The organism is Curtobacterium sp. CFBP9011 (assembly GCF_034045095.1).
GTDB lineage: Bacteria > Actinomycetota > Actinomycetes > Actinomycetales > Microbacteriaceae > Curtobacterium.
This window is the reverse complement of sequence record NZ_JAXCWN010000007.1, coordinates 57,672-171,879: the sequence shown is the minus strand read 5'-3', so window position 1 is coordinate 171,879 and position 114,208 is coordinate 57,672. Positions and strand designations below refer to the sequence as shown.

Below are 114,208 nucleotides of genomic sequence, written 5' to 3'. Positions count from 1 at the left end.
CATGGCCGTGCCGATCCTCCAGGCCGTCGCCCGAGGCGATGACCCGGCGGCGGAAGCCACCCTCGACGGCTTGGTCGCCGCCTGGGCGAAGTGGGCGCTGGACGCACCCGACGTCGGCATCCAGACCCGACAGGTCTTCGCCAGCCTGGAGGCGCGGACCGCCGCCGCCAGTCGGCTCGCTGCCCGGCGGGTGCACGAGTCAACCGGCCGGTCGGCCGGCAACGGGTCGCTGATGCGGACGGTGCCGTTGGTCCTCGCGTACCTGCGCGGCGACGATGGTGAGGAGGAGCGGCTCGCCTCGGCGGCCCGGGCCGTCAGCGACCTGACGCACCACGAAGCGGACGCGGGGGACGCGTGCGTGCTGTGGTGCGTCGCGATCCGGCACGCGGTGCTGCACGGCGAGCTCGACGTCCTGCGGGGGCTGGACCTGCTCGCGCCGGCGGCTCGACGGACGTGGACAGAGCGACTCGTCGCAGCAGAGCACGCGGAGCCGGTCGCCTTCACCGCGACGAACGGGTGGGTCGTGTCGGCGTTGCAGGCGGCCTACGCGGTGGTGCGGTCGTCGACCTCGCTCGAGGACGCCCTGGTCCGTGCAGTCCGGTCGGGCAACGACACGGACACGGTCGCGGCGATCGCGGGTGGCCTCGCCGGCGCGCTGTACGGGGCTGCGGCGCTGCCGGAGGAGTGGCGAGCCGTCCTGCACGGGTGGCCGGAGCTGCGGGCGGACGACCTCGTGGCGATGTCGGAGCAGGCGGGAGGCGAGCGCTGACCTGTGGCGCCGGAGCCGGCGTCGGAAGCTGCCGTGGGGGGAGTTTCCGACGCCGGACCCGGCGCTACGCGACGCTGCTGCGGCCGCGGAAGACGCCGAAGCGCACGAGCCAGACGTACATCAGGCACCCGATGCAGACGTCGAACGCTGCGTTGAGGAACGCGGCGACCAGGGCGACGGCAGCGCCGACTGGTGCGGCGTACGGGACGCCGAGCAGCGCCAGGACGAGGGCGACACCGGTGACGACGAGGCCGACGCGCTGGGCGAAGGTCGGGGGCTCAGGCGCCTCGAGTTCGGTGGGCGGGCCGATCCGGGGGCGGACCAGGCGGCGGAACAGAGCGCCGTACGGGTGGCGGACGATGCCGGCCAGGCCGCCCCAGGCGAAGAGCGCGGCGATGACGGCGAGCAGGACGATGCCGATCGTCCGCGTGCCGTCGTTGAGGGTGAGGACGATGTCGAGCGCGAGCAGGACCGTCGTGATCGCGGCGCCGAAGCGGGGCGAGCGCGGGTCGATGCCTCGGGAGGTTGCGGGGCTGGTGGTCATGGGTGCTCCTCGGTGAGGACGGCGTCGAGCGCGGCGATGAGTTCGGGCTGGCGGGGCGGTCCACCGAAGCGGGCACGGACGGTCTGCGTTCCGTCCACGAGGAGCACAGTCGGGGTCTGCATCACGTCGAAGCGCCGGGCGAGCTCCGGGCGTTCGGCGAGGTCGATGTCGAGCCGGCGGACGCGGACCGGACCGTGCGTCGTTGTCGTCGATTTCAACGCGGCGACCGCGTCGAGTTGCCGCGTCGTGGCGGGGCAGCGTGCGCACGTGGGCGTCGAGAACTGGAGGAGCGTGGCGGCGGTGCCGAACGCCTCCCGGTCGGCGAGGTCGGCAACTGTCGTCGCGTCGCTCACTCGGGACGTGACCACTCGTGCTCGGCCGGTGCGGCTGCGGAGCAGCAGACCGAGGATCGTCGCGACGGCGAGGACTCCGGCGACGATCGCGAGCGAGAGGGCGACGGTCATGGTCTGGACACTACGGGGTGCCATACGCCGGACAAAGGGTGTTGAGCGGTGTGACTAGTCGGAAACGCCGAGCCGCTCGCACTCGGCCCACTGCTCGGGGCGCCGCTTGTCGAGCCAGGCGGTGAACTCGCGGTAGCCGCGGTAGTTCGTGAAGACCATGAACTGCTTCTTCCGCTGCTCGTTCCAGGCAGTGAGGCTGATGAAGGTCGGTCCACCACCGTTCGACTGCTTGCCGAAGCGAAGGGTGTGGATGTCGTCGACCTCGCGCCGACGGAACTTGCCGAACCCCGACTTCACGTCGTAGTGCCGGTCGTACACGTTGATCCGGCCGGCGGCGAGGCTCAGGCCGAACAGCAAGAAGACGGCTCCGAGGCCGAAGAGGATTCCGAACGCCGGGCTGTCGTCGGTGCCCGCGATGAGCTGGAAGACGATCCCCGGAATCCCGATCACCAAGCCGAACACCCCGAGGGCCAAGAAGATCACCCCAGGGAACAGCGGCCGGCGCACGACGATCATCGGCGCCACCTCCGCCTTGGTCGCGCTTCCGCCCCACTGGTTGATGCTGTCGCTCATCGTTCCCCCTTCGACCGAAACCGTACCGGGAACCGCGGCGCTCGGTCGGCGGCCGCCTCCGTACCATCGGGGAGATGAGCGACGACGTGACCCCAGGGCGGTACCGGCACTTCAAGGGCGGGGAGTACCAGGTGGTGCTCCTGGCGCAGGACGTCGAGACCGAAGAGCCGGTCGTCGTGTACCAGGCGCTGTACGGCGAGCACGGGCACTGGGTACGAGGCCTCGCGGACTTCACCGCGCACGTGTCGCGTGACGGGTACGACGGACCGAGGTTCGTGCGCCTGGCGACGTGAGCCGCTCAGCGAAGGCGTGAGCGGCCGCGCGCCGCGAGCACCTCGTCGGTGGCGTCGATGAGTTGCGGCACCTGCCTCCTGGTGGCGGGGACGGTGGCCTCCGACACCGCGGAGAAGCCCCACGGGTCTGGAACGCTGGCGGAGAGCGACGGTGGGGCAGCAAGGCGGAGCGTGTCGGTGGTCTTCGAGAGGCTCCACGCATGACAGACGCCTCTCTCACCGCCTGGCAGTTCGTTGTCGTGGTGCTCCTCTGGATTGGCTGTGTCAGCTTCGTTCTCTGGGCCTCGTACCTCTATGTGCTGGTCCTCAGCCAGGGGAGTCGAAAAGCGGTGCTCACGCTGAACAAGCTGGAGCAACGATCCGTCCGAGCGGAAGTGCTCTGCGGACCTCCTTCCCACCACGCGTGGCATCGGTTCCGGGTGAAGCACCTTCCCATCGCCGGAGGAGTGTGGCGCGCTCAACAGCTGCTCTTCCGGCCACCGACATGGCTCGGCTTCGTCATCCTCGTTGACGTCCTGGGGCTGGTCGGGTTGCTCATCGTGGCTTCGATGAACGGCACAACTCCCCGGTGGTGGGACGGTCTGACGCTTGCGCTCGCATTCTTCTCAGCGGTCCCGTGGCTGTCGACCGTGCTGCTGCATCGGGTGATGTGGCACCGTCGCGCGAGGAGCGAGTGGGAGGTCGCTCTCCTCGGAGAAAAACTCGTGGCTGACGCTCGCTCGGAACTCGACCAGGATTTCATCGCACGGCGGACTACGCGGGTACTCGGCGCGCTCGGTCGGCGTTTCCCGCGGGGAAGATCTCGCCAGGGCAACTCAGCGGAAGGCCGCATCTGGCTCGCGAAAGCCCAGCCGGCTGTTCAGATGCGGGCGGTGTTGGTCGCCTCGGACGTAACGGAACGGCGAGAGTGGTCGGGTTGGATCGACACATGGCTGGATCGGGTCAGCGAAGCGTTCGAGTCACGCCCCTCGTCGACACAGCCGGGGGCAAGTGCTTTGGATGCTCTTCCCTCCCACGACCCGGACGTGTATGGACTCGCTGCACTCGTGGTCGTTTGTAGTTGCTTCGGAAGCGTCGGGGTCGCTCTCATGGCGTTCTCCAGCGGTTTCGACATGTCGGCCGCGTTGAGCGCATGGGATTCGACAGCAGGTCGGCTGACGACATTCGTCGGACTCGTGGGCACCGTACTGAGCATCCTCAGTTACCGACGTGGACGGTCCGGGAGTAGCGCATGAGCTGGGAGTTCGTCGGCAGCAGCGACGTCTGACGCCAGCCCTAGGGTGACAGCATGCAGATCACCGAGGACGGCCGAGCCCTGCTCAGCCCGAGCGACCTCACCACGTGGGCGACCTGCGAGTGGGCGTTCCTCCGCCGCCTCGACGCCAAGCTCGGCCGCGGCGAACCCCTGCCGGACGAGCACGACGACATGCTCGACCGGACGGCCCGCCTGGGGGACCAGCACGAACTGGACTACCTCGAGATCCTCAAGCAGTCCCACGACGTCGTCGAGTTCGACCGACCCAGACCTTCTGACTACGGATCAGAAGCTTCAAAGGCGCTGCAGGCCATGCGGGACGGCGCAGACGTCCTGTACCAACCGACGTTCCACGTCCCCGCGTCAGCCGACGGCACCGGCTTCATCGGCTTCGCGGACTTCATCATCCGCAACGACCGCGGCGAGTACGAGGTCTACGACACCAAGCTCGCCCGGCACGCCAAGATCAGCGCCCTGCTGCAGCTCGCCGCCTACGCGGAGCAGATGCTCGCGCACGGCGTCCCGACCGGGCAGCAGGTGCACCTGGTCCTCGGCGACCGCACGACGACCACGCACGAGCTGGCCGACATCGTGCCCGTGTACCGCACGCAGCGCGCCGAGCTGATCCGGGTGATCGCCGAGCGGATGGCCGCGGACGAGTCGATGCAGTGGGGCGACCCCCGGTACTCCAGCTGCGGCCGGTGTGCCGCGTGCCAGCAGGAGGTGCAACGACACCGCGACCTGGTCCTCGTCGCCGGCATGCGCCTCGACCAGCGGACGAAGCTGATCCGGCAGGGTGTGCGGTCGATCGACGACCTGGCGGTCCGGACCGCACCGGTGGCGACCATGTCGAAGACGACACTGGATCGTCTGGTGCGTCAGGCGAGCCTCCAGATCGAGACGGAGCGCGCCGCGAACCGCAGCGACGGGGCGGACGCAAGCCGGACCGGACCTGCCTTCGAGGTCCTCGACCCACGGGCCCTCGACGCGATCCCCGCACCCGACCCCGGCGACGTCTTCTTCGACTTCGAGGGCGACCCGCTGCACACCGAGGACGGCGTGCACTGGGGCCTCGACTACCTGTTCGGACTCGTCGACGACCAGGCCGAGTTCCGGGCGTTCTGGGCGCACACGATCCGCGACGAGCGACAGGCGCTCGTGGACTTCCTGGGGTACATCGTCGAGCGCCGCGCGCAGTACCCGGACATGCACATCTACCACTACGCCGCGTACGAGCGGACGCACCTGCTGTCCCTCGCGGCCCGGCACGGGGTGGGGGAGGACGCGGTCGACGACCTGCTGCGCGCCGGCGTCCTCGTCGACCTGTACCCGATCGTGCGGAAGGCCCTGGTCGTCGGTAGCCGCAGCTACTCGATCAAGAAGCTCGAGCCGTTGTACATGGGCGACGACCTGCGGCTGAGCGACGTCACCAACGCGGCCGACAGCATCACCGCCTACGTCGACGCCATCACCGAACTCCGGACAGGTGACGCCGTCGCGGGGCAGCGGCAACTCGACCAGGTCGCCGACTACAACGCCTACGACTGCCGGTCGACGCTGCGCCTGCGCGACTGGTTGCTGGGCCTCCGCGCCGAACACGCTCCGGACGCCACGACGACGGTCGAGCTGGAGGGGCTGCCGCCCCTGCCCGTCGAGCGCGAGCCGAACCCGGTGTACGTCGCGCTCGCCGCCGAGACGGCGGACGTCGACGCCCTCGATCGCACGCCCGACCAGACCGCGTTGGCGCTCGCCGCAGCCGCCATCGACTACCACCGCCGCGAGGCGAAGACGTTCTGGCAGGACCACTTCGACCGGCTGCGGAACCCGGTCGACGAGTGGGCCGACACCCGCGACGTGCTCGTCGTCGAACGGGCCTCCGTCGAGCGGGACTGGCCGACGCTGCCGCGCGCCCGCTCACAGTCGCGGGAGATCCGGTTGTCGGGGACGCTCGCGCCCGGCTCCAGGCTCCGGTCGGGAGGCTCGCCCCACCTCGTGTACGACGACCCGCTCCCGGCATCGATCACCGCCCCGGGCCCCGGCTCGAAGGGCGCCACCGACCGCGCCACGATCCTTGAGGTGTGGGACAACGGCGATGCCACCGAGGTGCTCGTGCTCGAACGCCTGCCCGTCGGTGGCGGGGACCCGCACTCCGGCTTCCCGGTCGCCCTCGCGCCGTCGTCGCCCCCGCGGGCGAAGCCGCAGCCCGAGGCGATCGCCGAGTGGGGTGCCGAGGTGCTCGACGCGCTGCCGGGGATGCTGCCCGACCCGGCGCTCGACCTGCTGCGGCGGGTGCCGCCTCGCGGGCCCCGCGTACCGGTCGTGGGGGACGACACGGTGGGCGCCGTGGTGGCGACCCTGCTCGGACTGGACCGGTCGTACCTGGCGATCCAGGGGCCTCCCGGCACGGGCAAGACGTACGTCGGGTCGAACGTCGTGGCGAAGCTCGTGCGTGAGCACGGGTGGCGGGTCGGCGTCGTCGGGCAGTCGCACGCGACCAGCGAGAACTTTCTCGACGCGGTGATCGCCGCCGGGGTGCCCGCGGACCGGGTGGTGAAGCAGCCGAAGAGCGGCGCCGACCCCGAGGACGTCGAGGCGGCCGAGTGGACGCCCGTGAAGAACGGGGCGGCGATCGCGGCGTTCCTGCAGTCTTGCGCCGACACCGACACCGGGGGAGTCGTCGGCGGGACGGCGTGGACCTTCGCGAACGAGTCGACCATCGCTCGGCACTCCCTGGACCTGCTCGTCGTCGACGAGGCGGGGCAGTTCTCCCTGGCGCCGACGATCGCCTCCGCCATCGCGGCCACCCGCCTGCTGCTCCTCGGCGACCCGCAGCAGCTGCCGCAGGTGTCGCAGGGCTCGCACCCGGAGCCGGTCGACGAGTCCGCGCTCGGCTGGCTGGCCGACGGCGAGCACGTGCTGCCGCCGGAGTTCGGGTACTTCCTGGCGCAGACCCGACGGATGGAGCCGGCCCTGACCGCGGCTGTCTCCGGGTTGTCGTACGACGGGCAGCTCGCGTCGATGGTGTCCGGGCGACACCTCGACGGGATCGATCCCGGCGTGCACCCGGTGCCCGTCGTGCACGCGGGGAACACGACCTCGTCGCCGGAGGAAGCGGCGCTGGTCGTCGCCCTCGTCGCCGACGTCGTCGGACGCACCTGGACCGACGACCGCGGGACGCGCCAGCTCACCGACGAGGACGTCATCGTCGTCGCGCCCTACAACGCGCAGGGTGCGGTGATCCGCGACGCCCTCGACCGGGCGGGGTACACCGGCACGCAGGTCGGGACCGTCGACCTGTTCCAGGGCCGGGAGGCGGTGGTCTCGATCACCTCGCTGGCCGCGTCCTCCGCGGCGGACATCCCACGCGGACTCGACTTCCTGCTCATGCCGAACCGGCTGAACGTGGCGCTGTCGCGGGCGAAGTGGGCGGCGTACCTCGTGCACTCGCCGGCGTTGACGACGGCGCTGCCGCCGTCGATCGCGGGGTTGGCGTTGTTGTCGCGGTTCATCGAGTTGGTGGCGCCGCGGGAGTGACGCGGTAGGGCGCCGGAGCCCTCAGCTCAAGACGGCCGCTCAGCCCCCCGCCGCACCGCCCCCGGCCGTCGCCGCCGTCTGCCGACTCTGCACCACGGACTTCACCGCACCCGCGACCCAGTCCCCGTCCGTCAGCGCCTTGACGCGCTGCCGGTCGACCTTGCCGAACTGCCCACGCAGCGTTCCCGTCGCCTCGAGCAGCCCGATGAGCGCGACCTGGAACGGCGACGGCGCGGCGCCGAGGTGCAGGACGTCGCCGATCTCGCCGCGCAGGAGCTTCGCCGGGCCGGCGTCCCGCTCCGGCCAGCGGGCCGAAGGGAAGATCCCGAGGACCCGGTGCTCCTGCCGCGTCACGAGTCCGCGGCCGACGAGTCCGGCGAGCACGCCCTCCCGCAATGCACCGTTCGCGTTCCGGGACACCCAGGACGACGGCCGTCGCGGCGCCGGTGCGAGGTCGATCTGTTCCTTCATGCCGTCGATCACCGGGTCACCGACGGGAGCGGACTTCGCCGGGATCACCTTGCGCCCGTCGAACTGCAGCACCCCGCGCAGCGCCAGGTCACCGAGCACGGCACCGGCGACACCGGGGTCGAAGGCCTGCGAGGAGACGGCGAGCTTGCCGTCCGGCCGCAGGAGCAGCAGCGCGTACGCCTGCGGCAGCGTCAGCTGGGCGGACATCGTCAGTCCTCGTCGGCCTCGGGCGGCACGCCGCTGATCCCGGCCCGCAGTCCGGCGACGACGTCGGCCTGCAGGAAGTTCGCCGCTTCGGCGCTGGTCGGGTCGACGACGATCCCGAACTCCTCGGGCAGTGCGGTGACGAGTTCGGCCATCGGCATCGCGCGTGCTTCCATGCCCGGGAGGCTCGTGGCCAGCTGGGCAGGATCGGTGAAGACCGGCACGAACGGGCGGTCGCGGAGCACGACGTGCGCGACGCTGCCGTCCTCGGGCTCGCCGCTGGTGCCGGCGGCCTTCCACGGCACCCAGGCCGCGCTGCCGAGGAACCCCTCGGCCGATTCGCCCATGCGGCGTCGCAGGTCACCGGCGGCGTCCGGCCCGGTGTTCTCAGCTCCGGGGCCGAAGCCGGACCCGGTCGTTCCGTTGGCGCTCATCGCGTTCCCCTCCACGGTCGTGTGACCAGCCATGCTGTCACGCAGGAGGGGCGGAACGGGCGGGGCGCGCCTCCCGTCAGGAAGGCGCGCCCCGGTGACACGGACCGCGAGGGTCAGTACTTGGCGGACTGCCCGCCGTCGATCGGGACGACCGCGGCGTTGATGTAGGACGCGTCGTCGGAGAGCAGGAAGGCGACGACCGCGGCGATCTCGGGTGCCTCGCCGTAGCGCTTGGTGGGGTTGATCTGGATGAACTCCTCGGCGGCCTTCCGCGGGTTCTCCGCATCGATCTGCTTCATCGAGTTCTCGACCATCGGCGTCCAGATGGCGCCCGGTGCGATCGCGTTGATGCGGATGCCGAACTCGCCGTACTCGACGGCCGAGTTGCGGGTCAGGCCGACGACGCCGTGCTTGGCGGCCGCGTAGCCGGACTGGTTGCCGACACCGCGGATGCCGCCGACGCTGGCGGTGTTGACGACCATGCCGGAGCCCTGCTCGCGCATCACGGCGAGGACCTTCTCGAGGCCCAGGAACACACCGCGGAGGTTGATCGAGACGACCTTGTCGAACTCGGCGGCGGTGAACGACTCGGTGAGGTTCTGCTTGCCCTCGATGCCGGCGTTGTTGAAGAAGCCGTCGATACGGCCGAAGCGCTCGACCGTGGCGGCGACGTACGCCTCGACCTGGGCCTCGTCGGAGACGTCGGCGATGGTGGTGAGGACCTCGGCGTCGGGGGCGGCCTGGAGGACGGCGGTCTTCGTCGCTTCGAGACCCTGCTCGGAGACGTCGACGAGGGCGAGCTTCGCGCCCTCGGTGGCCAGGCGGACGGCGGTCGCACGGCCGAGGCCGGAGCCGCCGCCGGTGATGAGGACGACGCGGTCGGTGAAGCGGGTGCTGGTGGTGGTGCTGGGGGAGCGGGTGTCGGTCATGTGGTGGAGGCCTCCTGCGGTCTTCGACGATGAAGGGCTCGGGGTCCGGGGAGCGTGCGTGTCACGGCGGTGCGTGTCACGCCGGCGCGTGTCACGGCGCGGCGCTGAGCGGCGAGTCCGATCCGACGGGCGTCCGCCGGACGAGAGTTACGCTACAGGTGTTGCCTGACCGCGAGCGGAGTGCGGCCGCGTCAGCCGCCGCCGTCTAGGCTTGCCGTGGCCGAGGGGGCCGGGGAAGCGGGGGACCATGTCGGATGAAGTGACCGAGCAGCGCGAGGCGTCGGAACCGCAGCCGGGGTCGCAGTCGGGACCGCCGCGGTCGCGGTCGACTGCGTCGACGATCGACCTGGTCGTGACGATCACCGGCTTCGTCCTGCTGGCGATGGTCGGCGGGGCGCTCGTCGTCTTCGGCTGGCTCGTGGCGACGGTGTCGCAGTACGGCTGCGACTGGGAGAGTTCGACGCGCGAGTGCCGGCCGTCGATCGGCGTCGAGACGGCCGTGGTCGACGGCATCGTGCTCGCCCTCGTGCTCATCGGTGGCGGGGTCCTCGCGGCGTGGCTGCGTCGGACGCGGCCGCTCGGATGGGTCGCCGTGCTGGCGACGGTCGCCGCGATGTTCCTGGTCGTGCTCATCACGTTCACCGCGGTCGGAGCGTTCGGGCACTGAGGCGGGCCGCCCGACCTGGTGCGCCCGACCTGGTGCGCCCGACCTGGTGCGCCCGACCCGCTCAGCAGGTGCTGAGGACCCGCTCCATCGCGTCCCGCTCGGCCAACACGACCCACAGGCGGTACTCCGCCTTGACCTCCACCTGGTGCTCGACGTACTCGCACCGGAACCCCGTCGCCGCGGGCAGCCACGTCGCCGCGTCACCCGAGCGCTTCTGCGAGTTCGAGCGCCCGTCGACGGCGAACAGGTTCTCCGGGTCGTTCGCCAGGCCCTGCCGCTCGGTCTGCGACAGCTGCTGCGCCCCGGTTCGCCAGGCGTTCTCGAGCGCGACGACGTGGTCGATCTGCACGAGGGTCGAGGTCGTGTTCCCGCGCACGAACGTGATCTCGCCGCCGGTGTACGGCGAGACGAGGTCGCCGGACACTACCTTGCACGGGCCCTGCCGGACGACGTCCGTCAGGTCGCGTGCCAGCACGTCGTTCCTGGTGTCGCACCCGTTGTGGTCGACGTCGAGCCAGGGTGTGCCGAAGTCGGCCTCCCGGTCGTAGCCGGTCGCGGGCGCCTTCCCCTTCACCGGCAGGCCGGCGAGCGTCGCGCGGGCATCGGCGGCGGACTGACTGGAGGCACGGCTCGGCCCCGGCGTCGCGGGCGTCGGAGTCGACGTGGTCACGGTGGGACGGGCGGCGGTGCCGCTGCCTGGGGTGCCCGGGGTGCTGGCGGCGCCCGGGGTGCTTGCGGCGCTCGTCGTCGCGTCTGCTCCGGTGGAGAGTACCCCTGACGAGAACAAGGCCCACACTCCCACCGCGAGGACGAGCGTGACGATCGAGGACTGGACGGTGGCGCGGGTGCGGCGTCGGCGGGACGTCATGTTCGGTGGTGCTCCTGGTGGTGCTCGGGGGACCCGTCGATCCTGCCGGAGGCCGCCGACACCCTGGGACGCACGCGCCGCAGTCCGCGTAGGCAGGGTCCATGACCGACTACGCACAACCGTCCGTGCCCGTCACCGGAGGCTCGATGCCGCTCCTCGGCTTCGGCACCTGGCAGATCGAGGAGTCCGACGCTCCCGTCGCGGTCGCCGCCGCCCTCGAGGCCGGCTACCGCCACATCGACACCGCCACCGGCTATCGCAACCAGCGCGGAGTCGGCAAGGCCATCGCCGACTCCGGCCTGGCCCGCGAGGACCTGTTCGTCACGACGAAGCTGCCGCCGGACAACGCCGACCGCGTCCGCGAGACCATCGAGGAGAGCCTCGACCAGCTCGGCCTCGACCACCTCGACCTGTGGCTCATCCACTGGCCGCCGAGCGGTGGGGCCAGCCCCGAGGTGTGGCAGCAGCTCGTCGACGCGCAGCAGGCCGGCCTGACGAAGGCGATCGGGGTCAGCAACTACTCGCTCGAACAGATCGACGAGCTGATCCAGGCGACGGGTGCGACCCCGGCCGTCAACCAGATCCGCTGGAGCCCGGTCGAGTTCGACCGCACCATCGCCGACGGACTGCGCGACCGGGGTGTGGTCCTCGAGGGCTACAGCCCCTTCAAGGCGAGCAACCTGCAGGACCCGACGCTCGTGGAGATCGCCGAGGCCCACGACGCAGATGCCGCCCAGGTCATCGTTGCCTGGCACGTCGCGCACCAGTTCGTGGTGATCCCGAAGTCGTCGAACCCGGACCGCATCCGGTCGAACGCCGCCGGCGCGACCCTCGAGCTGAGCACCGACGAGATCGCCCGGATCGACGGCCTGGCGGCCTGACCCGCCCCGAGCAGCTGAGACGCCGCCGAACCCTCGAGACGCCGCCGAAGTCCGCGGCGTCTCGAGGGCTCGGTGGCGTCTCGCGCTTCCTGGCGCGCCTCACCTGCCGAAGTGCGGTGCCCGGTGTCGCGTTCGTCCGGCCGATGGCAGCCACCGCCACCAGGCTGGTCCTGATTCCGGAACGGCGTCCTCGGCTGGCTCGTCGACCACCTCGAACCCGACCCGACGCGCTGCAGCGGCCAGCCGTCGATCGAGCGTGGCGATCGCGGTGCTGGTGCGCATCGCGACGGCCAGCACCGCAGCATCGGGCCCTCGCAGCCGCTCCCTGGCCGCCAACGTGCTGACGGTGCGGACCATGTCGCCATCGATTCCGTAGAGGCTGACGTCAAGTGCTGTGATGGCGTCAAGGTGATCCTCGTATCCGCCATGCAGGGCTGGCCGGACGAGCACTTCGGCCAGCGTGACCGTGGCCGTCGCGAACTCGTCCCACTCATGGGAGTCGATGATGTCGACGGCGAGCTCGTGACAGGCGTCGTGCCGATCGAGCCATCCGATCAGGATGTTGGCGTCGAGGGTCAGCACTCGCCTGTGGTCCGCAGCCGTTCGAGGTATCCCGTGGGGTAGTTCCCGGCCCCGTTGCCAGCTGCCAGCTTGATCCGGTGTCCGTTGGGCAGCACGAACTCAGAGGTGCTGGACCCCAGCCTGCGTACCGCTCCGGTCACCGGTTTCCTCGTCGCCAGCACGCTCAGGTGGGACGAGCCGGGGGCATCGGAGAACGGACTCGCAGTGTGGGGGTCGACAGTCTCGAGGAGCATCCCTGGAAGCTAGCCAACCCCGGGCCTCCAGACCAAGGACTTCGCATCCCACATCTCGCCGCCCGGTCAGGCCAGCAGCGACCGGATGTCCTCCGCGCTCAACCCCTCGGCGAACAGTGCGTCGTCGTCGATCATCGTCGCGAACAGCTGCGCCTTCCGCTGCGCCAGCGCGAGCACCTTCTCCTCGATGGTGTCCTCCGCGATGAGCCGCTCGACGGTGACGGACCGGGTCTGCCCGATGCGGTGCGTCCGGTCGACGGCCTGGTTCTCGGCGGCGGGGTTCCACCACGGGTCGAGGACGAACACGGTGTCTGCCTCGGTCAGGGTGAGCCCGAACCCACCGGCCTTCAACGAGATGAGGAACGCCGGTGCGCTGCCGTTCCGGAAGCGGTCGATGACGGCCCCGCGACGCCGGGTGGAGCCGTCGAGGTACTCGTAGGCGACCCCGCGTGCGTCGAGGGCAGCGGACACCATCTTGAGGAACGAGGTGAACTGGCTGAACACCAGCGCCCGACGCCCTTCGGCCGCCAGGGTCTCGAGTTCGTCGAGGAGCAGGTCGAGCTTGGCGCTGGGGACGTCGCCGTGGTCGTCCGACACGAGTGCGGGGGAGAGTGCGAGCATCCGGAGCAGGGTCAGCGAGCGGAAGACGATCATCCGGTTGCGGTCCAGGTCGTCGACGAGGTCCAGGACCTTCAGCCGCTCCCGGTTCAGGGTCTTCTCGTAGAGGTCGCGGTGCGCGGGGTCGAGGGTGACCCGGACGACCTGTTCGACCTTCTCGGGCAGGTCCGCGGCGACGCTCTCCTTCGTCCGTCTGAGCATGAGCGGCCGGATGCGTCGTCGGAGTCGGTCGGTCAGCTCCTTGCGCGCGGCTCCGCGGAGCTCGGGCGAGGCCAGCGGCTTCACGTAGTCGTCACCGAACCGGGTCCACGACGACAGCAGACCGGGCGCCACGACCGCGAACAGCGCCCAGAGGTCGGCGAGCCCGTTCTCGAGCGGCGTCCCGGTGATGGCGATCTTCACGGGCGCACGGAGTTCGGCGGCCACACGGTGGGTCTGCGACTGCGGGTTCTTCACGAACTGCGCTTCGTCGAGGAGCAGCGCCGACCAGCTGAGGTCGAGGTAGGCCGCTGCGTCGAGCCGGAGCAGGGCGTACGAGGTGACGACGACGTCCGACGCGGCGGCGGTCCGGGCGACCCGGGCGGGGTCCTTCAGCGAGGTGCCGGCGATCGTGGTGACCCGCAGCGACGGCACGAACTTCGCGGCTTCGTCCGCCCAGTTGCCGACGACGGAGGTGGGGGCGACGACGAGGAAGGGTGGCGCCTCCGGGTCGGCGGCCCGTCGGTCGGCGATCATCGCGAGCGCCTGCAGGGTCTTGCCGAGTCCCATGTCGTCGGCGAGGACACCGCCGACGCCGTGCTCGACCAGGAACGTCAGCCACGCGTAGCCGTCGCGCTGGTACGGCCGCAGGTCGGCGTGCACGGTCTCGGGCACGACCGCATCGGCCGGCGCGGTCGCGTCGAGCAGGCGGGAGGCGATCTCCTGCCACCGCTCGTCGTGGTCGGTCTCGTCGGCGAGCTGGTCGAACTCCGACCAGAGCGCGGCCCGGTACGGCGTCACGGTGAGGGGCTGGTCCGGCTCCCACTCGTCGAGCTCGCGGGCTTCCTCGATGACCTCTTTCAGCCGGTCGAACGCGGGGTCGGCGAGCGACAGGTAGGAGTTGTCGACGAGCTTCATCCGCCGGTCGCGCTTCGCGAGCGCCCGGAGCAGCGGCGTGAACGGGATCTCCTTGCCGTTCACGCTGACGATGATGCCGAGGTCGAACCAGTCGTGCTTGTCCGACGGCATGGTCGTGACCCGGATGTGCGGTCGCCCGGTCAGGCGCTCGTAGTCGACACGCTCGCCCTGCACGACGACGCGGACACCGCGTGCGGGCAGCGCCGGCAGCAGCTCGTTCGCCAGGACGGCGACGTCGGCCCCGTCGATGGTCCCGTCCTGGAACCACTGCAGTCCGCCACCCGGGCCGGGAGGCTCGGGCGCCTCCGTCTCGTCGTCCGCCGCGAGCACGCTGCCGAGCTCCGGCAACGGTCCGTGCAGGGACACCGGGTCCTTCCGGCCGTCGACGCTCCAACGCCACTGCAGGTGCGCCCGGTCGTCGGTCCGCGGTGCCCGGGCCGGCTCGAACGTCACGGTGAGCACGAGTTCCGGCGGCGTCCGTTCCGGCAGCGCGAGTGACCCGTCGGAGCTGACGAGCCCGAGCGAGCCGCGGAGCTTCGGCGACCAGTCCGCCAGGAACTCGTCGACCTCGTCCGCGGGCACGGTGATCCGCGTCGCCTCGACGAGCATCTTCCGCTGGTCCTCAGGCACCGGGGCGGGCGTCGGGGCGAGCGTGACGTGGAACTCGGGCGACTCGCGGAACGCGTACACGCCGTGGTCACCGACCACCCGCGCCGCGCCCTCGGCGAGCGGCCGCCCGTCGATCACCGCACTGGCACCGATCACCAGTCCGTCGGCGGTGCGAGCGGCGTCGAGCAGGACGCGGGCGTCGACGCCGAGGTCGACCCCGCCCTCGTGCTTGCCGGTGACGAACGCGATGCCGAGCGGCCCGGCCTGTCGCAGCAACGGCCAGAGCAGCGGACTGCGGAAGTCGTCGAGGTGGATCCAGTCGCTCTCCCCGGGCAGCCCGGCGAGCACACCGGCACGGTGCAGGGCGGCGAACTGCATGAACCACGCGTGCTGGTCCGGTTCGAGTCCGAGCCGGTTCATCGAGTAGGGGAGCGCACCCCAGGTGAGCTGTCCGCGCACCCAGTTGCCGGCCGCGCTCCGGCTGACCGGCCGCACGCCGAGCCGCACCGCCCGGCTGGCGACCGGCAGCGTCCGTCCCGCAGCACGGGCGCGTCCGGCGAGTCGGGCCGGCACCGCGTCGCGCAGTTCGAACTGGAGGCCCATCCCACCGATCACAGGCGCGTCGCTGGAGCGGGTGGTCTCGTCGTCGTCACCGGCGAGGCGGGCGAGGTCGCGCCTCCAGTCCGGGGTCGGCGGCGTCGGTGCCTGCGTACGCGGGCCGGCCTGCGCGGCGAGGGCACGCGCGTTGATGGTGAGGAGTGCTGCGGCGACGTGTTTGCACTCGCCGCCGAGGGGACAGGTGCAGCGGCTACGGACCGGGCGGACGAACTCGCCGCGCGCGATGGTCGTCTCGACCTGCACGTCGTACGGGTCGGCGGCGCTGCCGCTCACCGCCGCGGTGATGGTGCCGTCCTCGTGCCAGGTGGCTTCCTCGACCAGGCCGGCGCGGACGACGTCTCGGGCACGGCCGAAGGTCTGCGGCCCGACGAAGCGGATGACGTCGACGGCGTCGATCATCGGGGCTGCTGGCACAGGGACATCGTGCCAGTCCCCGCTGACGCTCGTCGTCCGGGCACGGATCGGTACGGTGGGATGCGCGCCGGAGGGGCGCAGCGGACGAGGGGGAACACATGTCGAGCAAGACCATCCAGCACGGCGCGACCGGGTTCGTCGTGGCACTGCTCGCCGCGGTCGCACTGACCGGGTGTGCCGGTGGCGGAGGCGACGAGGAAGCCGAGGGCACGCCGACGCCGACGCGTGCGGCGGGGACGCCGGGCAAGGCGTACTGCGAACTGCTCGGGACCGACGGTGGGACGGTCACGATGACCGAGACCGCGGACTCGTACACGATCGAGTTCCGGGGCGTTCCTCGCGACGCCGCCGACGACCGGACGTCGTACGGCGTGCAGGTCGACGATGACGACCGGAAGTCCTACGCGGGCATGCTCATGAGCTGGGACCGCGACGTGCTTCGGAACTACGGCACGACCGACGACCCGGAGGCCGACGAGGTCGAGGTCGACGGCGAGCCGGAGGAGACGGGGGACGTCGTGCGCGGCACGTTCCCCAAGGTGGCCGACGGATCGGCGACGTGGTGGTCGCCGGCGTACACGACGATCACGGACTCCGGGGTGCAGCGACACGTGTGCACCGAGGACGGCCAGGTCGTGCCCTACACCGCGCTCGACGCCGGCTAGCAGGTCGCCGCCGACCTGTCCGCGGCGTCGTCCGCAGGGGTCAGGCCCGTTCGGGGGCTGGCCGGAACACGCGTCGATGAGACATCATCGACAGCATCATGCTGCAGTCACTCGTCTACATGAGCTCGGCCGCCCAGCCGTTCGACGACGCCGACCTCGACGAGGTCCTGGCGTACTCGCGCGAGCGGAACACCGCCGACGGTCTCACCGGCATGCTCGTCCACCGGTCCGGTCGGTTCATGCAGCTGCTCGAGGGTCCGCCCGACGCCGTCATCGCGACGTACGGCCGGATCGTCGCCGATCCGCGCCACGACGAGGTCCGGCTGCTGGTTGAGGAGTCGATCCACACCCGTCGGTTCCCCGACTGGACGATGGCGTTCGACCGCGACGAGCAGGCTTCGACACCCGAGGGGTTCAACGAGTTCCTGACCGCCGGCGACGTCAGCGCCGATGCCAGCCGTGCACGCGAGCTGCTGCGCTGGTTCCGGAACCACCCGATGGCGGCGCCGACCGCCTCGCTCGGCAAGCACCGGCGCGACTGACTCCGCACACGCAGCGACCCGGCCGCCCCCTGGGTGGTCGGGTCGCTGTGGTCTGTGGCGGCGCTGTGGTCTGCTTCCGGTCGGCAGCGCTCGGTCAGTGCTCGCTGGGCTGCGCGAGCTTGCTGTGCTTGCGCGAGTAGCCGAAGTACACGCCGAGGCCGATCGCGAACCAGACCGCGAACCGCACCCAGGTCTCCCACTGCAGGAACGAGACGAGCCAGAGCGACGCCAGCACCCCGATCGCCGGCACGATCGGCATGAAGGGGAGCCGGAACTGCCGGTCGAGTTCGGGCTGGCGGTAGCGGAGCACGATGACGGCGGTGCAGACCACGACGAACGCCAGCAGGATCCCGATGTTGGTCAGTTCGGCGACGACCCCGATCGGCAGCACCCCGGCCAGGACGGCGGACGCGATGCCGAGGATCCAGGTCACCCGGGTCGGGACGTGCCGCTTCGGGTCGGTCTTCGCGAACCACTTCGGCATCAGACCGTCGCGGCTCATCGAGAACCAGACGCGCGAGGCGCCGAGCATGAACGTCACCAGGACGGTGATGATGCCGACGATGGCGCCGATCGCGATGACGTTCGCGACGCCGCCGAGCCCGACCGACGCGAACGCCGACGAGAACCCGGACGCCGGGTCGATGTCCTTGTAGTCCTGCATGCCGGTGAGGACCAGGGTGGCGAGGACGTAGAGGACCATCGAGATGCCGAGGGACAGCAGGATCGCCTTCGGCATGTGCTTCCGGGCGTCGGTCGACTCCTCGGCAGCGGTCGACATCGCGTCGTAGCCGAACACGGCGAAGAACACGGTCGCGGCACCGGTCATCACGCCGCCGAACCCGAACGGGAAGTACGGCGAGTAGTTCGCGCTGTTGATGTGGAAGACACCGAGCACGACGATCAGGACGACGAGGGCGACCTTGATGCCGACGGCGACGAACTCGAAGCGAGCGGCACTGCGGATGCCGCGGGTCAGGACGAACGCGGTGAGCAGGCACAGTGCGATCGCGAAGACGTCGACCACGTGCCCGTCCCCGGTGCCGGGTGCGCCGAGCATCCAGGCGGGCAGGTCGATGCCGAACTGGCCGACCAGGAACCCGACGTAGCCGGAGATGCCGATCGCGACCACCGCCACGATCGCGGTGTACTCGAGCAGCAGGTCCCAGCCGATGAACCAGCCGACGATCTCGCCGAGCACCGCGTAGCCGTACGTGTAGGCGCTGCCGGCCTTCGGGATGAGCCCGGCGAACTCGGCGTAGGACAGCGCTGCCGCCGCACTGGCGACGCCGGCGACCAGGAACGAGATGAGGACTGCGGGCCCGGCGACGCCGTTCGCGACCGTGCCGGCGAGGGTGAAGATGCCGGCGCCGATGATGCCGCCGATGCCGATCGCGGTGAGCTGCCAGAGGCCGAGGTGGCGCTTCAGGCCGCCCTCTCCACCGGAGTCGTTGTCGATCGTGTCGATCGGCTTCCGTCGGAACAGGGTCGAGGGGTTCGGCGTCGTTGCCATGCGGCCATCCTGCACCCGTTCCGGCGGAACGGTACCGGTCGTTGCCGGTGCATGGAGTCGGACGTGGGGCGGGCCTCCCGGTCGGCGTGCCGAGCCGCCTGCCGGAGGGTCAGCGCTGTGCGTACGGCCACCAGAACGGCGGTGGCAGCGCCCCGCCGGTCAGGATGACCAGGCCCTGGTAGCCGAGCATGCCGACACCGAGCAGACCGAGGACGGCGGCGAACCAGGCCCATCGGCGGGCGGCGCGGTGTCGACGGCCGCGGCCGATGGTGACCGCCCGCCACGACGACAGCAGGCCGAGGCCGCCGAACAGGAAGCCGATCGCCAGGTGGCGGCCGACCGCCTCGGCCGGCAGGATCAGGCCCTGCAGGAAGGCGAACCCGCCGAGCAGCAGCGCGGCGGTGGCGGGGGCGGCTGGGGGTTCGTGGTCGCGTGCGCGGGCCATGTCCCGACCGTACCGCCGAACGCGTGCGGGCCGGAGGAGGCACCATGGTGACCATGCGTTCCATCCTCAGCGTCCTGGCCGGCACCGCGGTCGGCGGGCGGTCGTGACACGCGCGGGTGACGACGGGCGGTCGCGTCCGGCGTCAGAGGCGGGGCCCGGGTCGCGGTCCGGGTCGGCGTCGGCGGCCGCGTCGGCGGTCGGCCGGGAGGCTCGTCCCGGCCTGCGCGGCGGCCGTCGCGTCGCCGACGTGGTCGCGACCGTCGTCCTGCTGCTGCTCGGCGCGGTCACGACGGTCGTCGCGGGGCGCGGGATCCAGTTCATGGCGCTGTCGTTCGGGTCGTGCGACGCGCCCGGCAACCGCTGCGACGAGGGACTCGGCAGCACGGTCGTGACACTCGGTCCGGTGGTCGTCGCGCTGGTGTTCCTCGTCACCCTGGTGGTGTGCGTGCTCCGGCTGGTGCGGCGACGGCTGAGCTGGCCGGTCGCGCTCCTCGGGCTCGGGGTGCTCGTGCTGGTCTTCGTCGTGGCACGGCTGCTGGTCGGTGGGTCGGTCTCGATCGGCATCTGACCGGTCCTGCACAACCGCGTTCGGCTCGGTCGTTGTCCACAGAGGCCGACTCCGGGGCCCCGGGGCACCGGGTCGGCGGCGACGCTGGGGACATGCCAGACACCGACGTGCTCGAGAGACTCGAGCGAACCGCAGTCCGTACCGACGACGACGTGGTCGACCTCGTCGTCGCCCTCCTCGAGACCCCTGTCCGACGACAGTGCTGGGTGCTGTTCCTCAGCGACCGCGGCATCCCCGTGCAGCTCGTGCTGCCGGTCGCCGACCTGCCCTACCAACCCGACGACCAGGTCGAGGACTTCGGTGCCCTGGTCGAGGACGTCGTCCAGCAGGTCGGTGCGGCCGAGGTCGTCATCGCGTGGGAACGACCGGGGGCGACCGGGCTGTTCCCGGTCGACTGGGAATGGGTGGACGCGATGGCCTGCACCCTCGACGAACACGGGGTGCGGCTCCGGGGTCAGGTCGTGGTGCACGACGACGGCGCCTCGATGGTGGAGCTCGACGACGACGAACCGGTCGCTGCGGCAGCGGCGTGAGTCGGTCGGGGGCAGTGCTTGTGTCGGTCAGCCCTGGGGTGCGGTGTCCGGGACGCTCTCTCCGGTCAGGCCCTCGACCACGCGCTTCGCCGTCGGCCAGTACTTGGCGTAGTGGTCGGGGTCCGCGTTCACCTGCACCGCGTGCGCCATCTGCGTCGGCGTCATGGTCTTCCAACCGGGGACCTTGATCAGCTTGGCGTAGAACATCGACGCCGCCGTGTACGGGTCCATCCGCTGCTCGTACGTGCCCCAGGCGCCGTTGTCGCGCTGCTGGAAGATGCCCCGGCTGTCCGGGCCGACGGCGTCGCCACGGTCCAGGTTCACCAGTCCGGACTCGCCGATCGCGGTCATCACGCCGACCGCCTGGGTGTGCGGCCCGATGCCGAGCTCACGGGCAGCGCGGATGACCTGCGCGGCGTTCACCAGACGGTCCTGGCAGAAGCCGCCGATCGGCCCGGCGGGCACCACGACGCCGCCGACGGTCTGCGACGCCGCGGCCGGGCAGGTGAGCGCCCGGGGGGTAGCCGAGGACGAGGCGAGCCCGTTCAGCGAGTTCACCGCCACGACGATCAGGACGATGACCCCGATGACGGCAGCGACGACGCCGACGCCGAACACCGACGCGAGTGCGATGCCGGCACGGCGCATGGTTCGGTCCTTCGTCGGGTGGATGGTGGCGGGGGTGGTCTGTCAGCCGGTGCTCCGGCGGACCGATGACCGAGCGGGCCGGGGTCCGCTCGGTTCGAGGCTAGGCGAACCGGCTGGACGACACACCTGCCGACATGCCCCCGGTTCGCGGCACTAGCGTGGAGCGCGGAGGGAACGATGGACACAGCGATGCAGGACCGGGCGCTCGGCGCCGTGCTGGCGAGTGCGTGCGGAGACGCCTTGGGAGCGCCGTACGAGTTCGGACCGGCGATGGCCGGCGAGCACCCCGTCGAGATGCGCGGCGGGGGCCCGTTCGGGTGGGAGCCGGGGGAGTGGACCGACGACACGAGCATGGCGATCCCGGTGCTCGAAGCGGTCGCGAACGGTGCCCGGTGGAACGAACCCCGCACCCACGGCCGGTTGCTCGCCGCCTGGTCCGACTGGGCGCAGGACGCCCCGGACGTCGGCGCGCAGACCCGAGCCGTCCTGGGCCGGATGACCGCGAACACCGAAGACGCGGCGAAGGCCGCCGCCAGCGCCGTGCACGAGCAGAACGGGCAGTCGGCGGGCAACGGGTCACTGATGCGGACCACGCCACTGGTGCTCGGGTTCCTCGGCGACGGCGCCCGGAAGAACCTGGCGGTCGCCGCCCGACGGGTCAGCGACCTGACCCACCACGAGGACGACGCCGGGGATGCCTGCGTCCTCTGGACCGTGGCGATCCGGCACGCCGTCCGCCGCGGCAAGCTCGACGTCCGCCGAGGCGTGCCGATGCTGCCGCGGGAGCGCCGGACCCTGTGGCTCGACCGGATCGCCGAGGCCGAGTCCTCGACACCGGAGGACCACACCGAAGCGAACGGCTGGGTCGTCGCGTCGCTGCAGTCCGCCGTCGCCGCGATCACCCTCGGCGACGGCGTCGTGGACACCCTCGAACGTGCCGTCCGGGGCGGCGGGGACACAGACACCGTGGCCGCGATCACGGGCGGTCTGGCCGGGGCGCTCGCCGGGGCGTCGGCCCTGCCGGAGCGCTGGACCACCCTGGTGCACGGCTGGCCGGGCAAGCGACTCGACTGGGTGCGGGCGCTGGCCGTCCGTGCGATCGAGCGGACGCCGGGGCCGCTCGGGATCCCGGCGCGACGGAGCTGACAGCGCGGCGGAGCTGACGGCGCGGCGGAGCTGACGGCACGGCGGGTCGGACGCCGCAGCACGGCACGATGCCCGGCACCCGATGGGTGCCGGGCATCGTGGGTCGTGGAGGTGGCGCGAGGTCAGCGGTCGTGGTCGTCCCGGGTGTCCCGCTGCACCGCGGTCGGTTCGGTCACCACGCCGGTCGGCGCCTTCTCGGCGGTCTTCCGACCGTGGGTGAACCACGTGACGAGCCAGAGCACGATGCCCAGAGCCAGGAGCGCGCCGGCGATCTGGTACTGCTCCCACGCGCGGCCGGACGAGAACGGCAGCACGAGCCACAGGCAGGCGACGACCCCGATCACCGGGATCACGACCCCGGCCGTGAAGTGCTTGTGGTCGACCTTGTCGCGTCGCAGTGCCAGCACCGAGGTGTTCACGACGGCGAACACCGCGAGCAGCAGCAGCGAGGTCGTCCCGCCCAGGATCACCACGATGGGCGACTCCGGGTCGAGCGACACCCAGCCGATCAGGGCCAGCGAGATGAGGGTCGTGAAGACGATCGCGTTCGACGGGGTGCGGCGGGCGGGGGAGACCCGGCCGAGGAAGCCCGGCAGCACGCCCTGCTTGCTCATGCCGTAGAGCAGTCGGGACGCCATCATCATGTTGATCAGCGCGGTGTTGGCGACGGCGAACATCGAGATGAACGGGAGCACGGCACCGATCGGGAAGTCCGGCGCGGCGGTCTGCACGACGGTGACCAGCGGCGTCTCGTTGCCGGCGAGTTCACCGATCGGCACGACGGCCACGGCGCAGATCGACACCAGGACGTAGATGACGGCGGTGATGCCGAGACCCGTCAGCATGACCCGGGGGAAGATCCGCGACGGGTCCTTCGTCTCCTCGGCCATGTTCACCGAGTCCTCGAAGCCGACCATCGCGAAGAAGGCCAGCGACGTCGCCGTCGAGATGCTCAGCAGCAGGCTCTTGTCCTCCGGCGTCTCGAACATCACGACGCGCGAGAAGTCCGCGTTGCCGCCGGCGATCGCGGTGAAGCCGACCAGGATCACGAGCACCAGACCGGAGAGCTCGACGAGGGTCAGCACCACGTTCGTCTTCACGCTCTCGCTGACGCCGCGGAAGTTCACCGCCATCACGGCGAGCATGAACCCCATCGCGATGAGCATCACCACGGTGTTCGGCAGCTCCAGGCCGAAGCCGACGCCGAGGTTCGCGGCGAACGCCCGAGACGCCGTCGACGCCGAGGTGATGCCGGAGCACATCACGATGAACGTCACGATGAAGGTGACGAAGTGGACGCCGAACGCCTTGTGCACGTACAGCGCCGCACCCGCCGTCTGCGGGTACTTCGTCACGAGCTCGAGGTACGAGAACGCCGTGAGCAGCGCCACCGAGAAGGCGATGAGGAACGGCAGCCACGCGGCACCACCGACCTCGGCCGCGACCTGCCCGGTGAGGGCGTAGACGCCGGTGCCGAGGATGTCCCCGACGATGAACAGCAGCAGGAGTTTCGGACCGATCACACGGCGGAGCTCGGTCTGCTGCCCCGGGTCGCGCTCGGTCTTCGTCGTGGTCGCCATGCATCACCCTGTTCCTGCTGAGCCGTTCCTGTCCAGTCCCACAGCAAAATCGGTCGCGGCGGGCAGGCCCGGCGGGCGGTCGATACGCTGCCCTGCATGGACGAGGCGTCGACGACCACCGAAGAACCGATCGAGTTCGCGGACTTCAACGCGAAGCTGCTCGTCCTCGACGTGCTCTGCTACGACTTGGACGTCATCGAGCCCTATGACGGGGACGCTGACGACGACGAGGACGCGGTGGTGGACGACGAGGACGTGGACGGTCAGGACGACCGGGCCCGTGAGTACTACGACGACCTCGACCTGCTGCCCTCGCATCTCGACCTGGTCACCGAGGTGACCGTCGACACCGACCTCGAGATCCTGCAGGACCTGCACCCCGGGTGGGACGGCTCTGACGACCGCTACGACCCGCAGAACTGGGACGACCTGGTCGACCTGCCGTCGTTGAAGGTCGTCTACGCGGCGGCCCCGCTGCCCGCGCACGTGTCGGACGCGCTCGCCGCGAAGGGCGTCGAGGTCCGCTCAGCCTGACGCCCCGCCGACCACCGCCCCGCCGCACGTCAGCGCAGTGCGGCGATCTGCTGCGTGAACTCCCTCGCCCCACCCTGCGCCGGGTGCCGCACGGCGATCGCGTCGATGCCGGCCGCCGCCAGCGCGCCCTGCGCCTTCCGGCCGACGGCGACGAACCGCCGGGCACCGACCGCCTCGGCCAACGCGAGTGCGACGGGCGCGCCGGCACGGACCTCGGCCGGACGCGGGGTCCGGTTCGTCAGCCGGTCCGGGGCCGCGAAGGGGTGGTGTGGGAACACCGCCCAGAGCACGGGCAGCGGGCCGTGCCAGTCCCGGAGCGCCGCGTGCACGACGCGCGAGGACGCCTCCCACGGTGCCGTCGGCTCGGGCGGCACCGCGAAGGGCACGCTGGCGAACAGCCCGTCGGGGTCCTGCAGCTCCCGCATGCTCGTGAACGGGACGCCGGTGTTCGTCATGCCGCGCCAGCCCGGTGCCTCGGCGACCAGGATCGTGTCCGCCTCGGGCCCGGCGTGCTGCAGGTAGCGGTCGAGGTTCCTCCGCCGCAGCGTTCCGGCCGCCCTCGACGCCGGGTCGGGACCGCTCGGGTCGAACAGCGCCTCGGCGTCGGCCGCAGCCGGGACCGCGTCGAGGGCGTCCCAGAACGCGCCGAGGTCGAGCGCGGAGTGGAGCACGGAGTCCGGCACGAGCGGGCCCGTCAGTGTCCGAGGACCCGCAGGTAGACCTGCTCGAGACCCGCGGCCGACCGCTCCCAGCTGAGTCGTTCGGCGTGCTCGCGCCCGGCGGAGGCCAGCGCGGCGGCGTACTCCGGCTCGGTCAGGATGCGTTGGATCTCCGACGCCCAGACCGCCGGGTCGCGCGACTCGAGGACGACCCCGGTCTCGCCGTCGACCACGGCCTCACGGAGGCCCCCGGCTGCGGCGGCCACGACGGGCACCCCGGACGCGGAGCCTTCGAGCGCCACCAGGCCGTACGTCTCGGAGTGCGACGGCACCAGCACGGCCGCTGCGCCGCGGAACAGGAACGCCAGGTCGGCACGCGACTGCGGTCCGATGAAGGTGACCCGGTCGGCGATGCCCCGTGACGCGGCGAGCCGACGCAGTTCGGTCACGTGGTCGCCTGCTTCGCTCGAGGCGTCCCCGGCGATGACGAGGGTGGGGCGGGCCTCCTGGTCGATGCCGGCGATCGCCTCGATGGCCAGGTCCAGGCCCTTGAGTGGCTGCACGCGGGCCGCTGCGACGACGTAGGGTGCGGCGGCGCGACGTGCGCCGACGCTGGCCGGGCGGAAGACGGACCCGTCGACCCCCGGCGGCACGATCCAGACGCGCGACGGGTCGCCGCCCAGGCGGGAACGGACGGTGTGTGCCTCGGACTCGCTGACGACGACGACGGCGTCGGACTCGCGCGCGAGGCGTTCTTCGCCGGCCATCCGACCGGCGGACTCGGGACGCTCGCCCTCGGACAGCGGCGTCGCACTGTCGGCGGCGATGGAGTGGAACGACTGGACGTGCGGGATGCCGCGGTCGCGGGCGACGGGCAGGGCCGCGGCACCGGAGAACCAGTGGTGCGAGTGCAGGACGTCGAACGGACCGAGTTCGGCCAGGCCGCGGCGGAACGGTTCGATGAACGCGTCGTGCTCGCCCTTCGGCACCGGTTCGGCCGGCCCGGCGGACAGGAACCGCAGGCACACGCCCGGCACGAGGGCGACCGAGTCCGGCTGCGTCGGTGCCGAGCGGCGGGTGATGATGTCCACCTGGTGGCCGCGGTCGGCCAGCGCTTCGGCCTGGTGGCGGACGACGACGTTCATGCCGCCGACCTCGCCGGATCCGGGCTCGTCGCCGGGGGAGGTGTGCAACGAGACCAGCCCGATGCGCAACGGTTCGGTCGTGGTGCTCACCGGTCCAGCCTAGTGAGCCGGGCGCTGCGACCGGCGCGCGGGGGCGACGAGGGCCGGCAGGCGGCCGGCGGCGTCGAGCGGGTCGGACGGGAGGCCCGGATCACCACCCAGCACCTGCACCCGTTCGTCGCCGTGTCGCTCCCAGAACGCCGCCGTCCACGCGCAGAGCACGCCGTCGAGCAAGTCCTCGCGGTGCTTGTGCGTCGGCCCGTGCAGCACCGACGGGTCGCGGAGGTCGCGGGTGAGCGGGTGCGCGTCGAGGTCGAGGGGCGGGTCGAACGCCGTCGTGCGCATGCGGCGGACGAGCTCGTCGAACGCCTCCGCCCGACGCTGCCGGGCGACGGCCGGGGGCACGGACGTGTCGAGCCGTTTGTAGCGGGGACGCTCGACGTCGTAGCCGAACTCCGCCACCCCGACCAGCGTCGTGTACGGGTAGCACTCGAACACCGCCGGGCCGCTCCGGGCGCGCATCGTCCGGGTGTCGCTGACGTACGTCACGCCGAGGGCGGTCAGCCGGTCGAGCAGCCGGGCGCCGGCGCTCGCGGCCGAGGCCAGGTTCGTCGGGTTCGCGGCGACCTTCCACCGGCCGTAGCGCTGCCCGACCTGGCGTTCGGACTCGCGGATGCCCGTCGGGTTCGTGACGACGAGCGACGCGTCCACCGCGATGAGGGTCCGGGGGCCGAGCCGTTCGGCGATCCAGGCGGTGACGTCGTCGACCCCGCGGGCCCACCCGGCGTCGGTCACCCGGCCGGTGTCGTCGAGGGTGGCCAGGCCGGTCTCGTTCGGGGCGCGCCGTTCGGTGCCGAGGCCCCAGGCCAGGTCCACCCCGAGGTACGCGGTCACCGGTCCATCCTGCCCCGTCCGGTCCCGCTGCGCGCCGCGCTGCGGTCGTGCTGCGCGCCGGGCTGCGGTCGTGTGCTGCGCGCCGGGCTCCGGGCGTGCTGCGCGCCGGGCTCCGGGCGTCGGAGTACGTTCCGCTGCATGGCGACACCGGCGACGACGCTCACCGTGCCCGGACCCGACGGCGACCGGGAGGTCCGGATCTCCAGTCCGTCCCGTGTGCTGTGGCCGGACCTCGGCATCACCAAGCTCGACCTGGCCCGGTACCTGGTCGACGTGGGCGACGCTTTCGTCCGCGCCAACGGCGACCGGCCGATCTCGCTGCAGCGCTTGCCGGACGGCGTCGACGGCGAGCAGTTCTTCTCGAAGAACCCGCCGAAGGGTGCCCCGGAGTACGTCCGCGCGGTGACCGTCACCTACCCGAGCGCCCGGAGCCACCCGCAGCTCGTCATCGACGAGCCGGCCGTCGCGGTCTGGGCAGCGCAGATGAACACCGTCGTCTTCCACCCCTGGGCCTCCCTGGCGGAGGACAGCGACCACCCGGACCAGCTCCGCATCGACCTGGACCCGCAGCCGGGCACCGACTTCCACGATGCCGTCCCCGCCGCGCACGAGCTGCGGAAGGTCCTGACCGAGGTCGGCCTCGAGGCGTGGGTGAAGACCAGCGGCAACCGCGGTCTGCACGTCTTCGCGCCGATCGAGCCGGCGTACGAGTTCCTCGACGTCCGCCACGCGGTGATCGCCGCAGCCCGGGAGCTCGAGCGGCGGATGCCGGAGCAGGTGACGACGGCCTGGTGGAAGGAGGAGCGGGGCTCGCGCGTCTTCGTCGACTTCAACCAGGCGAACCGCGACCGCACGATGGCCGGTGCCTACAGTCCGCGTGCGCTGCCGAACGCGGCGGTGTCGACGCCGCTGGCGTGGCACGAACTCGACGCTGCCGACCCGACCGCTTTCACGATCCTGACCGTGCCACAGCGTCTCGCCACGACCGGTGACCCGTGGGAGACGATGTCCGCCGAGCCCCGGAGCATCGACCCGCTCCTGGAGTGGTGGCGACGTGACCTGGCGGACGGTCTCGGCGAGCTGCCGTTCCCGCCGGACTTCCCGAAGATGCCGGGGGAACCGCCCCGCGTGCAGCCGTCCCGCGCGAAGAAGGCCTGAGCGGGGCGCGAGACCTGCCGGTCAGACGAGCGTGGAGGTGTCCTCGCGGCGCAGGTCGTCGTCGTCGACGCGCGAGGTCTGCAGCGGCAGCCCGACCGTCGCCGTGTGCAGGCGGGTGAGTCGAGACCAGGTCCGGCGGTTGTCCTGCGTGATGCCGTCGAGGACGATCATGCGCCCAGGCCGATCGTGACGAAGGCGAGCGCTGCGACGGTGACGCCGGCGATCCCGCTGATGATCGCGCTGGTCTGCAGGGCACGCTGGTGGCGTGCTTCGCGGACCTCGCTGAGAGGGTTGCGCTGTGCTCGGCGAACGAGGGTCTCGCTGCTCATTTCCACTCCGATCCGTGATCTCGAGGGGGTGGAGAACCACCGTTTCCCTGATGCCTCGAATGCTTCCACAGAATCACTAGTTCGGCTAACTACTGATGACGGCTGAGCGTCAAATGGACAACCCGTCCCTCGTCCGGGGGGCTCAGCTCAGGACGTCGCTGAGGTCGTAGGCCGCGGGCACCTCGAGCTGGTCGAACCCGCACGAGCGAGCGTCGCGATCCGGACGCCAGCGCGCGAACTGCACGGTGTGCCGGAAGCGGTCACCCTCCATCTGGTCGTAGCGGACCTCGAGCACCCGCTCCGGCGCCAGCCGGACGAACGACGTGTCGCGACCCGACGAGAACCGGGACCGTTCGCCGTCACCGGTGACGGGCCTCCCGTCCGCGTCCCGCTCCACCAGCGGCTCCAGCTCGTCCACCAGCTCGCGCCGCCGCTTGTCCGTGAAGGCGGAGACACCGCCGACCATCCGGAGTTCGCCGTCGGCGTCGTACAGTCCGAGCAGGAGCGAGCCGACGCCCGTGCCGCTCTTGTGCACCCGGTAGCCGACCGCGACGACGTCGGCCTCGCGGTGGTGCTTGATCTTGAGCATCGTGCGCTTGTTCGGTTCGTACGGGCGTTGCCGCGGCTTCGCGACGACGCCGTCCAGGCCGGCGCCCTCGAACGTGGTCAGCCAGCGCCGAGCGGTCTCGACGTCGAGCGTGGTCCGGGTCACGAACAGGGGCGCGGTCAGGTCGGTGCCGAGGGTCTCGAGCGCCGCGCGCCGGTCGTCGAACGGGCGGGAGGTCAGGTCCTCCCCGTCCAGGTACAGCAGGTCGAAGGCCACGAACTGCGCCGGCGTCTCGACCGAGAGCTTCGCGATGCGTGAGGCCGCCGGGTGGATCCGCTGCGACAACGCCTCCCAGTCGAGCTCCTCGTGTCCCGGTTGGCCCGAGCGGACGATCACCTCGCCGTCGAGCACGACCGGGCCGGGACGTCCGCCGAACTGTGCGCGGAACGCCTCGACCAGCTCGGGGAAGTAGCGGGTGAGCGGCTTCGACCCGCGGCTGCCGATCTCGACGTCGTCGCCGTCGATCGTCACGATGCCGCGGAAGCCGTCCCACTTCGGCTCGTACCGCAGTCCTCCGGTGACGCTGTCGGGGTCCGGCACGGTGGCGACGGCCTTGGCGAGCATGGGCGCGATGGTCTCCATGCCGCCTGTCTACGCGCTGCCGGCGGCGACGGCCTGGAGGCACGGTGTCGGCCCGCCCCGCACGGTGCCGGACCGCCCCGCACGGCGCCGGACCGCCCCGCGCTGCGCTCACTACGCTGGTCGCGTGTCGAACCCGTCGCCCGTCAGCCCGGTCCAGGCCGCGGCGCTCGCCGCCGGTGCGCTGCCGCCCGTCGAGGAGGTCCGCCCGGGTGTCTGGACGCTCGCGGTCCCGTTCCGCGGCGGCGTGCCCGACGCCACCCTGGTCTACGTCGTCGCCGGGGACGACGGCTCGCTCGCGGTCATCGACCCCGGGTGGAGCGACGGCGGCGAACTCGACGTCCTGACCACGGGCCTGCGACAGATCGGCCGAGCGGTCGAGGACGTCACCCTCATCGCGGTCACGCACCTGCACGCCGACCACCTCGGCGCGGCCGCCGCGCTGCGTCGTCGTTCCGGGGCGCCGATCGCGATGCACCCGGCCGAGGTGCACGCGCTGGAGCACGCCCGCGCCGACGCCGAGCAGAACGAGCGGGACGCCCGGACCTGGGGCGTCCCCGACGACCGGCTCGACGGTGTCCTGGCAGTCTGGGGCTCCGGCCGGCAGCTCGGGCAGGGGACCGTCAAGGCGCCGTTCGCCGACCTGGAGCTCGAGGACGGTGACCGGCTGCCGATCCCCGGGCGGGACCTCCGCGTGCTGTGGACCCCGGGGCACACCGGCGGTCACGTCTGCTTCGTCGACGAGCCCGACGGCCTGCTGTTCACCGGCGACCACGTCCTGCCGCAGATCAACTCTGGCATCGGCCTCGGGGGCCACACTGACTCGAACCCGCTGCGGGACTCGCTCGACTCGTTGGCGGCGCTCGAACCGTTCGCCGCGTTCGAGGTCTGCCCCGGGCACGAGTACCGCTTCCGTGACGTGGTGTCCCGCGCCCGGACCCTGGCCGCCCATCGTGACGAACGCACGCGGCACGTCGCCGCCGCGCTCGACGCACTCGACCACCCGACGGTGTTCGAGGTGGCGTCCCGCGTGCCGTTCAGCGGTGGGATCGAGTCGATGTCCGGGTACCTGCTCGCCAGCGCCCTGAGTCAGACGGTGTTCCACGCCGACCTGCTCGGCCGCGCTGGCGAACTCCGCCGGGCCTGAGCCCCCGCGGACACAGCCCCGGCGGACTCGGCCTCGGCAACTGCCGTGGGTCAGCCGAGCGTCGACGCCAGGCGTTCCATGACGACGGTCGCGTCCGCGAACTCGGCGGCGGCGTGGTCGGCCATCGGTGCGAGTCCGGGTAGCCGGTCGGCGAGGGTCGCACTGACCACGACCGGGTGCACCTTCATGCCCAGTGCCGTGCCGAGGATGATGTCGAGCACCGGCGACGCGTGGTCCCAGTGCTCCGTCGGCGTCCCCGCGTCGTAGGTGCCGCCGCGGCTGACGACGGTGACGACCGGACGCCCGGCCAGGGGCTGCGGCGTGCCGTCGGGCCCGGGGACGAGGACGCCCGGGATGTGCACGCGGTCGAGCCAGGCCTTGAGGCTCGACGGCACCGTGTAGTTGTACAGCGGCGACCCGATCACGACGACGTCGGCGGCCAGCAGCTCGTCGATGACGTCCTGGCGCAGCTGTTCGGCGGCGTCGGGCACGGACTCGTCCGCCGTGCGGTCTGCTGCGGCCCAGTGCAGCGCCGACGTCTCGAGGTGCGGCAGCGGGTCCACGTGCAGGTCGCGGCGGACGACCGTGTACTCCGGACCGCGGGCGCGCCAGGCGTCGGCGAACGCGGCGGTCAGCGCCCGGGAGCGGGAGTGGGACAGATCGGCGGAGGAATCGATGTGCAGCAGGCTCGGCATGGCCCCAACGCTAGCCGCGCCTCCCACCCCGCGAAGCGCACGTCACCGACCTGTGGATGACGGAACGGCCCCGTCGATCCGTGGAGGGATCGACGGGGCCGCGGGAGGAGCCTCCCGTCCGGATCAGCGCTGTGCGCGCCGACGGGCGAAGCGGAGGCCGACCAGTGCCGCACCGGCGGCGAGCATGCCGAGCGCCCAGGGCAGGGAGTCGGTCGCGTCCGTACCGGTGTAGGCGAGGCGGCCGTGCGCGGCGGTCCGGACCGGGGCCGTGCCGATCGGCGCGGCTGCGACCGGGGGCGTGACCACCGGGGGAGTCGCGACCGGGGCGGTGGCGGTCGGGACGACCTCGACCGAGAACGCAGCCGAGAACCCGGACGACCGTACCGTGAGACGGTGCTCCGACGCGTGCGGGAACGTCACGGCGAGGGAGCCGTAGCCGAAGGTGTCGACGTCCTCCGGCAGGGTCCGGACGACGTCGGACGCGACGTTCGAGGTGACGGCGATCGGGTAGGAGTCACCATCAGCCTCCGACACCCAGTTGCCGAAGCGGTCGACCGGGCTGCCGCTGACGAGCAGCGATCCACCCTGCGGCACCGTCGGCTGGCCTCCCGGGATGACGCTTTGGCTGTAGCCGAAGCCGTCGCCGCTGTCCCGGAAGCTCTCGGTGAAGGTCGAGACCGATCCGTCGAAGTCGATCTGCCATCCCGACAGCTCGCCCTTCGGGATCTCGGAACCGTCACCGACGAAGTCGGCGACCTGCTGTCGATCGGCCGTGAAGACCTGCACGCCGACGGGCGCTCCCGCCTCGACGTCGATCTCGACGTACTCCGTGGCGCTGACGCCGCGGCTCGTCGCGACGACTGTGAAGTCGGCGTACGTCGCCCACTTCGTCGAGCCGGAGATGATCCCGGTCTTCTCGTCGAGGTGGAATCCCTGCGGCAGCTGGGACGCGGGCTCTTGGCCGGGCTCGGCCGAGTCCAGGTCGACCCAGCCGATCGCGTACGAGACGTCGCCCGACTTCGTGCCGGTCACCGCGAAGCTGCGCGAGAACGCCGCGCCGGCGGTGGCCGAGAGTTCGAGCGGTTCGTCCTCGGTCGTGGTGTCGGCGAATGTCGGGTTCGGCTTGATGTCCTCGAGTGTCGCGACCTCGAACTCGTCGGGGACCTCGGTGCTCACAACGACGCGGATCACGGTCCCGATCTCGTCGGTGGTCAACTCGAACGACGAGGAGGTGTCGTCGGTCGGGACACCGTCGACGGACCACGTGTACGAGTAGTTCTTGCCGGTGAAGCCCTTCGTCGCGGCGTAGAGCTTCTGGCCGACGCGCGGCGCACCATCGATCTTCACCGAGCGCTCGGCCGCGGGGGTGGCAGACGGCTCGGCTGTCGGCGTCGCGGCGGGCTTCGCTGTCGCCGGAGCAGCGTCCTGGGCAGGTGCAGGCGTAGGCGCCGGAGCGGTGGGCGAGCCCGGCGTCCCGGTGGGAGCGGGATCTGACGTCGCGGTGGTCGCGGTGTCGGTGCCGGTGCCGGTGCCGGCGTCGGCCGGGAGGCCCGCTGCGGTCGACGTGCTCGTGTCGCCACCCGAGACGGCCGGCGCGGTCGCGGCGGTGTCGATGGGTGCGTCAGCGGCGTACGCGGTGGTTGCGGTCATGACGCCGAAGCCGGTCGTCAGTCCGATCAGGGCAGTCGCGGTGCCGACGGCGCAAGCGCGTCGGACGAAGGCTGTGCTGCGGTGCACGGGTTCCCCCAGGGTCCATGTCCGGTCAGGTGCCGGAGTGTATGAATCAGCCGAGAATCCCCGACGTGTTCGGATCGTATTGGTAGCGAGCGGACCAATCGGACCCGGACGCTCGAATGTGACCCGAGTTGGGGGAGTGTGCGGTTTCCCGCACGATGGTCGGCCACGTCGTGTCGGTGCCCGCTCAGGATCGGGGAGCGCCGGCCGCCCGCTCGAGCGCTGTCCGGAACGCCGACACCGCCGGCGACTCGGCGCTCGCGAGACGCTGCGCCGTGAACAGTGTCCGTCGCCCGGGCTCCGGCAGTTCGAGCAGTCGGCAGCTCGTCGACCGACCGGCCCAGACCAGGTCCGGCATCAGCGCGACGGCGTTGCCCGACTCGATGAGCCGGATCTGCGCCTGCAGGTCCGCCGTCTCGTAGCGGACGTCGGGCTCGAAGCCGGCACGACGGCACGTCTGCTCGGCGAAGTGCCGGGAGGCTGCACCACGCGGTTCCATCACCCACGGCAGCGTCGCGGCCTCCTCGAGCGACGTCACCGGCCAGAGGGCCGTCGCCACCGGCGGCAGCGCCAACCGCACCGGGTCGGTCGTCAGGTCACGGCGGTCGAGGCCCGGGAACCGCGGGGCCGCGTGTGCCGGGTACTGCTCCGCGATCACCATGTCGAAGTCCCGCGCCCAGGTCTCGTTGAGCGCGGTCTCCGGTTCGCGCTGCACCATCTCGACCCGGACGTCGGGGTGTTCGAGCGCCATCGTGCGGAGGGCGGACGGCATCAGGGCCAGTGCGGCGGACTGGAACACGGCGACCCGGATGCGCCCCTGCACGGTGGTCAGCGTCGACTCCACGGACGCCTGCGCACGTTCCAGGGTGTCCAGTACCTCGCCCGCCGCCGCGACCAGGACCTCGGCCTGCGGGGTGAGTTGCAGGCGCCGTCCGGCACGGCGGAGCAGCTGCACGCCGGCCTCCCGCTCGAGCACTGCGAGCTGCTGCGACACCGCCGACGGGGTGAAGTTCATCGCCTCGGCGACGGCAGCGACCGTGCCCCGGATCGACAGCTCACGGAGGAGCACCAGGCGACGGACGTCGAGCATGCGGAAAGCGTAGCTGAGCTGAACGGAATGCATCAGGAACGGTTGCTTCCGCTACCGAAAGAGCGCCCGGCACACTGTCCCCATGACCGACGTCCAGCCGCGCTCCGACGCTGCCGCCCCGACCGTCCACGACGACCTCGCCGACGCGTCCGTCGCGCTCGTCCGGCAGTGGCTCGCCGAGGCCGAGACGTACCCCGTCGACGGCTCCGCGAAGCAGCTCGCCGGTGTCCTCGCCGACCCGAAGGGCCTCGCGTTCGCCGTCGGGTTCGTCGACGGCGTCGTCCGCCCCGAGGACCTCGGCGTCGCCGCGCGCAAGCTCCGCGCCATCGCGCCGGACGCACCCGGGTTCCTGCCGGCCGCGCTCCGCGGCCTGGTGCGCCTCGGCGGCGGACTGGCGCCGAGCCTCCCGACCGTCGTCGTGCCCATCGCCCGACGGGTGCTGCGGAACATGGTCGGCCACCTCATCGTCGACGCGACCGACGCGAAGCTCGGGCCGGCGATCGCCGGGATCAAGCAGGACGGCGTCCGCCTCAACGTGAACCTGCTCGGCGAAGCCGTGCTCGGCGAACGCGAAGCCGCCCGTCGTCTCGCCGGCACGCACGCGCTCCTCAGCCGCGACGACGTCGACTACGTGTCCATCAAGGTGTCCTCGACCGTCCACCCGCACTCGCCGTGGGCCTTCGACCACGCCGTCGACGACATCGTCGAACAGCTCCGCCCGCTGTTCGCCCGCGCCGCCGCCGCGTCACCGCGGAAGTTCATCAACCTCGACATGGAGGAGTACAAGGACCTCGACCTCACCATCGCGGTCTTCACGAAGCTCCTCGACGAGCCGCAGTTCACCGACCTCGAAGCGGGCATCGTCCTGCAGGCGTACCTGCCCGACGCACTCGCCGCGATGGAGCACCTGCAGCAGTGGTCGGCGGCGCGCCGCGCCCGCGGTGGTGCGGACATCAAGGTCCGGCTCGTCAAGGGCGCGAACCTGCCGATGGAGCAGGTCGAGGCGTCCGTGCACGGCTGGCCCCTCGCCACCTGGCACACCAAGCAGGACTCCGACACGAACTACAAGCGCGTCCTCGACTGGGCGCTGACGCCCGAGCGCATCGCGAACGTCCGGGTCGGTGTCGCCGGCCACAACCTGTTCGACGTCGCGCACGCGTGGCTGCTGGCCGGGCAGCGCGGGGTCCGCGACGGCATCGAGTTCGAGATGCTGCTCGGCATGGCGCAGGGCCAGGCCGCCGCGGTGAAGAAGACCGTCGGCTCGCTGCTGCTCTACACGCCGGTCGTGCACCCGGGGGAGTTCGACGTCGCGATCGCCTACCTGATCCGCCGTCTCGAAGAGGGTGCGTCCCAGGACAACTTCATGTCCGCGGTGTTCTCGCTCGCGTCGTCGCCGACGCTCTTCGCCCGCGAGGAAGCCCGCTTCCGCGACTCGCTGGCACCGCTCGCCCTGCCCGGGGGACTCGACGCCCCGGCCGCGCACCGCGTCGCCGACCGGTACGCCGCCGTCGAGCGCCCGGCACCCGGCCACTTCGAGAACACGCCCGACAGTGACCCGTCCGTCGCAGCCGTCCGCGAGTGGGGCGCCGGCATCACCGCCCGCATCGCGTCGTCGACGCTCGGCGTCTCCGCCGTCCGGGAGGCCCGGATCACCTCCGCCACGACCCTCGAGTCCGCCCTGCGGCGCGTCCGTGCCGCCGGCAACACCTGGGGCTCCTGGTCCGGAGCTGCCCGCGGTACCGTCCTGCACGCCGTCGGCGACGCGCTGGAGGCGAACCGCGCAGCCCTCGTCGAGGTGATGGCGTCGGAGACCGGCAAGACCATCGACCAGGCCGACCCGGAGGTGTCCGAGGCCATCGACTTCGCGCACTTCTACGGCGAGCTCGCGGCCTCGCTCGACACCGTCGACGGCGCCGCCTTCACCCCGGCGGCCCTGACCCTGGTCACCCCGCCGTGGAACTTCCCCGTCGCGATCCCCGCCGGGTCGACGCTCGCCGCCCTGGCTGCCGGTTCCGCGGTCGTCCTCAAGCCCGCGCCGCCGGCCGCCCGCAGCGGTGCCGTCCTGGCATCGGTCATCGAGACCGCCCTCGACGCCCACGGTGCACCCGCCGACGTGCTGGCGTTCCTCGACGTCGAAGAGTCCTCGCTCGGCAAGGAGCTCATCGCCTCGCCGCTCGTCGACCGGGTGATCCTGACGGGCGCCTACGAGACCGCCGAGCTGTTCCGCTCGTTCCGGCAGGACCTGCCGCTGCTCGCCGAGACCTCGGGCAAGAACGCCGTCATCGTCACGCCGTCCGCCGACCTCGACCTCGCCGTGAAGGACGTCGTCGCCTCGGCCTTCGGGCACGCCGGGCAGAAGTGCTCCGCCGCGTCGCTCGTCGTCATGGTCGGGTCGGTCGCCAAGTCCAAGCGCTTCCGCAACCAGCTGCTCGACGCGGTGTCCTCGCTGACCGTCGGCTACCCGAGCGACCCGACCAGCCAGATGGGGCCGATCATCGAACCAGCCTCCGGCAAGCTCCTCGACGGCCTCACCACGCTCGGCGCGGGGGAGTCGTGGGCGGTCGAGCCGAAGCAGCTCGACGAGACGGGGAAGCTCTGGAGCCCGGGTGTCCGTCAGGGCGTCCGCCGCGGATCGGACTTCCACCGCACCGAGTACTTCGGCCCGATCCTCGGCGTGATGACCGCCGAGACCCTCGACGAGGCGATCGACATCGTCAACGACGTCGACTACGGCCTGACCTCGGGCCTGCACTCCCTGGACCCGGGCGAGATCGGCACCTGGCTCGGCCGGATCCAGGCGGGCAACCTCTACGTCAACCGCAGCATCACCGGCGCGATCGTCCGCCGCCAGCCGTTCGGCGGGTGGAAGAAGTCCGCCGTCGGCGCGGGCACCAAGGCCGGCGGCGTGAACTACCTGGTCGGCCTCGGCTCCTGGACGCCCACGGCTGCGACCGCCGGGTCCACTCCGTCGTCGGCCGTGTCGGCGTTCGTCCGCGCGACCGGGGCAGACTCCGAGTCCCTCGGCCGTGCGGTCGCGTCGGACGAGCTCGCCTGGACGTCGGAGTTCGGGGTCGCCGCGGACGTGTCGGCGCTGACCGCCGAGCGGAACGTCTTCCGGTACCTGCCGTACCCGGGGGTGCAGGTGCGCCTGGCCGTGGCTGGGGCTTCGGCGGCTGCTCCGGCCGCTTCGGCCGCGGCTGCGGCGGATGGGCCGGACGTGGACGGTCTCGTGCGGGTCGTCGCCGCGGCGCTGCGGGCCGGCACCCCGGTCGACGTCTCCGTCGCCGGTGATCTGCCGGCGTCGGTCACCACGGCCCTCCGTGGCCTGTCGGTCGTCGGCACGCTCCGGCAGGGGGAGTCCGACGACGCCTTCGCCGCGCGCATCGCCGCCGGGCCCTCCACCCGGGTGCGACTCATCGGCGGGGACGCTGCTGCCCTGGCGGTCGGGACGAACGGACGCCCGGACATCGCCGTCTACGCCGAGCCGGTCACCGAGGCCGGCCGGATCGAGATGCTGCCGTTCCTCCGCGAGCAGGCGGTGTCCATCACGGCGCACCGCTTCGGCACGCCGAACCACCTGTCCGACGAGCTCCTCTGACGCCCGGGCAGCTGTCCGGTCGCCGCACGCCCTGGGCGCACCGTCAGCTGTCCGGCGTTGCATCGGGGCGGCCACCACGACGGTGGCGAGTCACACCGAGGAGCACCACATGACCGACCCGATCGCCCACCCCACCGCCCTGGCGCACGTCCGCGTGACCGTGACCGACATCGCCCGCAGCAAGGCGTTCTACCAGCAGCTGCTCGGCGTCGACCCGGTCATCGACTTCAGCGACCAGGTCGACCAGCCCGGGGTCACCGAGGACCGCGAACGCTTCTACGGCGGCTGCGTGTTCCCGCTCGGCGACCAGGTGTTCGGGCTGCGTCCGGTCGCACCGTCCGGGCAGCGGTTCGACCCGGACACGGTGGGTCTCGACCACGTGAGCTTCACCCTCGGCTCGGTCGACGAACTGCACCAGGCGGCGGCCCGGTTGGACGCGGCGGGCATCGAGCACGGAGAGGTCACCGAACTCGGGGACGCCGGCCTGACGATCCTGTCGGTGCAGGACCCCGACGACATCAACCTGGAGTTCGCCGCGCGCAAGTGAGTCGTCGGGTGCCCGGCAGACGGTCGAGGCCGTCTGTCCGGGCATTCGTTCACTCGCCGTTGCCCTGCATCTCGGCGGCGTCGCCGACCGTGCACACCGACAGGCCTTCGATCGTGTACCCAACCGGGTCGGCGTAGAGGTCGATGGACGTGGTCGGACCGCCGAAACCTCGGACACCGCGCACGGGGTCCTTGCCGCTGTTCTCGTAGGCCTGGGTCGTGATCCCCTTCGCCTTCCAGAGGTCCTGGAGCTTCGCGACGTCGGCCGGAGGCGTACCGCCCGGCTTCCGGTCCACGATGTAGGAGTACGCGGCTCCGGTGCCGCCTCCCGGCAGTGGGCACGACTGCACGGCGGGCCCGCTGCGGATCGTCCAGTCGCCGCCGATCTCGGCGTACGAGTCATCGACGATGTCGACGATCGCTTGCTTCGCCTCAGCACTGGTCATCGTTGCATCGTCATCCACGGTGTTGCCCTCTCTGGCACATCCGGATATCAGGACCGCAGCAGCAGCCACGATCATGATGGTGGTGATTGTCCTGGTCAAGAGTGAGTTTCGTTCCTCATCGTGTGGCGAGGCCGAACGGGTGCCCGCTGACCATCTCCAGCGGTGTGGCCCACTTCGGTGTGTAGGGGGTCATTTTGTCGCCGTGACCGGTGGTCGCCAACGCGACATTGTTCAGTGATTCGGTGTTCGTGTCCAGGTATCCAGAGAGACCGTCGGTGTGCACGCCGTGGTCCTTGACACCGTTGAGGCCGTCGACCCCATCGGCACCGAAGGTCGTCGCTCCGAAGTCGGACCCAGTGGGATCACCGTGGTGGTCTTCGCTTGCGTTTCTCCCGACGATTGCGAGTGGATCGCCTTGTCCCCATTCTGTTGGCAGAACGTTCCTCGCTTGACCCGCGTAGACGTGGTCGGCGTGGATCTCGTTGGCGTTCTCGATGGAGTCGGGGATCCCCGCCGAGGCGACCATGGTGAGGGAATCAACATGGACGCCTTTCTTGGTCAAGCCGAACGCAGCGGCGGTGGTGCCGTACGAGTGGGCGAGCACGTTGTTCCTCGGCATGTCCTCTGCGCGAACCGCACTGATTCCTCTCATCGCGTCCGCAAGGTGTTCGCCGCCCTCCCTCGCAGAGGCGCTGTTCAACACGCCCAGGTCGCCCGTCACCGGGATGGGCGGGGATTTGTAGCCCATCCACGCGACCACCGCGTGTTCTCCGCCGTTCTTGTCGACGGTTTCCTGTCGGTTGTAGACGTTCTGCGCTGCAGCAGTCCAGTCATCCATCTTCTTGGTCGAGGAGTTCATGCCCGGCACAGCCCAGGTGACGTTCTGCGCCGTGTCGACGTTCCCGATGGCGACTGCCGCCAGTGGAGGGTGGTCCGTCGTGAGCGAGATGAGGGTCCGCGTTCCATCGTGACGGCCCTGGACAAGGGCATCCCTGATCTTCCTCAGAGCGGTCAGGTCGCCCGAGACATCTTCGCTTTGATCTCGCAGCATGCCGTCGGCGTCGCGGCGCCAGTATCGATCGGTCAGCTCTGCGATCCGCTGGTCGAGAACTGCGGTGTTCGCCGCTGCCCGCGCCCAGTAGGGCACCCCCTCGAGATTGCCGAGTTCCTGTAGAACTGACCTCGGCAGCGCAGAGATGACCCGTTCGCTGGCCTGTGTGTACCCGAGGTCCGCCCAACGTTCGGCCACTTGCTTCGCGGAGAGACCGGACTTGAAGAGTCGTTCCAGGCCAGCCGGCAGATGTGCCTTGTCCTCGACGTCCAGGAAGACATCCGGCAGGGAACCGTGACCGCCCGCTCGCTCGAAGGCGCCAGCGACCCGGTCCATCCACGCGGCGTCGGCGGCGTTCTCGTCGAGGTATCGATCGAAGCCGTGGATCACGGACACGGACCCGACTCGTGCCCATGCGCACGATGTAGTGAAGCTGACCCACGCAGCCTTGAGCGTGGATTCCTTGGCCGCGGCTGCTCTGTCGTTGGCGCGGCAGGTCGAGGCGAACGAACGAAGGCGCGATGGATCAGCGGATGAGCGCCCGTTGCTCGTGCCTGTCCCGGTGCGCACGCGGCCGCGTGGTACGAACGTTGCTTCTACGGGTTCCGGCACGATCGGGACGCTCGAGGGCGGGATCTCGAACAGGAGTGGCGGCTGATGAGTCGGCATCGCCAACGACGGTGGTGACATCGTGAGTGCGCGCTTCCGGTCCTCTTCGCGCTGGTTCCATGCAGCGACGTCTTCGAGGCGTTGACGTTCCTTCGCGGCTGAAGCCTTCACTGCCCGGACGGAGGCAACCAGCGTGTCGAGGCTTCTCGCCAGTGCAGGCCTGTCGGCGGCCTCCGTTCGCATCGCCTCGGTGAAGCGCATCGCGTAGGCCCCCGAGAAGTCCTCGCTCGCATTCTCGGCGGCAGTACGACGCGCAGGTCCTTGTGCGCGGAGTTCGTCCCCTGCCGCATGAGCGGCGCTGATGAGCATGTCTGCCACGCCGTCGTCGAACTCGATATCGGTCACGTTTCCCCCCCAGGTCGGCCGACTAGCCGTCAACAACGATAGTCGTTGATCTTGGTGACGGCGTTCAGCGGTCGAACCCGTGCTGCACGGGCCGCAGGATGTACTCGTACGTCGTGCGTGCCCGGTCGGGGTCCGGGGTCTCGCCGGAGATCAGGTCCGCGTACGTGAACGACTCTGACACGCGCACGAGCAGTCGGCCGAGTTCCTCGGGGGAGAGCGGCGCCGGGTCGAACACGCCAGCAGCCCGCTCCGTCTCGATGAGCGACGCCACGACGGCCACGAAGCGCCGCTGCACGTCACTGTCGGTCGTCGTGAGCAGGCGCAGTGCCCGGGCCGGCTCACGGGTCAGGAACGCCCGGAAGTACGGCGCTCGGATCAGGTCCGCGGTGAACCGGTCGAGGACGTCGACGATCCGCTCCGTTCCCGAGGGTGCAGCTGCACGGCCGGCGGCGTCGAGCGTCGGGACGGCGAGCGACCAGAGGATCTCGGAGAGCAGCTGGTCGCGGTTCCCGACCCAGCGGAACAGCGAGGTCCGGTCGACCCCGAGCGAGGACGCGAGCGCCCCCATGTCGATGCGGGCGCCGTCGATGAAGCTGTGCCGCGCAGCACGGAAGGCGCGCTGGGAGTCAGGATGGGCCTCCAGGCGGGCGGCGAGTGCGCTCGGGACGAGGGCCGAGCCGAGCGCGCCGAGTGCCTGCCTGCTCACGGTTCCCCCAGAGTCGTCGTGCCGGTCTTGCAACGTTTCCGAGAATGATGCATCGTTGGGTCCATGTCAATGACCGCCGCGCAGACACCCCTGCTGGAATCCGACTTCTACCGGTTCCAGGAGCAGCTGACCGACCAGGAACGCGACTCCCTGGGGAAGCTCCGCGAGTACCTCGAGCGCGACGTCGCGCCGATCGCTGACCAGTACTGGGCCCGCGCCGAGTTCCCGAAGCAGGTCATCGCACCGCTCGCCGAGCTCGGCATGTACGGCCCGGGTATCCCGCTGGTCCGCCAGTTCGAGAACTCTGCCGTGTACCGCGGCTGGGCGGCGCTCGAGCTCGGCCGCATCGACGCCGGGGTCTCGACCTTCATCGGCGTGCAGTCCGGCCTCGCCATGAACTCCATCGCCGTCGCCGGCAGCGACGAGCAGCAGCGCGAGTGGCTGCCCCGGATGGCCTCCGGCGAGATCGTCGGAGCGTTCGGGCTGACCGAACCGCTGTCCGGCAGCGACTCGGCCCGCGGCCTCCGCACCACCGCCCGACGCGAGGGTGACACCTGGGTGCTGAACGGCTCGAAGCGGTGGATCGGCAACGCCACTTTCGCCGACGTGATCGTCATCTGGGCGAAGGACGAGGCGGACAACCAGGTGAAGGGCTTCCTTGTGACGTCGGACACCCCGGGGTTCACCGCGACGAAGATCGAGGACAAGATCGCCCTCCGGTCCGTGCAGAACGCCGACATCACGCTCGAGGACGTCCGCGTCCCGGAGGCCCGGCGGCTGCAGCACGCCGACTCGTTCCGCTCGACAGCGACCGTCCTCCGTCTGACCCGCACCGAGGTCGCCTGGCAGGCTGTCGGGATCTCGATCGGGGCCTACGAGGCAGCGCTCCGGTACGCGCAGGAGCGCGTGCAGTTCGGCAAGCCGATCGCCTCGCACCAGCTGATCCAGGATCTGCTCGTCAAGTCGCTCATGAACATCACCGCGTCGATCGCGCTCTGCACCCAGGCGTCGGCGCTGCAGGACCAGGGAGTGGGTGGCGACGAGCACTCGGCGATGGCCAAGGCATTCGCCACGACGAAGATGCGCGAGACCGTCGGCTGGTGCCGCGAGGTGCAGGGCGGCAACGGCATCGTGCTCGAGAAGGGCGTCGCACGGTTCTTCGCCGACGCCGAGGCCATCTACTCGTACGAGGGGACGCGTGAGGTCAACACGCTCATCGTCGGTCGCGCGGTGACGGGCCAGGGCGCATTCGTCTGACCCGCTGAGGCAGCCGTCGCTCGGAAGCCCGGGCGACGGCTGCCTCCGCCTCAGCCGAGCAGCTCCGGCCGCTCCCAGTCCTGCCCGAGCACGTGCTGCCCGAGGAACGCGAACACCGTCTGGTACCAGAGCTTCGCGTGCTGGGGCTGCAGCACCCAGTGGTTCTCGTTCGGGAAGTACAGGAACCGGTGCGGCATCCGACCGTCGGCGTCCGCATGGTGTTCAGCGAGCTCGGACCACAGTCGCAGTCCCTCGCCGATCGGCACGCGGTAGTCGTGGTCCCCGTGCACCACGAGCATCGGCGTCCGGATGTCGCCGACGAAGCGGTGCGGGTCGTTCGCCGCCAGACCGTCGGCGTCGAAGATCGACTGCCAGTAGTGCGCGGCGTCGGTCGTGCCGGCGAACTGGTCGAGTGCCCAGAGGCTGGCGTGGGTGACGATCGCGTCGAACCGGTCGGTGTGCCCGGCGACCCAGTTCGCCATGTAGCCGCCGAACGAGCCGCCCATCGCCGCCGTCCGGGTCTCGTCGATGTCGTCCCGCGCGACGACCGCGTCGGTGATCGCCATCAAGTCCGTGTACGGCGCCTGGCCCCAGGCGTTCCAGCCGCGGTTGACGAAGTCCAGGCCATAGCCGGTCGACAGCGCCGGGTCGGGCAGCAGCACCGCGTACCCCTGCGCCGCCGCGAGCATCGGCGTCCACCGCCACGACCACTGGTTGAACGAGTTCAGCGGGCCGCCGTGGATCCAGAGCAGCAGCGGGTGCGCGGTCCCCATGGCCGCGGTGCCGTCGGGCAGGACCAGCCAGCCGCGGACACGCGTGCCGTCAGCCGCGGTGGTCTCGACCTCTTCCAGACGTCCGGGCACGTCCGGCAGGGAAGCGGGCGTCGCCAGGACGTGCACCGTCCCGTCGGCGTCGATCCGGACCGGGTGCAGCGGTGCCGCCCAGGAGGCCCGCAGCGCCACCACGACGCCGCTCTCGGCCGCCACCCGCAGGCTCGAGTACGCCCAGTCGTCCTGCGTCAGCTGCTCGACGGGGGCACCGTCGAGCGGCAGGCGGAACACCGGCGCCCGGCCGTCCTGATCGGCCGTCGCCAGGAGCGCTCGGTCGCCGTGCTCGAAGACCAGCTGACTCGGCCAGCGGTCCCAATCGGTCGCGATCCGCCGGGCACCGCTGCCGTCGATGTCCGCCGTCCAGACCTCTTGCTGGTTCGCGCCGGCCGGGGTCGAGCGGACCGTCCGCATCCAGGCGATCGTCCGACCGTCCGAGCTGAGCGCGGGCATCTCGTGGTCGACGCCCGGGGCGTCGAAGAGCACGGTCCGCGTCCCCGTCTCGAGGTCGATCGTCACGAGGACGAACCGGTGCCCGCGCGCCTCGTGCACGCCCACCGAGGCGAGCAGGGTGCGTCCGTCGGGAGTCAGCGCGCCGTCGACGGCGTCGAGGGTGCGGCCCGGCTGCGGCGTGGCGTCGGTCGGCTTCGGCAGGTGTGCCGGGTAGCGGGGCTCCTGCGGCTCGCCGGCGCCGTCGCCGGCGTCCCCGTCGGTGCCCTGCGCTTCCTGCAGCGCGTCCAGGTCGACCCGCAGCACGTGCGGCTCGTCCGGCCCCAGGTCGTGGTCCCAGTACCGGATCGGGTACGACTCGTGCAGGATCGCCCGGACCTTCTGGTCGTCCCGCTGCTTCCGGAGAGCGGCGTCGCGGTCGACGTCCCCGTCGGCTGCGGGCAGCAGGGGTGCCGTGACCGCCAGCACGTCCGATGCCGACGCGGCGCCGAGCAGACTGCCGACACCGCCGGCCAGCCGGGTGACCGGGCGCGCGTCCCCACTGGCGGCCGGCAGGAGCCAGAGCTGCGCGGAGGCGCCGTCCTTGCCCGACTCGGTGTCCGGCCGGCCGGAGACGAACAGCAGGTCCCCGTGCCGGGTGAACGCGGCCGCGGACTCGCCCGTCGCCGAGCGGGTCAGCCGTGTCGCGACACCGTCGCCGGAGGTCGGGACCGACCACACCGACTTCTTGTGCGTGGTGCCGTCCGCGTCGAGTGCGCTCACCGTCACGGCCGCACGTTCGCCGTCGGGGCTCAGCACGAGCCCGTCGACACGGGGCAACGCGAGGAACTGGTCGAGGTCCGAGAACGGTGTCGTCATGCCGTCACGCTACCGACGGCACCGCCTCCGGCACAGGGGTCAGAGCGGCTCTGTGGAGAACCCGACAGAACCCACAGGCACTGTCCGTCACGCCCAGAACGCGGCGACCCGCTCCGCGACCTGCTCCGCCTGCGCCCGCCCGGCCTCTGCCGAGGGCCGCTGCGTCGACAGCGCCAGCGAGTTCGTCCCGAAGGCCCGGATCGACGCCTCGTCCGCGACCACGACCTCCACCTGCGACCCCGCGTCACGGAGCGCGGCGACGGACCGGTCGAGCCACGGCCCGAGCGGCGACGGCCCCTCGGGGCTGCACGCGATCACGAGGACACGTTCGTACCCGGCGGCGACGTCCGCGTTGGTCGCCGACCGCACCCCGCCGTCGACGTACGGGTGCCCGTCGATGCGCACCGGCGACCAGACGATCGGCACCGAGCAGCTCGCGGCGACAGCGCGCTCCAGAGGCACGCCGTCCTCGGCGCGGAACACCCGGAAGGACCCGTCGACCGCGTCGACCGTGGTCACCGCGTAGGGCTTCGCCGGCCACTCGGCGCTCGGCAGCGTCTGTCGGAAGGTCGCGACACGCTCGTCGTCACTCTGGCCGGTCGTGACCTCCTGCGCCGCAGCGCCGACCCGCGCGCGGGCGTCCTGCTCCGAGGTCGCGCCCTGCATCGCGGCGCCGAAGCGCTGCTCGACTTCAGAGACGTCCACGGCGGCGGGCTCCTCGTACGTCGTCGGCAGGGGGCTCGTCTGCTGCGCGTAGGCGTCCTGCACGGCGCCGGCGCGCAGGAACGCCCCCACCACGCTGCCTGCACTCGTGCCGACCACCAGGTCAGCGGCTCCGAGGTCGACCCCGGCGTCCTCGAGCGCGGACAGGACGCCGAGCTCCCAGGCGATGCCCGCGACCCCGCCACCTCCGAGGACGATCGCGCGGGTTCCGGGCGTGGGAGTGGGCGTGGGCTCTGCAACATCGGTCATGTGTCCTGCATACCAAGTCCGGCGATGAACGCGCACCACGTCCGGTCGCCGGAGCCCGCCACGGGCCGGCCGGGAGGCGCTGATCGCCCCCGCCCCGCGCCTCCCGTCCGCCGTCGAGTCACGCCCAACGGGAACCGGCTCGAGCCGCGGTTTCCCGCGGTTCGAGCCGGTTCCTGTTGTGCTGCGCCGAAGTGCGCCGCGCCAGCGCGCCCGCGCCCGCCGCCGTCGCGCCCCCCGCTACTCGGCCGCGACGTCGATGAGCACCTTGCCGACCGCGTCGCCCTGCACGGCGTCGTGCGCGGCCGCGGTCTCCTCGAGCGGGAAGCGCAGCAGCGGCAGACCCGCCTCCTCGCCGACCGGCAGGACACCGTCGCGGAGCGCTGCGGTGACGTCCTCGGCGGCGGCCGCCAGGGCAGCCTCGCCGATCGTGTAGAGCAGCAGGAACTGGTAGCGGGCGTTGATGCTCATGTTCGGCCGGACCGGGATCGACGCCGCGTCGCCACCGTTGTCGGCGTACATCGAGACGACACCGTGGTTCGCCAGCACGGCCGCGTCCAGGTCGGCGTTCGCGGGGATCGACACCTCGACGACGATGTGCACGCCGTCCGGGGCGATCGCGCGGATCTGATCGGCGGCGTCGTCCTCGCGGTAGTTGACGGTGTGGTGGGCGCCGGCCGCGGTGGCGAGGGCGGCCTTGTCGTCGGAGCTGATCGTCGCGATGACGGTCGCGCCGGCCCACCGTGCCAACTGGATGGCGGCGTGCCCGACGGCACCCGCGCCTCCCGCGACGAGCACGGTGCGACCGGTCAGGGCGCCGGGGGAGAGTCGGGCGGGGCCGTCCTCGTGCACGGTCAGGGCGCGGTGGGCGGTCATCGCGGGGACGCCGAGCGAGGCGCCGACGTCGAACGAGACGCCCTCGGGCAGCGGTGCGACGCGGGTGGCGGGGACGACGGTGTACTCCTGCGCGGTGCCGGTCGGGCGGGAGGCCGCGGCCATGAACAGCCAGACGTGGTCGCCGACCGACAGCCCCTCGACCCCGGGGCCGACCGCGTCGACGATGCCGGCGCCGTCCTGGTTCGGGGTGATCTCGGGGAACGGCAGGCCGTCGCCGTAGGTCCCGCCCTGCCGGGCCTTCCAGTCGGTGGGGTTCACGCCGGAGACGACCACGCGGACGCGGACCTCACCGTGGCCGGGTTCGGGGACCGGACGGTCGGCGAGGGAGAGGACGGCGGACGTTCCGGGCTGGGAGTAGACGATGGATCGCATGTCTCCACGCAACCACCGGCGGGCGGTCGCGATTCCAGGAGGGACGGGTTCAGCCGCGCGCGTCGTACCCCGAGCGGGCCTCGGCGACGCCGTCCATGTGGTCGATCGCCCACTGTTCGAGTGGCACGAGGACCGTACGGAGCGACCGTCCGGTGTCGGTGAGTTCGTACTCCACGTGCGGCGGGATCTCGGGGAACACCGTCCGAGTGACCAGCCCGTCCCGTTCCAGGGCACGGAGGGTCTGCGTGAGCATCTTCTGCGACACGCCCTGCACCCGGGTGGCGATCGCCGAGTAGCGGCGGGGGCCGTCGGCCAGGGCGCCGATCGTCAGGACGCTCCAGCGGTCCCCGATCCGGTCGAGGAGCTGCCGGGAGGGGCAGTCCGCCGCGTAGGGGCTGTACTCGAGCGCGCTCATGGTCGCCTTCCGTCGGACACGACCCGTGACGCGCCCGGGCGGGGCACGCACCACGAGGTGCCTACTTACCGAAAGAGAGTAACACCCGTACAGTGAGTGGCACGGCGCGTGACCGCGTCGGAACCGTCACACGAAGGAGCTCGCATGTCCACCATCGTCGTCTTCGGAGGCACCGGCTACGCCGGCTCCGCCATCGTCCGTGAAGCCCTCTCCCGCGGCCACGAGGTCGTCGCCGTCGCGCGCGACACCTCCAAGCTCGACGCCGCCGAGCACCTCACGCTCGCCCAGGGCGACGCGTTCGACCCCGGCTTCGTGTCCGACGTGACCAAGGGCGCCGACGTCGTCATCGTGTCCCTGCACGCGGTCCAGTCCGACGGCAGCGAGCTCAAGGACAAGTTCCAGCACTTCGTCGACGCCGCCGAGGCTGCGGGTGCGCGTCTCGGCATCGTCGGTGGCGCCGGCTCGATGCTCGTCGCCGAGGGCGGCCCGGCCCTGTACGACACCCCCGACTTCCCGGACGCCTTCAAGGGCGAGGCGAAGAGCCACGGCCAGATCCTCGAGGCCCTGCGCGCCGGCGACACCTCGGTCGACTGGTTCTACGTCAGCCCCGCCGCGGCCTTCGGTGGCTACAACCCGGGCGAGCGTCGCGGCACCTACCGCTCGTCGGACGACGTCCTGCTCGCCGACGCCGAGGGCAATTCGGACATCTCGGGCGCCGACTACGCGATCGCCGTCGTCGACGAGATCGAGCAGCCGAAGCACCACCAGGCGCGTTTCGGCGTCGCCTACTGACCCGACGGGCCCTGCGGGTCCGGTCCTGGCCGGCTCCGCCGGCGCTGGAAAACACCGGTGTTCGTCGGTCGCGCCGCGCGAAAGCGCGATGCGACACACGAACACCGGTGTTTCCGCGTCCGTGACGCGCACCGCGACTGCCGGGAGGCGCGTCAGCGGTTGCCGACGATGGCCGGCAGGGGCAGGTGGTGGCGCATGCGCACCTCGAGGTGCAGGCCACCCCGCCGCGCCAGGACGAGCGCGGTGACCGCCGCGGCCGCGGCCGGGACGCCGCCGGCGACCATCATCCCGACGTGCGCCCCGAAGCGGTCGACGACCTGGCCCATCAGCGGGCCGCCGATCGCCTGTCCGCCCAGGAGCACGAGGACGTAGAGCGACATCACCCGGCCGCGGATGGCGACGTTCGAGGACAGCTGCACCAGTGAGTTCGACGCCGTCTGGAAGAGCAGCTGGGACAACCCGACGACGACCAGCAGGACCGTGAACGGCGCGATCGTCGGGGTCGAGCCGGCGACGACGAGCAGGACGCCGGTCCAGAACACCCCGCCGACGATCGTCCGGAGCCGCACGACGGCACGCCGGGTGGAGAGGACCGCGCCGGTCAGCGCACCGACGGCGACCGCGGAGTTGAACAGGCCGTACCCGCCCGCGCCGACGTCGTAGACCTTCGACGCGAAGGCGGAGAGCAGCACCGGCATCGTCAACGCGAACACCGAGAAGAACGCCACCAGGATCACCGGCACGATGATCGTCGGCTTCGCGGCGGCGTAGCGGAGGCCCTCCATGAGCTGCCCCTTCGACCGCGGGGCCGGCGGCGTGCGGTGCAGTTCGGACACGCGGAGGAACCCGAGCGTCACGACCACGGCGACGCAGGCGATCGCGTTGATGCCGAACGACCACCCGGCCCCGACGGCGACGAGCAGGATGCCGGACAGTGCGGGACCGATCATGCCGCCGAGCTGGAACACCGACGAGTTGACGCTGATCGCGTTGCGTAGGTGCTGGTGTCCGACGATCTCGGTGACGAACACCTGGCGCGCCGGGTTGTCGATGACGGTGACCATGCCGACCAGGAACGCGATCACCCAGATGTGCCACGCCTGCACCACCCCGGCCAGGGTCAGCACCGCGAGCAGCAGCGAGAGCACCGCGAAGGCACCCTGCGTGATCATCATCAGCGCCCGCTTCGAGTAGCGGTCGACGAACACCCCGCCGAGCAGCCCGAACAGCAGCATCGGGGCGAACTGGCACGCGACCGTGATGCCGACCTGCGCGACCGATCCGGTGAGCTGCAGCACGAGCCAGTCCTGGGCGATGCGCTGCATCCACCCGGCGGTCATCGCGACGAGGTTGGTGGCGGTGAACAGCCGGAAGTTCGGCACGGACAGGGCGATGAAGGACCGGCGCCACGGCGGGCGGACGGTGCTGATCGGGAGCGGCTCGGTGGGCGGGTGGATGGTCGTCGGTGACGATCGCACGGTGCGGGGGACTCCGGCTGTCGAGGGTGGGAACGGTACCCAACCGAAACTAACCCCTCGGTGTCCATTCGATCCTCCTATGATCGGCATCACTCCATTGCGATGTCGAATGAGGGGCCCGCTGTGCTCGATCCCGTCCTGCTCCAGACCTTCCTGGCCGTCGCCGAGACCGGCAGCTTCACGCAGGCCGGTGTGCAACTCGGCATCAGCCAGCCGACGGTCTCCCAGCACGTCCGCCGACTGGAGTCGACGGTCTCGCGGACCCTCGTCGCCCGGGACACCCGAGGGGTCCGCCTGACCGACAACGGTGACGCGATGGCCGGGTTCGCGCGGACGATCCTCGCCGCCCACGCCACGGCGGACGCGTACTTCTCGGGCGTCGCCGCCCGTGGCCGACTCCGGTTCGGTGCCGCGGACGACCTGGCGATCACGCAGCTGCCCCGCATCCTCCGCGACTTCCGGAAGCTGCACCCGCAGGTCGACCTCGAGCTGACGGTGAACCAGTCCGCACCGCTGCTCCGCCGGGTGCACGCGGGGCAGCTCGACCTCGTGTTCATCAAGCGCACCGCGGGGGAGTCCGCCGAGGGGACCCGGGTCGCCTCGGACCAGATGGTCTGGATGGCGCAGGACGGCATCGCGCTGGAAGTGGACGACCCGGTGCCGCTGATCGCCTACCAGGCACCGAGCATCAGCCGGCAGATGGCGATCGACGCGCTGGAGGCCGCCGGCCGCACCTGGCGGATCACCTGCAACACCCGTGACGTCAACGGAGTCCTCGCGGCCGTCCGTGCCGGCATCGGGGTCGCGGTCTTCCCGCACTCGCTGATCCCGGCGGACCTGGTGAAGGTGTCGCAGCGACTGTCGTTGCCGGACCTGCCGGCGGTCGACTACGTCCTGATCGCCAACCCGACCGTGCAGCGCGAGCCGATCGAGGCCCTGACGAACGCGATCCTGTCGCGCGGCGTCGTCCGCGCCGTCTGACTGTCGCCCGAGGTCAGGGCGCGATGCTCGGGACGGTCCCGGTGCCGGTGATGTCCGGCAGCGGCGCACCGAGCGCCGAGGCGACCGCCCACAGCAGCACGAGGGTGCCGACCGTGCCGAGCACCGCACCGAGCAGGGCGACAGGCCGCTGCCACGTGGTCAGCGGGTTCCGCATCGTCACGACGGACACCAGGACCGCGAGCAGCCCGAGGATCACGCCGACGGCGTGCACGGTCGCGGGAGCGGTGAACCACCAGGCGGCCAGTCCGATCGTCCCGAGGCCGGCGATCGCACCCAGGACAGCGCCCTGCGTCGGGCCGAGCGACCGGGCGGGTCGTGCGGTCCGGCCTGCGGTGGGCTGCGCACCGGCCGGGAGGCGCGCCTCACCCTCCGTCACGGCCGTCGCGACGGTCGGGACCTCCGCTGGTGCCGGGAGCGGGACGGCGGTCGAGCGGCGCTTCGGCGGCTCCTCGACGGTGCGGCGGGACCCGAACAGCCGGCGGCCGGTCGTGCCGTGTCCGCGAGCGTTCCGGTGCTCGCGGGCCGACGTGGGTCCGGCGACCGCAGCGGGGTCGACGGCCGTGGCGTCGCCGCTGCCGGAGACGGCCGGGGTGACCGGCGGCAGGACCGGAGCGAGGGGCGGGACGGAGGGGGTGCTGACGGCCGGGTCCAGGCGGGCGGACTGCGCGACACCGGTGGGTGCCGACGCGCCGATGATCGCGTCGAACGTCGGGGGAGCCGTGGCGGCCGGCGGGACGACCCGGGCCTGCTGTCGGGCGAAGCGTGCGGGCGTGCGGTAGCCGATCGGCCCGACCGGCTCGGGCTCACCGCCCTCGACGACGACGTGCTCGAGGCCCGGTACCGAGAACCGCGGCTGACCGGCCGCCGGTACGACGGGGACGGCCGGCGAGGGCGGCAGAGCGGGGCCGGACGCTGACCAAGCGGTGTCACTCCCACCGAGGGCGGGCGCGCCGACGGTCGGCAGCCAGGACCCGGACGGCACCGGAGTCTCCGGGGTTCCGGCCGCTGCTTCCGCAGCCGCCGGAACCCCGGACTGCGGTGTGTACCAGTTGGCGGGTGCACCGGGTGTGGCGGAGTCGACGGGGCTGAGCGGTGGGTGCTGGACTTCCGCGGCGGGCACATCGGTCCCGGGCGCGACGGGCATCGCCATGCCGGCTGCACCGGCGCCACGACGTCCGGTCGGCGCACGCTGCCCGGCACCGTGCTTCCCGGCACCGTGCTGCCCGGCACCGTGCTGCCCGGCACCGTGCTGCCCGGCACCGTGTCGGCCGACCGCGGAGCTGCCCGCCGGGACAGTGATGACGGTCACGCCGCTGCCGGGTGCGTTGACGGTGGGCGCACTGACGACGGGCGCACTGACGACGGGAGCGCCTGAGACCGGGGCGAAGGGGACCGTGTCGACGTTCGGGGACGTCGGGGCCGGCGGCAGCAGCTCCTGCGCCGGCGGGTAGTCGGGGGCGACCGCGTTCGGGTCGAGGGCCAGCGTGGCGGAGGTGCGGTGCGCCTCCAGGCCGACTGCGTCGACCGCGAGGGCCGCGTCGACCGCCGGGACAGCGCCGACCGAGGGGCCTGCGCCGATCGCGGAGACTGCGCCGGCGGAGGGAACCGCCCCGGCGGAGGGAACTGCCCCGACCGCGGGGAGTGCACGGGCGAAGGGGCGGCCGCTGACCTCCACGATGCCGACGGCGGGGGCGACTCCGGCGCTCGCCGCAGTCGGTGCCGCCACCACGGGGCGGGCGTCCTCCGGCGGAGCGGTGACCCATGCGGGTACCGCCCGGCGCGGTCGCTCGGACTCGGGCATGCGATGAGACGCCACGGCCGCTGTTCCTCTCCCTGGATTGATCCATCGTCAGTTCTACCGGGGAGGAACAGCGGCCGAGAGCCCCAGTCAGAGGGGGTCGAGCGCGGGGTGCGTCGACGTCACATGTCGCGGTAGCGCTTCGCGGCGGCGAGGGCCTCGCGGAGTTCGTCGACGGTCAGGCGCGGGCCGTAGCCGGGGGTGTCGCGCTGGATGCGCCATCCCTCGGCGAGGGGGCCGGCGTCGACGGTGTCGAAGCCGAACTCGTCGATCAGGTCGGCGACGGTCGTCTTGGCGGTGGCGTCGTCACCGGCGATCACGAGGGCGCGGCGGTCCGGGGTGCCGGCGGGGGTGGCGTGCTCGGTGAGGTGGTCCGCGCCGATGTGGTTGAAGGCCTTGACGACGTGGGCGCCGACCAGGTGGTCCTGCAGCATCTCGGCCGTGGTGGTGGTCTCCTCGTCGAGGGCCGCGATCTGGCCGTCGCGCTGGGGGTAGTAGTTGTTCGTGTCGATGACGACCTTGCCGACGAGCGGCTCGACGGGGATCGTGTCGATGGCGCCGAGCGGCACGGTGACGACGACGATCTCGCCCTGGGTGGCGGCGTCCTCGCGGGTGCCGGCGGTGGCGTGCTCGCCGAGCTCGGTGACGAGGTCGGTGAGGGTCTCCGGTCCGCGTGAGTTCGCGATCACGACCTGGTGGCCGTGCTGCACCGCGAGGCGTGCGAGCTGGGATCCGATGTTGCCTGCTCCGATGATTCCGATGGTTGTCATGCACGGTGCAACACGAGCGCGGCCAGGGCATTCCGTCCGGCGTTCCCCGGAGCGCGGTGGCACCGGAACCTGAACGGCGGTGCAGGATGGCGGCATGACACACGAGTTCCGGAACGAGGCCGACCGAGACCGGTACGCCATGTACGTCGACGGGACCCTCGTGAGCGTGCTCGACTACCGCGTCAACGGTGACGCGATCGCCTTCCCGCACACGTACACGGTGCCGGCGCACCGGGGCCACGGGTACGCGGGTGAACTCGTGGAGCACGCCGTGTCCGACGTCGAGACGACGTCGTCGAAGCGCATCGTCCCGATGTGCTGGTTCGTCAGCCAGTGGTTCGACGGGCACCCCGAGAAGAACGACCTCCTCAGCCGCGGCGTCGCGGACTGACCCACCGAGAGACCGCCATGCCCCGCATCGTCCCCTTCCTCTGGTTCGACGACCAGGCCCAGCACGCCACCGAGTACTACACGGAGCTGTTCCCCGACTCACGGATCGACGGCGTGGGCCGGGCTCCGGACGGCTCGGTGCTCGTGGTCGAGTTCACCCTGATGGGCCAGCCGTACCGGGCGATGAACGGCGGCCCCGGGCACCCGTTCACCGATGCGCTCTCGCTGCAGGTCGACGTCGACACGCAGGAGGAACTGGACCGGATCTGGGACGCCCTGATCAACGAGGGCGGGCACCCGGTGGCGTGCGGCTGGCTGGTCGACCGCTGGGGCCTGTCGTGGCAGGTCACCCCGTCGATGATGGGGGAGCTGATGGCAGCCGGCGGCGACCACGCGGCGGCCACCCGGGTCTACGAGGCGATGCGGGACATGGTGAAGCTCGACATCGCCGCGCTCCGGTCGGCGTCTGCCCCGGCCTGAGCCCGACGCCCGGCGGTGCCCCGGTCGGCCGCCGATGTCCCCTCTTCGGCGGACGCCCGGTTATCGTGGGGCGACACCGTCGGCGGAGGGGCCCGCGTCAGCGATGCGGGGACCGCCACGCAAGCACCACGCCCTGACCAGGGGCGACCGACCTCCGGCCGACGCCGGACGACAGACTGGAACACCATGGCCGACCCGAGGGGCCCCGGGATCCGCGAAGCGGACATCGGACGGGCGTACACCGAGCTCTCCCGCATCACCCGCCGAGCGAGCGTCCGTGCGCGCGGCACCGACGACGTGTTGAGCATCGTGGACCAGTCGCTGGTCGACTTCGTCGTCCAGCACCCCGGGTGCATGGCGATCGACATCGCCCGCTACCTGCGCCTGAACCGGTCGACGATCTCGCGGCAGCTGTCCGGGCTGCTCGTCGCGGGCCTGGTCCGCACGGTCGACGGTGGCTCCGGCAACGCGAAGCCGCTCGAGGCGACCGACGCCGGCCGTGCGGCGCTGGCCCGCTCCGTGCAGCTGCACCGGGACGCCCTGGTCGAACGTCTGGCGGAGTGGTCCGACGACGACGTGGCACTGCTCGCCGGCATGCTCGAACGGCTCGGCGCCGCCGACGAGGTCGACCTGCCGATGCCGAGTCGCGACCCCGGCGAGTGACGGCGACACCGTGAGCACCACGCTCGTCCTGCTGTCGGACACGCACCTGCCGAAGCGGGCGAAGGACCTGCCGGCCGAGCTGTGGGCCGACATCGACGCCGCCGACCTGGTCGTGCACGCCGGTGACTGGGTGGACCTGGCGACGGTCGACCTGCTCCGGGCCCGGTCCCGCGACCTGCTCGCCGTCCGCGGCAACAACGACCTGGGCTTCGAGGACCACCTGCCCCTCGTCGCCACCCGCCGCATCGAGTCGCTGCGCTTCGCCGTCGTGCACGAGACCGGACCGGCGACCGGGCGCGGACGTCGGGCCGAGGCGGACCACCCCGACGTCGACGTCCTGGTCTTCGGCCACTCGCACATCCCCTGGGACTCCACTGCACCGAACGGCATGCGTCTGCTCAACCCCGGTTCGCCGACGGACCGCCGACGACAGCCCGACCACACGTGGATGCGCTGCGAGGTCGACGGGTCGGACCTGTCGGTCACGCTTGTCCGGCGGGCCCCCGGCGCGGACGGCATCCGCCTGGTCGCGTCGCCGGAATCGTCCTGACTCCCGTCGGTTCGTCCGGGAGGCCCGTCCCGCCTCCGTCAGACCGGCTCACCCTGGCCAGACCGGTTCGCCCAGGTCGACGTGGCTCGCCGGTCAGACCGGCTCGCCCAGCTGTTCCGGCATCCGGAAGAACGCGAGCTCCTGCGCCACCGACTGCCGGAACGCGCGCGCCATCCGCCCCCGCAGCTCGGGGTCGGCCCGCCGCGCGAGCTCCTCGACGAGCTCGGTGGCCCGGGCGCTCGAGGCCGCGAACCCCGGGTCCCCGTACGCCGTGATCCAGTCGGCGAACGGGTGCCCGACCGGTGCCGTGCCGAGCCGTTCCCCGACCCAGGCGTAGACCCGGAAGCAGGGCAGCACCGCGGCCGCGAGCACGCTGACGTCCCCGGTGCCGGTGCCGTCTCCGGTGGCGCTGCCGTCCCCGGTGCCGACGCCCTGCCGCGCCGCGTCGGCCAGGTGTGCCAGGTACCCGGCGCACACCGGGTGCACCGGGCCGTCAGCGTGTGATCCGGCGAGCCGACGGTGGTGCAGGTCGCGTGCTTCGGCGGCGCAGCCCTCGCTGGCGGTCCTCCAGAACGCCGCGGCCTCCCCGGTGGACCCGGCGGCGATCATGGCGAGGTGCTGTTCGTACGCCCGCAGGTAGTGGACGTCCTGCGCCAGGTAGCCCGCGAACACCTCGGGGTCGAGCGTGCCGTCGGCCAGGCCCCAGAGGAACCGGCAGTCCAGCGTCTCGTCGAGCACCGCTGCTGCGTCGACCCACCAGGCGTCCGTCCAGCGTGGTGTCGGCAGGGCCGCCCGGACGAGGGCGTTGTGGTCGATCGGCCCGTGACCGCGGCCGACCTGCAGGGCGTCGGCACCGCGGAGGGCGGCGGTCAGCCAGGTCTTCGCCGACCCGACCGCCAGCTCCCAGTCGCCGTGCCGGGCGACGAGGGTGGCGATCGCACTCGACAGGGAGCACCCGGTGCCGTGCGTGTTCGTCGTCGCGATCCGGGGGCCGGTGAACACCCGGACGCTGCCGTCCGGGGAGACCAGGGCGTCGTCCGAGCTCGGCCCGTCGTCGTGGCCGCCCTTCGCGAGCACCCGGACGTCCCACCGGCGGGCGACGGCACGAGCAGCGTCGATGCCGTCGGTCGTGGTGCCGTCGATCGTGGTGCCGTCGGTCGACGCCGCGCCCGCCAGCTGGGCGAGGACCCGCAGTTCGTCGCGGTTCGGCGTGACCAGGTCGGCGAGGGCGAACAGCTCCGTCATCGCGGACTCGGCGTCCGCGTCGAGCAGCCGGTCGCCGCTCGTCGCCACCATCACCGGGTCGACCACCACCCACGCCGGCCGGTGTGCCCGGAGCCAGTCGACGACGACCCGCACGACCTCGGCCGTGCCGAGCATCCCGGTCTTCACCGCGTCGATCGTCACGTCGTCCGACACCGCGTCGAGCTGCTGCCGGAGGAACACCGCGTCGGGGACGTGCACCGACCGCACCCCGACGGTGTCCTGCGCGACCAGGGCCGTGACGACCGCCATGCCGTACCCGTCGTGCGCCGCGATCGACTTGAGGTCCGCCTGCACCCCGGCACCACCCGTCGGGTCCGTGCCGGCGATGCTGAGCACCCGCGGCAGCGGCGCAACCGGAACCCCTGCGCCCACGCCCGCGCTCCCGCTCACCGTCCCGCTCCGTCCCATGCCGCCACGAACGCCCGAGCGGCAGCGCCCGGGTCCGGCGCCGCACAGATCCCCGACACGACGGCGACACCGGCGGCCCCGGCCTGGCGCAGCGGCCCGACGTCGTCGAGCGTCACGCCACCGATGCCCACGCAGGGCACGGTCGTCGTCGCCGCGAGCCGTCCGAACCCGGCGACCCCGAGCGCCGGCGGGTGGTCCGGCTTCGTGCTCGTCGGGTGCACCACCCCGACCCCGAGCAGGTCCACTGACCCGGCGGGCATCGTCGCGACCTCCACCAGGTGCCGCGTCGTGTTCGCCGTCAGCCCGACGTGGGCGTCCGGGCCGAGCAGCGCACGCGCGGCGCTCGCCGGGACGTCCGACTGCCCGAGATGCACGCCGGCCACCCGGTGTCCCGCATGCCGTGCCGCCAGGGCGACGTCGAGCCGGTCGTCGACGACCACCAGCGCCCGGTCGCCCACCGCATCGGCCACGGCGGCGGTCAGTGCCAGCAGGTCCCGAGCCGACGCGGTCTTGTCACGCACCTGCACGATCCGCACCCCGGCACTGACCGCGGCCCGGACCACGCCGAGCACCCCGTGCCCGTGGCGTTCCGCCATCGCGGAGTCGGTCACCAGGTAGACGCCGAAGTCGTCCGTGCCGGGCATCAGGCGGCCCCGCCGACGCTGACCGCCGCAGCCGACGTGTCGGCGGTGATCCGGGCCGCCCGGACGACGTCCTCCGGAGTCAGCGAGGCGAGCCGGTCGAGGAACAGCGGCTGGAAGGTGCCGGGGCCGCCGGCGTCCCGCGCGGCCAGCTCGGCGGCGATCGTGTGCACCGCCGTCGCAGCGACGGCCGCGTCCAGCGGACTGCCGGGGGAGACCGCCGCGAAGGCCGCCACGACCGCGCCGAGCGCGCACCCGCCGCCGGTGATCCGGGTGAGCAGCTCCGTACCGTTTGCCACCCGCACCAGCCCGCTCGGCGCCACCAGCAGGTCGACCGGACCCGAGACGGCGACGGCCCCGACCGTGTCGGCCCGGACGGCCGCGACCGCGGCGTCGTGCGCGTCCTCCGTCCCGACGGTGCTGTCGACACCACGACCGCCGGCCGAGGCACCGAGGACCGCGAGCACCTCCGACGCGTTCCCGCGGAGGACCGTGGGCCGGAGCGCGAGCAGGTCACGCGCCAGCGCGGTCCGGACCGGCAACGACCCCACCGCCACCGGGTCGAGGACCCACGGCGTCCCCGCGACCACGGCGGCGGCCGCGGCTTCGAGCGAGGCAACGCGCGGCTCGGCGTGCGGGGTGCCGGTGTTGACGAGCAGTCCGTCCGCGACGCCGGCGAACGGCCCCGCCTCGGTCGGCACGTCGACCATCGCGGCCGACGCCCCCAGCGCGAGCAGCACGTTCGCGGTGACGTTCTGCACCACCGTGTTCGTGATGCACTGCACCAGCGGCGCCCGGGTGCGGACGGCCTCCAGCAGGTCGGCGGTGCGGTGGGCCCAGTCGATCGTGGGCGCAGCGTTCTCCATGGACGATCCCTTCGCGAGTACGAGCTCGAGCAGGTTCGACGGGTGTGATCTCAGCCGCTCGGATGCGGCACCCCGTGTCTCGGACGACACCGTACACGCATCGACGCCGACGTCCAGGGCCTCCTGACGGACGTTTGTGGAAGGGTGGACACGTGGACGACGAACGACGGACCGCGACCCCTGCCGGACCGCCGCCCGGACCCCCCTCCGGCCCCCGCGACCCGGGCGACGCCTGGGCGTACGGCGCGGACGGCACCAAGGCCTGGGGCCGCTTCGGCGCCGCCGGCCTGCTCGTCGACGACGGACACGGCCGCGTCCTGCTGCAGCACCGCGTCGAGTGGAGCCACCACGGCGACACCTGGGGCATCCCCGGCGGTGCCCGCCACCAGCACGAGGACCCCGTCACCGCCGCCCTCCGCGAGTCCGCCGAGGAAGCCGGCGTCCCCGACGACGCCGTCGACCTCCGGCACACCGCCGTCCTCGACCTCGGGTTCTGGACGTACACGACCGTGGTGGGGCGCGCCTCCCGGCCCTTCGAGCCCGTGATGGCCGACCGCGAGAGCCTCGCCCTGGCCTGGGTCCCCGTCGCCGACGTCGACGCGCTCGACCTGCACCCCGGCTTCGGCCGCTCCTGGGCAGCCCTGCGCGCCACCCTCGACCGCACGCCGCACGTCGTCGTCGACGCCGCCAACGTCGTCGGCAGCGTCCCGGACGGCTGGTGGAAGGACCGCGCCGGCGCCGCCACCCGACTCGTGGAGCAGGTCCGCGCGCTCGCCGCGGCCGGCGTCCCCGCGACCGCGCTCGACCTGCCGTCGACCGCCTGGTGGCCGCGCTGGACCGTCGTGCTCGAGGGGGAGGCCCGCAGCGCCACCACGGAGCCGGTACCGTCCGCCCCGCGGCCGGGTCTGCCGCCGGTGACGATCGACCGGGCAGCGGCCTCCGGTGACGACGCGGTCGTCGCTGCCGTCGAGGCGGCCGTCGCCGCGGGGGACGCGCCGGTCGTCGTGGTGACCGCCGACCGTGGCCTGCGGGACCGGGTGCAGGTGCTCGGTGCCGACGTCCGCGGCCCGGGCTGGTTGCGGGAGCTGCTGCCGGACTGACGTCGACCGGTCGGACTCCGATCCGTCTCTGGCCGGCCCGCTCCTGGCCGGCCTGCTCCTGTCCGGACTGCGCCTTCCGTCTCGCCGACGGCGCGCCGATCGGATGGTCTCCGGTCGGCCGACCCGGGCGTCCGCTCCTGCCACTACAGTGGCGAGCACGTCGACGACGACGCTCAGGAGGTTCCCCCATGGAACGGATCACCAAGGCCGACGACCGGGTGCACCGGCCTGCCGGGCCGTGGACCCCCACCGTGCACCGCTTGCTGACGCACCTGCACGAGCAGGGCTTCGTCGCAGCCCCCGCCCCGATCGCCCTCGGCGCCCAGCTCGAGACCGTGACGTTCGTCCCCGGTGAGGCGGGCGAGTACCCCTGGACCGCGGACGTCGCGAGCGAAGCCGCCCTCGTCACGACCGCACGCCTGCTGCGGCAGTTGCACGACGCTGCCGCCTCGTTCCCGCGTGACGACACGACCGACGTCTGGTCGCAGGCCGAGCGGCTGCCGGTCGAGACCATCGTGCACGGCGACTTCGCCCCGTACAACGTCGTCTACGACGGCATCGCGGCGGTCGGCGTGATCGACTTCGACACGGCGCACCCCGGCCCGCGGGTCTGGGACGTCGCCAGTGCCGTGTACCGCTTCGCCCCCTTCACCAGCAGTGTCGACGAGGGCGGGCCCGTGCCCGAGTTCGCCGACCGGGTGACCCGTGCCGCCGAGTTCTGCCGCGCCTACGGCCTGGATGCCCGCTCGCGCAGCGTGCTCGTCGAGACGATGACGTCGAGCCTGGTGGCCCTCGTCACGACGATCGACACCGAGGCGGCGGCGGGCAACCCGAAGTTCGTCAGCGACCTGGCGCACGGGCACGCGGAGCTCTACCGCGCCGACGTCGCCTGGCTCGAGGAGCACGGGGACGCGATCACGGCAGCGCTGGTCTGACCGCTCCGGGGTGGTCAGACCGCAGGGCGGAGTCAGGCAGCACTGCTCAGCCGCCGCCCAGCCCCCTCGCGGCAGACGCCGACCCGACGTCGGGTAGCGTTCCAGGGCCATGACCGACAGCCCGGCCGACGCCACCCCGTACGAAGTCCTCGGCGTCCCCGCGAGCGCCGACGACGAGACCCTCCGCCGCGCCTACCGTCGAGCCGCGCGCGAGAGCCACCCCGACCTCGGCGGCGACGCGCAGCACTTCCGCCGTGTGCAGGTCGCGTGGGAGCTGATCGGCACCCCGGCCGCCCGCCGCGCCTACGACACCGGCGCGGTCCGTCCCGGCTCGTCGTCGTCCGCACCGTCCGGGTCGGCGGCCTGGAGGAGCGGTGCCGGTCGCGACGACTACGCACCGCCCACAGCGCGTCGCGACTCCCGCCCGCGAGCCCGGTCGCACGGCCACCCCGGCGGTCGGTCGCGCGAGGTCTTCCTGGCAGCCGAGCGCGAGTGGGTCGGACTCGGCGACCCGATCGAGGACCCTTACGACCCCGCCCTGGTCCGCTCCGCTCCGCGGTCCGTCCGCCGGCTGCTCGGCGAGGCACTGGCCGAGGAAGCCACCGCCGCGATCGTCGCCGACATGGGCATCGGCGTGACCGTGTGGCACGACCTGGACGCCGGCGCCGAGGGCAAGCTCGACCACGCCGTCCTCACCCCGACCGGGCTCTGGGCCGTCGAGTCCATCGACTGGGGCGGTCCGGTACTGATCGAACACGGCGAGGTCGTCGGCGAGACGCTCGAGCCGGGGGAGCGCCCGGTCAAGGAACTCGTCCGCGCTGCCCGTGCCGTGCAGAAGCAGACCCGGGTGCGCTTCACCGGGCGGCTGCTCGTCGTGCCGGACTCCGCGGTGGACGAGGACGTCGAAATCATCGGCACGCCCCGGAAGCCCACGGCGCTGATCGTCCGCCGGAGTGCGCTCGTGCAGGTGCTCGCCGGCAACTGGTCGCCCGAGGGCTCGGTCGACGTCTTCGCGATCCGCGACCGCCTGCAGCAGACCGTCCGCTTCGTCTGACCCGTGTGGTCGGCGGGACGCCGGTCAGTACCCGCGGAGCTTCTCGAGGTCGCGGCGCTCCCGCTTGCTCGGACGCCCGGCGCCGCGCTCGCGGATCGGGACGAAGCCGGCCTCCTCGGGAGGGAGACGAGGCGGGGTCTTGTCCTCGAGGTGCTTCGCCGCCTCGGTCGCACCGACGCGCTTGAGGATGATGCTCTTCACGACGACGATCCGGTCGAACCCGGCCTGACGCACCCGGACCTCGTCCCCGGGGCCGACCGGCTGCGACGGCTTCGCCCGCTCGCCGTTGACCTTGACGTGCCCGGCCTTGCACGCCGTCGTGGCGGCGGACCGGGTCTTGGTGACCCGGACCGCCCAGATCCAGCTGTCCACCCGGGCCTTGTCCATCCCGCCACCCTAGCCGCGGCGGTCGGGCGGACCCCGGGCCGTCCCGCCGAGGCACGGCCGCCGCCGACGGTCGGCCGTACCCTCGAGACATGTCCGACCGCGATCCCGCCGCCGCCCCGTCGCAGGCCGAGATCGCCCGCGCGCACGCCCTCGCCGTGCTCGACGCCGCGACGCTCGGCGACCGGCTGGTCGTCCGGGCCCTCGACAGCGACGGCGACGGTGCACGGGACACCCTCGGCGACCTCACCGACCGCACCCCGGAAACGGTGACCGTCGCCACCCGCCGCGGACCCGTCACCGTCCGTCGCGCCGACGTGGTCGCCGCGAAGCCGGTCCCGCCACCCCCGCCGCCCCGACCGCGCCGCGCCGCCCCCTGACCGGCCCCGCTCCGTGCCGGTGACCCCCGGTGCTGCCACCCGGCCCTCGCCAGGGGCTCGCTCCGACCCGGTGATCCGCCCCGTCCCGGCGAGCCGCTGGCCCGAGGCCGCGGGCCCGCACGTAGCCTCGCAGCATGCTCGTCCCCGACCCACCCGCCGCCGCTGCCGGGCAGACCGAGGACCGCACCGCCCGCGTCCGCTTCGTCCGTCCGACCGGGTGGCGCACCGAGGAGGCCGCCGGTACCGACCTCCGGGTCCGCGGCGACGACGTGGTCCTCACCGTCCGCTCGCGTCCGAGTGACCGGGCGATCGGGGACGAGAACGCCTCGCTGCTCGAGCGGCTGCCGGGCTCGGTCGACGGGCTGCTCCTGGTGGGCTGTGACGTCTGGACCGCGGCCGGTGCCCCCGCGCGTCTGGTGGAGTACGTCCGTCCCGACGAGGAGGGCGACCTCGCCGGCGCGCACCTGCTGCTCGTCACGGGGCGGCACCGCGTGGACCTGACGATCGAACGGCCCCTCGCCCGGATGACCGCCACGGACGACGTCGTCTTCGCCGTCCTCGAGTCGGTCCGGGTCCTCGACCGGGTCACCGCGAGCGGGTCGCGCAGCCTCGAACCGCTGCCGGTGCTGCTCAGCGGATCGACCCTGACCGGGCCGTCGCTCGGTGCCGAGGCCGTCTCGACCCTGCAGAACCTCGCCGGTCGCCGCTGGAACCCCGCGCTCCTCCGCACCGACGGCGGTCGGGAACTCGTCGCCGCCGACCTGGTCGGCCGTTTCGGCACGGTCCCGCCGGACACCGCGGCCGTCCTCGCCCCCTGGGCCGAGGGGGTGCAGCCGACCACGCTCGACCAGCACGACGACGACGGGCGGGTGACGCGCCTCCAGGCCTGGTCCGGCACCGTCGTCGACACCGGTGCCGACGGCCGGTCCGTGGTCGCGTCCGTCCCGCCGGAACGCGTGGTCGGACTGCTGGCCGGGAGGCTCGGCATCCGCCCGACGTGGACCTGGCCGTTCCGCACGCCGGTCCTGCCCGGCGACCTGCTCGACCGACGCCTGGCCGGTGGCGAGTCGACGCCCGACCTGCCCGCTGCCGTGGCCGCGGACGACCCGACCCTGGCCACGTTCTGGGCGGCCCCGTGGACGGTGTCGGCGCTCGTGCGCCCCGGCCGGGCCCGGCCGCTCGTCGTGGTCTCGGCCGAGGGGATCGGGTTCGCCCGGGTCGGCCGGACCGAGGGCGGCACCACGGCGTTCACGGCCGAGGCGTCGGCGAACGTCTACCGGACGCTCGTCCGCGCGCTGCTCGGCTGAGCGACCCGGACCACCTGTGGTCCGACGTCCCCGGACGGCACGATGCCCGCGCCGTGGGGCGCGGGCGTCGTGCGGGGGTGTCCGTGTCGTGGACGGACCGGTGGTGTCGGTGGAGTCAGGTCGTCGGGTCAGGCTGCGGGACCGGCGGTCAGGGTGACGGTGACGGTCTTTGCGGTGCCGTCGCTCGTCGTGTAGCCGATCGAGACCCGGTCGCCGACCTCGTGGCCGCTGATCGCCTTCGTCAGCTGGTCCGAGCTCGTGACCGCGGTGCCGTCGACGCTGGTGATCGTGTCGCCAGCGGCCAGGCCGGCGCTCGCAGCCCCGGAGCCCTCGACGGCGCCGGCGATCGGCACCCCGGTGGTCGTGCCGGTCGCGGTGCTGCTGATCTGCACCCCGAGGAACGCCGGCAGCCCGATCGTGATCGTGCCCGAGGAGTCGCCCGCCAGGATCTTGTCCGCGATCGACTTCGCCGTGCTGATCGGGATCGCGAACCCGGTGACGTCGGCCGTCCCCGAGGACGCGGCGGTGGCCATGCCGACGACCTCACCCTCGCTGTCGAGGACCGGGCCGCCGGAGTCGCCCGAGACGACCTGCGCCGCCAGCTGCAGCAGCCCGGTCAGGGACTCGGTGCCGGTGCCGGACTCGCTCTGCACCTGGATGTCCTGGTCGGTGGCGGTCACGGTGCCCGTCGCCGCCACCAGGTCACCGGTGCCCTCGGCGTTGCCGACGTCGGTGATCGCGTCACCGGTCGACGCACCGCCGTCGTCGTCGAGCGTGACGGTCGACAGCCCGGAGGCACCCCGCAGCTTGAGGACCGCGACGTCGTTCGTCGCGTCTGCCCCGACGACGTCGGCGGTGTACTGCTTGCCGGTCGTCTCGTCGGTGACCTCGATCGACGTCGCGCCCTGGATGACGTGGTTGTTCGTCAGGATCGTGCCGTCGGAGGTCAGGACCATGCCGGTGCCGGCCGCCTGCTGCGACTGGTCGTAGCCGATCACGGTGTCGATCGTGACGACGCCCTTCTTCTGCGCCGCGGTCGCCGGGGTGGCGGCGGACTCGGAGGTGCTGCCGCTGCCGCTGCCGTCGGTGCCCGAGCCGTCGGTGCCCGGACCGTCGGTGCCCTGGCCCGGGACGGTGAAGCCGTTCGTGCCGCTGCCGTCACCCGTCGAGCCCGAGCCCGAGCCCGAGCCGGAGCCGGAGCCCGGGGTCGTGGTCGTGCCCTGCGACGAGCCCTGGCTGGAGGTCGTCGTGGTGTGCACCGACGACAGCCCGAGCGCGGTGCCACCGGCAGCACCGACGATCGCGAGCGCCGCGATGCCGGAGCCGATCGCCAGCGCCAGCTTGCGGGAGCGTCGGTTCGTCCCCGGCGCCGTGCCGAACGCTCCGGTCCAGCCCTGCGGCGCGGCACCGTACTGCGCGCCGGGGTACTGCGTACCGGCGTACTGGGCGCCGTGCTGCCCACCGGCCGCGGCGCCCTGCTGCGTCCCGCCGAGTGCCGGGCTGCCGACCAGGTACGGACCGCGCCCGTCGGGGGAGTACGCGTACGGACCGGAGCCGTCGGGTCCGTACAGGTACGGACCGGACCCGTCGAAGGCGTAGGCGGGACGCAGGGACGCCCGGTCCGCGTGCGGCGCCTCCCATGAGGGCAGCTGCTCCTGCCGCTGGGCCTGCTCCGGCTCGCGACGCTCGTCGTCCGGCATGGGGTTCGGGGTCTCGTTCATCGGTGCTCTCCGGTCGTTCCTCGCGGCCCGGTCGGCCGTCGATGGATGTCAGTACAGGCCCCGTTCCCATGACGACCCTATGAACGGACCATGGTGGTGCCGAGCAGCTGCTCGACGCTCGCCGACAACGACGCCACTGCCCCTCGGAGCCGCGCCGGGAGCATCCATTAGGCTCGCCTCACTTCCCATGCGATCCCGATCCGTCGCGCCTCCCGCGCCCGCTCCCGTGTCCCGGCTGATGCTCGCCACCGTCCTCGCGGTCGTCGTGCTCGCCGTCGCCTGCGCCCTGAGCGTCGCCGTCGGGTCACGTCCGATCCCGCTCGGCGTCGTCGTCGACACGCTCCTGCACCCGGGGCGGACGGACGAGATCGGGCTCATCGTGCTCGGCAACCGCGTGCCCCGGACCGTCGTCGGACTGCTCGCCGGCGCGGCCCTCGGTGTCGCCGGCGCCGTCATGCAGGGGATCACCCGGAACCCGCTGGCCGACCCGAGCATCCTCGGCGTGAACGCCGGCGCTGCCCTCGCGGTCGTCGTCGGCATCGTCGTGTTCGGCATCAGCGGGACCGCCACCTACCTGCCGTTCGCGTTCGCCGGCGCTGCCCTGGCCGCCCTGCTCGTGTACGGCATCGCCGCCGTCGCCCGCGGCGGGCTGACCCCGGTCGGGCTCGCCCTGTCCGGCGCCGTCACGGCCGCGGCACTGTCGTCCGTCACGACCGCGGTGCTCGTCACGAACGCCAGCCTGCTCGACCAGCTGCGCTTCTGGCAGGTCGGGGCCCTCGCCGGCAAGGACCTCCACACCGCGGGCGTCGTCGTGGCCCCGATCGTCGTCGGGCTCGTCATCGCCGTCGGACTCGGTCGGTCGCTCAACACCCTGGCGCTCGGCGACGAGCTGGCGGCCTCGCTCGGGCAGCGCGTGGTGCTCGTCCGGGCGGTCGGCGCGGTCGTCACCGTGCTGCTCGCCGGTTCCGCGGTGGCCGCCGCCGGACCGATCGCCTTCGTCGGGCTCGCCGTGCCGCACGCCGTCCGCCGACTGTCCGGACCCGACCACCGCTGGACGATCCTCCTGTCCGCCGTGGTCGCACCCGCGCTCCTGCTCGTCGCCGACGTCATCGGCCGGGTCGTCGCCTACCCGGGGGAGCTGCAGGTCGGCATCGTCACCGCGCTGATCGGTGCCCCGGTCTTCATCGCGCTCGTCCGCTCCCGGGTGGTGCGCGGACTGTGACGGCGACGACGACCCGGACGGACCAGCCTCGGCCGCGGCGCCGGGGGACCCGGCGCCGCGAGGCACTGGTCCTCGTCGGCACCCTCGTCGCGCTGCTCGTCCTGGTCCTCGTCGGCCTGGGCGTCGGCGACATCCCGCTGTCTCCGGTGCAGGTGCTCGGCGCGCTCGTCGGGCACGGCGACACGATCTCGGACTTCGTGCTCGGACAGCTCCGTGGCCCGCGGGTCCTGGCCGCCGTCCTCGTCGGGGCCAGCCTGGGCGCGGCCGGGGCGATCGTGCAGAGTGTCGTCCGCAACCCGATCGCCAGCCCGGACGTCATCGGCATCACCGCCGGGGCCAGTGCCTCGGGCCTCGTCGCCATCGTCCTGTTCGGTGCCTCCGGGGTGCTGCTCTTCGGCGTGGTGCTCGTCGGGGCCGTCGCCGTCGCGGTGCTCATCGCCGCCCTGGCCTGGCGGCGGGGGATCACCGGCAACCGGGTCGTCCTGGTCGGCGTCGGTGTCGGCGCGATGGCCCTCAGCGTCACCGGGTGGTTGCTCACCAGCGGCAGCCTGCAGCAGGCGGGCACCGCGCTGCTCTGGCTCTCCGGCAGCCTGAACGCCGTCGACCGCACCGTCGTCGGCGCGCTCCTGGTCGGCTTCCTCGTGCTCATGGCCCTCGCCCTCGTGCAGTCGCCGCGGCTCGCCGTGCTGACCCTCGGGGACGACGTCGCGGCGTCCCTCGGCCTCCGACCCGACCGGGCGAAGGTGCTGCTCCTGCTCACCGCGGTGCTCCTCACCGCCGGGGCCGTCGCCACCGCCGGACCCGTCGCGTTCGTCGCGCTGATGGCGGCGCCCATCGCCCGGCGGCTCGTCGGCGGCGGACGCATCGCCCTCGGCCCGGCCGCAGCCGTCGGCGCCGTCGTCACCCTCGGCTCCGACCTCGTGGCGCAGTTCGCGCTGCCGGGCGTCACCCTGCCGGTCGGGGTGGTCACCGGAGTCGTCGGAGCGCCCTACCTGCTCTGGCTGCTCGCCCGCGGGCGCTGAGGACCCGCCTGCCACCTGGCCGCAGCCGGTCGACGGACGTGCACCGCGCCTCCAGGCCGTGTCCAGCCCGCGGTCGGACTCGCCGCGCCGCCCCCCGGATGCGGGTCCGCGCGCAGGCTTGCGGGAACCCGCAGGAGGTGCCCGGAACCCCCCGTCCGAGGGTCCGCACGACGACGCCCGTCGCCGTACCGTCATCGACGACCACCGGACTCCCGACAGCGCCCACACCCGACGGCTGCTGGTCCGGTACGAACGAAGGACAGCATGCCCGAACACCTGGACGGTGCCCCGACGCGCCGCCGCCAGTGGGGTGCCGAGCGACGGACCCAGCCGCTCGACACGATCCACGCCCGCCCCTCCGACCGGAAGCTCGTCTCCGGACGCGTCGCCATCATCCTGACCATCGCGTTCTGGCTGGCCTACGTCGTCTACACGGTGATCCGCCAGTTCCTGGACTCCGGCACCGAGAGCTTCCGCTTCACCACCGAGGCCATCTCGTACACGGTCGTCGTCACCTTCCTGACCTTCTCGGCCCTGATGCACCTGGTCGCCCGCCAGGGGGCACTCGAGCGCTTCGCCACCCACGTCCGCGTCCCGCGCGCCGAACTCGACCGGCACTTCGCCGAGGGCCACGAGTCGCCGCTGACCGTCCTCGTGCCGAGCTACGCCGAGGAGCCCGAGGTCGTCGCCACCACGCTGTGGTCCGCCGCCCTGCAGGAGTACCCGGACCTCCGCATCGTGCTGCTCGTCGACGACTCGCCGTTCCCGACCGACCCGGAGACCGCCGCGAAGCTCGAGCGCACCCGCGCCGTCGCCGACACCATCCAGTCGCAGCTGGCCGCGCCGTCCCGCCGGTTCCAGGAGGCCCTGCTCTCCGCCGAGGTCGAGGCCACGAACGCGCCGCAGGCCTCCGTGGAGGCTGTGCGCACCCTGGTCGCGCACCACCGCTGGGCAGACGCCTGGCTCCGTCGCCACGCCCGCGAACACGGCGTCGCCGACCACGTCGACCAGTTCTTCACCGACCAGGTCCTCGTCGGCTTGGCGGACGAGTTCCGTCTGACGGCCGAGGCGCTCGACGCCGCGATCACCGACGCCGGCACGGCCCAGTCCACCGACGTCAGCTCGGCGCGCGCCGTCGAACTGCAGCGTCGCCTGGCGTGGACCTTCACCGCCGAGATCACCACGTTCGAGCGGAAGCGCTACGCGAACCTGTCGCACGAGGCGAACAAGGCGATGAACCTCAACTCGTACATCGGCCTGCTCGGCGGCGCCTACCGCCACGAGGAGACCGCGTCCGGCACCGTCCTGCGCACCGTCACCGACCCGGCCGACGCCGACCTCGTCGTCCCCGCGTCCGACTACGTCCTGACGCTCGACGCCGACTCGGTGCTGCTCCGCGACTACTGCCTGCGGCTGGTCTACTTCCTCGAGCAGCCCGAGAACGAACGCGTCGCCGTCACCCAGACGCCGTACTCGTCCTTCCGCGGTGCCGCGACCCGCATCGAGCGTCTCGCCGGTGCCACGACCGACATCCAGCACATCCTGCACCAGGGCATGTCGAAGTACGGCGCCACCTTCTGGGTCGGCGCGAACGCCGTCATCCGCACCCGGGCCCTCCGCGACATCGAGGAGACCGAGACCGTCGGCGGCTTCGAGGTGAAGCGCTACGTCCAGGACCGCACCGTCATCGAGGACACCGAGTCGAGCGTCGACCTCGGCATGCACGGCTGGACCCTCGTCAACTACCCGGAGCGCCTGTCCTACAGCGCCACCCCGCCGGACTTCGGCTCCCTGATCGTGCAGCGGCGACGCTGGGCGAACGGCGGCCTGCTCATCCTGCCGAAGTACATCCGCCAGGTGCGCGAGCGCCGGGCCCGCGGGGAGCGCGTCAGCGTCGTCGAGATGGCGCTCCGCGTCAACTACATGGCGTCGATCGCCTGGGGCTCGCTCGGCCTGATCTTCCTGCTGGCCTACCCGTACGACTCGCGGCTGCTCAGCCCGATGGTGCTGCTCGCCGCCCTGCCGTACTTCTGGCTCTTCGCGAGCGACCTCAAGTACTGCGGCTACAAGCGCACCGACATCCTGCGCATCTACGGCTTCAACCTGGTCCTCATGCCGGTGAACGTCGCCGGCGTGCTGAAGAGCGTGCAGCAGGCCCTCACCGCGAAGAAGATCCCGTTCGCCCGCACGCCCAAGGTCAAGGACCGCACCGCCTCGCCGGCGCTCTACGTCCTGGCCCCGTACGCCATGGTCGCCTTCTCGGTCTTCACCTTCGTGCGGGACTTCGGCGCGCAGAACTGGGGCAACGCGGTGTTCGCCGCCTTCAACGCCCTGCTCGCCCTGTACGCCATCACCGCCTACATCGGCCTCTGGAACTCCGTCGTCGACGTGTTCATCTGGGCGACGAAGTGGATGTTCTACGACCCGTCCGCCCGCGCCGCACGACGTGCAGCGCGCAAGGACGAGCGCGCCACCGCCAAGGCCGTCCGACGCGGACTGGTCCCGGAGGCCGTCCCCGCGACCGAGGACTGGCGCTCGGTGCTCTACTTCGGCCAGCGCGGCACGACCATCCCGGAACACCTCGGGGCCGACCACCTCGGCACCTCCCACCCCGGGACCACCCACCAGATCGGGGCCGGCACCGCCGGTGCCCAGCGCGGCCTCGCCGTGCAGCACGACGAGAAGACGGCGGCCTGACCATGAGCACCACACGACGACTCTCCCCGGTCCGGGTCACCCTGGCCGCCGTGGTCGCCCTCGCGGTCGTCGCCGGCGGGTACGCCGGCGTCGACCGGTGGCAGAGCGCCCAGGCGGCCGAGACGGTGAAGCCCTGGTTCGCCGCCTACACCGACGTCACCGTCACCCCGACGTTCCCGTTCGAGGACGTCAAGTCCGCGAAGGGCCGCGACGTCATGCTGTCCTTCGTGGTGGCCGACCACGATCACGCCTGCACGCCGACCTGGGGTGCCGCCTACGGCCTCCAGGAAGCGGGGGACCAGCTCGACCTGGACCGCCGCATCGCCCGTCTCGAGCAGCAGAAGGGCGCCGTCGGGGTGTCCTTCGGCGGACTGGCCAACGACGAGCTCGCCTCGACCTGCACCGACCAGGACAAGCTCGTGTCGGCGTACCAGAGCGTCGTGAAGCGCTACGACGTCTCCACGGTGGACTTCGACATCGAGAGCGACGACCTGACCAAGGCCGACGCCGGCAAGCGCCGTGCCCAGGCCGTGGCGGAGCTGCAGGAGCAGCGTCGCGGCGCCGGACACCCGCTCGCCGTGTGGCTCACGCTGCCCGCCGCGCCCGGCGGACTGACCGCCGACGGCACCAAGGCCGTGTCGCAGTTCCTCAGCGCCGGGGTCGACCTGGCCGGCGTCAACGCCATGACGATGGACTACGGCGACAGCATGGGCTCGAGCCAGAGCATGTACTCGGCCTCGGTCGAGACCCTGCAGCAGGTGCACCGCCAGCTCGGCATCCTGTACACCCGCGCCGGCACCCCGCTCAGCGACGGCACGCTCTGGCACAAGGTCGGCGCCACCCCGATGATCGGCCAGAACGACGTGCAGGACGAGGTCTTCTCGATGCGCGACGCGGCGAAGCTCAACGCATGGGCACGCCAGACCGGGCTCGGGCGGATGTCGATGTGGTCCCTCAACCGCGACACCACGTGCGGTTCGAACTACGTCAACCTGTCCACCGTGTCGAACTCGTGCTCCGGGGTCGACCAGGACGGCAAGCTGTTCACCGACGTGCTCGGCAAGGGCTTCAGCGGCGGCATCGTCGCGGCGTCCGGCGACGTGACGACCGCCGAGCCGTCCTCGACCACGCAGCCCTCCGACGACCCGTCGACCAGCCCCTACCCGGTGTGGGACAAGGACTCGGCCTACCTCGAGGGCACCAAGATCGTCTGGCACCGGAACGTCTACGAGGCCAAGTGGTGGACCTCCGGCGACCTGCCCGACGACGCCGTGCTCAGCTCCTACGAGACTCCGTGGCAGCTCGTCGGCCCGGTGCTGCCGGGGGAGAAGCCGGTGGCACCCGTCCAGCTGCCGTCCGGCACCTACCCGGCCTGGTCGGGCACCACGAGCTACGACACCGGCGACCGGGTCCTGTTCGACGGCACGCCGTACCAGGCGAAGTGGTGGAACACCGGCGACAGCCCGGAGGCCTCCACCAGCGACCCCGACGGCTCGCCCTGGACGCGGCTGAAGGACTCCGAGGTGCAGGAGATCCTGCACGACGTGCAGTCCGGCGGGTCGGCGCCGTCCGGCGCCGGTCACTGACCGCAGAGGCGCTGCGGCACGACCCGGCAACCTGACGGACGGGAGGCTCCTCACCAGCTGGTGGGGAGCCTCCCGTCCGTCCGTGGGAGTCCGCCGGATGTCCCCTGTGCACGGGGCTCTCGCCGAGTGCGTCGTTTCCGATACGCTGGACGACCAAGAGGAGGAGGTCCACGATGCCAGATCCAGTGGTCCCGCAGCCGGGACGCCCGGAAGAGCGGCTGGTCGACACCACGCTGACCTTCAGCATGGAGAACGCCGCGGCGCTCACGCCCGAGGCCGGAGTCACCGCAGAAGAACGCGACGCGATCTCGGCGCTGCCGTCGGGCTCGGCGTTGCTCGTCGTCCGTCGCGGTCCGAACGTGGGTGCGCGGTTCCTCCTCGACTCCGACGTCACGACGGCCGGTCGACACCCCGACGCCAGCATCTTCCTCGACGACGTCACGGTGTCGCGCAAGCACGCCGACTTCGTCCGTCGGGGCACGTCGTTCAGCGTGAAGGACCTCGGCTCGTTGAACGGCACGTACTTCGACGGTGTCCGCATCGACGAAGCACTGCTCGTCGACGGTTCCGAAGTGCAGGTCGGCAAGTTCCGGCTGACGTTCTACGCCTCCCGGGTCGACCTGGCGCGCCTGGCGAACGCGTAGTGGCGCCCCGCTCCGCTGCGGCGCGGGCGGTGTCCCCGGCGCCGGACCTGCTCACGATCGGGCAGGTCCTCGCGCGTCTGAAGCCGGAGTTCCCCGACCTGTCGAGCTCCAAGCTGCGTTTCCTCGAAGAGCGTGAGCTGGTCACGCCGATCCGCACCCAGAGCGGCTACCGGAAGTTCTCGCCAGCCGACGTCGACCGACTGCGCATCGTGCTCGGGCTGCAGCGCGACCACTACCTGCCGCTCAAGGTCATCAAGGACTACCTCGCCGACCTCGACGCCGGACGCGAACCGACCCTGCCGGGCGGTGGTGACGTCCCGCGTCCGTCGATGCTCGGGCGCGAGCGGCGGTACTCCCGCGACGAACTCCAGCGTGCGGCCGGTGCGTCGCCGATGCTCGTCGGTGACGCGGTGTCCGCTTCGCTCATCCCGGCGTCCGACTCCTACGGCGAGGACTCGGTCGGTGTGCTGAAGGCCCTGGTCGAGCTGCAGCGCTCCGGCATCGAGCCCCGACACCTCCGGACCTTCCGCAGCACCGCCGAGCGCGAGGTCGGTCTCATCGAGTCGGCTCTCATGCCGGTGTCCCGCCGTGGGGACGCCACGTCCCGCGCGAAGGCCCTCGAACTCGCCCGGGAGATCGCCGGACACCTCGAGGTCATCCGATCGTCACTCATCCGCGCGGCCATCGGTCGGCTCGACTCGTGAGCGGCCCGGGCGGGTCGGACCCTCGACGGCGGTCGGTGCCGGGGCATATCCTCGACACGCCGGACGCGCCGGTGCGGATGTCCCGCCTCCACGCCGCCCGACTCGCTACCGTGGACCTCGGAACAACTCTCAACCCGCTGTTGAAGCTTCGGGTGGGAGCTCGATCGTCGTGGAAGGCAAGCTGATGAGTGGGAACGATGTCCCCGGTACCCCGTCTGACATGACGCGGTACGACCTCGGGCTGCTGTTCACCGACGGCCTGCCCGAGCGCGACGAGCAGAACGGCTACCGCGGCACCGTCGCCGCGAAGGCAGCCGGCATCAGCTACCGCCAGCTCGACTACTGGGCCCGCACCGAACTCGTGCAGCCCACGATCCGCGGCGCTGCCGGATCCGGCTCGCAGCGGCTCTACGGCTTCCGCGACATCCTCGTCCTCAAGCTCGTCAAGCGCCTGCTCGACACCGGCATCTCGCTGCAGCAGATCCGCACCGCCGTGAACCAGCTCCGCGAAGCCGGCGTGAGCGACCTGGCGCAGACGACCCTGATGTCGGACGGCGCCTCGGTGTACCTGTGCACCTCCGACGACGAGGTCATCGACCTGGTCTCCCGCGGGCAGGGCGTCTTCGGCATCGCCGTGGGCAAGGTCCTGCGCGAGGTCGAGTCCTCCCTGGTCGAGCTCGACGCCACCCCGGCAGAGGACCCGAGCGACGAGCTCGCGGCGCGTCGGGCGACCCGCGCGTCCTGACCGTCCCGGCCGTCGTGGCTGTGACGTGACCGTCCCGGTCCAGACGCCTGCCTGACGGGCGGGCACCGCGCCTCCCGGCCGCGCCCCGCCGCCGCGCCACGCGCCACGCGCCCCCCGCCGACCGGTCACGAATCGTCGTTCTCGCAGGGCACAGCCGACACTTCGTGACCGCTCGGCGGAACTGAGCGGGGTGTCCTGGCCGTTCGTGGGGGGCCGCCGGGAGCCGTCGGGAGCTGCCGGGAGCCGCCGGACGGGCCCGACGCGCCCGCGTTCCCCCGCCGACCGGTCACGAATCGTCGTTCTCGCCGGACTTTGCCGACACTTCGTGACCGCTCGGCGGAACTGAGCGGGGTGTCCTGGCCGCTCGGCCGCGCACGCCCCCGGGAACGACGAAGGGCCGCCCGCGGGCGACCCTCCGAGCGACGAACGAACCTCAGGCGATCGCGCCCGCACCGTCCGCGTACGGCCCGATCTTGCCCGTGCGCATGATGCGCTCGAGCAGCTGGTCGAAGTTCCGCGCCATCTCCTGCGCCGACTCGCCCGGCCAGACGTGCAGCGGCTTCGCGGCACCCTGCGCCTGCTGCAGCGACGTGCGCTCGGGCAGCTGGGGGGAGAGCACGAGGGGCCCGAACATGTCGCGGAGCTCCTTGATGCGGAACTGGTGCTCGAGCGACTGCACACGGGCGCGGTTCACGATGATGCCGAGGGGCTGGAGGCGCGGCGAGAGACCACGGCGGATCTCCTCGATCGCGCGCAGGGCCCGGTCGGCAGCGGCGACGGAGAACAGGCCGGGCTCGGTCACGACGGTCACGCGGTCGGACGCCGCCCAGGCCGTACGGGTCAGCGCGTTCAGCGACGGAGCGCAGTCGATGAGCACCAGGTCGTAGTCGGCCTCGACGTTCGCCAGGGCCTCTTCGAGCTTCCAGATGTCGCGGATCGACGGGTGCGGCCCGTCGAAGTTGATGGCGGAGGGCGACCCGACCATGACGTCGATCTTGCCCTGGGAACCCTTCGTCCAGCCGGACGGCGCGATGGCCTGGCGGACGATCTTCTCCTTCGGGTTCTCGAGGACGTCGGCCACGTTGAGGTGGCCGGTCAGGTTGATGTCGAGGCCCGTGGAGACGTCCGACTGCGGGTCGAGGTCCACCACGAGGGTGCGCAGACCCTTGGCGAACGCCGCCGACGTCAGGCCGAGCGTCACCGTCGTCTTGCCGACACCGCCCTTGAGGGAGCTCACGCTGAGTACATGCACGATGAGCAACGTTACCGCCAGTAAGGTTGTGAGACCTCAACCCGGGCTGAAAGGGACCTCGTGTTCACCAAGATCCTGGTCGCGAACCGTGGCGAGATCGCCATCCGAGCCTTCCGCGCAGCGTACGAGCTCGGTGCCCGGACCGTGGCGGTCTACCCGTACGAAGACCGCAACTCCCTGCACCGGTTGAAGGCCGACGAGGCCTACCTGATCGGCGAGCGCGGACACCCGGTGCGCGCCTACCTGGACGTCTCCGAGATCATCCGGGTCGCCCGCGAGTCGGGGGCGGACGCGATCTACCCGGGCTACGGCTTCCTGTCCGAGAACCCGGAGCTCGCCGCCGCGGCTGCCGCTGCGGGCATCACCTTCATCGGCCCGGGCGAGCACGTGCTCGAGATGGCCGGCAACAAGGTGACGGCGAAGGAGCACGCGATCGCGGCGGGTGTCCCGGTGCTCGCGAGCACCCCGGCCAGCCGCGACGTCGACGAACTCGTGGCGGGTGCCGAGGCGATCGGCTTCCCGGTGTTCGCGAAGGCCGTCGCCGGTGGTGGTGGTCGTGGCATGCGCCGGGTGGAGACCCCGGCCGAGCTCCGTCCCGCACTGGAAGAGGCGATGCGGGAGGCCGACAGTGCGTTCGGCGACCCGACGATGTTCCTCGAGATGGCGGTGCTCCGACCGCGCCACATCGAGGTCCAGATCCTGGCCGACGCGACCGGCACCGACGCCGGCACGATCCACCTGTTCGAGCGGGACTGCTCGGTGCAGCGCCGCAACCAGAAGGTCGTCGAGATCGCCCCGGCGCCGAACCTCGACCCGGAGATCGCCGCAGCACTGCACCGCGACGCCGTGGCCTTCGCCCGGTCGATCGGGTACGTCAACGCCGGCACGGTCGAGTTCCTGCTCGACACCGTGGGGGAGCGCGCCGGCCAGCACGTCTTCATCGAGATGAACCCGCGCATCCAGGTCGAGCACACGGTGACCGAAGAGGTCACCGACGTCGACCTCGTCCAGTCGCAGATGCGGATCGCCGCGGGGGAGACCCTCGCCGACCTCGGGCTGGCGCAGGACTCGGTCGCGGTGCACGGTGCCGCGCTGCAGACGCGCATCACGACCGAGGACCCGAACCAGGGCTTCCGTCCCGACACCGGCCGCATCACCACCTACCGCAGCCCGGGTGGCGCCGGCGTGCGGCTCGACGGCGGCACGGTCGCCACCGGTGCGCAGATCAGCCCGCACTTCGACTCGATGCTCGCGAAGATGACGTGCCGCGGTCGGGACTTCCCGGCGGCCGTCGCCCGCGCGCGTCGTGCCCTCGCCGAGTTCCGGATCCGCGGCGTCAGCACGAACATCCCGTTCCTGCAGGCCGTCCTCGAGGACCCGGACTTCGCCCGCGGTGACGTCTCCACGGCGTTCATCGGCGAACGTCCGCAGCTGTTCGACGGGCACGTGTCGAAGGACCGCGGCACGAAGGTCCTCAACTGGCTCGCCGACGTCACGGTGAACAAGCCGAACGGCTCGCCCGCAGCGCACGTCGTCGACCCGGCGTCGAAGCTGCCGGACGTCGACCTCGGCGCCCCGGTCCCCGAGGGGCAGCGTGACCTGCTGCTCCGCGTCGGCCCGGCCGAGTGGGCCCGGTCGCTCCGCGCACAGACCGCGCTGGCCGTCACCGAGACCACGATGCGGGACGCGCACCAGTCGCTCCTCGCCACACGGGTCCGCACGAAGGACCTCGTCGCGGTCGCACCGTCCGTCGCGCGGCTCACCCCGCAGCTGCTCAGCGTCGAGGCCTGGGGCGGCGCGACCTACGACGTCGCCCTCCGGTTCCTCGGCGAGGACCCGTGGGAGCGTCTGACCTCGCTGCGTCAGGCGATGCCGAACATCCCGATCCAGATGCTGCTGCGCGGCCGCAACACGGTCGGCTACACGCCGTACCCGACCGAGGTGACGGACGCGTTCGTCGCCGAGGCCGCCGCGACCGGCGTCGACGTCTTCCGGGTCTTCGACGCGCTGAACGACGTCAGTCAGCTGCGTCCCGCCCTGGAGGCCGTGCTCGCCACCGGCACGGCCGTCGCGGAAGCAGCGCTCTGCTACACGGGCGACCTCCTCGACCCGGCCGAGGACCTCTACACGCTCGACTACTACCTGCGGCTCGCCGAGCAGATGGTCGACGCCGGTGCACACGTGATCGGCATCAAGGACATGGCGGGGCTCCTCCGCGCTGGTGCGGCCGAGAAGCTCGTCGCCGCGCTGCGCGAACGGTTCGACCAGCCGGTGCACGTGCACACGCACGACACCGCGGGCGGGCAGCTCGCGACCCTCCTGGCGGCCTCCCGTGCCGGTGCGGACGCGGTGGACGTGGCCGCGGCACCGATGGCCGGCACCACCAGCCAGCCGAGCATGTCGGCGCTGGTCGCCGCCCTCGCACACACCGAGCGGGACACCGGCATCGACCTCGGTGCCGTCGGCGACCTCGAGCCCTACTGGGAAGCCGTCCGCCGCGTGTACGCGCCGTTCGAGTCCGGGCTCGCGGGCCCGACCGGCCGCGTGTACAAGCACGAGATCCCCGGCGGGCAGCTGTCGAACCTCCGTCAGCAGGCCATCGCGCTCGGCCTCGGCGACCGCTTCGAGCAGGTCGAGGACTGGTACGCCGAGGCGAACCGGATCCTCGGACGCCCGCCGAAGGTCACCCCGTCGTCGAAGGTCGTCGGCGACCTCGCCCTGCAGCTCGCGGCGGTGAACGCCGACCCGGCGGACTTCGAGCAGCACCCGGAGAAGTACGACGTGCCGGACTCGGTGGTCGGCTTCATGGCGGGCGAGCTCGGCGACCTGCCGGGTGGCTGGCCGGAGCCGTTCCGCTCGAAGGTCCTGGCCGGGCGCGACGTCCGGATCGAGGTCACCCCGGTGCCGGAGCACGAGCGCGCCGCCCTCGACACCCCGGGCACCGTGCGGCAGCAGGCCCTGAACCGCCTGCTGTTCGAGCAGCCCACCCGCCAGTTCCAGCAGGTCCGTGACGAGTACGGCGACCTGTCCGTCGTGCCGACCGTCGACTACCTGTACGGCCTCCGCGCCGGCGAGGAGCACGTCGTGCCGCTCGGCAGGGGCGTGAACCTGCTCGTCGGGCTCGAGGCGATCGGCGAGGTCGACGCCCGGGGCATCCGGACCGTGATGGCGACCATGAACGGACAGCTCCGGCCGGTGGCCGTGCGTGACCGTTCGGTCGTCGTCGAGACCAAGGCCGCCGAGAAGGCGGACCGGTCCGACCCGAAGCACGTCGCTGCCCCGTTCTCCGGGGTCGTGACGCTCAAGGTCGCCGTCGGTGACGTCGTCGAGGCCGGTCAGGCCGTGGCGAGCATCGAGGCGATGAAGATGGAAGCGGCCATCACGGCACCCGTCGCGGGGACCGTCGGCCGTCTCGCGATCCCGGTGACCCAGCAGGTGGACGCCGGCGACCTCCTGGTGGTGCTGCAGTAACGTGACCGTCCGTCCCATCCGCCTGTTCGGCGACCCCGTCCTCCGTTCGCCCGCCGACCCGGTCCGCATCGGTGCCGACGGTGTCCGCGAACTCGTCCAGGACCTCATCGACACCGTCAAGGAGCCCGGCCGCGCCGGCGTGGCCGCGCCGCAGATCGGGGTCGGCCTCCGCGCGTTCTCGTACAACGTCGACGGCGAGGTCGGGTACGTCCTCAACCCCGAGGTCGTCGAGACCGCCGGCGAGCCCGAGCTCATGGACGAGGGGTGTCTGTCGGTGCCCGGTCTGGCGTACCCGACGAAGCGCTTCCCGTACGCCAAGGTGCGTGGCGTGGACGTCGACGGTGAACCGGTGGAGCTCGAGGGCACCGGGCTGATGGCCGAGGCCCTGCAGCACGAGTGCGACCACCTGGACGGCACCGTCTACGTGATGACCCTCGACCCGGAGACACGTCGGCAGGCGCTCCGGGACATCCGCGCGCAGGACTGGTTCCACTAGCGATCCGCCGCTCCCGTGGGCAGCCCCCGGACGCGGGCCTGCCGAGGTCGGCGGCGCTGTGTACGGTTGCCGCGTCCGGGTCGATCCCGGGCGGACCAGGGGCAGGGGAGACAGCATGCAGAAGACTCACGTGGCACGCCGACGCGCCACTTCCATCGCGGTCGCGGCGGCGTTCGTCGCGCTCGTCGGCACCACGATCAGTGTGGTGCCGGACGCGCGACCAGCAGAGGCAGCCACGTCGCAGCAGGTCGAGGCCCCGGACTTCGCGTCCGAGGTCTACGGCGACCCGTGGGACTACTCCAACGCCGAGGACCAGAACCTCGACGAGGTCGGCACGCCCACGTCGGTGAGCGCCGGCAAGCTCAAGGTCGCCCTGCGCTCCGGTGACCAGGTGTCGCTCGTGCAGACCGTCAGCGGCAGCCTGCCGTACGGGCGCGACGGCGCCGCGAAGCCGATCAACGCCGCGAAGTACACGAGCCTGTCGTTCAGCATGGACCAGCCCTTCACGCGGCAGATCGGCGCCGTGTACTGGTGGACCTGCTGTGAGAAGACCTCGGCCTGCGGTGGCGGCATCACCTTCCCGGTGACCGCTGGCAGCCACGTGTACGACCTCGCGCTCTCGAAGAGCTCCCAGCTCCAGGGGAAGCGGCCCTTCAGCGGGACCATCGTCGCGCTCCGCGTCGACCCCGTGGTCCTCCCGGCCGGCAAGACCGGGACGGCGAGCATCGACTGGGTGCGCCTGCACGGAGCCGGTGGCTCGCGTGCGGCCTACCCGCCGGGGACCTACGGCGGCATCACCGTCGCCCCGCGGCCGCGTCCGGTCGTGGACTCGCCGAACCCGTCGCAGGGCGTCGACCTCGCGACCCGACAGCGTGGCAAGCCGTGGGTGTTCACCAGCCCGGAAGCTGCGCAGGGCATCGGCATCAAGTACGCGACGATCCTCGGGTACGACAACGCCGGGATGACGGCGCGCAACTCGGGCAAGTACCCCGGCGACTCGCAGCTCTCGCTCCCGGTCTCGCGGTTCTCGGCCAGCACCTACCACAACCTCTCGATCGAGTACACCTACGACGGCTCCTACTCGCTGAAGTCGACCGCCGGGGGCGGCAAGATGGCGCGGCTCATCTGGTGGGACCCGTCGTCGACCGTCCCGCAGATCGGCAACGACGTCCTGACCTACTCGCACGGCAACGCGCGGGAGATCCGGATCGACCTCAACGCGCAGAACGACCTCGACGAGGACGCCCTCGTCCCGAAGCTCGGCTGGTCCGGGCGGACCGTGTCCGCGCTGCGTTTCGACCCGAACGAGGACCCGGGCGCGCTGACCTGGCACCTGCGGTCCCTGCACCTCCGGGCCGACCCGACCGCCGTCGGCTCGACGACGATCCAGTTCCACGACGCGGCCTGGGTCCCGGGGGCCACGGCGACGGTGTTCGTCGCCCGTGACCACTCCGACACGTGGCGGCCGATCGCCGACGAGATCGCTGTGAAGCAGGGGACGAACTCCGTGCCGTTCTCCATCGCGAAGCTGCCGGCGTCGAAGTACCGCGTGAAGGTGACGATCACCCACCCGGGTGTCGCGAGTGCCGTCGGGCTGGCCAGCTCGACGATCACGATGCGGCGCTGACCCACGCCCGAGTCGATGCCCGCGCGGGCGGCTGACGTGTCCCTCCGAGGGCCGCCAGCCGTCCGTGGGGGACATCTGACGCCGTGACGGGTGACACCCCAACGCGGGATTGTCGTCATGTCCCGACGAAGCGGTACCGTGTCCCGGTCGGTCCTCCCGCCGACATGGTTTCCCACCTCCAGGACGCACGATGACACTCCACACCGACGAGCTCAGCTCGCACCGCACCCGCACCAACCGACGCCCAGAGCCTGTCCCGGCGAAAACTGCCGCGACGGCCGTCCTCGAGCCCGAACAGGGTCAGGAACCCGCCTCCGTCTGACGGATGGGGAGCGGCAGGTGATCGACGTCGACGGTGACGTCGCTCGGCAGAACGCACCCGACCGGCCATCAGGCGCCCGACACGACAGAGAACGACCCAGCACGACGGCACCCACCGAACGACGGCACGACTGCACCACCGTGCTGTGACGGAGGCCCGGTACCGGTCCCAGGGACCGGGACCGGGCCTCCCGTGTGTCCGCAACCCGCCGTCGCGTCCGATTCGTCGTCGTCCGAGGCCGTCGCGGAGCCGGGAGGACGACTTCGAGGTCATGCGCCGTCGCCCCTGTCGTTCCGGTCGGGGAGCCGACGGCCCGGCACGCCGGGTCGAGGTCGCGCTCAGCGCCGCCGGCGGCTCTCGATCACCGGTGTCGCCGTTGTCTGCACCTTCGACCCCGAGTAGATGTACTCGATGTCCGCGGCGAAGTCGCGCAGGACGACCGAGCGCTTGATGGTGAGCTTCGGCGTGAGGTGCCCCGAGGCCTCGGTCAGGTCCGCGTCGACGACCGAGAAGGACCGCACCGACTCGGCACGGGAGACCCGCCCGTTCGCGGTGTCCACGGCCTCCTGGACGGCCTGCTGCACGCGCTCGTCGTGGGCGGCCTGCTGCGGGGTGAGGGCCGGGGTGATCCCGCGTGCCTCGCACCAGCCCGGCAGCATGTCCCGGTCGAGCGTGACCAGTGCGGCGACGAAGGGCTTGCCCTCGCCGACGACGACGACCTGTCCGACGAGCGGGTGCTCGCGGATCGCGTCCTCGAGCGGGGCCGGTGCCACGTTCTTGCCGCTCGCGGTGACGATGAGCTCCTTGGCGCGACCGGTGACGGACAGGACCCCGTCGCCGTCCAGCCGACCGAGGTCGCCGGTACGGAACCAGCCGTCACGGAAGGCGGCCGCCGTGGCCTCCGGGTTCTGCCAGTAGCGGTCGAAGACGTCGACGCCGCGGATCAGGATCTCCTGGTCGTCGGCGATCCGGATCTCCACGCCCGGCAGCGCCCGCCCGACCGACCCGATCCGGAGCTCGGTCGCCCGGTTCACCGTCGCCGGTGCGGTCGTCTCGGTGAGCCCGTAGCCCTCGAGGATGTGCACGCCGATGGAGCGGAAGAAGTGCGACAGCCGCGGGGAGAGCGGAGCCGAACCGCTGATGGCGTAACGCACGCGACCGCCGATCGCATCGCGCAGCTTGCGGTACACGAGCCGGTCGAACAGGCGGAAGCGCAGGGACAGCCCGAGCGGGACCCGTCCGGCGGCGACGGCCTCTGAGTGCGCGACGGCGGTGGCGGCGGCCGCGCGGAAGACCCGGCCCTTGCCGCCGAGGTCGGCCTTCTGCTCGGCAGAGTTGTAGATCTTCTCGAACACCCGGGGGACCGCGAGCAGGAAGGTCGGCTTGAAGGTCGACACCGCGCGCATCAGGTCCTTCGTGTCCGGCTCGTGCCCGACCAGGACTCCTGCCGAGACCGACATCGCCGCGATGAACCGGGCGAAGACGTGGGCCATCGGGATGAACAGCAGCGTCGAGGCGTCACCGGCGACGATCTCCGACATGGCTTCGGTCGAGCCCTCGACCGTGGCGGTGAAGTTGTCGTGCCGCAGCACGCAGCCCTTCGGTCGACCGGTGGTGCCCGACGTGTAGATGATCGTGGCGTCGTCCCGACCGGAGACGGCGGCCGTGCGGGCGTCGAGCTCGTCGTCGGCGATCTCCTCGCCGAGGCGCGCCAGGTCGTCCAGGCCGCCGCCGTCGATCGTCCAGTGCTGGCCGAGGTGCGGCAGGTCACTCGCGATGCCGGCGACGCGACGGGCGTGTTCCTCTTTCTCGACGACGATCGCCACCGACTCGGAGTCCGACAGGATGTGCCGGATCTGGTCGGGGGAGCTCGTCTCGTAGACCGGCACGGAGACCAGGCCCGCGGTCCACACGGCGAAGTCGACGAGCGTCCACTCCATCCGGGTGCGGGACAGGATCGCGACGTGGGCGCCGGGCTGCAGGCCGGCGGCGACGAAGCCCTTGGCGATCGCACGGACCCGGGCCAGGACGTCGGCCGCGGCGATGCCGGTCCAGGTGTCGCCGGTGCGTTCGGCCAGGATCGGCCGCGCGGGGGTGAGTCGTGCGCGGTCGGACAGCAGGCGGGCGGCGGAGCCGTGGTCGGGGGCGACCGGGCCGCTGTCGGCGGCGCTCCCGGCTGCACCGGGTGCGGGCGCCGTGTGGCGTCCGGCGGCCGTCGGTGCGCTCTCGTGCGCGACGGGCGATCCGCCCGTGCTGGTGGACGTGGTGCGGTCGGCACGCTGATCGGTCACGGCAACTCCCTCGTTGTCCCGTTCGATGTGAGTCCGCTCATCTTCGAGTCGGCTCCCGCTCAGCATAGGACGACTCCCCTCGCGTTCGGTGAGTCGGCCTCGTTCGGTGAGTCGTCCCCGAACGGGTAGGCTCCGTGTTCGTGCATGCCATCGGAATCGACATCGGGGGCACCAAGATCGCGGGAGCGGTCGTCACGGAGCTGGGCGAGATCCTCGCCGAGGACCGCGTCGCCACGAACGCTGCGGACCCGATCGCCATGCTCGACGACGTCGTGTCGATGGTCGAGCGCCTCAGACTCCAGCACCAGGTCGGTGCGGTGGGGGTCGCCGCCCCCGGGTTCATCGACGCCTCGCAGTCGATCGTGTACTACACGCCGAACATCCGCTGGCGGAACGAGCCCCTGCGCCAGAAGCTCCAGGAGCGTCTGGGCGACCTGCACATCACCGTCGACAACGACGCGAACGCCGCCGGGTGGGCCGAGTTCCGCTTCGGTGCCGGTCGGCTCGTGTCCGACATGACCATGCTCACCATCGGCACCGGGGTCGGCGGCGCGATCGTGACCGAGGACCGGCTGTTCCGCGGCGGCTTCGGCACCGGCGGCGAGATCGGCCACCTGCGCATCGTGCCGAACGGCCTGCCCTGTGGCTGCGGAGCCCGCGGCTGCATCGAGCAGTACGGCTCCGGTCGTGCCCTGCAGCGGATGGCGAACGACGTCGCGGACGCCGGCGGCATCGGTGTCGCCCTGGCCGAAGCGCGTGACGCCAACGGCGGGCAGCTCGACGGCGCCGTCGTGGGGGAGCTCATCCTCGCCGACGACCCGGGCGCCCTCGCGGCCCTCCGGCGTCTCGGTCGCCACCTCGGCGAAGCGTGCGCGTCCCTGTCGGCCGTGCTCGACCCGCAGCTGTTCGTCTTCGGCGGCGGCGTCGCCAGCGCGGGCGACCGGCTGCTCGAGCCGATCAAGCAGGCGTACCTCAACAACCTGCCGGCGCGGGGCTACCACCCGGAGCCGGACTTCGTGATCGCCGAGCTCGTCAACGACGCCGGTGTCGTCGGTGCCGCCGACCTCGCCCGCATCCACGCCCGCACCGCCTGAACCGCGGTTGCCGGTACCCCGCACGGTCCGCACACCCACCACCCGACGGAGTCGACGATGCTCTACTGGCTGCTGAAGAACTTCGTGCTCGGCCCGCTCATCCTGACACTGTTCCGGCCGTGGGTGGTCGGACGCGAGAACGTCCCCGCCTCCGGCCCGGTCATCTTCGCGTCGAACCACGTCTCGTTCATCGACTCGGTGATCCTGCCCGCGGTGCTCGACCGTCGGATGTCGTTCCTGGCGAAGAGCGACTACTTCACCGGGCGCGGCCTCAAGGGCTGGGCGACGAAGACGTTCTTCAACGCGATCGGTCAGCTGCCGATCGACCGCTCCGGCGGCAAGGCGTCCGAGGCGTCGCTCCGCACCGGCCTGCAGGTCCTGGCCCGTGGCGAGCAGCTCGGCATCTACCCCGAGGGCACCCGGAGCCCGGACGGCAAGCTCTACCGCGGCCGCACCGGCATCGCCCGGATGGTGCTCGAGGGTCGGGTCGTGGTGGTCCCGGTCGCCATGGTCGGCACGCGTGAGGTCCAGCAGATCGGGCAGAAGTTCCCGAAGTTCAAGCGGGTCGGCGTCGTGTTCGGCAAGCCGCTCGACTTCTCGCGCTTCGAGGGGCTCGAGACGGACCGCTTCATCCTGCGCAGCGTCACGGACGAGATCATGCACGAGCTCCGGGGGCTGAGCCGCCAGGAGTACGAGGACGTCTACGCGACGAGCGTCAAGGAGCGGGCCACGAGCGCCCGCGAGAGCGTCATGCGCGAGCGTCGCTCCGCCGCCGGACGGTAAGATCGGACGGTCCCGCATCCGTCGGGACGCCGTCGCACCGTCGACGGCCGTGCGCGAACCACAAGACCGAGGTGCAGCCTTGTCCGAGTCGATCGACTCCCTCACCCTGCAGGATCCGGACCTGATCGCGGGCCTCGACCACTGGCGCACGCTCCCGATCAAGCAGCAGCCGACGTGGCCGGACCCCGCCGCTGCCGAAGCCGCCTCGGCCGAGATCGCCACGCTGCCGCCGCTCGTCTTCGCGGGCGAGGTCGACCAGCTGCGCGACCGTCTGGCCGCCGCCGCCTCGGGCCGGGCGTTCCTGCTGCAGGGCGGCGACTGCGCCGAGACCTTCGCCGGTGCCACCGCTGACTCGATCCGCGACCGCGTGAAGACGATCCTGCAGATGGCCGTCGTCCTCACCTACGGCGCCTCGACCCCGGTCATCAAGATGGGGCGGATGGCGGGCCAGTTCGCCAAGCCCCGCTCGAGTGACTGGGAGACCCGGGGCGACGTCACCCTGCCGGCCTACCGCGGCGACATCGTCAACGGCTACGACTTCACGCCGGAGTCCCGCCAGGCCGACCCCCGCCGTCTGGTGCAGGGCTACCACACGGCCGCGTCGACCCTGAACCTCGTCCGGGCCTTCACCCAGGGCGGCTTCGCGGACCTGCGGCAGGTGCACTCGTGGAACAAGGGCTTCGCCGCCAACCCGGCGAACGCCCGGTACGAGAACCTGGCCGCCGAGATCGACCGCGCGATCCAGTTCATGGCCGCGTGCGGTGCCGACTTCGAAGCGCTCAAGCACGTCGAGTTCTACGCCTCGCACGAGGGGCTGCTGATGGACTACGAGCGCCCGATGACCCGGATCGACAGCCGGTCCGGCCAGGCGTACGACACGTCCGGGCACTTCATCTGGATCGGGGAGCGCACCCGTGACCTCGACGGCGCCCACGTCGACTTCCTGTCCCGCGTCCGGAACCCGATCGGGGTCAAGCTCGGCCCGACCACCACGGTCGCCGACATGCAGGCCCTGATCGAGAAGCTGGACCCCGAGCGTGAGCCGGGCCGCCTGACCTTCATCACCCGCATGGGTGCCGGCAAGGTCCGTGACGAGCTGCCCAAGCTGCTCGAGGCGGTCAAGGGCATGGACGCCACCCCGCTCTGGGTCACCGACCCGATGCACGGCAACGGGCTGACGACGCCGAACGGCTACAAGACCCGCCGCTTCGACGACGTCGTGGACGAGGTCCTGGGCTTCTTCGAGGTGCACCGTGCGGTCGGCACGTACCCGGGCGGCATGCACGTGGAGCTCACCGGCGACGACGTCACCGAGTGCCTCGGCGGCTCGGAGCACATCGACGAGGCCACGTTGGCGACACGGTACGAGTCGCTCTGCGACCCGCGCCTGAACCACATGCAGTCCCTCGAGCTCGCCTTCCTGGTGGCCGAGGAGCTCCGCGCGCACCCGTCGGTCATCCGCGGCTGACGGTCCGCACCGCCTGCATGACGGGAGGCCCGACACCGGTCCGGTGTCGGGCCTCCCGTCCGTCAGGCGGTCGCGCCGCTACTGGTCGTAGGCCAGGGCGATCGTGTCGCCCTTGTGCACGGTGGCGCCGGCGGCTGGGTCCGTCGCAGTGACCGGCAGCTTGCTCTTCCAGTCGTAGAAGCCGCACAGGATGTTCGTGCAGTCCGGGTAGCTGACCTGGAGCCCGAGCGCCTTCAAGGTCGAGGTGGCTTCGTCGATCGTCTGCCCCTTGACCGACGGCATCGTGATCGGCACCGGCCCCTTCGACACGACGACGTCGACCGCCGTGCCCTTGACGGCGGGGTCGTCGGCGGGGGCGGCGGAGATGACCTGGCCGTCCGGTACCGAGTCGCTGAACTGCTGCGTCTGGCTGCCGAGCACCAGGCCGACGCCCTGCAGCGTGCTGGTCGCGTCGGCGACGGACTTGCCGGTGACGTCCGGGACCGCTCCGAGGGAGACGGTGAGCGTGACCGGGCCACGCTCCGGGTACTGCTCGACGGTGGTCAGGTCGAGGGCGCCGGAGCCGTTGCGGCCGGTCGCGGCGATCACCGTGTCGGCGGGGACGTCGGCGGAGAACTGGTACTGCGGGTCCTGCAGGTCGAAGTCGTCGTCGAGGGCCGCGCGGGCGGTGGAAGCGGACTGCCCGACGATCGCCGGCAGGCTGATCATCCGCGGGCCGCTCGAGACGACGATGCGGATGGCGGTGCCCTTCCGCACTTCGCGATCGGTGGGCGGCTGGGTGGCGGTCACCAGGCCGGCTGCGACCTCGAGGTCGGGGCGGCTCGTCGTCGCCTCGGCGGCACGCAGCCCGTTGGACGCGAGGGCCTGTCGGACCTGGGAGACCGTCTTGCCGGCGACCGCGGGGATCCGGACGTTGCCGCCCGGTCCGGGGCCGTACCAGGCGGCGACGCCCGCTCCGACGAGGGCCAGGACGAGCACGACGACCAGGGCGATCCAGCCGCGCTTCCGTCGCTTGGCGGACTTGTCGGCCAGGCGCTGGCCGGCCGGTGACAGGGTCGCAGTGACCGCGCCGGTCCGGCGGGGGCCGGGCGCGTTCCGAGGGCCGGGCGCGTTCCGGGGACGCGGCGGAGTCTCCTGCGTGCCCCGTCGGTCGAGGACCGTCGTGTCGTGCTCGCTCGCGTCCTCGACGTCGTCCCCGAAGGCCGCGGCGCCGGCGCTGCCACCGGACGGGAGGATCGCGGTCGCGTTCTCGGGGCGCAGCACGGCGGTCCGGTACTGGCCGGTCGCGCGCTGCTGCACGCCCGCCATGTGGTCGAGCATCTCGCGGGCGTCGAGCGGCCGGTCGCGCGGGTCCCGTGCGGTGGCCCAGGCGACCAGGTCGTCGAGTTCGGCCGGGACACCCGGCAGCGCGGCGCTCGGTGCGGGGACCGTGTCGTTCGCGTGCTGGTAGGCGATCTGCATCGGCTGCTCGCCCTTGTAGGGCTGCTCGCCGGTGAGCATCTCGTAGAGCATGATGCCGAGCGCGTAGATGTCGCTGCGCGAGTCGGCGGCGCCGCGGGTGACGAGCTCGGGGGAGAGGTACGCGATCGTGCCGAGCAGGGCCGCGCCGGTGGCGGTGTTCGCGGTGGTGGCGCGCGCGAGGCCGAAGTCGCCGAGCTTGATGCGGCCGTCGTCGGCGAGCAGGACGTTCTCGGGCTTGAGGTCGCGGTGCACGATGCCGGCACGGTGCGCCGAGGCCAGGCCGGCGAGGACCGCGCGGAGGATGTCGGTCGCCTGCTCGGGCGTCAGCGCACGGTGCTCGTGGAGCAGGTCGCGGAGCGTGATGCCCGGGATGTACTCCATGACGATGTAGACGCAGTCGTCCTCGGCACCCTGGTCGTAGACGCCGACCAGGTTCGGGTGGGACAGCCGGGCTGCCGAGCGGGCCTCCTGGATGAAGCGCTCCCGGAACGCCTGGTCGTCCGCCAGGTGCCCGTGCATGATCTTCACGGCGACCCGGCGCTCCAGGCGCACGTCGGTCGCCAGGTACACGGTCGCCATGCCGCCGCGCGCGATGCGGGAGCGGACGCGGTACCGCTGATCGATCATGCGACCGATCATCGGGTCCGTGGCGGCGTTCGTGGTCATCTGCGGCATTCTACGAATCCGGACGGGGAGGACCGGCACCGGCGCACCGGTCGTTACACGATCTCGACCGGAGGGATGACCCGGCGGTGCCGATCAGGCTGCTGGCCGGCGTGGTGGACGGGAGGTCCGCCCGTGCGGACGTCAGAGCGAGCGGAGCCAGGCGTGGGCGGACTGCTCCCACTGCGCGTAGGCCTTCGGGTACGCGGAGCGCTGGACGGCCTGCGCCGCCTCGGTCACGCTCATCGACGACCAGCCCGGGATGTCGAGCAGGCCGGCCGTGACGCCCGGGTTCGGGTTCCGCGACCCGCCGAAGAACAGCTCGGACGCGTACACGGTGTCCCGCAGCTGACCGGCGGTGCCCCAGCCCTGGCTCGGACGCTGCTGGAACAGGCCGACGGAGTCGCGGTCGCCGTGGGCGAGGTTCCGGAGGTTCGACTCCTGCATCGCGGTCGCCAACGCGATGACGAGGCCACGGTCCGAGACGCCGAGTGAGCGACCGACGCGGACGATGGTCGCGGCGTTGGCACGCTGCTCGGAGGAGAGCGACGGGCCGCTGGAGGGCAGGACGAGGGTGCTGCCGGCGTAGATCGTGCTCGTGTAGGTCAGACCGTTCGCCGCGAGCAGCGACGACACCGAGACGCCGTGCGTCGTCGCGACGGAGAGGATCGTGTCGCCGTTGCCGATCGTCACGGAGCCGGCACGGTGGACGGTGGCGCTCGTGGTGGGGGCGGCGCTCGGTGCGGCGGGCCCGGCGGTCGTGGCCGTCTTCGTGGCACTGGACCGACCGGCCGGCACGCGGAGCGACTGCCCGGGGTAGATGACGCTGCGCTGCGAGAGCTCGTTGGCGGTGAGCAGTGCGGCGGTCGACACGCCGACCTTCGCCGCGATGCCGGAGACGGTGTCGCCCTGCTTGACGTGGTAGCTGGCGGTCGTGGTGCTCGACGTGACCGCACCGCCGACCGGGGTCGAGGCGAGCCGCAGCGTCTGGCCCGCGTGGATGATCGTGTTCCAGCCGAGGCCGTTGCGGACCAGGATCTCCTGCGCGGACAGCCCGTAGCGGCTGGCGATCGCAGAGACGGTGTCGCCCTGGCGGACGGTGTAGGTGGTGGGTGCCGCGGAGCGGGTGGCGGCGACCGTCGTGACGACCGGCTGCTGCTGGCGGGCGACGGCGGTGCCGAAGACCGGGCCGGAGCCGAGGTTCCGGTCCTCGTCGACGTGCCGACGGTTCGAGTCGTCGTCATGACGCTGCTCGATGTGGGCGATCGGTCCGGTCAGGCCGGCCGTCACCGCGATCGTGCCGGCGAGGACGATCGGCATCGTCGCGAAGCGCGACGAGCGGAGGCGTCGGGCTGCCTCGTCGGGGGTCGTGTCCCTGTCCACGGTCGTTCTCCTGTCTCCGCGCGTCGTCGGCACGGGGTGGGTCTGTCGGCCGTGTGTGCACGTACACGGCACACACAGGTGACCACACGCTGACACGCTGTGATTCCCAAGTCAACCAGAGCGCCGGAAGTTGTGCTCGTGACTGCTGTGACTCATGTGACTGGAGTGACTGGAGCGAGCCGTCCGCGATCCGCGATCCGCGGTCTGCGGAGGGCATCGGGATGGCAGGTGCTGCGGAGGCCCGTCGCGCTCTGGCACGATGGGACCTGTGAGTGCTGCCCTTCCCGGAGACGACGCCCTGTCCGAACGCTGGCTGACCGTGCCCGACCTGGTCGACCTGCTGGGGGTGAGCCCCGGCCGCGTCCACCGCCTGTTCGAGGAACGGACCCTGCTGCCGGCACGGGTCGACGGTGTCCTCCGTGTCCCGTCCGAGTTCCTCGACGACACCGAGCCGCTGCCCTCGCTGCGCGGCACCCTCATCGTCCTGGGCGACAACGGGCTCACCGACGACGAGGCCGTCCGCTGGATGCTCACCGAGGACGAGGCGATGGGGACGACGCCGATCGCCGCGCTCCGTGCGAACCGCAAGGCCGAGGTCCGGCGCGCGGCCCAGGCGCTGCTCTAGCGACGCCGGTCGCGGCGGTCGCGACCCCCTGACAGACGGGAGGCTCCCCACCGGGCACGGCCGCCGCGCCGCTGGCGCGTCGCGTCGGAACCGGCCGGCGTGGGCCCAGGTACCAGCTGGTACCGGGCCTCCCGTCCGTCAGGGGGTGCGCTGGGTCAGGCGGACCGGCGGCTGACCGTGTCCGCGAGCGACGCGAGCTGCTCGCGCGCCGACGGCGTCAGCGGCGACGCGTCGAGTGCGGCCTTCGCGCGCTGCACGTGCCGCTCGATGGAACGCTCGACCGCGCTGACCGCACCGGAGTCGGTGAGGGTCGCCCGGAGCATCTGCACCTGGTCGTCGTCGAGGTCCGGGTCACCGAGCAGCTCGTCGAGCAGCTGGCGGGCGCCGACCGGCAGGGACTTGCGGGCCGTGGCGACCAGGACGGTGCGCTTGCCCTCGCGGAGGTCATCACCGGCGGGCTTGCCCGTCACCTCGGGGTCACCGAACACGCCGAGCATGTCGTCGCGCAGCTGGTACGCCACGCCGAGGGGCAGGCCGAACGACCGCAGGCCGTCGAGCTGGCTGGCACTGGCACCGGCGATGAGCGCCCCGATGAGCAGCGGCGCCTCGACCGAGTACTTGGCGGACTTGAAGACGATGACGCGCTGGGCCCGGACGAGCTGTTCGGCGTCGTCGACGGTCGGCCAGGCGGTCTCCTCGTGGATGTCGAGGTACTGACCCGCGGTCACCTCGAGTCGCATGGTGTGGAACTCCTGGCGGACGACGCGGGCGCGCACCGGGTCGAGGAGCGCCAGGGCCTCGTCGAAGAGGGAGTCGCTGAGTGAGAGGAGCATGTCGCCGAGCAGCAGCGCGGCGTTGGTGCCGTAGAGGGCGCGGTCGCCGACCCAACCGGAGTCGGCGTGCTGCGACTCGAAACGGCGGTGCGCTGCCGGACGCCCGCGACGGGTGTCCGAGCGGTCCATGATGTCGTCGTGCACCAGGGCGGCGGCGTGGAAGACCTCGAGCGCGGCGGCGGCGGTGACGATCGCCTCGGCCGTGGTCTGCCGAGCGCCTTCGGACAGCGGGTCGAACGAGCCGGAACGGCCCGCGACCGACTGCCAGCCCCAGTAGCAGAACAGCGCCCGGAAGCGCTTCCCGCCGGACAACAGGTCTCGTGCGAACGTGTCGAAGGAGACCAGGTCGGGACTGATCGCCGCGAGGCGGTCGCGCTGCTCGTCGAGAGCCCGATCGATCCGCGCCGAGACGAGGTCCACTAATCGCGTACTCTCAGCCACGGTCCTTACCTTAGTGGGTGGTCCGGTCGTAAGATCGATCCACCCCTTCCACCGCGTCGATCCCAGGAACCAGAGGGAACCAAGATGCCACTCTCGGAGCAAGAGCAGCGCCTCCTCGAAGAGATGGAGCGGAGCCTCTACCAGAACGACTCCGACTTCGTGGCGCGCGTCACTCGCCGCCAGGGCCGTCCGACGTACACCGCGATCACGATCGGTGTCCTGATCGGACTCGTCGGCGTCGGCGTGATCGTCCTCGGGCTCGTCATCAAGCAGCCCCTGATCGGTGTGCTTGGCTTCGTCGTCATGCTGGCCGGGGTGCTCTTCGCCCTGCGGCCCGGTGGTCGGACCCCGACCGCACGACCGGCACGCGGTGCCTCCGCCCGACCTGCCCGCGGCGGTGCCCGCCCGTCTCGCGGTTCCGGCGGCGGCTCCTTCATCGACCGGATGAACGAGCGCTGGGACAAGCGCAACCAGCAGGACTAGTTCCTCCACATCCCTCCACGGGGTCGGCCTTCCCAGGCCGGCCCCGTTTTTCGTGCCCCCGGCGGCCTCCGGCGTGCCCCCCGGCGTGGCCCCGGGGCGGGAAAACACCGGTGTTCGTCGGTCGCGCCGCTCCATGACGCGGCGTGACAGACGAACACCGGTGTTCTGCGCGCCCGGATCCCTCCACTGCGCTCCACCGGGGCGGGAGGGCCGTGGTTGCGCGGATCCGATGACCTCCGGCGGGGCGTGGGTGCCCCCAGAAGGGGTGCCGGAGGCTGAGAGTGGGGCAACAGAGCAGCGAAGTGGAGGGAAGTGGAGTAGCGTGGGGCGAGACGAAGACCGGTGGAGCTGACGGGAGGCCCCGAGTGCTGCTCGGTACCCATGCCCCGAAGCTCGACGAGAAGGGTCGCGTGATCCTGCCCGCCAAGTTCCGGGACGAACTCTCCGGTGGTCTCGTCATGACCCGCGGCCAGGAGCGGTGCGTGGTCGTCTTCAGCGCCAGGACCTTCGAGGAACTCCACGAGCGGATCCGCCAGGCGCCGATGACGTCGAAGCGCACCCGCGACTACATGCGCCTGTTCCTCTCCGGAGCGAGCGCCGAACAACCCGACAAGCAGAACCGCGTCACCATCCCGCAGAACCTCCGCGAGTACGCGGGGCTCGAGCGGGACCTGACGGTCATCGGCAGCGGTGACCGCGCCGAGATCTGGTCGACCAGTGCCTGGGAGACCTACTACGCGGAGACCGAAGAGGCCTTCGCCGAGAACGACGAGGAGGTGATCCCGGGGATCTTCTGATCCGTGGATCGAGACTCCCAGCCGTCCGCCCTGACACACCTTCCCCGGTGTCAGGTCGCATGGATGGGGATCCGGACCCACGGCCCAGGAGTCCAGGGGCGCACATGGCAGCACCGGAGAAGTTCCCGCACACCCCCGTCATGCTCGAGCGGATCGTCGACCTCTTCACGCCGACGCTCGAGGGACCGGGCAAGGTCGTCGTCGACGCCACCCTCGGCATGGGCGGTCACTCCGCCGGTCTCCTCGAGCGCTTCCCGGAGCTGACCCTCGTCGGACTCGACCGCGACACCGACGCCCTCGGCATCGCGGGGGAGCGGCTCGCCCGCTTCGGCGACCGCGTGCACCTCGTGCACACCGTCTACGACGAACTGCCCGAGGCGCTCGACGGCCTGGGCATCGACGCGGTCGACGGCGTGCTGTTCGACCTCGGTGTGTCCTCGCTGCAGCTGGACCGGGCCGAGCGCGGGTTCGCCTACAGCCAGGACGCCCCGCTCGACATGCGGATGGACCGGACGCAGGGCATCACCGCTGCCGAGGTCCTCGCCGACTACGACGAGCGCGAACTCCGTCGGATCTTCCAGCGCTACGGCGAGGAGAAGCTCGCCGGCCGGTACGCGAAGGCGATCGTCGAGCGTCGGACCGAGCGACCGTTCACGATGTCCGGCGACCTGGTCCAGGTGCTCCACGACGCCACCCCGGTCGCGATCCAGCGGCAGGGTCACCCGGCCAAGCGGGTCTTCCAGGCGCTCCGCATCGAGGTCAACACCGAACTCAGCGTCCTCGAGCGGGCGATCCCGGCCGCGCTCGACCGCATCCGGGTCGGCGGCCGCCTGGTCGTCGAGTCGTACCAGTCCCTCGAGGACCGCATCGTCAAGCGGGCGCTGGTCGAACGGACCACCTCGAGCGCCCCGGCCGACCTGCCGGTGGAACTCCCCGAACACGCGCCGACCTTCGCGCTCGTCGTCAAGGGCGCCGAACAGGCCGACGACGCCGAACGCGCCGCCAACCCCCGAGCTACCCCCGTGCGCCTGCGCGCGGCCGAGCGGATCCGGAAGTGACATGAGCACGAACCTCGCACTCGTCGACCCTGTCGTCGCCCCGTCGCGCGCGCCGCGTCCCGACTCCGTCCGCCCCGAGCGCCAGCGTCCGGAGCTCGTCGAGGTCACCCCGACCAAAGCGCAGCGCCGTGCGCGGCCCCGGGTGGCGTACGCCATCGTCGCGATCGCCGCCCTCGGCCTGCTGCTGCTGGCCCAGCTCGGCATCAGCATGGCGCTCAGCCAAGGCGCCTACACGCTCAGCTCGCTGAAGACCGAGCAGACCGGGCTCACCCGCACCCAGGCGTCCCTGTCCGAGGGGCTCAAGGTGCTCGAGTCGCCGCAGAACCTGGCCCGTAACGCCCAGGCGCTCGGCATGATCGCGAACTCGACGCCGGTGTACCTCGACCCGAAGACCGGCACCGTCTACGGCACGCCGACCCCGGCCACGCCGGAAGAGGCGACCGGCAACACCGCCAACCAGGTCCCGAACTCCCTGCTCGGCGACGTCCCGCTCGCGGCGCGCCCCGGCGACACCGCGACGAGCAAGGAGAACAGCGCTGCCGCTCCGGCCGCCGCTGCCGCGGCTCCTGCTGCTTCGCCAGCTGCTGCTGCTCCGGCTGCCGCTCCGGCCGCCGCGGCCGACACTGAGAAGGCCGGAGCGTCCAGCGCGTCGGACCAGCCTTCGGCGAAGTCCTCCGTAGAGTCCGACGCGAACCAGCTCCAGGCACCCACGACCCGGTGACCGAGGGCTCAGCACCACCCCGGGAAGGCCGCTCGTGACGAAGACGCTCCGCAACCGACGACTGCGCTACAGCGTCGTGATGATCGCCGTGATCGCGCTCGTCGCGGTGTTCGTGGTCCGGCTGGTCGACATCCAGGTCGTGCAGGCCGACGAGCTGTCGCAGGCCGCCGAGTCGAAGCGCAGCATCCCGGTCACGCTCTACGGCACGCGCGGGACGATCGTCGACCGTGACGGTACCGCGCTGGCCGAGAGCGTGGTCCGCTACAACATCACGACCTCGCCGCGCCTGGTGAAGTCGTTCGAGGGCAAGCTCGGCGGCACCCGCGTCAAGGACGTCTCGGTCGACCAGGCCCTCAGCGCGATCGCGAAGGCCTCCGGCGGCGACGTCGCCACCATGCAGAAGAACATCGCGGCCGACCCGAAGTCCGACTTCGCGTACCTGGTCAAGGGCATCGACGTCGCGCACTACGAGGCCGTCCGTGCCCTGCAGGTGCCGTGGCTCTACCCGGAGCAGCAGGCTGCCCGGTCCTACCCGACCGGCGCGGCCACCGGCAACGTGACGGGCTTCATGGGGACCGACGGTGCCCAGGCCGGCCTCGAGCTGGCGTACCAGAAGTGCCTCGCCGGCACGAACGGCTCCGAGACCTACGAGCGCGGTGAGGACGGCGTGCAGCTGCCGGGCAGCACCGTGACGCAGAAGCGCGCGAAGGACGGCGGGACGCTCGTCACCACGATCGACAGCGACCTGCAGTACATGGCGTCGCAGGACATCGCGGACGCCGCCCAGCAGCTCAAGGCCGAGTCCGCCACCGCCACCGTGGTGAACGCCAAGACCGGCGAGGTCCTGGCCGTCGCGGACTACCCGACGGTGGACCCGAACGACGTCGACGCGACGAAGGACCCCGGGGCCTACGGTTCCCGCGCCCTGACCGCCGCCTACGAGCCCGGTTCGACGATCAAGGCCGCGATCGCCGCCGCCCTCATCGACAAGGGCCTGGCGAGCCCGACGACCCAGGCGGTCGTGCCGTACTCGCGCACCTTCCCCTGGGGCGGGACGATCCACGACTCCGAGTTGCACCCGACCGAGAACCTGACGCTCACCGGCATCCTCCGGGACTCCTCGAACGTCGGCATCACCGAGCTCGGTTCCAAGCTGACGACCCAGCAGCGGTACGACGTGATGCGCGAGTTCGGCCTGTTCGAGCCCGAGTCCGCGATCGACTACCCGGGCCAGCCGACGATGAACTACGGCGCGAGCCCCCAGTGGGACAAGCAGACCGACATCAACTCGATGTTCGGCCAGGGCATCTCGACGACGGCCATGCAGGTCTCGAGCATCTACCAGACGCTCGCGAACCAGGGCGTCCGGATCCCGCTGCACATGGTGAAGGGCTGCCAGACCGAGGACGGCAAGACGATCGACGCGCCCGACGTGCAGAGCAAGCGCGTCGTGTCGGCCGCAGCGGCCACCCAGACGGTCGACATGCTGCAGAGCGTGGTGACCGGCGGGACCCTGGTCGGCATGAAGCCGATCTCGGGCTACAACATCGCCGCGAAGACCGGAACGGCCGAGGTCGCCGACGGCGCCAAGGGCTACGGCGCGGACCGTATCATCTCGGTGGCCGGAATGGCACCCGCCGAAGACCCCCAGTATGTTGTCACGGTGACGTTCACGAAGCCGCAGACCACCAAGTGGTCGAGCGGAGCGGCTCCGGCGTTCCGCACACTCATGTCCCAGGTGCTCGAGAAGTACCGAGTCGCCCCCTCCACGACACAGGCGCGGACCTACCCGTCGACCTGGTAGGACGACCCGTCCACGTGGAGAGGAAGAAGGAGCACTTGTCAGCACGGATCCCCCCGGTCCTCCGGCCCGAACACCCGACCCCGCGGCCGGTCGCCGAACTCGCGAACGCCTTCGGGCTCCGGGTCGTCGGCTCGCTCGACGGCGTCGAGACGACCGGCGTCACCCTGAGCGCCGCCGAGGTGCAGCCCGGTGACCTGTTCGTCGGCGTCCACGGCGCGAACCGCCACGGCGCCGAGTTCGCCGCCGACGCCGCCGAGCGCGGTGCCGTCGCCGTCCTGACCGATGCCGACGGTGTGGCCGTCGCCGAGCGGTCCGGCCTGCCGGTCCTGGTCGTCGACAGCCCGCGGGCAGCGCTCGGGGACGTCTCCGCGTGGGTCTACCGCACCAACCCGGACGAGGCCGAGCTGCCGCAGCTCTTCGCCGTCACCGGCACGAACGGCAAGACGAGCACCTCGTACATCCTCGAGGGCATCCTCAAGCAGCTCGGCCTGGTCACCGGTCTGAGCTCGACCGCCGAGCGGCACATCGGCTCGCTCAGCGTCACCAGCCGACTCACCACGCCCGAGGCCAGCGAGATGCACGCGCTCCTCGCCCGGATGCGCGAGAGCGAGGTCCGCGCCGTCGCCGTCGAGGTCAGCGCCCAGGCCCTCAGCCGGCACCGCGTCGACGGCATCGTCTTCGACGTCGTCGCGTTCACGAACCTCAGCCACGACCACCTCGACGACTACGCCGACATGGAGGAGTACTTCCAGGCGAAGCTGCCGCTGTTCCAGCCGGAGCACGGTCGTCGTGGTGTCGTCTCGCTCGACACCGACTGGGGCCACCGCGTCGTCCAGGACTCCCGGATCCCGGTGACGACCATCACGGTGCACCCCGAGGTCGAGGCCGAGTGGCACGTCGACATCCTCGAGGCGCACGCCGCGTACACCGAGTTCCGCCTGACCGGACCGGAGGGCCGCGAGCTCACCACCCGCGTCCCGCTGATCGGCTGGCACATGGCCGCGAACGCCGCCCTCGCCATCGTCATGCTCGTCGAGGGCGGGTTCGAGCTCGGCGCGATCTCGCACGCGCTCGAGACGAACCACCGCACCTACGCCGACGAGCGCGACGGCACCGTCGTCAGCGCCATCGAGTGCTACCTGCCCGGCCGCACCGAGCGCGTCTCCGGCCACGCCGGCCCGAGCGTCTACGTCGACTTCGGTCACAGCCCCGACGCCTTCCTCAACACCCTCGCCGCGGTGCGCCAGTTCACGCCCGGCAAGGTCGTCATGCTGTTCGGCGCCGACGGCGACCGCGACACGACGAAGCGGGCGGACATGGCCCGGGTCGCGGCCGAGGGCTCCGACATCCTGGTCGTCACCGACCACCACCCGCGCTTCGAGGACGCCGCGTCGATCCGGAAGACCCTGGTCGACGCCGCCCGTGCCGCGTTCCCGGAGCACGAGATCCACGAGGTGAGCCCGCCCGAGGCCGCCATCCGCGCCGCCGTGGCCCTGGTCGGCGAGGGGGACTCGATCCTCTGGGCCGGCCCCGGCCACCAGGACTACCGCGACATCCAGGGCGTCCGGACGCCGTACTCGGCCCGCGACGAGGCCCGTGCTGCGCTCCGCGAGGCCGGCTGGGAACCGAACACCGGCCCGGCGGAGGACGCCCGATGATCGCCCTGACCCTCGCCGAGATCGCCACCGCGGTCGACGGCGAGCTCGTCCGCGGTGCCGCCGACACGACCGTCGACGGTCCCGTGGAGACCGACTCGCGGCTCGTCGGCCCCGGCAGCGTCTTCTTCGCCCTGCTCGGCGAGGAGACCGACGGACACCGCTTCGTGCCGTCCGCCGCAACCGCCGGCGCCGCCCTGGTCGTCACCGAGCGTGCCGTCGACCTGCCGGAGGACTCCGCCACCGCCCAGATCGTCGTCGCGGACGGGTACGCCGCGCTGGCCGCCCTCGCGCACGAGGTCGTCGCACGCGTCCGTGCCGCCGGGTCCCTCCGCGTGGTCGGCATCACCGGCTCGAACGGCAAGACGAGCACGAAGAACATGCTCCGGACGATCCTGTCCCGCGCCGGCGAGACCGTGGCGCCCGAGGGCTCGTTCAACAACCACGTCGGCGCCCCGGTCTCGATGCTCCGGATCACGGCCGACACCCGCTTCCTCGTCGTCGAGATGGGCGCGAGCGGCATCGGCCACATCGCGAAGCTCGTCCGCATCGCCGAGCCGGACGTCGGCGTCGTGCTCAAGGTCGGGCTCGCCCACGCCGGCGAGTTCGGCGGGATCGACGCCACCGAGCGCGCGAAGTCCGAGATGGTCACCGACCTGCCGGCCACCGCGACCGCCCTCCTCAACGTCGACGACGACCGCGTCGCGCGGATGCGCGAGCGCACCGACGCCCGCGTGGTCGGCTTCGGCACGTCCGCCGGGGCGGACTACCGCATCAGCGGGGTCACCACGGACCGCGAGGGCACCCGCTTCACGCTCACCGCGCCTCCCGTCGGCGAGACCGCTCCGGCACCCGACGACGTGACGGGAGGCCCGTCCGACGTCCTCGAGACCGTCGACGTCCGCCTCGCCATCCTCGGCGAGCACCACGCCATGAACGCAGCCGCGGCCCTGACGGTGGCGCACCTCTGGGGTGTGCCGCTCGCCGACGGCGCCGAGGCGCTCGCGTCGATGACGCGCGCCGAGCGCTGGCGCATGGAGTTGCTGCAGGGCCCGGACGGCGTCACCGTCATCAACGACGCGTACAACGCCTCGCCCGACTCGACCGCCGCCGCACTGCGGACGCTCGCGCAGGTCGTCCGCCCGGGGGAGCGCACCGTCGCCGTCCTCGGCGAGATGGCCGAGCTCGGCGAGTTCTCGGTGGAGGAGCACGACACCATCGGTCGGCTCGTCGTCCGCCTGAACATCGGTCAGCTCGTGGTCGTCGGCCGCGGTGCCATGCCCATCCACCAGGCCGCCACCCTCGAGGGATCGTGGGACGGCGAGTCCGTGTTCATCGAGGACGTCGACGACGCCGTCCGTGCCCTCCAGGAACTCGTGCGTCCGGGTGACGTCGTCCTGGTCAAGTCCTCGAAGTCGGCCGGGCTGCGGTTCCTCGGCGACCGCCTCGGAGGTGTCCCCGAATGATCGCGCTCCTCGTCGCCGGCGCTGTGTCGCTGGTGTTCACACTGCTGCTCACGCCGCTGTTCATCAAGCTGTTCCACCGACTCGGGTGGGGCCAGTTCATCCGTGACGACGGGCCGCAGTCGCACCACACCAAGCGCGGCACCGCCACCATGGGCGGCATCGTCCTGATCCTCGGTGCGGTCCTCGGGTACTTCGTGGGACACCTGGTCGGCCGTGACCCGCTCACGCTGTCCGGGCTGCTCGTCCTGTTCCTCATGGTCGGGCTCGGCGTCGTCGGGTTCGTCGACGACTTCCTCAAGGTCCGACGCCAGCGGAGCCTCGGGCTCGGCGGCTGGGCGAAGGTGCTCGGGCAGGTCATCGTCGGCGTGGTCTTCGCGACCATCGCCCTCGTCGTCCCCGCCGGCAGTGGCAAGCCCCCGGCGTCCACGATGATCTCGGCGATCCGGGACATCCCGTGGCTCGACTTCATGGCGCTCGGCACCGTCATCGGGACGATCCTGTTCCTGGCGTGGATCGTGCTGCTCACGGTCTCGACGTCGAACGGCGTCAACGTCGCCGACGGACTCGACGGCCTGGCCACCGGGTCGAGCATCCTGGCGATCGGCTCCTACGTCATCATCGGGTTCTGGCAGTCGAACCAGATCTGCGGTGGCGTCCGGATCGACGAGACCACGAAGCACGCCTGCTACACCGTCACCGACCCGCTCGACCTGGCCGTCGTCGCGGCCGCGGTCTGCGGTGGGCTGATCGGCTTCCTCTGGTACAACACATCGCCGGCGCAGATCTTCCTCGGCGACACCGGGTCCCTCGGGCTCGGCGGTGCCCTGGCTGGTCTCGCGATCCTCAGCCGCACCGAGCTGCTGCTCGTCCTGATCGGTGGCCTGTTCTTCATCGTCACCGGTTCGGTCATCCTGCAGCGGGCGTACTTCAAGATCACGCACGGCAAGCGCATCTTCCGGATGAGCCCCCTGCACCACCACTTCGAGCTCAAGGGCTGGGCCGAGGTGACCGTCGTCGTCCGGTTCTGGATCATCGCGGGGCTCTGCGTCGCGGCCGGGGTCGGGCTGTTCTACCTGGAATGGATCGCACGAGTCCAATGAGCGAACGCCTGAACGGTCTCGACAGCTGGTACTCCGAGGGCTGGAAGGGGCTGCGGGTCGCCGTGCTCGGCCTCGGCGCCACCGGGTTCTCGGTGGCGGACACCCTCGCCGAGCTCGGCAGCGACGTCGTCGTGTACTCGACCGACGCCCCGGCCGACAGCGTGGAACTGCTCGACGTGATCGGTGCCCGCTTCGTGCAGACGCCGCTCGACACCGTGCCCGCCGCGCTCGTCGAGCAGGCACCCGACCTGGTCGTCGTGTCCCCGGGCCTCCCGCCGCACAACGCGACCGTCGTCTGGGCACACGAACACGGTCCGGTGTGGGGCGACATCGAACTCGCCTGGCGGGTCCGCGACAAGGTCGTGAAGGGCCCGGTCGCCGCGCCCTGGGTGACGATCACCGGCACGAACGGCAAGACCACGACCACGCAGCTGACCACCGCGATGTACGCCGCGACCGGGCTGCGTGCCGTGGCGTGCGGCAACATCGGCGTGCCGGTGCTCGACGTGGTCCGCGACCCGGAGGGCTTCGACGTCCTGGTCGTCGAGCTCTCCAGCCACCAGTTGCACTCGATGGCGACCGAGGGCCCGGGTGCCGTCGTGCCGCTCGCCTCGGCCTGCCTCAACATCGCCGACGACCACCTGGAGTGGCACGGTTCCGCCGAGGCCTACCGCGCCGCGAAGGCCAAGGTCTACGAGCGCACCGTGCTGGCCTGCGTCTACAACACGGCCGACGACGCCACCCGGCGCATGGTGGAGGAGGCCGACGTCGTCGAGGGCTGCCGCGCAGTCGGCTTCTCGCTCGGCCTGCCCGCTCCCGGCGACGTCGGGCTCGTCGAGGACGTGCTCTGCGACCGCGCCTTCACCGAGGACCGCCGCAACAGCGCGCTCGAGCTCGCCACCGTCGCGGACCTCGAGACGGCCGGGCTCGACAGCCCGCACATGACCGCCAACGTGCTGGCCGCGGCGGCGCTCGCCCGCGCCGGCTCGGTCCCGCCCAGCGCGATCCGCTCGGCGGTGCAGGCGTTCCGTTCCGACCACCACCGCACCGAGGCGGTCGCCAGCGCCGACGGCATCGCCTGGGTCGACGACTCGAAGGCGACGAACCCGCACGCGGCGACCGCCTCGCTGTCCGCCTTCGAGTCCGTGGTGTGGATCGTCGGCGGGCTCTTCAAGGGCGTCGACATCGACGGCCTGGTCGAGCGCTTCGGGCCCGGGGTCCGTGGCGTCGTCGTGATCGGCACCGACCGGACCCCCGTCCTGGAGGCATTCGCACGACACGCGCCTGCGGTCCCGGTCCTGCAGGTGGAAGCGCTGGACACTGAGCAGGTCATGCCCGAGGCGGTCCGGCATGCCGCATCGGTCGCGAGACCGGGCGACACGGTCCTCCTCGCCCCGGCCGCCGCGTCCTTCGACCAGTTCGGTTCCTACGCCGACCGGGGCGAACGTTTCGCGGCAGCGGTCCACGAGCACCTGGGAGGCGACGCCGATGGCGACACCGACGGATCTGCCGGCGAACGGGCGTAGCGCCCGGGCACGTGCCGGCGCAGCGGGAGCCGCGGCCAGCGCCCGCGTGGGCTCCGGCGTCGACGGTGCCCGCCGCCGCTCGAACGGCGCGGTCGTGGCCGTCAAGAACGTCTTCGTGGCCGAGTCCACGACGTTCTACACGATCCTCGGCGTCACGCTCTTCCTCGTCGTCTTCGGTGTCGTGATGGTCCTGTCGTCGTCGAGCGTCGAGGAGTACCGCTACAAGCACGGCTTCTTCGGTGCCTTCGCCAAGCAGGGCCTGTACGCGCTGATCGGTGTTCCGCTGATGCTCGTGGTCAGTCGCCTCTCCGCCGAGTTCTGGCGCCGCTGGGCGATGCGGATCCTCGGCGCGGGGCTCGTCCTGCAGCTGCTGGTGTTCAGCCCGATCGGCATCTCGGTGCAGGGCAACCGGAACTGGATCGGCATCGGCGGGTTCACCGCGCAGCCGTCCGAGATCCTCAAGCTCGCGCTCGTGCTCGGCATCGGCGCGGTGCTGTTCCGGAAGCGCGAGAAGCTGCACGACTGGCGTGAGGTCTTCATCCCAGTCGGACTCGCGACCGCCGTGTCGATCGGCCTCGTCCTGGTCGGTGGCGACCAGGGCACCGCGATGATCATGATGATCCTGGTCTTCGGCAGCCTGTTCGTCGGCGGCGTCCGTCTGCGGCACCTGGCGGTCGGCGTCGCGGCGATCGCGGTCATGCTGCCGGTCGTCACCATGGCCTCCAGCTCGCGGCAGTCCCGCATCAGCGCGTGGCTCTCCGGCTGCACCGACTCGAACCAGGCGCAGGACCTGTGCTGGCAGCCCGTGCACGGCATGTGGGCGCTGGCGTCCGGCGGTGTGTTCGGGGTCGGCCTCGGCAACTCGAAGCTGAAGTGGTCGTGGCTGCCCGAGGCGGACAACGACTACATCTTCGCGATCGTCGGTGAAGAGCTGGGGCTCATCGGCGCGGTCGTCGTGCTCGCCCTGTTCGTCGTCCTGGCCATCGGCATGATCCGGGTCATCCGCCTGTCGCCGGACCCCTTCGTCCGCACCGTCACCGGCGGCGTGCTCGCCTGGGTGATCGGGCAGGCGCTCGTCAACATCGCGGTCGTCCTCGGGCTCCTGCCGGTGCTCGGAGTGCCTCTCCCACTCATCTCGGCCGGTGGATCGGCGCTCATCATGACGCTCGTCGCCATCGGCGTCGTGCTGTCCTTCGCCCGTGACCTGCCGAGCCGCTCCGGCAGCAGGGCACGCGCCACCACGGTTCCGGAACCCGGGACACGGAACGGAGCCCTGCGGTGAGCCGCTTCCTCTTCGCCGGCGGCGGGACCGCCGGCCACGTGAACCCCCTGCTCGCGGTCGCCGACCGGCTGACCCAGCGGTCGCCGGAGGACGAGGTCCTGGTCCTCGGCACGGCCGAAGGGCTGGAGTCCCGGCTCGTCCCGATGCGCGGCTACGAACTCGTGACGATCCCGCGCCTGCCGTTCCCGCGCAAGGTCAACGGTGCGGCCCTGCGGTTCCCCGGTGCCTTCTGGTCGGCCGTCCGACGCACCGAGCAGATCATCCGCGAGCGCGAGATCGCCGTCGTCCTGGGCGTCGGCGGCTACGCGGCCGCGCCGGCCTACATCGCGGCGAAGCGCACCGGCACGCCGATCGTCGTGCACGAGCAGAACGCGAAGCCGGGCCTGGCGAACCGGATGGCCGCCGTCCTGACCCGCCACGTCGGCGTGACGTTCTCGAACACCAAACTGCCGCACTCCCGCGTCGTCGGGATGCCCCTGCGCCGTGAGATCGAGCGGCTGGACCGTCGGGCCGAGCGCGCGGCGGGCTTCGCCGAGTTCGGCCTCGACCCGGAGCGTCCGGTGCTGCTCGTCACCGGTGGTTCGTCGGGCGCACGGAGCATCAACCGCACCGTCAACCAGGCCGCGGCGACGATCCTCGGGGCCGGGTGGCAGATCCTGCACGTCGTCGGCGCCGCGTCGGACATCGGCCCGAGCGACCTGGACGGGTACCACGTGCTGCCGTACTGCGACCGGATGGACCTGGCGTACTCGGCGGCGGACTTCGTCGTCTCGCGCTCCGGCGCCGGCATGGTCTGCGAGCTCACCGCCGTCGGTCTGCCGAGCGTCCTGGTGCCGTACCCGGTCGGCAACGGCGAGCAGCGGCACAACGCCCGCGACGTGGTCGCCGCCGGGGGAGCGGTGCTCGTCGCGGACCAGGAATTCACGCCGGAGTGGATCACGTTGCAGCTGCTGACGATCCTGGAGGACCGTGCCGGCATCGCGGACATGGCCGTCCGGTCCGGCAGCGTCGGACACCGCGACGGCGCCGACCGGATGACCGAGCTCGTGCTCAGCGCGGCGCGCACGAGCAAGCGCCGCAGCAGCAGCACCAGCAGCGACACCGGCACCAGCAGCGACACCAGCACCGGCAGCGACACCAGCAGCACCCGCTCCACCAGCAGCACGGAGGAACCATGACCATCAAGCCGGACCTCACCCAGCCGATCCCCGACGACCTGGGCACGGTGCACTTCGTCGGCATCGGCGGGTCCGGCATGAGCGGCATCGCGCGGATGTTCCTGGCCGCTGGCCACCACGTCACGGGCAGCGACTCCCGCGAGACCGCGACGACCGGCCGGATGCGCGAGCTCGGCGCGGAGGTCCGGATCGGGCACGACGCCGCCAACGTCGGCGACGCGGACACGATCGTCGTCACGAGCGCGCTGTGGCCGGACAACCCCGAACTCCTCGAGGCGCAGCGCCGCGGACTGCCGGTGCTGCACCGGTCGCAGGCCCTGGCCGCACTGATCTCCGAGCACCGCCTGGTGGCGGTCGCGGGCGCGCACGGCAAGACCACCTCGACGGGCATGATCGTCACCGCCCTGGTCGAGCTGGGCCTCGACCCGAGCTTCGTCAACGGCGGCGTCATCCAGTCCCTGGGCACGAGTTCGGCACCGGGCAGCAGCGACCTGTTCGTCGTCGAGGCGGACGAGTCCGACGGCTCCTTCCTGCTCTACGACGTGGCGATCGCGCTCATCACGAACGTCGACCCGGACCACCTGGACCACTACGGCAGCGAGCAGGCCTTCATCGACGCGTTCGTCGAGTTCGCCGCGAAGGCCCGGGAGCGCATCGTCGTCTCGAGCGACGACGCCGGTGCCCTCCGGGTCACCGAGGGCATCCGTGCCCGCCCGGACGCGCCGGAGATCGTCACCTTCGGCGAGGCCGAGGGCGCCGACGTCCGCATCGAGCGTGTCACCGAGGGCGCCGGGGTCACGGTCGACCTGCGCTGGGACGGCGCGTCGCACCACATCGCCCTGCGCGTGCCGGGCCGTCACAACGCCGTCAACGCGGTGGGTGCCTTCGCGGTGCTCGTCGGGCTGGGCGTCGAGCCGGCCGACGCGGTCCGCGGCATCGAGGCGTTCGGTGGGACCGAGCGGCGCTTCGAGCTGCACGGTGTCGAGCGGGGCGTCTCGGTGTACGACGACTACGCGCACCACCCGACCGAGGTCGCCGCGGCGCTGCACGCGGCCCGCGACGTCGTCGGCGCGGGGCGCATCATCGCGATCCACCAGCCGCACCTGTACTCGCGGACGCGGCTGATGGCGGGCGACTTCGCGAAGGTCTACGAGGAGCTGGCGGACCACACGGTCGTGCTCGACGTCTACGGCGCCCGGGAGGACCCGGAACCCGGTGTCACCGGCGCCCTGGTGCAGGAGCGCTTCGCCGACCAGGAGCGGGTCGACTACCTGCCCGACTGGGCCGAGGCCTCGGCGCGTGCGGCTGCCGTCGCCCGCGACGGCGACATCATCATGACCCTGAGCTGCGGCGACGTGTACCGGATCATCCCGCAGGTCCTCACGGCCCTGCAGACGGACGACGCCGGAGCCGCAGGCCGGTGAAGCGCCCGGAGGGGTTCGACGACCGGGCCGGTGCCGACGAGCGGTCCGCCGGGACGGACGTTCCCGGCGGCGCGGCGCGGTCCAGTCGGCCGGCTCGGAGCGGCGGCTTCCGTTCCGCACTGAGCGGCGCCCGGGAGGCCCGGCGTGCCTCGCGCACGTCGGCGCACCGTGACGTGGTCGCGTCCACCCCGGAGCCGGACGTCGACCCGCTCGACGCCCTCCTGCCCGCACTGCGGGACGTCGACCTCACGGAGGACGACCGCACGCCGGGCGTCCGCGGCACCGACGAGCGCCTGACCGCCCCGGTGCCGCTGGACCGGCGGTTGACCGGAGCCGTCACGACGCGCGACGACGTGACGGATGTCGACGTGACGGAGCCGGGACGGGCCTCCCGTCCGGACGGCACCGCGCGCACGGCCGTGACCGACGACGCCGTGTCCACCCACGTGCCGCACGAGACCCCGATCGGCGCCCGCGTCCGCGCGGCCGAGACCGCCCGCGAGGCGCGCATCGCCCGCAAGCGCCGCCGTCTGCTGGAGCGTGCCGAGGTCCGTCGGTTCACCCGACGTTCCCGGCACCGTCGTGCAGCGTGGATCACGGCGGGCGGTGTCGTCGTCGTGCTCGTGGTGTCGATCCTGGTCGCGGTGTTCTCGCCGCTGATGGCGCTGCAGACCATCGAGGTGAAGGGCACCGACCGCGTCGACGCGGCCGAGGTCCGGGCGGCGCTGTCGGGGCAGATCGGCACGCCCCTGGCCCGGATCGACCTGGGCGAGGTGAAGCAGCAGATCGCCGGCTTCCCGCTGATCGAGAGCTACGTCACGGAAGAGGAGCCGCCGCACACCCTGGTCGTCACCGTCACCGAACGGACGCCGGTCGTCGCGGTGAAGTCGGGGAAGTCGTTCGACCTCGTCGACCCGGCCGGCATCGTCGTGCAGTCGATGACGAAGCGGCCGAGCGGCATGCCGGTGGCGGACATCGGTCGGGCGAAGCTCGGCAGCACGGTGTTCCGGACCATGACCGAGGTCGTGCTGGCGATGCCGACCAGTGTGCGCGACCAGGTGTCGGGCATCGCGGCCTCGACCTCGGACGACGTGACCCTGACCATGAGCGACGGGTCGAGCGTGGTGTGGGGGAGTCCGGACGAGTCCGCGGCGAAGGCGACGCTGTTGGCGGCTCTGGTGAAGGACCACGCGGCACGTGACAAGGGCTCGAAGGTCGAGTACGACGTGTCCGCTCCGGACAACGGCATCATCCGACCGCAGGGCTGACCGCGCCGAGCGGATGTGACGCCCACGGGTTCTGCGCCGCGATCGGCGACACGCGGCGTGGCGGGTCGTCAGCAGCAGGACGGCACCCGTAGCGTCGGGGCCAGCACCATTCGTAGCAGCTAGAACTCTGAACTTCAAGCAAAGGTTGAGGGTTCTGACCGGAGGCCGGACAGACGTGACCACGAACCACAACTACCTCGCCGTCATCAAGGTGGTCGGTGTCGGCGGCGGCGGTGTCAACGCCGTCAACCGCATGATCGAGCTCGGACTCCGCGGGGTCGAGTTCATCGCCATCAACACCGACGCACAGGCGCTGCTGCTCAGCGACGCCGACGTCAAGCTCGACGTGGGTCGCGAGATCACCCGCGGCCTCGGAGCCGGTGCCGACCCCGAGGTGGGTCGCCGCGCCGCCGAGGACCACGCCGAGGAGATCGAGGAAGCCCTCGCTGGGGCCGACATGGTCTTCGTCACCGCCGGTGAAGGTGGTGGCACCGGAACCGGTGGCGCCCCGGTCGTCGCACGCATCGCGAAGTCGATCGGCGCCCTGACCATCGGTGTCGTCACGAAGCCCTTCGGCTTCGAGGGCAAGCGCCGCCAGTCGCAGGCCGAGAACGGCGTCGCGAGCCTCAAGGACGAGGTCGACACGCTCATCGTCGTGCCGAACGACCGCCTGCTCGAGATCTCCGACCGCGGCATCTCCATGGTCGAGGCCTTCGCCACGGCCGACCAGGTGCTCCTCGCCGGTGTCCAGGGCATCACGGACCTCATCACGACCCCGGGCCTGATCAACCTCGACTTCGCCGACGTGAAGAGCGTCATGCAGGGTGCTGGTTCGGCGCTCATGGGCATCGGCTCCTCGCGGGGCGCCGACCGTGCGATCAAGGCGGCGGAACTCGCCGTCGCGTCGCCGCTGCTCGAGGCCTCGATCGACGGTGCGCACGGCGTGCTGCTCTCGATCCAGGGTGGCTCGAACCTCGGCATCTTCGAGATCAACGACGCGGCCCGTCTGGTGCAGGAGGCCGTCCACCCCGAGGCGAACATCATCTTCGGTGCGGTCATCGACGACACCCTCGGCGACGAGGTGCGGGTCACCGTCATCGCCGCCGGCTTCGACGGCGGCGAGCCGTCGCAGCAGCAGCACCAGGAGCGTCGCTCGAGCTACGTCGACCCGGATGCCGGCGCCACCGTGCCCGTCACCACCGGTTCGTCCAACCGCATCGAGGACTCCGGCCACTCGACCCCGTCGTGGGCGTCGCAGGAGCACGAGCCGCCGGCGCAGCGCGCCGCCGACCCGGCCTTCGACGACGACGACGAGCTCGACGTCCCCGACTTCCTGAAGTAACCGACCCCTGTGGTCGCCGACACGCGCCTCCCGTCCTCGTCACCAGACGACGGACTGGAGGCGCGTCTCGCGTCCGTCCGGGAGGGCATCGCCGACGCGGCGCGCGCCGCCGGCCGCTCCGTCGACGAGCTGACCCTCGTCGTCGTCACGAAGTACCACCCGGCCGCGCTCGTCCGGCAGCTCGCCGCACTCGGCGTGACGGACGTGGGGGAGAACCGGCACCAGGAGGCGCAGGCCAAGGCCGCGGAACTCGAGGAGCTCGGCCTGACCTGGCACTTCGTCGGGCAGCTGCAGTCGAAGAAGGCTCGGCAGGCGCGCCGGTACGCGCACGTCGTGCAGTCCCTCGACCGAGCGAGCGTCGTCGACGCCTTCGCCCCGACCGAGACCGAGCCGGAGCCCCGCATGCTCGACGGCTTCGTGCAGGTCAACCTCACGAACAACCCCGGTCGTGGCGGTGTCGTACCGGACGAGGTCGACGCCCTGGCCGAGCGGGTCCTGGCCACCGGGACCCTGCGCCTCCGGGGCGTGATGGCGGTCGCGCCGCTCGACGAGGAGCCCCGCGCGGCCTTCGCCCGGCTCCGTGCGATCTCCGAGCGGGTGCGCCTGCTCGAGCCCGCGGCGACCGACATCTCCGCCGGCATGAGCGGCGACTACGCCGAGGCGATCGCGGAGGGCGCGACACACCTGCGGATCGGGAGCGCAATCACCGGGAATCGGCCCGCCGCCCCATAGCCTCGTCGCAGGGCATCAACGAGCACGACTCCCGGAGGAACCATGGCCAACCCGCTGAAGAAGACGATGGTCTACCTCGGCCTCGCCGACGAGGAACTCGACTACGAGGACGAGCAGCAGGCCGCGCCGGCGCAGGCGCGCCAGCAGGCCCCGGCAGCGCCGGAGGAGGCCCCGGCCGCCGCAGCGCCCGCTGCCGCTCCGGCCGCCGCAGCGCCCGCAGCTGCCGCTCCGGCCGCCGCGCCCGCGAAGCCCCAGCACACCTCCCAGCGCGGCGCGCAGGTCACTCCGCTCCGCCGCGCGCACACGACCGCACAGAAGGCGACCCCGGTCCAGGAAATGAACGAGATCCTCACCGTCCACCCGCGCGAGTACAAGGACGCCCAGTCCATCGCCGAGAGCTTCCGTGACGGCATCCCCGTCATCATCAACCTCTCGCAGATGACCGAGGGTGACGCCCGCCGGATGATCGACTTCGCCAGTGGCTTGTCGCTCGGCCTGTACGGCAAGATCGAGCGCGTCACGAACAAGGTCTTCCTGCTCTCGCCCGCACACATCGCAGTGAGCGGTGAGCCTGCTGAGGTAGAGTCCGACATCGAGGCGAACTTCTTCGCCCAGTCCTGAGCCGCCCCCGCGGTACGGGTGCCCGACGGGCTCCCGGACGACCGCTCGGCACCCAGGCCCACCCGCCCCGTGACCGGTGCCACCCGGCCCCGGTCACATGAGACGAGCGAGCCGAACCGTGTTCATCTTCACGATCCTCTCCTTCCTCCTCACGCTCTACTTCTTCGTGATGTGGGGGCGTTTCATCCTCGACATGGTCCAGGCGTTCAACCGCTCCTGGCGTCCGCAGCGTGCGCTGCTCGTGGTGGCGGAGTTCGTCTACACGATCACCGACCCGCCGATCAAGGCGGTGCGACGTGTCCTCCCGCCGCTCCGGCTCGGACCCGTCGCCCTGGACTTCGGCTGGACGATCGTGATGCTCGTCGTGATCATCCTGCGCGTCGTCGTCAACTCGTTGGCATTCCGCTTCATCTGATCCCTCGGCCGTCCGGGCACCCCGGTCGGCACGGCCACGACACGCGCCACGCGGGCCTCCGACACGGTTCGGAGCCGCCCTCGGTGTACGGTGGTCGGGATCGATGTCCTGCCCTGGCGGGACATCCGCACCGGGACCCCGGCTGGTACCTTCAGCTCGGACGGTCCAGCAGGGCCCCCGGTTCCACACGTTCAGCAGTTCTATTGAGGTGACGGCAATGGCTTTGACGCCGGAAGACGTAGTCAACAAGCGGTTCCAGCCGACCAAGTTCCGCGAGGGCTACGACCAGGACGAGGTCGACGACTTCCTCGACGAGATCGTGGCCGAGCTGCGTCGCCTGAACCAGGAGAACGACGAGCTCCGTCAGCGCCTCGAGTCGGCCGACTCGGCGCCGTCGCTCGCCAAGACCGACGAGCCCGCACCGGCCCCGACCCCCGAGCCGGCCCCGGTCGCCGCCGCTCCGGAGCCCGCACCGGTCGCCGCTGCCGCTCCGGCCACCACGGTGAACCCGGACGAGGACACCGAAGGCACCACGAACCTCCTGACGCTCGCACGTCGTCTCCACGAGGAGCACGTCCGCGAAGGCGTCGAGAAGCGCGATGCACTCATCGCCGAGGGCCAGGCCCAGGCCGCCCGTCTCGTGTCCGAGGCCGAGGCCAAGCAGCGCCAGGTCCTCGCCGACACCGAGAACCAGAACCGCCAGCGCGTCGCGGTGCTCGACCAGGAGCGCACCCAGCTCGAGGGCAAGATCGACGAGCTCCGCACGTTCGAGCGCGACTACCGTGCGCAGCTCAAGAGCTACATCCAGAGCCAGCTCTCCGAGCTCGACTCGTCTGCCAGCACCGAGCAGTCCGGCTTCGCGCCGGCCCCGGCCTCGGCGCAGGGCTTCGGCAACTGACGTTGGACCGACCCGTCCCACGAGCGAAGGTCAGTGCACGCGCTATCGCGGCACTGGCCTTCGCCGCTGTCGTGGTGGTGACGCTCGACCAGGTCACGAAGGCGCTCGTCGTCGCGAAGTTGCCCGAGGGCGTCGTCGTCCCGGTGCTCGGCAACGCGCTGCAGTTCCTGTCCGTCCGGAACCCCGGTGCCGCGTTCTCCTTCGCGGTGAACATGACCTGGGTCTTCTCGCTCATCTCGGCCGCGGTCGTCGTCGCGATCGTCGTCTACGCACGGCGCATCCGGTCGATGTGGTGGGCGATCGTCCTCGGCATGCTGCTGGGCGGCGCGCTCGGCAACCTGTCCGACCGGTTGTTCCGTGAACCGGGCTTCGGGCGCGGACACGTCGTCGACTTCATCTCGACGCCGTGGATGATGCCGGCGATCTACAACGTGGCCGACTCGTTCATCTGCGTCAGCATGGTCGTGTTCGTGTTGCTCGTGATCCTCGGGGTGAACCTCGACGGCACGCGTGCCGTCTCGGAGAAGCAGCAGCGCGCGATGGCCGAGGCGTCCGCGACGGACGCCGGGAAGTCCGCCGCGGCCGGCCCCGGGTCGGCCGCCCCCGAATCGGGGACCGGCGCCGACGGGACGGACGCGGAGCGCGCCTCCCGACCCGCCGCCGATGGCTCCCTCGGGCACGACGCGACGTGAGCGAGCAGCGTCAACTGCCCGTCCCGGACGGGCTCGCCGGTGAGCGTGTCGACGCCGCCATCGCCAAGCTGCTCGGGTTCAGCCGCTCGTTCGCGGCCGACGTCGTCGCCGCCGGCGGTGTCCGGGTCGACGGCGTCGTCGCAGAGAAGTCCGACCGCCTGCACGCCGACGCGTGGCTCGAGGTCGAGTGGACCCCGAAGGAAGCCCCGCGGATCATCCCGGTGGAGGTCCCCGGCATGACGGTCGTGCACGACGACGAGGACATCGTCGTCGTGGACAAGCCCGTCGGGGTCGCCGCACACCCGTCGCCCGGCTGGGACGGGCCGACCGTACCCGGAGGCCTCGCCGCCGCCGGCTTCACGATCGCGACCTCCGGTGCGGCCGAACGTGCCGGCATCGTGCACCGACTGGACGTCGGCACCTCGGGCCTGATGGTCGTGGCGAAGACCGAGCTGGCCTACACGCACCTCAAGCGGGCGTTCAAGGAGCGCACGGTCGAGAAGGTCTACCACGCGCTCGCACAGGGGCACCCCGACCCGACCTCCGGTACCGTCGACGCCCCGATCGGTCGCCACCCCTCGAGCGACTGGAAGTTCGCGGTGACGGCCGACGGCAAGCCGAGCGTCACCCACTACGCGACGCTCGAGGCCTTCCGGTCCGCGACTCTGCTCGAAGTGCACCTGGAGACCGGGCGCACCCACCAGATCCGCGTGCACATGGCGGCGACCCGGCACCCGCTGGTCGGCGACACGATGTACGGCGCGGACCCGGTGCTCGCCGAGGAACTCGGACTGACCCGGCAGTGGCTCGACGCGGTCCGACTCGGCTTCGCGCACCCGCGCACGGGGGAGTGGGTCGAGTTCCAGGCGTCCTACCCGGACGACCTGCAGGTCGCACTCGACCGCATCCGCGCGGCCTGAGGAACGGCGCGCCGAGCGGCCACGCCGGGCGCCCGAGCGACACGCTCGGGATCGTCGTGGGTCGCGGTTAGGCTGTCCACACCCCACCGCAGACCGTACGAACCGGAGGTTCCGTGTCGGATTCCGACTCCTTCGTCCACCTGCACGTGCACAGCGAGTACTCGATGCTCGACGGTGCCGCCAGGCTCTCCGACCTCGTGGCGGAGACCGCCGCACAGGGCATGCCGGCCGTGGCGGTGACGGACCACGGCAACATGTTCGGCGCCTACGAGTTCTGGA

At 71.8% G+C, this 114,208-nt stretch carries 105 protein-coding genes and 1 riboswitch (2 of these 106 only partly in view); of the genes, 63 read left to right on the top strand and 42 right to left on the bottom strand.

The window, feature by feature from the left end; translation table 11 throughout:
• On the top strand, window positions 1–769 hold the 3' portion of the coding sequence (locus SOM35_RS14805) for an ADP-ribosylglycohydrolase family protein (protein WP_320515983.1). The gene continues 179 nt to the left of window position 1, outside the view; 769 of the gene's 948 nt are visible here — the last part of the coding sequence; its start codon lies beyond the left edge, outside the window; the stop codon is at window positions 767–769.
• A gap of 64 nt (window positions 770–833) precedes the next feature.
• Here the strand turns inward: SOM35_RS14805 and SOM35_RS14800 are convergent, their stop codons facing one another.
• Genes SOM35_RS14800 through SOM35_RS14790 form a run of 3 tightly spaced genes read right to left on the bottom strand, consistent with a single transcriptional unit; the run spans window position 834 to window position 2,350 of the window.
• Entirely contained in the window at window positions 834–1,313 is a 480-nt protein-coding gene (locus SOM35_RS14800; RefSeq protein ID WP_320515982.1) for a DUF4395 domain-containing protein, read from the bottom strand.
• Complete coding sequence (locus SOM35_RS14795) at window positions 1,310–1,777, bottom strand: thioredoxin family protein (protein WP_320515981.1); 468 nt, start codon at window positions 1,775–1,777, stop codon at window positions 1,310–1,312. The genes SOM35_RS14800 and SOM35_RS14795 overlap by 4 nt, the downstream gene beginning before the upstream one ends.
• A 54-nt stretch (window positions 1,778–1,831) precedes the next feature.
• Entirely contained in the window at window positions 1,832–2,350 is a 519-nt protein-coding gene (locus tag SOM35_RS14790) for a hypothetical protein (RefSeq protein ID WP_320515980.1), read from the bottom strand.
• A 74-nt stretch (window positions 2,351–2,424) separates the two neighbouring features.
• Between SOM35_RS14790 and SOM35_RS14785 the strand changes: the two genes are divergently transcribed.
• The 3 genes from SOM35_RS14785 to SOM35_RS14775 all read left to right on the top strand — a co-directional run bounded on the left by SOM35_RS14785 (window position 2,425) and on the right by SOM35_RS14775 (window position 7,432).
• A complete protein-coding gene (locus tag SOM35_RS14785) occupies window positions 2,425–2,643 on the top strand; it encodes a DUF1653 domain-containing protein (RefSeq protein ID WP_320515979.1) in 219 nt (72 codons plus the stop codon).
• A 200-nt stretch (window positions 2,644–2,843) separates the two neighbouring features.
• Window positions 2,844–3,878, top strand: coding sequence for a hypothetical protein (locus SOM35_RS14780; RefSeq protein WP_320515978.1), 1,035 nt, complete (start codon window positions 2,844–2,846; stop codon window positions 3,876–3,878).
• 53 nt (window positions 3,879–3,931) lie between these two features.
• Window positions 3,932–7,432: a TM0106 family RecB-like putative nuclease gene (locus SOM35_RS14775; RefSeq protein WP_320515977.1), complete on the top strand. Its 3,501-nt coding sequence runs from the start codon at window positions 3,932–3,934 to the stop codon at window positions 7,430–7,432.
• Window positions 7,433–7,471: 39 nt separating this feature from the next.
• Here the strand turns inward: SOM35_RS14775 and SOM35_RS14770 are convergent, their stop codons facing one another.
• The 3 genes from SOM35_RS14770 to SOM35_RS14760 form a co-directional block, all read right to left on the bottom strand.
• On the bottom strand, window positions 7,472–8,110 hold the full coding sequence (locus tag SOM35_RS14770; protein WP_320515976.1) for a GOLPH3/VPS74 family protein: 639 nt from the start codon (window positions 8,108–8,110) through the stop codon (window positions 7,472–7,474).
• Between the two features lie 2 nt (window positions 8,111–8,112).
• Window positions 8,113–8,541 carry an SseB family protein gene (locus SOM35_RS14765; RefSeq protein ID WP_320515975.1) on the bottom strand — a complete coding sequence of 143 codons (429 nt, stop codon included), beginning with the start codon at window positions 8,539–8,541 and terminating at the stop codon, window positions 8,113–8,115.
• 113 nt (window positions 8,542–8,654) lie between these two features.
• Window positions 8,655–9,470 (bottom strand): SDR family oxidoreductase, encoded by an 816-nt coding sequence (locus SOM35_RS14760; RefSeq protein ID WP_320515974.1) that lies wholly within the window; start codon window positions 9,468–9,470, stop codon window positions 8,655–8,657.
• A gap of 247 nt (window positions 9,471–9,717) precedes the next feature.
• Here SOM35_RS14760 and SOM35_RS14755 point away from each other — a divergent pair, with 247 nt between their 5' ends.
• Window positions 9,718–10,137, top strand: coding sequence for a hypothetical protein (locus SOM35_RS14755; protein WP_253462534.1), 420 nt, complete (start codon window positions 9,718–9,720; stop codon window positions 10,135–10,137).
• A 61-nt stretch (window positions 10,138–10,198) separates the two neighbouring features.
• Here SOM35_RS14755 and SOM35_RS14750 read toward each other — a convergent pair whose 3' ends face one another.
• On the bottom strand, window positions 10,199–11,005 hold the full coding sequence (locus tag SOM35_RS14750; protein WP_320515973.1) for an HNH endonuclease family protein: 807 nt from the start codon (window positions 11,003–11,005) through the stop codon (window positions 10,199–10,201).
• Between the two features lie 101 nt (window positions 11,006–11,106).
• On the opposite strand from SOM35_RS14750, the gene SOM35_RS14745 reads away from it, so the two are divergent.
• Window positions 11,107–11,886 carry an aldo/keto reductase gene (locus tag SOM35_RS14745; protein ID WP_320515972.1) on the top strand — a complete coding sequence of 260 codons (780 nt, stop codon included), beginning with the start codon at window positions 11,107–11,109 and terminating at the stop codon, window positions 11,884–11,886.
• 99 nt (window positions 11,887–11,985) lie between these two features.
• Here SOM35_RS14745 and SOM35_RS14740 read toward each other — a convergent pair whose 3' ends face one another.
• Both SOM35_RS14740 and SOM35_RS14735 read right to left on the bottom strand, forming a co-directional pair.
• Window positions 11,986–12,468, bottom strand: coding sequence for a type II toxin-antitoxin system VapC family toxin (locus SOM35_RS14740; RefSeq protein WP_320515971.1), 483 nt, complete (start codon window positions 12,466–12,468; stop codon window positions 11,986–11,988).
• Between the two features lie 299 nt (window positions 12,469–12,767).
• Window positions 12,768–16,076, bottom strand: a complete 3,309-nt coding sequence (locus tag SOM35_RS14735) for a DEAD/DEAH box helicase (protein WP_320515970.1) — start codon at window positions 16,074–16,076, stop codon at window positions 12,768–12,770.
• A gap of 98 nt (window positions 16,077–16,174) precedes the next feature.
• Between SOM35_RS14735 and SOM35_RS14730 the strand changes: the two genes are divergently transcribed.
• Together SOM35_RS14730 and SOM35_RS14725 are read left to right on the top strand one after the other, a co-directional pair.
• On the top strand, window positions 16,175–16,741 hold the full coding sequence (locus SOM35_RS14730; RefSeq protein ID WP_320515969.1) for a hypothetical protein: 567 nt from the start codon (window positions 16,175–16,177) through the stop codon (window positions 16,739–16,741).
• 98 nt (window positions 16,742–16,839) lie between these two features.
• Window positions 16,840–17,283 (top strand): BLUF domain-containing protein, encoded by a 444-nt coding sequence (locus SOM35_RS14725; RefSeq protein ID WP_253462551.1) that lies wholly within the window; start codon window positions 16,840–16,842, stop codon window positions 17,281–17,283.
• 94 nt (window positions 17,284–17,377) lie between these two features.
• On the opposite strand, the gene SOM35_RS14720 is transcribed toward SOM35_RS14725, so the two are convergent.
• Window positions 17,378–18,796, bottom strand: a complete 1,419-nt coding sequence (locus SOM35_RS14720) for an amino acid permease (RefSeq protein WP_320515968.1) — start codon at window positions 18,794–18,796, stop codon at window positions 17,378–17,380.
• A 109-nt stretch (window positions 18,797–18,905) separates the two neighbouring features.
• Window positions 18,906–19,241, bottom strand: a complete 336-nt coding sequence (locus tag SOM35_RS14715; RefSeq protein ID WP_221851691.1) for a hypothetical protein — start codon at window positions 19,239–19,241, stop codon at window positions 18,906–18,908.
• Here SOM35_RS14715 and SOM35_RS14710 point away from each other — a divergent pair.
• Together SOM35_RS14710 and SOM35_RS14705 are read left to right on the top strand one after the other, a co-directional pair.
• Complete coding sequence (locus SOM35_RS14710) at window positions 19,240–19,809, top strand: DUF6264 family protein (protein ID WP_320515967.1); 570 nt, start codon at window positions 19,240–19,242, stop codon at window positions 19,807–19,809. The genes SOM35_RS14715 and SOM35_RS14710 overlap by 2 nt on opposite strands.
• A gap of 92 nt (window positions 19,810–19,901) precedes the next feature.
• Window positions 19,902–20,342: a hypothetical protein gene (locus SOM35_RS14705; protein WP_111075015.1), complete on the top strand. Its 441-nt coding sequence runs from the start codon at window positions 19,902–19,904 to the stop codon at window positions 20,340–20,342.
• 27 nt (window positions 20,343–20,369) lie between these two features.
• Here SOM35_RS14705 and SOM35_RS14700 read toward each other — a convergent pair whose 3' ends face one another.
• A complete protein-coding gene (locus SOM35_RS14700) occupies window positions 20,370–20,990 on the bottom strand; it encodes a hypothetical protein (RefSeq protein WP_301223725.1) in 621 nt (206 codons plus the stop codon).
• A gap of 177 nt (window positions 20,991–21,167) precedes the next feature.
• Between SOM35_RS14700 and SOM35_RS14695 the strand changes: the two genes are divergently transcribed.
• On the top strand, window positions 21,168–22,136 hold the full coding sequence (locus SOM35_RS14695; RefSeq protein WP_320515966.1) for an ADP-ribosylglycohydrolase family protein: 969 nt from the start codon (window positions 21,168–21,170) through the stop codon (window positions 22,134–22,136).
• Between the two features lie 122 nt (window positions 22,137–22,258).
• Here the strand turns inward: SOM35_RS14695 and SOM35_RS14690 are convergent, their stop codons facing one another.
• Window positions 22,259–23,716: an APC family permease gene (locus SOM35_RS14690; RefSeq protein ID WP_320515965.1), complete on the bottom strand. Its 1,458-nt coding sequence runs from the start codon at window positions 23,714–23,716 to the stop codon at window positions 22,259–22,261.
• 96 nt (window positions 23,717–23,812) lie between these two features.
• On the opposite strand from SOM35_RS14690, the gene SOM35_RS14685 reads away from it, so the two are divergent.
• A complete protein-coding gene (locus SOM35_RS14685) occupies window positions 23,813–24,250 on the top strand; it encodes a DUF6892 domain-containing protein (protein ID WP_320515964.1) in 438 nt (145 codons plus the stop codon).
• Window positions 24,251–24,279: 29 nt separating this feature from the next.
• On the opposite strand, the gene SOM35_RS14680 is transcribed toward SOM35_RS14685, so the two are convergent.
• From SOM35_RS14680 to SOM35_RS14670, 3 genes are read right to left on the bottom strand one after another with little or no spacing between them, the layout of a single operon-like run.
• Complete coding sequence (locus SOM35_RS14680) at window positions 24,280–24,933, bottom strand: uracil-DNA glycosylase (RefSeq protein WP_320515963.1); 654 nt, start codon at window positions 24,931–24,933, stop codon at window positions 24,280–24,282.
• 11 nt (window positions 24,934–24,944) lie between these two features.
• Entirely contained in the window at window positions 24,945–26,144 is a 1,200-nt protein-coding gene (locus SOM35_RS14675) for a glycosyltransferase (RefSeq protein WP_301222641.1), read from the bottom strand.
• A 9-nt stretch (window positions 26,145–26,153) separates the two neighbouring features.
• Entirely contained in the window at window positions 26,154–26,987 is an 834-nt protein-coding gene (locus tag SOM35_RS14670; RefSeq protein ID WP_320515962.1) for a DUF429 domain-containing protein, read from the bottom strand.
• A 138-nt stretch (window positions 26,988–27,125) separates the two neighbouring features.
• On the opposite strand from SOM35_RS14670, the gene ligD reads away from it, so the two are divergent.
• The gene (gene ligD, locus SOM35_RS14665; RefSeq protein WP_320515961.1) at window positions 27,126–28,145 is read left to right on the top strand and encodes a non-homologous end-joining DNA ligase; all 1,020 of its coding nucleotides are present in this window, start codon (window positions 27,126–27,128) and stop codon (window positions 28,143–28,145) included.
• Window positions 28,146–28,166: 21 nt separating this feature from the next.
• Here the strand turns inward: ligD and SOM35_RS14660 are convergent, their stop codons facing one another.
• The 3 genes from SOM35_RS14660 to SOM35_RS14650 form a co-directional block, all read right to left on the bottom strand.
• Window positions 28,167–28,316, bottom strand: coding sequence for a hypothetical protein (locus tag SOM35_RS14660; protein ID WP_181439262.1), 150 nt, complete (start codon window positions 28,314–28,316; stop codon window positions 28,167–28,169).
• Entirely contained in the window at window positions 28,313–28,474 is a 162-nt protein-coding gene (locus tag SOM35_RS14655; RefSeq protein ID WP_221851670.1) for a hypothetical protein, read from the bottom strand. Before SOM35_RS14655 ends, SOM35_RS14660 begins: the two co-directional genes overlap by 4 nt.
• A 142-nt stretch (window positions 28,475–28,616) precedes the next feature.
• Window positions 28,617–29,663: an ATP-dependent DNA ligase gene (locus SOM35_RS14650; RefSeq protein WP_320515960.1), complete on the bottom strand. Its 1,047-nt coding sequence runs from the start codon at window positions 29,661–29,663 to the stop codon at window positions 28,617–28,619.
• A gap of 124 nt (window positions 29,664–29,787) precedes the next feature.
• Between SOM35_RS14650 and SOM35_RS14645 the strand changes: the two genes are divergently transcribed.
• Window positions 29,788–30,807 (top strand): MBL fold metallo-hydrolase, encoded by a 1,020-nt coding sequence (locus tag SOM35_RS14645; protein WP_320515959.1) that lies wholly within the window; start codon window positions 29,788–29,790, stop codon window positions 30,805–30,807.
• Window positions 30,808–30,857: 50 nt separating this feature from the next.
• Here SOM35_RS14645 and SOM35_RS14640 read toward each other — a convergent pair whose 3' ends face one another.
• The 3 genes from SOM35_RS14640 to SOM35_RS14630 all read right to left on the bottom strand — a co-directional run bounded on the left by SOM35_RS14640 (window position 30,858) and on the right by SOM35_RS14630 (window position 34,326).
• The gene (locus tag SOM35_RS14640; protein ID WP_221851664.1) at window positions 30,858–31,502 is read right to left on the bottom strand and encodes an FMN-dependent NADH-azoreductase; all 645 of its coding nucleotides are present in this window, start codon (window positions 31,500–31,502) and stop codon (window positions 30,858–30,860) included.
• A gap of 123 nt (window positions 31,503–31,625) precedes the next feature.
• The gene (locus SOM35_RS14635) at window positions 31,626–33,239 is read right to left on the bottom strand and encodes a hypothetical protein (RefSeq protein WP_320515958.1); all 1,614 of its coding nucleotides are present in this window, start codon (window positions 33,237–33,239) and stop codon (window positions 31,626–31,628) included.
• A 184-nt stretch (window positions 33,240–33,423) separates the two neighbouring features.
• Window positions 33,424–34,326, bottom strand: a complete 903-nt coding sequence (locus SOM35_RS14630; protein WP_221851657.1) for a LysR substrate-binding domain-containing protein — start codon at window positions 34,324–34,326, stop codon at window positions 33,424–33,426.
• An 82-nt stretch (window positions 34,327–34,408) separates the two neighbouring features.
• Between SOM35_RS14630 and SOM35_RS14625 the strand changes: the two genes are divergently transcribed.
• Both SOM35_RS14625 and SOM35_RS14620 read left to right on the top strand, forming a co-directional pair.
• Window positions 34,409–37,924: a bifunctional proline dehydrogenase/L-glutamate gamma-semialdehyde dehydrogenase gene (locus SOM35_RS14625; protein WP_320515957.1), complete on the top strand. Its 3,516-nt coding sequence runs from the start codon at window positions 34,409–34,411 to the stop codon at window positions 37,922–37,924.
• A gap of 109 nt (window positions 37,925–38,033) precedes the next feature.
• Window positions 38,034–38,471 (top strand): VOC family protein, encoded by a 438-nt coding sequence (locus SOM35_RS14620; protein ID WP_320515956.1) that lies wholly within the window; start codon window positions 38,034–38,036, stop codon window positions 38,469–38,471.
• Between the two features lie 49 nt (window positions 38,472–38,520).
• Here SOM35_RS14620 and SOM35_RS14615 read toward each other — a convergent pair whose 3' ends face one another.
• The 3 genes from SOM35_RS14615 to SOM35_RS14605 all read right to left on the bottom strand — a co-directional run bounded on the left by SOM35_RS14615 (window position 38,521) and on the right by SOM35_RS14605 (window position 41,687).
• Window positions 38,521–38,916 (bottom strand): hypothetical protein, encoded by a 396-nt coding sequence (locus SOM35_RS14615; protein ID WP_320515955.1) that lies wholly within the window; start codon window positions 38,914–38,916, stop codon window positions 38,521–38,523.
• Window positions 38,917–39,031: 115 nt separating this feature from the next.
• On the bottom strand, window positions 39,032–40,981 hold the full coding sequence (locus tag SOM35_RS14610; protein WP_320515954.1) for an alpha/beta hydrolase: 1,950 nt from the start codon (window positions 40,979–40,981) through the stop codon (window positions 39,032–39,034).
• Window positions 40,982–41,045: 64 nt separating this feature from the next.
• On the bottom strand, window positions 41,046–41,687 hold the full coding sequence (locus SOM35_RS14605; protein ID WP_320515953.1) for a QsdR family transcriptional regulator: 642 nt from the start codon (window positions 41,685–41,687) through the stop codon (window positions 41,046–41,048).
• A gap of 69 nt (window positions 41,688–41,756) precedes the next feature.
• Between SOM35_RS14605 and SOM35_RS14600 the strand changes: the two genes are divergently transcribed.
• Window positions 41,757–42,944: an acyl-CoA dehydrogenase family protein gene (locus SOM35_RS14600; protein ID WP_253467863.1), complete on the top strand. Its 1,188-nt coding sequence runs from the start codon at window positions 41,757–41,759 to the stop codon at window positions 42,942–42,944.
• Window positions 42,945–42,994: 50 nt separating this feature from the next.
• On the opposite strand, the gene SOM35_RS14595 is transcribed toward SOM35_RS14600, so the two are convergent.
• The 4 genes from SOM35_RS14595 to SOM35_RS14580 all read right to left on the bottom strand — a co-directional run bounded on the left by SOM35_RS14595 (window position 42,995) and on the right by SOM35_RS14580 (window position 47,732).
• On the bottom strand, window positions 42,995–45,079 hold the full coding sequence (locus tag SOM35_RS14595; protein ID WP_320515952.1) for a S9 family peptidase: 2,085 nt from the start codon (window positions 45,077–45,079) through the stop codon (window positions 42,995–42,997).
• Window positions 45,080–45,166: 87 nt separating this feature from the next.
• A complete protein-coding gene (locus SOM35_RS14590; RefSeq protein WP_320515951.1) occupies window positions 45,167–46,051 on the bottom strand; it encodes a patatin-like phospholipase family protein in 885 nt (294 codons plus the stop codon).
• 237 nt (window positions 46,052–46,288) lie between these two features.
• Entirely contained in the window at window positions 46,289–47,317 is a 1,029-nt protein-coding gene (locus SOM35_RS14585; protein WP_320515950.1) for an NADPH:quinone reductase, read from the bottom strand.
• 49 nt (window positions 47,318–47,366) lie between these two features.
• Window positions 47,367–47,732, bottom strand: coding sequence for a winged helix-turn-helix transcriptional regulator (locus SOM35_RS14580; RefSeq protein WP_221851638.1), 366 nt, complete (start codon window positions 47,730–47,732; stop codon window positions 47,367–47,369).
• Window positions 47,733–47,876: 144 nt separating this feature from the next.
• Here SOM35_RS14580 and SOM35_RS14575 point away from each other — a divergent pair, with 144 nt between their 5' ends.
• Complete coding sequence (locus SOM35_RS14575; RefSeq protein WP_320515949.1) at window positions 47,877–48,524, top strand: NAD(P)-dependent oxidoreductase; 648 nt, start codon at window positions 47,877–47,879, stop codon at window positions 48,522–48,524.
• A 152-nt stretch (window positions 48,525–48,676) separates the two neighbouring features.
• Here the strand turns inward: SOM35_RS14575 and SOM35_RS14570 are convergent, their stop codons facing one another.
• Window positions 48,677–50,002 (bottom strand): MFS transporter, encoded by a 1,326-nt coding sequence (locus tag SOM35_RS14570; protein WP_320515948.1) that lies wholly within the window; start codon window positions 50,000–50,002, stop codon window positions 48,677–48,679.
• 123 nt (window positions 50,003–50,125) lie between these two features.
• Here SOM35_RS14570 and SOM35_RS14565 point away from each other — a divergent pair, with 123 nt between their 5' ends.
• Complete coding sequence (locus tag SOM35_RS14565) at window positions 50,126–50,983, top strand: LysR substrate-binding domain-containing protein (RefSeq protein ID WP_204608201.1); 858 nt, start codon at window positions 50,126–50,128, stop codon at window positions 50,981–50,983.
• A gap of 13 nt (window positions 50,984–50,996) precedes the next feature.
• On the opposite strand, the gene SOM35_RS14560 is transcribed toward SOM35_RS14565, so the two are convergent.
• Window positions 50,997–52,820, bottom strand: a complete 1,824-nt coding sequence (locus tag SOM35_RS14560; protein WP_320515947.1) for a hypothetical protein — start codon at window positions 52,818–52,820, stop codon at window positions 50,997–50,999.
• A gap of 104 nt (window positions 52,821–52,924) precedes the next feature.
• A complete protein-coding gene (locus tag SOM35_RS14555) occupies window positions 52,925–53,572 on the bottom strand; it encodes an NADPH-dependent F420 reductase (RefSeq protein WP_320515946.1) in 648 nt (215 codons plus the stop codon).
• 94 nt (window positions 53,573–53,666) lie between these two features.
• Here SOM35_RS14555 and SOM35_RS14550 point away from each other — a divergent pair, with 94 nt between their 5' ends.
• The 4 genes from SOM35_RS14550 (at window position 53,667) to SOM35_RS14535 (ending at window position 55,655) form a co-directional block, all read left to right on the top strand.
• Complete coding sequence (locus SOM35_RS14550) at window positions 53,667–53,963, top strand: GNAT family N-acetyltransferase (RefSeq protein WP_221851628.1); 297 nt, start codon at window positions 53,667–53,669, stop codon at window positions 53,961–53,963.
• A 17-nt stretch (window positions 53,964–53,980) separates the two neighbouring features.
• Complete coding sequence (locus SOM35_RS14545) at window positions 53,981–54,442, top strand: VOC family protein (RefSeq protein ID WP_320515945.1); 462 nt, start codon at window positions 53,981–53,983, stop codon at window positions 54,440–54,442.
• 186 nt (window positions 54,443–54,628) lie between these two features.
• Window positions 54,629–55,105, top strand: a complete 477-nt coding sequence (locus SOM35_RS14540) for a MarR family winged helix-turn-helix transcriptional regulator (protein WP_221851623.1) — start codon at window positions 54,629–54,631, stop codon at window positions 55,103–55,105.
• Window positions 55,106–55,115: 10 nt separating this feature from the next.
• A complete protein-coding gene (locus tag SOM35_RS14535; protein WP_320515944.1) occupies window positions 55,116–55,655 on the top strand; it encodes a metallophosphoesterase family protein in 540 nt (179 codons plus the stop codon).
• A gap of 93 nt (window positions 55,656–55,748) precedes the next feature.
• Here SOM35_RS14535 and thiD read toward each other — a convergent pair whose 3' ends face one another.
• From thiD to thiM, 3 genes are all read right to left on the bottom strand, one after another.
• On the bottom strand, window positions 55,749–57,257 hold the full coding sequence (gene thiD, locus SOM35_RS14530; protein WP_320515943.1) for a bifunctional hydroxymethylpyrimidine kinase/phosphomethylpyrimidine kinase: 1,509 nt from the start codon (window positions 57,255–57,257) through the stop codon (window positions 55,749–55,751).
• A gap of 50 nt (window positions 57,258–57,307) precedes the next feature.
• Window positions 57,308–57,973, bottom strand: coding sequence for a thiamine phosphate synthase (thiE, locus tag SOM35_RS14525; protein WP_320515942.1), 666 nt, complete (start codon window positions 57,971–57,973; stop codon window positions 57,308–57,310).
• On the bottom strand, window positions 57,973–58,836 hold the full coding sequence (thiM, locus tag SOM35_RS14520) for a hydroxyethylthiazole kinase (protein ID WP_320515941.1): 864 nt from the start codon (window positions 58,834–58,836) through the stop codon (window positions 57,973–57,975). The genes thiE and thiM overlap by 1 nt, the downstream gene beginning before the upstream one ends.
• A riboswitch (TPP riboswitch) is annotated at window positions 58,825–58,921 on the bottom strand. (Overlaps the previous gene by 12 nt.)
• A 67-nt stretch (window positions 58,922–58,988) precedes the next feature.
• On the opposite strand from thiM, the gene SOM35_RS14515 reads away from it, so the two are divergent.
• The 3 genes from SOM35_RS14515 (at window position 58,989) to SOM35_RS14505 (ending at window position 61,925) form a co-directional block, all read left to right on the top strand.
• The gene (locus tag SOM35_RS14515; protein WP_320515940.1) at window positions 58,989–59,936 is read left to right on the top strand and encodes an NUDIX hydrolase; all 948 of its coding nucleotides are present in this window, start codon (window positions 58,989–58,991) and stop codon (window positions 59,934–59,936) included.
• A gap of 188 nt (window positions 59,937–60,124) precedes the next feature.
• A complete protein-coding gene (locus SOM35_RS14510; protein ID WP_320515939.1) occupies window positions 60,125–60,871 on the top strand; it encodes a phosphotransferase enzyme family protein in 747 nt (248 codons plus the stop codon).
• Between the two features lie 109 nt (window positions 60,872–60,980).
• Window positions 60,981–61,925 carry a DnaJ domain-containing protein gene (locus SOM35_RS14505; RefSeq protein WP_320515938.1) on the top strand — a complete coding sequence of 315 codons (945 nt, stop codon included), beginning with the start codon at window positions 60,981–60,983 and terminating at the stop codon, window positions 61,923–61,925.
• 24 nt (window positions 61,926–61,949) lie between these two features.
• Here SOM35_RS14505 and SOM35_RS14500 read toward each other — a convergent pair whose 3' ends face one another.
• Entirely contained in the window at window positions 61,950–62,312 is a 363-nt protein-coding gene (locus SOM35_RS14500) for an RNA-binding S4 domain-containing protein (protein WP_320515937.1), read from the bottom strand.
• A gap of 89 nt (window positions 62,313–62,401) precedes the next feature.
• On the opposite strand from SOM35_RS14500, the gene SOM35_RS14495 reads away from it, so the two are divergent.
• Both SOM35_RS14495 and SOM35_RS14490 read left to right on the top strand, forming a co-directional pair.
• Entirely contained in the window at window positions 62,402–62,689 is a 288-nt protein-coding gene (locus SOM35_RS14495; RefSeq protein ID WP_320515936.1) for a hypothetical protein, read from the top strand.
• Window positions 62,690–62,823: 134 nt separating this feature from the next.
• Window positions 62,824–63,996, top strand: a complete 1,173-nt coding sequence (locus SOM35_RS14490) for a hypothetical protein (protein WP_320515935.1) — start codon at window positions 62,824–62,826, stop codon at window positions 63,994–63,996.
• Between the two features lie 128 nt (window positions 63,997–64,124).
• Here SOM35_RS14490 and SOM35_RS14485 read toward each other — a convergent pair whose 3' ends face one another.
• On the bottom strand, window positions 64,125–65,717 hold the full coding sequence (locus SOM35_RS14485) for a S1C family serine protease (RefSeq protein ID WP_320515934.1): 1,593 nt from the start codon (window positions 65,715–65,717) through the stop codon (window positions 64,125–64,127).
• Between the two features lie 187 nt (window positions 65,718–65,904).
• Here SOM35_RS14485 and SOM35_RS14480 point away from each other — a divergent pair, with 187 nt between their 5' ends.
• The 7 genes from SOM35_RS14480 (at window position 65,905) to SOM35_RS14450 (ending at window position 74,337) form a co-directional block, all read left to right on the top strand.
• On the top strand, window positions 65,905–66,939 hold the full coding sequence (locus tag SOM35_RS14480) for a FecCD family ABC transporter permease (RefSeq protein WP_320515933.1): 1,035 nt from the start codon (window positions 65,905–65,907) through the stop codon (window positions 66,937–66,939).
• Entirely contained in the window at window positions 66,936–67,961 is a 1,026-nt protein-coding gene (locus tag SOM35_RS14475; protein ID WP_111075056.1) for a FecCD family ABC transporter permease, read from the top strand. Before SOM35_RS14480 ends, SOM35_RS14475 begins: the two co-directional genes overlap by 4 nt.
• A 264-nt stretch (window positions 67,962–68,225) precedes the next feature.
• Window positions 68,226–70,658, top strand: coding sequence for a glycosyltransferase family 2 protein (locus SOM35_RS14470; protein WP_320515932.1), 2,433 nt, complete (start codon window positions 68,226–68,228; stop codon window positions 70,656–70,658).
• Between the two features lie 2 nt (window positions 70,659–70,660).
• Window positions 70,661–72,244 (top strand): chitinase, encoded by a 1,584-nt coding sequence (locus SOM35_RS14465; protein WP_320515931.1) that lies wholly within the window; start codon window positions 70,661–70,663, stop codon window positions 72,242–72,244.
• A gap of 173 nt (window positions 72,245–72,417) precedes the next feature.
• Window positions 72,418–72,888, top strand: a complete 471-nt coding sequence (locus SOM35_RS14460; RefSeq protein WP_111075058.1) for an FHA domain-containing protein — start codon at window positions 72,418–72,420, stop codon at window positions 72,886–72,888.
• Window positions 72,888–73,592, top strand: coding sequence for a transcriptional regulator FtsR (ftsR, locus tag SOM35_RS14455; RefSeq protein ID WP_320515930.1), 705 nt, complete (start codon window positions 72,888–72,890; stop codon window positions 73,590–73,592). Before SOM35_RS14460 ends, ftsR begins: the two co-directional genes overlap by 1 nt.
• A gap of 184 nt (window positions 73,593–73,776) precedes the next feature.
• A complete protein-coding gene (locus SOM35_RS14450; RefSeq protein ID WP_320515929.1) occupies window positions 73,777–74,337 on the top strand; it encodes a MerR family transcriptional regulator in 561 nt (186 codons plus the stop codon).
• Window positions 74,338–74,770: 433 nt separating this feature from the next.
• Here SOM35_RS14450 and SOM35_RS14445 read toward each other — a convergent pair whose 3' ends face one another.
• Window positions 74,771–75,589, bottom strand: coding sequence for a ParA family protein (locus SOM35_RS14445; RefSeq protein WP_111075060.1), 819 nt, complete (start codon window positions 75,587–75,589; stop codon window positions 74,771–74,773).
• A 60-nt stretch (window positions 75,590–75,649) separates the two neighbouring features.
• Between SOM35_RS14445 and SOM35_RS14440 the strand changes: the two genes are divergently transcribed.
• The 3 genes from SOM35_RS14440 (at window position 75,650) to SOM35_RS14430 (ending at window position 81,183) form a co-directional block, all read left to right on the top strand.
• The gene (locus SOM35_RS14440) at window positions 75,650–79,060 is read left to right on the top strand and encodes a pyruvate carboxylase (RefSeq protein ID WP_320515928.1); all 3,411 of its coding nucleotides are present in this window, start codon (window positions 75,650–75,652) and stop codon (window positions 79,058–79,060) included.
• A gap of 1 nt (window position 79,061) precedes the next feature.
• Window positions 79,062–79,556, top strand: coding sequence for a peptide deformylase (def, locus tag SOM35_RS14435; protein ID WP_320515927.1), 495 nt, complete (start codon window positions 79,062–79,064; stop codon window positions 79,554–79,556).
• 115 nt (window positions 79,557–79,671) lie between these two features.
• Window positions 79,672–81,183, top strand: coding sequence for a hypothetical protein (locus tag SOM35_RS14430; RefSeq protein ID WP_320515926.1), 1,512 nt, complete (start codon window positions 79,672–79,674; stop codon window positions 81,181–81,183).
• A gap of 660 nt (window positions 81,184–81,843) precedes the next feature.
• On the opposite strand, the gene SOM35_RS14425 is transcribed toward SOM35_RS14430, so the two are convergent.
• Entirely contained in the window at window positions 81,844–83,796 is a 1,953-nt protein-coding gene (locus SOM35_RS14425) for an AMP-dependent synthetase/ligase (protein ID WP_320515925.1), read from the bottom strand.
• Between the two features lie 140 nt (window positions 83,797–83,936).
• On the opposite strand from SOM35_RS14425, the gene SOM35_RS14420 reads away from it, so the two are divergent.
• The 3 genes from SOM35_RS14420 to SOM35_RS14410 all read left to right on the top strand — a co-directional run bounded on the left by SOM35_RS14420 (window position 83,937) and on the right by SOM35_RS14410 (window position 87,141).
• Window positions 83,937–84,890 carry an ROK family glucokinase gene (locus SOM35_RS14420; RefSeq protein WP_111075108.1) on the top strand — a complete coding sequence of 318 codons (954 nt, stop codon included), beginning with the start codon at window positions 83,937–83,939 and terminating at the stop codon, window positions 84,888–84,890.
• A gap of 57 nt (window positions 84,891–84,947) precedes the next feature.
• Window positions 84,948–85,673 carry a lysophospholipid acyltransferase family protein gene (locus SOM35_RS14415; protein WP_111075065.1) on the top strand — a complete coding sequence of 242 codons (726 nt, stop codon included), beginning with the start codon at window positions 84,948–84,950 and terminating at the stop codon, window positions 85,671–85,673.
• A 121-nt stretch (window positions 85,674–85,794) separates the two neighbouring features.
• Window positions 85,795–87,141: a class II 3-deoxy-7-phosphoheptulonate synthase gene (locus SOM35_RS14410; protein ID WP_290157595.1), complete on the top strand. Its 1,347-nt coding sequence runs from the start codon at window positions 85,795–85,797 to the stop codon at window positions 87,139–87,141.
• Between the two features lie 78 nt (window positions 87,142–87,219).
• Here SOM35_RS14410 and pknB read toward each other — a convergent pair whose 3' ends face one another.
• Window positions 87,220–89,268: a Stk1 family PASTA domain-containing Ser/Thr kinase gene (gene pknB, locus SOM35_RS14405; protein WP_320515924.1), complete on the bottom strand. Its 2,049-nt coding sequence runs from the start codon at window positions 89,266–89,268 to the stop codon at window positions 87,220–87,222.
• A gap of 141 nt (window positions 89,269–89,409) precedes the next feature.
• Entirely contained in the window at window positions 89,410–90,648 is a 1,239-nt protein-coding gene (locus tag SOM35_RS14400) for a LysM peptidoglycan-binding domain-containing protein (RefSeq protein ID WP_308118873.1), read from the bottom strand.
• Between the two features lie 268 nt (window positions 90,649–90,916).
• On the opposite strand from SOM35_RS14400, the gene SOM35_RS14395 reads away from it, so the two are divergent.
• Window positions 90,917–91,273, top strand: a complete 357-nt coding sequence (locus tag SOM35_RS14395) for an Rv2175c family DNA-binding protein (protein WP_374107161.1) — start codon at window positions 90,917–90,919, stop codon at window positions 91,271–91,273.
• Window positions 91,274–91,428: 155 nt separating this feature from the next.
• On the opposite strand, the gene SOM35_RS14390 is transcribed toward SOM35_RS14395, so the two are convergent.
• Entirely contained in the window at window positions 91,429–92,547 is a 1,119-nt protein-coding gene (locus SOM35_RS14390) for a polyprenyl synthetase family protein (RefSeq protein ID WP_290157567.1), read from the bottom strand.
• Between the two features lie 84 nt (window positions 92,548–92,631).
• Between SOM35_RS14390 and SOM35_RS14385 the strand changes: the two genes are divergently transcribed.
• The 21 genes from SOM35_RS14385 to dnaE form a co-directional block, all read left to right on the top strand.
• Window positions 92,632–93,030, top strand: a complete 399-nt coding sequence (locus tag SOM35_RS14385) for a DUF3040 domain-containing protein (protein WP_221849879.1) — start codon at window positions 92,632–92,634, stop codon at window positions 93,028–93,030.
• A gap of 365 nt (window positions 93,031–93,395) precedes the next feature.
• Window positions 93,396–93,827, top strand: a complete 432-nt coding sequence (mraZ, locus tag SOM35_RS14380; protein ID WP_111075069.1) for a division/cell wall cluster transcriptional repressor MraZ — start codon at window positions 93,396–93,398, stop codon at window positions 93,825–93,827.
• A 104-nt stretch (window positions 93,828–93,931) separates the two neighbouring features.
• Entirely contained in the window at window positions 93,932–94,885 is a 954-nt protein-coding gene (gene rsmH / locus SOM35_RS14375; protein WP_111075070.1) for a 16S rRNA (cytosine(1402)-N(4))-methyltransferase RsmH, read from the top strand.
• Window position 94,886: 1 nt separating this feature from the next.
• Window positions 94,887–95,606 (top strand): cell division protein FtsL, encoded by a 720-nt coding sequence (gene ftsL, locus SOM35_RS14370; protein WP_320515923.1) that lies wholly within the window; start codon window positions 94,887–94,889, stop codon window positions 95,604–95,606.
• 34 nt (window positions 95,607–95,640) lie between these two features.
• A complete protein-coding gene (locus SOM35_RS14365; RefSeq protein WP_320515922.1) occupies window positions 95,641–97,410 on the top strand; it encodes a peptidoglycan D,D-transpeptidase FtsI family protein in 1,770 nt (589 codons plus the stop codon).
• A gap of 35 nt (window positions 97,411–97,445) precedes the next feature.
• Entirely contained in the window at window positions 97,446–99,068 is a 1,623-nt protein-coding gene (locus SOM35_RS14360) for a Mur ligase family protein (protein ID WP_111075112.1), read from the top strand.
• Window positions 99,065–100,531 (top strand): UDP-N-acetylmuramoyl-tripeptide--D-alanyl-D-alanine ligase, encoded by a 1,467-nt coding sequence (locus SOM35_RS14355; protein ID WP_320515921.1) that lies wholly within the window; start codon window positions 99,065–99,067, stop codon window positions 100,529–100,531. The genes SOM35_RS14360 and SOM35_RS14355 overlap by 4 nt, the downstream gene beginning before the upstream one ends.
• Window positions 100,528–101,631, top strand: coding sequence for a phospho-N-acetylmuramoyl-pentapeptide-transferase (gene mraY, locus SOM35_RS14350; protein WP_221849881.1), 1,104 nt, complete (start codon window positions 100,528–100,530; stop codon window positions 101,629–101,631). Before SOM35_RS14355 ends, mraY begins: the two co-directional genes overlap by 4 nt.
• Entirely contained in the window at window positions 101,628–103,157 is a 1,530-nt protein-coding gene (murD, locus tag SOM35_RS14345; protein ID WP_320515920.1) for a UDP-N-acetylmuramoyl-L-alanine--D-glutamate ligase, read from the top strand. The genes mraY and murD overlap by 4 nt, the downstream gene beginning before the upstream one ends.
• Window positions 103,120–104,439, top strand: coding sequence for a putative lipid II flippase FtsW (gene ftsW / locus SOM35_RS14340; protein WP_221849883.1), 1,320 nt, complete (start codon window positions 103,120–103,122; stop codon window positions 104,437–104,439). Before murD ends, ftsW begins: the two co-directional genes overlap by 38 nt.
• Window positions 104,436–105,617, top strand: coding sequence for an undecaprenyldiphospho-muramoylpentapeptide beta-N-acetylglucosaminyltransferase (gene murG / locus SOM35_RS14335; protein ID WP_320515919.1), 1,182 nt, complete (start codon window positions 104,436–104,438; stop codon window positions 105,615–105,617). Before ftsW ends, murG begins: the two co-directional genes overlap by 4 nt.
• Window positions 105,614–107,041: a UDP-N-acetylmuramate--L-alanine ligase gene (gene murC / locus SOM35_RS14330; RefSeq protein ID WP_320515918.1), complete on the top strand. Its 1,428-nt coding sequence runs from the start codon at window positions 105,614–105,616 to the stop codon at window positions 107,039–107,041. Before murG ends, murC begins: the two co-directional genes overlap by 4 nt.
• Entirely contained in the window at window positions 107,038–108,309 is a 1,272-nt protein-coding gene (locus SOM35_RS14325) for a cell division protein FtsQ/DivIB (RefSeq protein ID WP_320515917.1), read from the top strand. Before murC ends, SOM35_RS14325 begins: the two co-directional genes overlap by 4 nt.
• Window positions 108,310–108,484: 175 nt before the next feature.
• Window positions 108,485–109,651 carry a cell division protein FtsZ gene (ftsZ, locus tag SOM35_RS14320; RefSeq protein WP_110903099.1) on the top strand — a complete coding sequence of 389 codons (1,167 nt, stop codon included), beginning with the start codon at window positions 108,485–108,487 and terminating at the stop codon, window positions 109,649–109,651.
• 9 nt (window positions 109,652–109,660) lie between these two features.
• Complete coding sequence (locus tag SOM35_RS14315) at window positions 109,661–110,383, top strand: YggS family pyridoxal phosphate-dependent enzyme (RefSeq protein ID WP_320515916.1); 723 nt, start codon at window positions 109,661–109,663, stop codon at window positions 110,381–110,383.
• 42 nt (window positions 110,384–110,425) lie between these two features.
• A complete protein-coding gene (locus SOM35_RS14310; RefSeq protein ID WP_320515915.1) occupies window positions 110,426–111,004 on the top strand; it encodes a cell division protein SepF in 579 nt (192 codons plus the stop codon).
• A 118-nt stretch (window positions 111,005–111,122) separates the two neighbouring features.
• Complete coding sequence (locus SOM35_RS14305; RefSeq protein ID WP_258376718.1) at window positions 111,123–111,419, top strand: YggT family protein; 297 nt, start codon at window positions 111,123–111,125, stop codon at window positions 111,417–111,419.
• A gap of 217 nt (window positions 111,420–111,636) precedes the next feature.
• Window positions 111,637–112,317 (top strand): DivIVA domain-containing protein, encoded by a 681-nt coding sequence (locus SOM35_RS14300; RefSeq protein ID WP_320515914.1) that lies wholly within the window; start codon window positions 111,637–111,639, stop codon window positions 112,315–112,317.
• Between the two features lie 74 nt (window positions 112,318–112,391).
• The gene (gene lspA, locus SOM35_RS14295) at window positions 112,392–113,009 is read left to right on the top strand and encodes a signal peptidase II (protein WP_414648577.1); all 618 of its coding nucleotides are present in this window, start codon (window positions 112,392–112,394) and stop codon (window positions 113,007–113,009) included.
• A complete protein-coding gene (locus SOM35_RS14290; RefSeq protein ID WP_320515912.1) occupies window positions 113,006–113,929 on the top strand; it encodes an RluA family pseudouridine synthase in 924 nt (307 codons plus the stop codon). The genes lspA and SOM35_RS14290 overlap by 4 nt, the downstream gene beginning before the upstream one ends.
• Window positions 113,930–114,093: 164 nt before the next feature.
• Window positions 114,094–114,208: the beginning of a DNA polymerase III subunit alpha gene (gene dnaE / locus SOM35_RS14285; protein ID WP_414648578.1), read on the top strand. 3,368 nt of this gene lie beyond the right edge of the window; 115 of the gene's 3,483 nt are visible here — the first part of the coding sequence; its start codon is at window positions 114,094–114,096; its stop codon lies beyond the right edge, outside the window.

Excerpts from the sequence above, each read along its gene's own strand:
- SOM35_RS14800 (WP_320515982.1), bottom strand. The coding sequence starts at position 1,313 with ATGACCACCAGCCCCGCAACCTCCCGAGGCATCGACCCGCGCTCGCCC.
- SOM35_RS14795 (WP_320515981.1), bottom strand. The coding sequence starts at position 1,777 with ATGACCGTCGCCCTCTCGCTCGCGATCGTCGCCGGAGTCCTCGCCGTC.
- SOM35_RS14790 (WP_320515980.1), bottom strand. The coding sequence starts at position 2,350 with ATGAGCGACAGCATCAACCAGTGGGGCGGAAGCGCGACCAAGGCGGAG.
- SOM35_RS14785 (WP_320515979.1), top strand. The coding sequence starts at position 2,425 with ATGAGCGACGACGTGACCCCAGGGCGGTACCGGCACTTCAAGGGCGGG.
- SOM35_RS14780 (WP_320515978.1), top strand. The coding sequence starts at position 2,844 with ATGACAGACGCCTCTCTCACCGCCTGGCAGTTCGTTGTCGTGGTGCTC.
- SOM35_RS14775 (WP_320515977.1), top strand. The coding sequence starts at position 3,932 with ATGCAGATCACCGAGGACGGCCGAGCCCTGCTCAGCCCGAGCGACCTC.
- SOM35_RS14770 (WP_320515976.1), bottom strand. The coding sequence starts at position 8,110 with ATGTCCGCCCAGCTGACGCTGCCGCAGGCGTACGCGCTGCTGCTCCTG.
- SOM35_RS14765 (WP_320515975.1), bottom strand. The coding sequence starts at position 8,541 with ATGAGCGCCAACGGAACGACCGGGTCCGGCTTCGGCCCCGGAGCTGAG.
- SOM35_RS14760 (WP_320515974.1), bottom strand. The coding sequence starts at position 9,470 with ATGACCGACACCCGCTCCCCCAGCACCACCACCAGCACCCGCTTCACC.
- SOM35_RS14755 (WP_253462534.1), top strand. The coding sequence starts at position 9,718 with ATGTCGGATGAAGTGACCGAGCAGCGCGAGGCGTCGGAACCGCAGCCG.
- SOM35_RS14750 (WP_320515973.1), bottom strand. The coding sequence starts at position 11,005 with ATGACGTCCCGCCGACGCCGCACCCGCGCCACCGTCCAGTCCTCGATC.
- SOM35_RS14745 (WP_320515972.1), top strand. The coding sequence starts at position 11,107 with ATGACCGACTACGCACAACCGTCCGTGCCCGTCACCGGAGGCTCGATG.
- SOM35_RS14730 (WP_320515969.1), top strand. The coding sequence starts at position 16,175 with ATGTCGAGCAAGACCATCCAGCACGGCGCGACCGGGTTCGTCGTGGCA.
- SOM35_RS14725 (WP_253462551.1), top strand. The coding sequence starts at position 16,840 with ATGCTGCAGTCACTCGTCTACATGAGCTCGGCCGCCCAGCCGTTCGAC.
- SOM35_RS14720 (WP_320515968.1), bottom strand. The coding sequence starts at position 18,796 with ATGGCAACGACGCCGAACCCCTCGACCCTGTTCCGACGGAAGCCGATC.
- SOM35_RS14710 (WP_320515967.1), top strand. The coding sequence starts at position 19,240 with ATGTCCCGACCGTACCGCCGAACGCGTGCGGGCCGGAGGAGGCACCAT.
- SOM35_RS14715 (WP_221851691.1), bottom strand. The coding sequence starts at position 19,241 with ATGGCCCGCGCACGCGACCACGAACCCCCAGCCGCCCCCGCCACCGCC.
- SOM35_RS14705 (WP_111075015.1), top strand. The coding sequence starts at position 19,902 with ATGCCAGACACCGACGTGCTCGAGAGACTCGAGCGAACCGCAGTCCGT.
- SOM35_RS14700 (WP_301223725.1), bottom strand. The coding sequence starts at position 20,990 with ATGCGCCGTGCCGGCATCGCACTCGCGTCGGTGTTCGGCGTCGGCGTC.
- SOM35_RS14695 (WP_320515966.1), top strand. The coding sequence starts at position 21,168 with ATGGACACAGCGATGCAGGACCGGGCGCTCGGCGCCGTGCTGGCGAGT.
- SOM35_RS14690 (WP_320515965.1), bottom strand. The coding sequence starts at position 23,716 with ATGGCGACCACGACGAAGACCGAGCGCGACCCGGGGCAGCAGACCGAG.
- SOM35_RS14685 (WP_320515964.1), top strand. The coding sequence starts at position 23,813 with ATGGACGAGGCGTCGACGACCACCGAAGAACCGATCGAGTTCGCGGAC.
- ligD (WP_320515961.1), top strand. The coding sequence starts at position 27,126 with ATGGCGACACCGGCGACGACGCTCACCGTGCCCGGACCCGACGGCGAC.
- SOM35_RS14660 (WP_181439262.1), bottom strand. The coding sequence starts at position 28,316 with ATGATCGTCCTCGACGGCATCACGCAGGACAACCGCCGGACCTGGTCT.
- SOM35_RS14655 (WP_221851670.1), bottom strand. The coding sequence starts at position 28,474 with ATGAGCAGCGAGACCCTCGTTCGCCGAGCACAGCGCAACCCTCTCAGC.
- SOM35_RS14650 (WP_320515960.1), bottom strand. The coding sequence starts at position 29,663 with ATGGAGACCATCGCGCCCATGCTCGCCAAGGCCGTCGCCACCGTGCCG.
- SOM35_RS14640 (WP_221851664.1), bottom strand. The coding sequence starts at position 31,502 with ATGCCGAGCCTGCTGCACATCGATTCCTCCGCCGATCTGTCCCACTCC.
- SOM35_RS14630 (WP_221851657.1), bottom strand. The coding sequence starts at position 34,326 with ATGCTCGACGTCCGTCGCCTGGTGCTCCTCCGTGAGCTGTCGATCCGG.
- SOM35_RS14625 (WP_320515957.1), top strand. The coding sequence starts at position 34,409 with ATGACCGACGTCCAGCCGCGCTCCGACGCTGCCGCCCCGACCGTCCAC.
- SOM35_RS14620 (WP_320515956.1), top strand. The coding sequence starts at position 38,034 with ATGACCGACCCGATCGCCCACCCCACCGCCCTGGCGCACGTCCGCGTG.
- SOM35_RS14615 (WP_320515955.1), bottom strand. The coding sequence starts at position 38,916 with ATGACCAGTGCTGAGGCGAAGCAAGCGATCGTCGACATCGTCGATGAC.
- SOM35_RS14600 (WP_253467863.1), top strand. The coding sequence starts at position 41,757 with ATGACCGCCGCGCAGACACCCCTGCTGGAATCCGACTTCTACCGGTTC.
- SOM35_RS14595 (WP_320515952.1), bottom strand. The coding sequence starts at position 45,079 with ATGACGACACCGTTCTCGGACCTCGACCAGTTCCTCGCGTTGCCCCGT.
- SOM35_RS14590 (WP_320515951.1), bottom strand. The coding sequence starts at position 46,051 with ATGACCGATGTTGCAGAGCCCACGCCCACTCCCACGCCCGGAACCCGC.
- SOM35_RS14585 (WP_320515950.1), bottom strand. The coding sequence starts at position 47,317 with ATGCGATCCATCGTCTACTCCCAGCCCGGAACGTCCGCCGTCCTCTCC.
- SOM35_RS14580 (WP_221851638.1), bottom strand. The coding sequence starts at position 47,732 with ATGAGCGCGCTCGAGTACAGCCCCTACGCGGCGGACTGCCCCTCCCGG.
- SOM35_RS14575 (WP_320515949.1), top strand. The coding sequence starts at position 47,877 with ATGTCCACCATCGTCGTCTTCGGAGGCACCGGCTACGCCGGCTCCGCC.
- SOM35_RS14555 (WP_320515946.1), bottom strand. The coding sequence starts at position 53,572 with ATGACAACCATCGGAATCATCGGAGCAGGCAACATCGGATCCCAGCTC.
- SOM35_RS14550 (WP_221851628.1), top strand. The coding sequence starts at position 53,667 with ATGACACACGAGTTCCGGAACGAGGCCGACCGAGACCGGTACGCCATG.
- SOM35_RS14545 (WP_320515945.1), top strand. The coding sequence starts at position 53,981 with ATGCCCCGCATCGTCCCCTTCCTCTGGTTCGACGACCAGGCCCAGCAC.
- SOM35_RS14540 (WP_221851623.1), top strand. The coding sequence starts at position 54,629 with ATGGCCGACCCGAGGGGCCCCGGGATCCGCGAAGCGGACATCGGACGG.
- thiE (WP_320515942.1), bottom strand. The coding sequence starts at position 57,973 with ATGCCCGGCACGGACGACTTCGGCGTCTACCTGGTGACCGACTCCGCG.
- thiM (WP_320515941.1), bottom strand. The coding sequence starts at position 58,836 with ATGGAGAACGCTGCGCCCACGATCGACTGGGCCCACCGCACCGCCGAC.
- SOM35_RS14510 (WP_320515939.1), top strand. The coding sequence starts at position 60,125 with ATGGAACGGATCACCAAGGCCGACGACCGGGTGCACCGGCCTGCCGGG.
- SOM35_RS14505 (WP_320515938.1), top strand. The coding sequence starts at position 60,981 with ATGACCGACAGCCCGGCCGACGCCACCCCGTACGAAGTCCTCGGCGTC.
- SOM35_RS14500 (WP_320515937.1), bottom strand. The coding sequence starts at position 62,312 with ATGGACAAGGCCCGGGTGGACAGCTGGATCTGGGCGGTCCGGGTCACC.
- SOM35_RS14495 (WP_320515936.1), top strand. The coding sequence starts at position 62,402 with ATGTCCGACCGCGATCCCGCCGCCGCCCCGTCGCAGGCCGAGATCGCC.
- SOM35_RS14490 (WP_320515935.1), top strand. The coding sequence starts at position 62,824 with ATGCTCGTCCCCGACCCACCCGCCGCCGCTGCCGGGCAGACCGAGGAC.
- SOM35_RS14485 (WP_320515934.1), bottom strand. The coding sequence starts at position 65,717 with ATGAACGAGACCCCGAACCCCATGCCGGACGACGAGCGTCGCGAGCCG.
- SOM35_RS14480 (WP_320515933.1), top strand. The coding sequence starts at position 65,905 with ATGCGATCCCGATCCGTCGCGCCTCCCGCGCCCGCTCCCGTGTCCCGG.
- SOM35_RS14470 (WP_320515932.1), top strand. The coding sequence starts at position 68,226 with ATGCCCGAACACCTGGACGGTGCCCCGACGCGCCGCCGCCAGTGGGGT.
- SOM35_RS14465 (WP_320515931.1), top strand. The coding sequence starts at position 70,661 with ATGAGCACCACACGACGACTCTCCCCGGTCCGGGTCACCCTGGCCGCC.
- SOM35_RS14460 (WP_111075058.1), top strand. The coding sequence starts at position 72,418 with ATGCCAGATCCAGTGGTCCCGCAGCCGGGACGCCCGGAAGAGCGGCTG.
- SOM35_RS14450 (WP_320515929.1), top strand. The coding sequence starts at position 73,777 with ATGAGTGGGAACGATGTCCCCGGTACCCCGTCTGACATGACGCGGTAC.
- SOM35_RS14430 (WP_320515926.1), top strand. The coding sequence starts at position 79,672 with ATGCAGAAGACTCACGTGGCACGCCGACGCGCCACTTCCATCGCGGTC.
- SOM35_RS14415 (WP_111075065.1), top strand. The coding sequence starts at position 84,948 with ATGCTCTACTGGCTGCTGAAGAACTTCGTGCTCGGCCCGCTCATCCTG.
- pknB (WP_320515924.1), bottom strand. The coding sequence starts at position 89,268 with ATGACCACGAACGCCGCCACGGACCCGATGATCGGTCGCATGATCGAT.
- SOM35_RS14385 (WP_221849879.1), top strand. The coding sequence starts at position 92,632 with ATGCCACTCTCGGAGCAAGAGCAGCGCCTCCTCGAAGAGATGGAGCGG.
- rsmH (WP_111075070.1), top strand. The coding sequence starts at position 93,932 with ATGGCAGCACCGGAGAAGTTCCCGCACACCCCCGTCATGCTCGAGCGG.
- ftsL (WP_320515923.1), top strand. The coding sequence starts at position 94,887 with ATGAGCACGAACCTCGCACTCGTCGACCCTGTCGTCGCCCCGTCGCGC.
- SOM35_RS14355 (WP_320515921.1), top strand. The coding sequence starts at position 99,065 with ATGATCGCCCTGACCCTCGCCGAGATCGCCACCGCGGTCGACGGCGAG.
- mraY (WP_221849881.1), top strand. The coding sequence starts at position 100,528 with ATGATCGCGCTCCTCGTCGCCGGCGCTGTGTCGCTGGTGTTCACACTG.
- murD (WP_320515920.1), top strand. The coding sequence starts at position 101,628 with ATGAGCGAACGCCTGAACGGTCTCGACAGCTGGTACTCCGAGGGCTGG.
- ftsW (WP_221849883.1), top strand. The coding sequence starts at position 103,120 with ATGGCGACACCGACGGATCTGCCGGCGAACGGGCGTAGCGCCCGGGCA.
- murC (WP_320515918.1), top strand. The coding sequence starts at position 105,614 with ATGACCATCAAGCCGGACCTCACCCAGCCGATCCCCGACGACCTGGGC.
- SOM35_RS14310 (WP_320515915.1), top strand. The coding sequence starts at position 110,426 with ATGGCCAACCCGCTGAAGAAGACGATGGTCTACCTCGGCCTCGCCGAC.
- SOM35_RS14300 (WP_320515914.1), top strand. The coding sequence starts at position 111,637 with ATGGCTTTGACGCCGGAAGACGTAGTCAACAAGCGGTTCCAGCCGACC.